We start from the raw sequence: 115,343 nt of genomic DNA on the forward strand, positions 1-115,343 counted from the left end.
GTGAACATATTCTCTCCTCACCTGTTTAAGTCAGGTGTATTTTCGGCGCAAATTATGACACAAGTAAGACCCATTAGTTAATAGTTTGTTACCCATTTTTGAGAGGGGGATCGATTGCAACACCAATAAAATCGATATCTTTGAGATCTAGGAAAATGAAGATGTGTGTTTGTTTACGATTTTGTAACATTTTGTAAAATGGTTTTTAGCGCATTGTTCAAACGTTTCATTTCTTCGTCACATCCGTGACCATCTGGATGGTAGATCTTTGATAGCTGTTTGTATCGGATCTTGATGCTTTTCTGGTCGGGGATTGAGCTAGGTGTGTAGCCAAATAGCGCGCAGGCCACCTGCAAATTACTCAGACCTTTGCTGTTTTTCTGCTTCTTCAATTCGTGGAACATAGTGTTCAGCTGGCGTTTTTGCTGCTTAATCGTAAGGTCCTTCGAGCTAAGCTGCGCTTCAAGTGATTGTTGTTGCTGTCGCGAATCACCCGACTTTAGAGCTTGTCTTTTTCTTGAGATAACGAGCGTCGCAATAATGCTGATGATTGAAATCAACACGGCCAACGCAGCACCAATCATATAGTCAGAGCTAGTTAGGTTAGAACTGGAGAGGTTAGAACTGGAGAGGTTAGAACTGGAGAGGTTAGAGCGTGATGCTTGGTTAGATTGAACGTGCTTAGATACCCCCTGACTGGTGTCTATTTCAGAGTCGATGCTGTCATCGAGCTGTTCTATTGAAGAGATCTGTTTTGCACGTTGCTGGTTGAATTGTGCTTCCAAAATGCGGTTGTAGCCCTCTTCTGCTTGTGGATTATCTTTTAAGGCTGCTTCATACCATAGCTGCGCTTTATCTAATGGTTGAAGGAGGTCTTGTGCTAGCGAGGATTCGTAGAGTTTTGCTACCTCGATAGGTGCGCGCTGGTTACCTTGCAACGCCGCTTTAATAAACCATTCCAAAGCAAGCTTGTTACTTTGTTCAACACCTGTACCTGCCAAGTACCATTCACCCAGTCTAAATTGCGCGTTTGGGTTGCCGTTTTCTGCTGACTGCGTGTACCAATACAATGCATCACTGGTGCTAACAGGAACGTCGACACCCGATTCATAAGCTTGAGCCAATTGGTATTGAGAAACTGGATCTTGAGGTTGTGATTCTAGTGAAAATTCATCACTGCTTGCTGCGTGCACGAAATGTGTGGTGGACAACGGTATCGTGGAAAAGATGAGGGCTAGAAATAGAGCTCTAAGAAATGATGAGGGGGGAAAATTGGACACGATAAACAATGGGACCTCATAGTTAAGTCTAATACGATATGTGGTTGTCAATTAAGTCGTATCTTCTTCGGCGAGTGATACGACTAAAGTAATCACTATCAATACCCTAAGCCAATGTGCATCGGCTCTATGATTTAGTTATCTTTTTAGCTGCCTGGGTACCGCCAACTGGTCGATTAACAGACAATTTACGACCTTTCTTCAAACCAACTTCATAATCGGCGGTGAGGTTTTTCATCGCTTCTCTCAGTTGCTGTTTGAACGTTTCACGGTCGATATTTTTGAATTCTTTATCAATGTAATTATTGATCTTGTTGTTTGATTCGTCGTCTGGGGTAATAGTTGGTAGCTTTTCAAGCGCACCTTCAACCCAGCCTGAAACAAACGAGTTCACGCGGCGTGTCACTTCTAAGGACCCTGTGCCAGAGCCAGCAAAGCTATTTCTGAATTGGCCGGTGTGTTCATTCAGTTCACGATAAATGATATCGAAAGCGAACGCTGCGAAGATCGCGCGGTCGGCTTCACCAATGAACTCAACACGCTTGAGGCCTTTATGATTCAGCAATACGGCTTCTACGCCAAATTTGGTGTTGATACCGCGAATAACACGCAGCAGTGTAGAACTGATATTTGCAGGTAACAGGTGACTGGACTGAGTTTTCCCCATCTTGATAAATTCAATATCGTCTTTTTCGAGACCATATTTCAGCATCAAGTTATGCGCCATTTTTATCGCATTGGCAGCTTCATTGACGTTCGCAGAATTTCCAAGCTCAAGACACTTGGCAATTTTCTTTAGGGCTTTTTTCTTATCCATCGACAATTTAATCAGTACCGCAAATTTTTAAAAGTCCAACATTTTACATGTTTTCGCGGGTAACAGAAAGGCAAAACTGGTTTGATGAACAAGGAAGGCGGTGAACATTGAACTGCATGAGCCCAGTTGGCGGTAAAAACAAAAACGCCATCAAGCGTATTGATGGCGTTAGTGACACGTTTTTTCAATATGTCTAGAGCATTCGTAAACTAGATACCCAGTTCATCGAGTAGATCTGCCGCAGAATCATTGCCAGAGCTTTGAGCTGGCTTGTTCGCTTCTTGCATTTTTTTCTGAGTCGCCTCAAGAATGCTATCTGGACATTCGTCTTCTGCGATTTCAAATTCTTCTAATTGAATGAACTCAGTCTTATCCATCGCAAGCTCAAGGTAGAAGATGTTGTTATTAGCGGTAGAGAAGGTCACACGACGAGCTTGTGGACGGTCGAGATTGGTATCAACAGAAAGGTTAACTTGCTTGTTCAGAGCCAGCATTTTCGGTTGGTTTTGTGTGATGTTGGTTTGCAGCTCTTTGCGGATTTTATTGGTGAAATCGCCAACTAATTGGTTCATCAACTCACCCAATACATCACCCACTTCGTCTGAAGTATGAAGCACAGCAAGCTCGTTTTCAGGCATGCCCATATTGCGCATGTAATTGGTGTAGATCTCTAGCGCTGCTTTGGACGTAAAATTAATAACAACGAGACCAGAAAAGCCGCCGTCAAACAGAACGAAGCAACCAAAATCTGGCTTTAGGCTTGTCTTGTTGATCTTTTGAACCATGGCTGAATAGGACACCTGAGAAGCCGTCGCTGAAGTCAGTACGCTTGAGACTGATTGGCATAGTTTAAGAAGGATATCTTCAGTTGTGACTGTTTTGTTTTTTTTCATTGTGATGTGCTCGTGGAGATGCCTTAAACAAAATGTTATTCAGTATATTGTTACTGAATTAAGACGAAAGTGACTATTTCTCCATTCTTGCACTGAGATTCTGATTTGATCACCTTTTTATATGATCTGAATAGTAGTAAAGTGACGAAATTCAAAGAAAATTATTAAAAATCTCAGATAACCCAATGCTGATAGGATCAGCGAAGTAGGGGCAGGAAGCAAATGTTACCAAGACTTCAACTCAATGCTGATGTCGATCCAGTTGTCGTACGCTTTTTAGATGAACTAAAAACAGCGGGCTTTACTGGCGACATTGAATCTCAATATTCTAGCCGTTTGGCTGTGGCGACTGATAATAGTGTCTATCAGCAATTGCCGCAGGCGGTCATCCTTCCTAAAACAACGCAAGACGTTGTGCTTATCGGTAAAGTGGTTTCTAAATCCGCTTACGAACGCGTGACTTTTTCCCCTCGTGGCGGCGGTACCGGAACCAACGGACAATCTTTAACAAAAGGTGTCGTGGTTGACCTGTCGCGATACATGAATAAGGTTCTTGAGATTAACGAGAAAGAGGGCTGGGTAAGAGTTCAGTCTGGTGTCGTTAAAGATCAATTGAACGACGCTGTTCGCCCTTATGGTTACTTTTTCTCTCCAGACCTTTCTACCAGTAACCGAGCAACCTTGGGTGGCATGATCAATACCGATGCTTCGGGCCAAGGGTCATTGAAGTACGGCAAAACGTCTGACCATGTATTGTCGCTGCAAGCGGTGTTCGCAGATGGTTCATGTCTAGAATCTGATTTATCACACGGCTTACCTGTAGAGGGTGAATTCGCTCACCATGCACTTGCGGTGACAGAGGCGGTTTGTCGAGACAAACGCGCTCAAATCTTAGATAAATTCCCTCCGCTGAATCGCTTCTTAACAGGCTATGACCTAAAGAATGCAATCAACGAACAAGATGACAGCTTTGACCTAACTCGCGTTCTATGTGGCGCTGAAGGTTCTTTAGCATTCATCACGGAAGCAAAGTTAAACCTAACCAAGATTCCAAAAGCGCGCACACTGGTTAACGTGAAATACAACACGTTTGATTCTGCGCTGCGTAATGCGCCGTTCATGGTGGAAGCGAAAGCACTGTCTGTTGAAACGGTAGATTCAAGAGTATTGAACCTAGCGAAGCAAGACATCGTTTGGCACACCGTGAGCGATTTGCTGACTGATGTTCCGAACAAAGAGATGCTTGGCATCAACATGGTTGAGTTTGCAGGCCAAGATGAAGCGGAAGTTGAACAGCAAGTTCAAGCGCTGACTGCACGCCTTGAAACCATGCTTGAAAGCGAAGAAGCCGGCGTGATTGGTTTTCAAGTTTGTAGCGATTTGGCGAGCATTGGCCGAATCTACAACATGCGTAAGAAAGCAGTGGGTCTGTTAGGTGCGGCGAAAGGCCGAGCTAAGCCAGTCGCTTTTGCTGAAGATACTTGTGTACCACCAGAAAACCTCGCGGATTTCATCTCTGAATTTAGAGTGTTACTCGATTCAAAAGAGTTGAATTACGGCATGTTTGGTCACGTTGACGCGGGCGTACTGCACGTTCGTCCAGCATTGGATCTGTGTGACCCGATGCAAGAAGCATTGATGCATGAAGTCTCTGATGAAGTGGTTAAGCTGGTGGCGAAATACGGCGGTTTAATGTGGGGCGAGCACGGTAAAGGTTTCCGTTCTGAGTATGGCCCAGACTTCTTTGGTGAAGAGCTGTTTACCGAATTAAGACGTATTAAAGCAGCATTCGACCCGCACAACAAGATGAACCCAGGCAAGATCTGTACGCCTTTAGAAAGTGACGCTGAATTGGTGAAAGTCACCGATACCAAGCGTGGTTTCTACGACCGTCAGATCGACGTACAAGTTCGTGACAGCTTCAAGCAAGCAATGGAATGTAACGGTAACGGCTTGTGTTTCAACTACGATACTAGCTCGCCAATGTGTCCTTCAATGAAAGTTACGGCTGACCGACGTCACTCACCCAAAGGCCGCGCAGGCTTGGTAAGAGAGTGGTTGCGTCAACTGACTGAACAAGGCGTTGATATTCTCGACCTTGAGCAAGAAGCGTTGAAAGACAACACACCCGTTAAGACTATGATTGAGCGTGTTCGCAATACGATGAACAAACGCCATGAGTACGATTTCTCGCATGAAGTTCATGAGGCGATGAACGGTTGTTTGGCGTGTAAAGCGTGTGCGAGTCAATGTCCGATCAAAGTCGATGTACCAAGTTTCCGTTCTCGATTCTTGAACATCTACTACTCGCGTTACCAGCGCCCTGCAAAAGATTATCTAGTTGCCAACATTGAAACCATGCTGCCGCTGATGGCGAAAGCGCCAAAAGTAGTCAACGCTGCATTGGGTCAAAAGTGGATCCAAACGGCAACAGCTAAAACGGTCGGTTATGTTGATGCACCATTGATGTCGGTGCCTACGCTCAAAAATCGTCTAGCGAGTAAAGAGCTGCAACTCTTCGATTTACAGTATTTAGAAGGCTTGTCTTCTGAACAGAAGAAACAGCATGTGCTGATCGTTCAAGACCCGTTTACCAGCTTCTATGATGCCGAGGTGATTGAAGACTTCGTCACTCTGGCTCAAAAACTTGGCAAAACTCCGGTACTGCTGCCGTTCAAACCGAATGGTAAAGCGTTGCACATCAAGGGCTTCTTAAATCGTTTTGCACGTGAGGCGAAATCGACTTCGGATTTCTTGTCGATGGTGGCGGATATCGGAATTCCTTTGGTCGGTGTTGATCCTGCTCTTGTGCTTTGTTACCGCGATGAATACGTCGAGATCTTAGGTGACAAGCGCGGCGACTTTGATGTACTTACTGTGCATGAATGGTTAATGCCATCGCTAGGTGAGTTCGAAGCACGCTCAGCAAGTGAAGATATGTGGTACTTGTTTGCTCACTGTACTGAGAAAACCAAAATGCCGAACGCTGAAAAAGAGTGGGGTACTATCTTCAAACACTTTGGGGCGGCGTTAACCAGCGTTCCTGTCGGCTGTTGTGGTATGGCGGGAACTTTCGGCCACGAAGTCGATAAGCTACAAATGTCGAAAGACATATATGGTTTAAGCTGGAAGCCTCAAATGCAGGACTTACCAAAAGATCGTTGCTTGGTGACGGGCTATTCTTGCCGCAGCCAAGTGAAGCGTTTTGAAGGTGAGAAGCTTGCTCACCCATTACAGGCGCTAGCAAAAATTCTCTAATACATTTAGCCCAGCAATTGCTGGGCTTTTTTCTAAACTAACAAAGGAATGTTAATAAGGAAAAGTATGAAATTTCTAGAATTAAAAGTACCACCCGTTGCACTGTTCATTATTGTATTCGTAGCATCATACTTCTGCGCTCAGCAGTTGAGCCAAGGGACACTGGCATTACCTTATGGAATGGTTGTTTTAGGTATCGGAGTCGCATTGAGTGGTGTGGTTGGATTAGCCGGTATATGGGAATTTCGAAAACAGAAAACCACCGTTAACCCGATCAAAGTCGAAACCGCTTCAGCCGTCGTGGACAGTGGAATTTTTGGTTACACGCGAAACCCAATGTACTTAGGGTTGTTCATCCTGCTATTTTGCTTTGGCTACTTCTTCCAGAATATCTTCAGTGTACTACTTAGCTTTGGCTTCGTAATCTACATGAATTACTTCCAAATCAAACCCGAAGAGCGAGCACTAGAACAATTATTCGGCGCAGAATATGTTGATTACAAACAAAAGGTTAGACGCTGGATTTAGTGATGATTTGAGTGCTGGCTTAGTAATCGAAATAAAAAAGCCCAGCTTGAGATTATCAAGCTGGGCTTTATTGATCTTGTTCTAGAGCTAATTAAGCAGCGGCTGTGAACTGAGCTAGAAACATCTCTTTGCGTTCGTTGAAGCGGTTTACTAGGTCGTCTACAGAAGCTTGGTCGTATGGCTTAAGGCCACTTGCTACCATACGCTTCACGCCTTTACCTACTACTTCGCCGTCTTCTTTGAAATCGAAGTTCAGGGTCACGATGCCACGTTTGCCTTCAACATCAAAAGTCGCGCCAGAGAATTCAACTTCTGGGTGAGACAGGTCTAGGCGAGTAAATTCAACTTCCATGCTCTCGTAAATCACTAGAGGACGTTGGCAGTTGATCATCATTTGTTGTTCTTCCATAAGAGGAACCATGATGTGTGGGAAGTTCATGCCAGAGAACTTAACGTAGTTTGTTACTACGTGCTCGATGAATGCTTGATCATGGCTCTTCTCACTTTCACAAGACATGTGTAGGTACTCTTTACCATTTGCATCGATAAGTGAGCTCTCTTTTTCACACTTGTTGTCAACGCTTAACGCAATACCGTTACCAACCATACCTGAAAAATCAAAACGCATTTTTTGGCTGATGCCTTCTTTTTGCAGAAGTACTGCAAATAAAAGATCGCCAGGTACACAGAAGCGCTTGTTGTCTTCATCGTGAATCGGGTTGAAATCGCCAGCTACTTTTTTAGCAAAGTGGCTTGCTTGTTCACGAGTGAATTGAAATTGATTGTCTTCAGTAGAAAAGTAAGGTGTCAGAAACATAGTATCGCTATTAGTCATCAAATCTGGGGTGGATTATAGCTAACTAACTTCGTTCTAATGGTCTATCCAGTTAACTTTGCTTATATATCAGTCAATTAGATAAATACGTTAGATGGTATATGACGATTTGAAGGGAAATGTGGCCTTTGGCTCAATGCAACAAGGGCTAATCGATAGCCCTTGTTTATATGACACTCTAATGGGTGTTGTTTAGAATGTTTTTGCTTTAAAAGCTACACAAAGTGCCTTCTGGCATTAGGTGATTATGAACGGATAATTTGAGCAATAAGTTCGCTTGTTCAATATCCGGTGCAAAATATCTGTCTTTGTCGTAGAAGCTGACTTTTTCACGCAAAATCTGTTTCGCTTCTTCCACACGAGGAGAGGATAGATTCGGAGCACGGAAATCGAGCCCTTGTGCTGCTGCTAAATATTCTACTGCTAATATCCCACGGGTGTTTTCAGCCATGTATCTAAGTCTACGAGCGGCAAAGGTAGCCATTGATACGTGATCTTCTTGGTTTGCCGATGTTGGAAGGCTGTCTACTGAAGCTGGGTGTGCCAGTGTTTTATTCTCGCTTGCCAGAGCAGCAGACGTTACTTGAGCAATCATAAAGCCTGAGTTAACGCCGCCGTTATCGACTAAGAAAGGTGGAAGTTTGCTTAGTGCGCTATCAATCAGCAGTGCCATTCTTCGTTCAGAAAGGCTACCAATTTCTGCAATCGCAAGTGCTAGGTTATCCGCTGCCATTGCCACAGGTTCTGCGTGGAAGTTACCACCTGAAATAATGTCGCCGTCTTCAGCAAATACCAGTGGGTTATCCGATACCGAGTTCGCTTCAACGTTTAACGTTTCTGCTGAATTACGAATTTGCTGTAAACAGGCACCCATCACTTGAGGCTGACAGCGCAACGAGTAAGGGTCTTGAACCTTTTCACAGCAAGTGTGTGATTCACCAATCTCACTCTTTTGATCAAGCATATGGCGATAAGCAAGCGCGGCATCCATTTGACCACGATGACCACGAACGCGATGAATTCGAGGGTCAAACGGACGACGACTACCCAGTGCAGCTTCAACAGACATTGCACCACATACGGTTGCAGACGCAAACAAGTCTTCCGCTGCGAACAGACCTTCTAATGCAAAGGCAGTCGATGCTTGTGTGCCGTTTAACAGCGCTAAGCCTTCTTTCGGCGCAAGTGTGATTGGTTCAAGACCTGCGATCTGCATTGCTTCTAAGCCAGTGATGATCTTGCCGTTGTGGCGTGCTTGGCCTTCACCTAGCAGAACGGTACTCATGTGGGCGAGGGGAGCAAGATCTCCAGATGCGCCTACTGATCCTTTTTGTGGAACACACGGGTAAACCTGCGCGTTCACAAGATCGATAAGAGCGTTAATCACTTTGAGGCGGATACCAGAGTAACCGCGAGACAAGCTGTTAATCTTCAATACCATCATCAAGCGTACGGTTTCATCAGACATGAACTTGCCAATGCCCGCAGCGTGAGAAAGTACGATACTTTTCTGTAGAACTTCGAGATCTTCAGGCGCAATCTTGGTGTTTGCTAATAAGCCAAAACCCGTGTTGATGCCATACACAGTGCGGTCTTCAGCAATCACTTGTTCGACAACTTGCATGCTCGCTTCGATATCCGGGATTGCTGCAGGATCGAGTGATAAGTTCACAGGGCTACGGCTGATTTTTCGAAGTTCAGATAGGCCAAGAAGTCCTGGCTTAAGTAATAAGTTCAACATGTTCTCTCCAGACATTAAAGGCGACGAAGTTCTTCGTTTAGCATAGGTAAATCAAGCTTCTGCTCTTTGGCACATTGCTTGGCAATATCGTAACCTGCATCAGCATGACGCATAACGCCGGTTGCTGGGTCATTGTGAAGTACGCGAGCAATACGCTGTGATGCATCTTCACTGCCGTCACAACAAATCACCATGCCTGAGTGTTGCGAGAAGCCCATACCAACGCCACCACCGTGGTGCAAAGAAACCCAAGTTGCGCCGCCCGCTGTGTTCAGAAGGGCATTCAATAGAGGCCAATCTGATACGGCATCTGATCCATCCATCATGCCTTCTGTTTCGCGGTTCGGGCTTGCTACTGAACCTGAATCTAGGTGGTCACGACCGATAACAACTGGTGCTTTCAGTTCGCCATTTTTCACCATTTCATTGAATGCTTGGCCTAAGCGTTCACGATCTTTCAAGCCAACCCAACAAATACGCGCTGGCAGGCCTTGGAACTGAATGCGTTCACGCGCCATATCTAGCCAGTTATGTAGATGTGGGTTGTCTGGAATCAGTTCTTTTACTTTTTGGTCTGTTTTGTAGATGTCTTCTGGGTCACCAGATAGTGCCGCCCAACGGAAAGGACCAATACCTTCGCAGAATAAAGGTCGAATATAAGCCGGAACGAAACCTGGGAAATCAAACGCGTTTTCTACGCCTTCTTCCAGTGCCATTTGGCGAATGTTATTACCGTAATCCACGGTCGCTGCGCCGCGGTATTGCAGGTCTAACATCGCTTGTACTTGAATCGCCATAGATTGCTTAGCGGCTTTCACCACTTTTGCTTCATCAATGGAGCGCTCTTGTGCGGCTTTCTCCATCGTCCAACCTTGCGGCAAGTAGCCGTTAAGAGGATCGTGGGCAGAGGTTTGGTCAGTCACCACATCAGGTGTGATATTGCGTTCAACTAACTCTGGGAAGACGTCTGCGGCGTTACCTAATAAGCCAACAGAGATTGGCGTGTCTGACTCTTTAATCATTGCCATCGCTTCATCTAAGCTGGTGGCTTTTTTGTCTACATAGCCAGTACGCAAGCGGTAGTCGATTCGTGATTCATCACACTCCACTGCGATCATTGAGAAGCCAGCCATCGTTGCAGCAAGAGGTTGAGCGCCGCCCATTCCACCAAGACCGCCCGTTAGAACCCACTTGCCGTTTGCTTCACCTTGGAAGTGCTTCTTCGCGATAGCGACAAAGGTTTCGTAAGTACCTTGAACGATGCCTTGTGAACCAATGTAGATCCAGCTGCCCGCGGTCATTTGGCCGTACATCATCAAGCCTTCTTTATCGAGCTCGTTGAAGTGTTCCCAGTTCGCCCAGTGTGGAACAAGGTTCGAGTTAGCGATCAGTACGCGAGGTGCGTTTTTATGAGTCGGGAACACGCCCACAGGTTTACCGGATTGAACAAGTAACGTTTGGTCGTCCTCTAAACGCTCTAATACTTCAACAATTTTGTCATAACATTTCCAATCACGTGCCGCGCGACCAATACCGCCATACACAACCAGTGCATGTGGGTGTTCTGCCACATCAGGGTCTAGGTTGTTCATCAGCATACGCAGTGGTGCTTCTGTTAACCAAGATTTAGCGCGCAAAGTGGTGCCGTGAGGTGCGCGAATTTCGCGAGTCGTGTCGAGACGAGGGTCACTGTTGTGGTGTTCCGTCATTTTGGAATTCCTTCTGTTTCACGTTATATCGTTGTAGTTGTAGTTGTAGTTATCGGTATCGGTATAGCTGGATTAGTCGCTGGCCATTGCACTGGCAATATCCCAACATAAACGAGCCGCTAATCGAGCCGTTTGGCCATCGACGTCGTAGTCTGGGTTGTATTCCGCTATGTCCGCGATAATGAGTTTTTCACTGTGTTGGAAAATCTGTTCTAGAAAAGGAGCAAGCGCTTCATAGCTCACGCCTCTTGCCGCTGGTGCACTTACGCCCGGCGCAGTAGCTGCGGGGAAAACATCGAGATCAATGGTGAGATAGAGATAATCACACTCAACGATGAATTTTTGTAACTTGATCAGTTGAGCGACTTGATTCACTTGGGTCATGTTGCGGTCGTGTTCATACCACACGCCCAGTTGGTCAGCTTTGTTAAACAGCGCTTTGGTATTGTTGGCGGCACTCACACCAAGACAAGCGTAATGAAACGGCCATTGATGTGCGTGGCAGTAATCACTGATCTGGTTAAAAGGCGTGCCGGAGCTCGGTTTAACATCGGTGATGTCGCTTTCAAATTCACGAAGATCAAAGTGAGCATCAAAATTAACGATGCCGATCTTAGGATTGTGTTCTGATTGAATTTTATTTAGGTGCTCAGCGAGACCTTGGAACGTTGCCCAAGCCACCTCGTGACCACCGCCAAGGGTAATCACTTTGTTGGTTGCTAAGGCATTGGCAATCACAGAAGCACACTGTTTTTGGCTGACTTCTAATTGACCATCATTGCACTCGATATCACCAAGATCGGCGATGTGTGCGTCACTGTGCCAAGCCATATTCGCCAACGCTTGGCGTATCAAGTTAGGTGCTTGTTTCGCGCCCACGCGTCCTTTATTTCTTGCAACACCGGCATCGCTGGCAAAGCCTACCAAGGCGATATCACCGTCAGTCAGCTTGTCACTTAACTCACTACTTTGCACTTGCTTGGTAATGTGATGAACGCGAGTACCGAGTGCGCCATCTTCAAGATCATTACGTCCGGTCCACACAAAGTTATGCACGGTTGTTGCGTTCTCTTGGATACCGTTGGATTTAGATTGAGTCATGACACACCTCGCCATTAACAATGCGTTTATGCAGGTGAGGAACACCGACTTGATAGCTTAGATCTGCAGGGTGGTCGATGTTCCAGATAGCCAAATCTGCGGCATAACCGATTTCGACTTTGCCTTTGGTTTGTGACTTACCAATGGCAGCCGCCGCGTTACAAGTTACACCGCGTAGCGCTTCTTCAGGCGTCGTACCAAACAGGGTGCAGCTCATGTTCATCATCAGCGTTAAGTCTGCAAAGGGAGATGTGCCGGGGTTTAGGTCGGTCGCGATCGCCATTGGAATGTTGTGTTCACGAAGTAGGGCAACGGGCGGTTGTTGAGTCTCTTTAAGGAAATAGAATGCACCGGGTAGCAAGGTGGCAACTGTGCCTGATTCAGCCAGCGCTTTGACTCCGGTTTCATCAAGGTATTCAACATGGTCGACAGAGAGTGCGCCGTATTTAGCTGCGAGCGCGCTGCCACCCATATTAGAAAGCTGTTCTGTGTGGCCTTTAATCGCGAGCCCGTGTTCTTTGGCTGCGGCAAATACACGTTCGGTTTGTTCTAGGTTGAAGCCGATAGATTCGCAGAACACGTCAACTGCATCGGCAAGCCCTTGCTCTGCAGCTTTAGGAATGATCTCTTGGCAAACCAGATCTATGTAACGATCTGGTTGTTCTTTGTATTCTGGCGGTACTGCGTGTGCTGCAAGGAGAGTGGTAGTGATCTTAATTCGGCGATGATTTTCTAACGCTTTAGCTGCACGTAACATCTTGAGTTCGTCTTCAAGTGTTAAACCATAGCCCGATTTTACTTCGATGCTGGTTACGCCACTTCTTAGCAGGCCATCGAGTCTAGGTAGTGCCATTTCAACCAGTTCAGACTCTTGCGCTGCGCGTGTTGCAGTGACTGTCGCAAGAATCCCGCCGCCTTGTTTGGCGATGTCGGTGTAAGAGATACCATTCAAACGCTGTTCAAATTCGTTGGCGCGATTGCCTGCAAATACGAGGTGAGTGTGGCAATCAATCAGACCTGGGGTAACGAGCTTGTTTTTGCAATCATAGGTGATGTAATCCGCAGAGTTATCAGTGCTCGGTTGTTCTACCTCATAAGCATGAGCCTCATGGTTTGAACAAGAGATAGACACGATCTTACCGTCTTCGATAACGATATCTTGAGGGGAAGAGGGCTGATAACCGTCGGCTCCCGAACTCATGGAGACCACTCGTGCGTTTTTGAGGATCAAATTCATAATCACCTAGATCTTTGCTAAATATTAAATGTATATACAAATAAATAGGCTAAACGCTGACCCGAATCAAGTTGATGTTGCAAAAATGTGATCGGCGATCAGGATGATGTTCTTTAATCTAGAAGTATCTTGGAGCTTAATTTGTACTTAGAGCCAGGATGGTAGAGCAATGCAAAGCTGATGAGGCGTTCTTTGCTCCATGTTCTTCTATTCAAAAGTAGGCAAGGTTCTGATTCAGATAGCTTTAGTGACGTTCTGATTTGAGAGTCAGGAATAATGGCTTCAACCGTGTGCTCGATTGCACTCAACGGGCAGCTTTTTGAAAGGTATTCATTGGGTGTAGAGGTTGAAAAGTCTTGCTCTAGGTATTTTGGTGCGGCTTGCGAGTTCACCCAGCGCGCTTCCAATTGAATCGGTGTGTTGTCAGCAAAGTGGATGATTTCACTATAGAATACTTCGGCATTGATCATCACACCTAACCGTGTCGCGGTGCTTTCATCTGCCTTGATGCTCTTGTGCTTGATAACCTGGCTAGCATACGTTTGACCTCGGTCTTTGATCTCTTGTGCGATGTTGTTGATATCAAGCAGCGGAGATTGCGCTTTTTCGTCTGGTTCACAAACAAAAGTACCTAGCCTTGGCTTCCTGATGAGTTTGCCTTCAGACACAAGATCTCGAATGGCTTTATTGACCGTCATTCGACTCACATTGAACTGCTCTGTGAGTTCGAGTTCTGTGGTTATCTGGTAACCCACTGGCCAGTGACCACTGTTGATATTATCGTCTATGAACTGTTTTATCTGAAGGTAGAGCGGCGCTTTCGACATAATGAAACCTTATTTGACTATACAAATAGAGTAACGGAATTTTTCACGATTTCAACATTTCCTCGGGCAATGTGACCTTATTCAACATAGATGGGGCAAATTGCTTGATTCTGTGAGGCAAGTGTCGCAAATTGTCACGTAATAACTATTCGTAAATCAGATGATTAGAAAGGGAAATAATATGTTTAAGAAATTAAAGGCCTCGTTGGGCATCGGTGCAGCAAAGGTTGATACTGTCTTAGATAATATTGAAGTTTTCCAAGGTGGAGAGTTGTCTGGCAATGTTCACATTGTTGGTGGCGACGTTGAGCAACAAATCGACTTGATTAACTTGGTTCTCAACACAGAAGTAAAAGTAGAAACGGAAGACAGTACCAGCTACGAAACCTTTTCACTGGGTCGTATTCAAGCGGTAGAGCCTTTCGTTATCCAACCGGGCGAAACCAAACTGGTTCCATTCCGACTTAAGTTAAATGATGAAACGCCAGTCACCGCGTTGAACGCACAAATGAACCAATGCCATGTGTGGGTTGAAACCAACCTAGATATCGGCTTTGCGATTGATCCTAAAGACCGTGACTTTATCTCCGTTCATCCACTGCCAACAGTCGCTAAAATTATCCAAGGTGTGGAAGCATCGGGCATGGCAATGGTGAAAGCAGACGTAGAGAAGGGCTTCTTAAAAGGCAACAGCTTTGCTTCTCGCTCTGGCTGTTACCAAGAGATTGAATTTCGCAGCGGCGGCTTTATGAATAACAAAGAGATCGAGCTGTCATTCATCGTAGATGGCTCTATGGTTCACTGCCTAGCAGAAATCGACCGCTCAATGAGCTTCCGCGGCGACCAATACATCTCATTCAGCTTACCTGCTAATGCGGCCGACTCAGACATTCGCAACGCTGTATCAAGAATCATGAGTGCGTAGTTCCCTTTCTGTTAGTAGTCGCTTTTTCTATTAATAGAGACAAGACAGTACGATTTCTATAGCCGAACTTATCCGTTCGGCTTTTTTGTATTGTAGATAAAGCCAACGAATTACTGATTGAACTATGGGTTAGGCGTTAGAAGGATCTAAATAGAAGAGACATTTCAGTCATATAGTTTTGTGGTGCTGCGGGACTAACATTGTCATTTCATATTATTTCGTTACAATGTTCGGCTACTCACAGATGTGGCATCTGTATTTGCTTCTATGTGGGTATATTTATTATGCATATATCCCCAATCAGCGTACTCGTTGATTGAAAGACATATATTAAACATTTTCATGTGTTGCTTGGTGTGCAACACCACTGTAAAGGACAAATAATGCCAATTATTACTCTTCCTGACGGTAGTCAGCGTCAATTTGACAACCCTGTATCAACTCTAGATGTTGCCCTATCAATCGGTCCTGGTCTTGCGAAAGCTACCATTGCTGGTCGTGTAGACGGCGAGCGTGTTGATGCTTGTGATCTTATCGAAAACGATGCAAGCCTAGAAATCATCACAGCTAAAGATGAAGTTGATGGCCTTGAAATCGTTCGTCACTCTTGTGCTCACCTTTTAGGCCACGCGGTTAAGCAGCTTTTTCCAGAAGCGAAAATGGCGATCGGTCCTACTATCGATAACGGTTTCTACTACGATATCGATCTTGAGCACTCTCTAACGCAAGACGATCTAGAAAAGATCGAAAAGCGCATGAAAGAGCTAGCGAAGACCAAATACCAGGTTGTTAAGAAGAAAGTTAGCTGGCAGGAAGCGCGCGACGCATTCGAAGCTCGCGGCGAGACTTACAAGATTGAAATCTTGGACGAGAACGTTTCTAAAGATGATCGTCCAGGCCTGTACCATCACGAAGAATACATCGATATGTGTCGTGGTCCACACGTGCCTAACATGAGCTTCTGCCAGCACTTCACTCTACTTAACGTAGCGGGTGCATACTGGCGTGGTAACAGTGACAACAAGATGCTTCAACGTATCTACGGCACTGCATTCCACGACAAGAAGGCACTTAAAGCTCACCTTGTGCGCCTAGAAGAAGCGGCTAAACGTGACCACCGTAAAATCGGTAAAGCGCTTGACCTATTCCACATGCAGCAAGAAGCACCAGGCATGGTGTTCTGGCACCACAACGGTTGGACTATCTTCCGTGAGCTAGAAGTATTTATTCGTCAAAAACTGACTGAGTACGATTACCAAGAAGTTAAAGGCCCATTAATGATGGACCGTGTTCTTTGGGAACGCTCTGGTCACTGGGATAAGTACGCTGAAGCGATGTTCACTACTTCTTCAGAGAACCGTGAATACGCTATCAAGCCAATGAACTGTCCTGGTCACGTTCAAATCTTCAACCAAGGTTTGAAATCTTACCGTGATCTACCGCTACGTATGGCTGAGTTCGGCTCATGTCACCGTAACGAGCCGTCTGGCGCACTTCACGGCATTATGCGTGTTCGTGGCTTCACTCAAGATGATGCTCACGTATTCTGTACTGAAGACCAAGTTCAACAAGAAGTTAAAGCTTGTATTGAAATGGTTTACGATACTTACACAACTTTCGGCTTCGAAAGCATCGTTGTTAAGCTATCTACTCGTCCAGAACAGCGTGTAGGTTCAGACGAAATGTGGGACCGTGCAGAGGCTGACCTTAAGCAAGCGCTAGAGGCAATGGACATTGCATACGAGATTCAAGAAGGCGAGGGTGCGTTCTACGGACCTAAGATTGAATTTACTTTGCATGATTGTTTGGACCGCGCTTGGCAATGTGGTACAGTGCAGCTCGATTTTGCATTACCAGAACGTTTAGGTGCTACTTACGTAGGTGAAGATAACGAGCGTCACACGCCAGTTATGATCCACCGCGCGATTTTAGGTTCACTAGAACGCTTCATTGGTATTCTTATTGAAGAATACGCTGGCTTCTTCCCAACGTGGTTGGCGCCAGAACAAGCAGTTGTAATGGGCATTACAGACAAACAGTCTGAATATGTACAAGAAATTACGAAAAAACTGCAAAAAAGTGGATTTAGAGTCAAAGCAGACTTGAGAAATGAGAAGATTGGCTTTAAAATCCGCGAACATACTTTGAAACGTGTACCGTTCATGCTTGTGTGTGGTGACCAAGAAATGGAAGCCGGCGAAATTGCAGTACGTACACGTAAAGGTAAGGACCTTGGCAAATTTAAAGTGGATGACTTTATTTCATACATCCAAGCCGAGGTTTCAAGCCGTAAGCTCAATCTGGAGGAATAGCTATTAAAGGCGGAAGACGTGGCCAACAACCGGCCAAACAAAACCAGCACCGTTTAAACGGTGACATTCGTGGCGTTCGTGAAGTGCGTCTAACTGGCGCAGACGGCGAAGCTGTTGGTGTAGTATCAATCGCTGAAGCGATGGAAGCTGCAAATGAAGCTGGTATGGATCTTGTAGAGATCAGCCCTAACGCCGAGCCGCCAGTTTGTCGTGTGATGGACTACGGTAAGTTCCTCTTCGAGAAGAGCAAAGCTGCGAAAGAGCAGAAGAAGAAGCAAAAGCAGGTTCAGATCAAGGAAATTAAATTCCGACCTGGAACTGATATTGGAGACTATCAGGTAAAACTACGCAACCTGACTGGTTTCCTAGAAGACGGCAACAAAGTGAAGGTAACAATTCGCTTCCGTGGCCGCGAAATGGCTCACCAAGAAATCGGTGTTGACGTTCTTAATCGTTTGAAAGCGGATACTGAAGAATTTGCAGTAGTCGAATCTTTCCCAACGAGAATTGAAGGTCGCCAGATGATCATGGTGTTGGCCCCTAAAAAGAAGTAATTAACGGCTTTGCAAGTAATTGAACCCTGCAGCCTCAGGTTGCGGGGTTTTATTCGCCCTAATTACTATGTTATTAACAACTCAACAATGCGGAGTTATTCATCATGCCTAAGATGAAAACCAACAAAGGTGCTGCTAAGCGTTTCCAGAAAACTGCTGGTGGTATTAAGTTTAAGCACGCTGGTAAACGTCACATCCTGACTAAGCGTACTACTAAGAACAAGCGTCAGCTACGTCCGAACTCGATCCTTCCTAAATGTGAAGTTGCTCAAGTTCTACGTATGATGCCATACGCTTAATTCTTTTTAGTTTATAAATTCGTTTAGTTTAGGAGAAGCATAATGCCTCGCGTAAAACGTGGTGTACAAGCTCGTGCACGTCATAAGAAAGTTCTAAAACAAGCTAAAGGTTACTACGGAGCACGTTCACGTGTTTACCGCGTAGCTTTCCAAGCAGTTACCAAAGCTGGTCAATACGCTTACCGTGACCGTCGCAACAAGAAACGTCAATTCCGTCAACTTTGGATTGCACGTATCAACGCGGCATCTCGTCAAAATGGTCTATCTTACAGCCGTTTCATCAATGGCCTAAAGAAAGCATCTATCGAGATCGACCGTAAGATTCTTGCTGACATCGCAGTATTCGACAAAGCAGCATTTGCTGTTCTAGTTGAAAAAGCGAAAGCATCTCTATAATTTAGAGTTAGCTTAAAGGTTTAAGAAAAGGAGAACTTCGGTTCTCCTTTTTTATTGCCTGTAATTTGGCTTTGCCATACTCTCTCGCATCTCGCATCTCGCATCTCGCATCTCGCATCTCGCATCTCGCATCTCGCATCCCGCACCTAATTTTTATTCGCTTGAACACGCATTCTGGTATATAAACATTTACCTAACCTTTAAATGTAAAGCGACCGAAATAAATGACCGCACCGACCACTATGACGTTCTTCGAACGTTTTGAAACTGACATCCTATCTGGCAAGAAGACGATTACTATTCGTGATGAATCTGAGCGAGACTACCAGCCAGGCAGTGTTGTGGAAGTATCGACGCTAGAGCAAGACCGTGTGTTCTGTAATCTTAAGATCATCAGCGTTGAGCCAATTTTGTTTGATGACTTAGGTGAGTTCCATGCTCAGCAAGAGAACATGACGCTGCAAGTACTGAAAGACGTGATTCAAGATATCTACCCGGGTATCTCTCAACTGTATGTGGTTTCTTACGAGCTTGTGTAGCCCGCTTTAAATAGAATTTGTTGATCAATACTGCGTCTAACGCAGAGCAATGATAAAGGGAAGCCACAATGAGTGAATTACAGAGCGAAACAGTTCAGCAAATTTTGCTTCAACTTTATTGTCGTGAGCAAAATGAGCAGCCGTTAATCTCTAGAACTGATCTCGACATTGCTCTTTATGATAGCGAAGGCTTTCTAGCGTGGCGTGACACAAGGCGTAACTTTACGGTCAGTGATATCGAGAATCGAGTTTGGGTGAAGAGCTGCCCCGGCGGTTACATCACTGAAGTGCACTTCAATGCTGACGGTTCTTTGACTGAATATCGTTTGTTCGACCGATTTGAAACAACAGGGCAGTGGCAACTAAAAGACGGTTTGTTACACGTCGAGATTCTGAAGGGTGAGAACTGCTACCAGTTTGCTGTTGTGGCTCGTGCTGACCTTAATATTCACTCTGCGGTTGAGTATAAGAGCGGAGAGCTGCATTCGTACTTGAAGCTTGTTCAAGTTGAAAGCTAAACGCTGGTTCGTTTAATTAGCATATAAAAAAGCCAACAGTGATGTTGGCTTTGTTGTCTTCAATCTGACTGAATACTTCTATTAAGCTTCGAAGTTCGCCAATCGAGTATAAAGCTCGCTGTCTTGATCTTGCTTTGCACAAATCGTCAGTAGGTCTTCAATAAAGTACTTCAATGCACGTGCTTCAATTCGGCGAATACCTTGTTGATGTTCTTCAGTTAGGTAGCCGTAGATAGTCGCAGCGCCAAAGTCACCAAAGATCATCTGACCTTGTTCGTTCACTAAAGTGTTGTGAGCGTATAGATCACCATGAGAGACTTTATTGGCATGAAGGTGTTCAAACACATCAATCATCTGCTCTGTAATGCTATTGATTTGAGCAATTGAAAGTTCGAAACCTTCTGGGAAAGTATCACGCGTGCAAGTCTCGAGTGTTGGTGGTAGCCCTAGGTTGTAGTAGCTGTTTGGAATGAGTTCCATCACCAAAGCTAGGTAATCTTGTTCCTCTACTTGGGCGATAGATTTTACCAAGTTGTTATGGTGTCCAGCCTGCAAGCACGCTTCCAGTTCATCATGTGGGTAGCCGTCACTGGTGACTTCGCCTTTAAACACTTTAACCGCCACTTCCTGTGGAAAATCGAAGTCGCTGTTTAGCCAGCTTGCATGCGAGATCACGCCAGATGCGCCTTGGCCAAGTACTTGATTCAGTGAATAGCTTTGAGAGCTAACCGCAGGCACGCTATCTAAGCTGCTAGGGTGTTTGCAAAACGGGTTACCCGCAAACGCTAACCAAGCCAGTTTTGGTAGCTTGATAAGGAACTCTGGGAATTCAGTCAACTGGTTTGCAGACAGGCGAACTAGCTCAAGGTTGGATAGGTTTTCCATGCTTTCTGGTAACACGCGAATCTTGTTACCCGCCAATGCCAGTTTCTGTAGTCGCGGTCTTTCACCTAGTGAGCTAGGCAGGGCCTCAATCTCATTGTCGGTCAGGATTAACCAACGTAGTTGAGTCGGCAGAGATTGTTCGCTAACGGTTTTGATTTGGTTGGTTTTGAAGCCAACCATTTCGAGCTTAGGAAGTGACCCTAGAACATCAGGCAGGTGCGTAAACAGGTTATTCGACGCGAAGATAATACGCAGGTTAGTTAGCTTTGATAACTCGGCTGGTAGGTCTGACAGCTGATTACCTGAAAGGTCTAGGATCTCAAGAGAATCTGCAAGCTCTATGATTTCTAGAGGGAACTCTGTGAGATCTTCTGATAGTTTTAGACGCTTAATACCTTTAAGTTGCCCTGATTTTAATTGTTCTAGAGTATGCAAACCTTAGCCTTATGAGTAGATGTTCGAGGCGCGTAGTTTACTTGTCTCAACCGAGAAAGGCGAGTATCCGCAACAATACTCGCCTATCTACGCTCAGTGGCTGTTGATATCAAGGTTAAAGCTGAATACGATTTTGGCTAACGCCGACCTCCTCAACAAAATCCAAGTCATGACTGACTAAGATAAAAGCTCCTTGGTATTCACGTAAAGCTGACGCCAATATCTGCTTTGAGTCGATATCTAAATGATTGTCTGGCTCATCAAGCAGCAGTAATGGGGAGTCTTGCTTATGACTGACAATCAACATCGCTAGCTTCATTTTCTCTCCACCACTTAGGTGAGCGACTTTGCGGTACACGGTATCACGCCTAAAGCCGATGCCTGCTAACAATGTCCGAGCATCACTCTCTGTGAGCCCGTCACTATGTGTCATGAGGCTATCGAACATTGTGTCGTTGGTGTCTAATAGTCCAAAGTGTTGATCCAAGTATACTGTGGACCCTAAGCGTTTAATGGAACCTGTATAGTTCGAGTGTTGCCCATGAATGGCCTTTAACAGCGTCGACTTTCCGCAGCTGTTTGCACCAGTGAGATAACACCGTTCACCTTGCGACATAGAAAAGTTGATACGAGCGTCAGAACCAAAACTCAGATGGCAATCTTCAACGGTTAATAGCGAGTTCTTTTTACTGTTATTACTCTGTTGTAGATACAAGGCCTGTGGTTTTAGTTGTTCCTTTTGTTCTTTAAGAGATTGAAGCTTATCTTGATTTTGCTCCTTTAAGTTATTTTGGCTAGTGGCTGATGCTGCTTGTGTTCGTCCGGCTTTGTCTTTCATCGCATCCATTAAGATCTTTGGCTGACTGCCGGATTCTCGCAGTCGGTTTCCTTGCGCCTCTCGCTGTTGTGCTTTTTCTTTGTTGGCTTGAGCTTGGCGTTCAAGTCGTCTCTTTTCTGATTGATGATGAGCAATCTGTTTATCTAGTGCATCGGCCTGATTCGACATTTGTTTGAAGTAGTCATCGTAGTTTCCTTTATAGAAACGTAACCCCAAACTGTTGAGATGGTAGATACCTTCCATTTGTCTCAATAAGCTTCGATCATGGCTGACGACAAGTACCTTACCTTCAAACACCTGGCATTGTTCTAGTAGCCAATTGCGTCCGTCGTTATCCAAATGGTTCGAAGGCTCATCGAGGATCAGTATGTCGTTATTTGATACGAATAGCTGATGAAGCTGTAACAGGGCGAGTTGCCCACCACTCAAAGAGCAACAAAGTGTGTTCAAATCACGAGTGATCTTTAATGTACCTAGCAACTGCTGGGTACGCGCCTCTAAATCCCAATCATCGCCAACGATATTGAAGTGCTGCAGTTCACAGCTACCTTGTTCTATTGCGCTTAACGCTTCTAACTTTTCGGTGAGTCCTAAGAAGTCAGCGATGGTGATGTTGGTATCCAGTAGCGTTGATGGTAACTGAGAGTAAAAGCCGATTGAACCTTGGCGCGAAACACTGCCCGTTGTGGGCTGTTTTTGTCCAACGAGCAATGAAAGTAACAATGACTTTCCAGCCCCATTTCTTCCGACTAGGCCTGTGAGGCGAGTGCTCAAATTAAAGGTGATGTTTTTGAATAACCACTCACCAGTATCGAGTTGGAATGAGAGATTATTGGCTAATATAGTCGGCATAGAAATACCTCCCTTTACGTGTAAACGAGTAAAAGGGGTGAGGCGCTTTTTCTATATAGAACCCTACACAGAATTCTATGTATAGATCGCCAAAGACGTTACTTAGGTAGCGTACCAATCAAAGATAGGAAATAGAGTGCTGATCTGATTTCTGTCTTTAAGGTGCTGATCTTAAAGATGTAGGTTGTCAAAAAACGGATCTTTAAGAGCTTGATTTGTCGCGAAAATAGATGACGAAGTAACGCCCACTAACCCCGAGTGTCCAAATGATTTTTATAAAAATAAATCGGATGTCAGGATGTTAGTACTTCATTATGGCGTTATTCTCTTTTGAAATGATGGTGGGATGGTACTGAAAGAACGTACTCTGAGTCAATATACTGAGGTGATTAAATTGTGTTCAAATGATTAAAGCGCCTGTGTGGCGCTTTAGTGATCATTATTGGAAATAAGTTGAGTCTAGAACTTATATCTTTGGGTTTAGAGCTTAGAGCTTAGAGCTTAGAGCTTAGAGCCTTGGGCTTAAAGCTAAAGCTACTTGGTTTGCCCACCAACGGCGCGCCAACACATATCAAAGCTATCGTTGATGTACTTGGCTGACTGCTCTGGTGGCAACTCATTCTGTTCAATTAACCAGTTTGCACAAATCAAAAAGTGGCTGTGGATGAAGTGCCTAACAAGATTGATGTCTAATACCATCAGTTCACCAGTTTCTTGTCCTTTCAAAATGATCTCGTCTAACGATGCGAACATCTTTGAGACGATGACTTCTCGAGTTTGAGTCGTTGGGTCGAAATGAACATTGGTGAAAAACTTCATCGCAACTGGATTTTCTAGCGCCCATTCAAGCCCTGTGATCCACATGAACTTAAAGGCTTGGTAGCGATCTTGTTCAGCGATTTCTGTGTGCTGGTCAAGGGTAGAAAATAGCTCTATTTTCAGTTCACGAAACAGTTCATCAATCAGTAGAGATTTGTTCTCGAAGTGGTGAAACAGTGTCGCCTTTGCTACGCCTGCTGTTTTCGCTATTTGTCCTGTAGATGTGCCCTCGAGCCCTTGCTGAGAAAAGAGCAGGAGCGCAGCATCTAGGATTTTTTGCCTTTTCGTAATCATCTATTTAGTACTTTGAACAGAATCTTTTTAATTGGGTTGTTGTAAGGAGGGTGCATTAACTTAGTGAAGTTAATTTTTCCTCTACTTAGAACGGTTTTGGCATGGCTAAAGGTCTTGAAGCCTTCAATACCGTGATAGTGTCCCATGCCTGAAGGGCCAATGCCACCGAACGGCGCATCTTCTGCTGCCACATGCACTAGCGAGTCGTTGATACAAACACCGCCAGAATGCGTATTCGATAAGAACTGGTCTTGGGTCTGTTTATCATGACTCATCAGATACAGAGCAAGTGGACGTTCTCTTGCTGTGATGTAGCTGATCGCTTCTTCAATAGAGTCATAAGGCACGATAGGCAGAATAGGGCCAAACAACTCTTCTTGCATCGCAACCATATCGTCGTTCACTTCGGTTAGAAGGTGTGGCGTCATTCTGTGGTTTACATCATCTTGTGCTTGTTCGGTGACAGTGTGAATAACCGCACCTTTAGACTGAGCATCTGCAATCACACCTTTCAAACGATTGTATTGGCGCATATCGATCACTGAGGTTAAGTCTTTGCTTTCAATACCGGCTTTATAAAGTTTTTTGAAGTACTGCTTATAAGCCGTGATGAACGCGTCGACTTTTTCTCGTGGCAATAAGATGTAATCGGGTGCCACGCAAATCTGGCCAGCGTTTAAGCTTTTTGCAAACAGGATGCGTTCAACGGCGTCAGCCACATCAAAGTCAGGGGCAATAATCGTTGGAGACTTGCCACCCAATTCCAAAGTTACTGGCGTTAAGTTGTTGGCTGCTGCTCTCATTACGTGCTTACCCACAGAGGTCGACCCTGTGAATAGAATATGATCAAACGGGAGTTGGCTAAATTTCGCGGAAACGTCAGCTTCACCCTCTATAATCGCAACCTGATCTTCGTTAAAACCCTCAGCCAGCATGGCTTTTAAAACTCGGTTGGTCGCTGGAGTGAACTCAGACATCTTGAGCATTGCAGTATTACCTGCCGCCAACGCAGTGATGAGGGGCCCTAAAGAGAGCATCACCGGGAAGTTCCAAGGAACAATGATACCGACAACACCCACTGGCTGATAATGAACGGTGATCTTCGCGGGTGTCAGCATTAAGCCTGCTTTGCGGCGTGATGGCTTCAACCATTTCTTAAGGTTCTTCAGGCTGTAATTGATCTGGTGAAGAGAAGGGGTGATATCAGCAATCAAGCTGTCGTGTTTTGCTCGATGGCCATAATCTTCAGATACTGCCTCAATCAACAGCTCTTGATAGCGCATTAACAACGCTTTTAGTACTGAGAGGTTTTTTCTTCTCTGCTCAAGCGTTGGATTAACATTACTGCGGTAGTGATCTTTTTGTCGGTCGAACATTTGATCCATGTCGTTGATGCTCGACGTGTTTGGTTCAAGGTCTAGATTATGGCTCATAGTATCCCCTAAATTCGAAAGCTGACCGATTGGTCGGTCAGTTGAATTTACAAGAAGATCGAATCGAATACAAGATATGCACGAGAAAAGTTCAATAATTGAGCGGTTACAACATTGAAGTGAGCGAGTTTTAGTTGGAAGAACGAAGTGTTTATAGGTATCGAATCACGGGATACAAGTTGTGTTTGTGATAGCGAGAGTTCAGATTGGGAAGTGCGCATATTTGTCACAACCCTGACTTAACTTGACCAGATTAGCCAAGAATTTTATGTGTCTTTGGTATTTTATTCACCTGATTTTTTGTTAGAAAGTGCTTTAAATCTAATGCGCTTCAGCCTGTTTTTTGGCCTAAAACCTTGTAATACCTTACCTGTCACTTTAAGTCGGATCGACGATAAAAAAACGTAATCGTAACCACAAATATCAATGGTTGGACTCACTCTTAATAATATCGGTTAATGCAGCCAACAAATCGTTTTTGAACGTTTTTTGTTGGGTTATACCTCGCTATTCCAATGAGGTATCTTCTGTCGATGGCCCTATAGTGTGAGGTCTCTAGAATTGGAAAATTCGGTTAATTTGGAACGCATCCGTGCTGAGTATAATGTAAAGCACTGGAGCCAAGGTTTTTATGGAATTGATGATAACGGTGAGGTGTATGTATCACCGAGCGAAACCGATCATCAAGTTCCTCTTAGTCAGATCGTAAAACAGTTAGAGCAGAGAAATATTGGTTTGCCTGCTCTTGTGCGTTTTCCTCAAATAGTGCACCAACGTGTGCACAATATCTGTAACGCATTTAACCAAGCGATCGACGAATATCAGTATGACAACCGTTACCTGCTTGTTTACCCGATTAAAGTTAACCAACAGAAAGAAGTGGTTGACGAGATCTTAGCGAGCCAAGCTCAATTAGAGCAGAAGCAATTGGGCCTAGAAGCAGGTAGCAAGCCTGAACTATTAGCGGTATTGGCACTGGCTCAAAAAGCGAGCTCAGTGATCGTGTGTAACGGTTACAAAGACAGAGAATACATCCGTCTAGCGCTGATTGGCGAAAAGCTAGGTCATAAAGTATTCATCGTTTTAGAGAAGCTATCTGAGCTTGATCTTGTTCTTTCTGAAGCGAAAGCGCTTGGCGTGAAACCTCGTTTAGGTTTGCGTATTCGTCTTGCTTCTCAAGGCGCAGGTAAATGGCAAGCGAGTGGTGGCGAGAAGTCGAAGTTCGGCTTGTCTGCATCACAAGTGCTGACTGTTATTGAACGCTTGAAAGCAGAAGACCAACTGGATGTTCTAGAGCTAGTGCATTTCCATCTTGGTTCACAAATGGCCAATATTCGTGATGTACGAAATGGTGTGAGCGAAGCGGCTCGTTTCTACTGTGAACTGCGCGATATCGGTGCTCAATTGAAGTACTTAGATGTTGGTGGTGGTTTGGCTGTGGATTACGACGGTACACGTAGCCAGTCTTCAAACTCAATGAACTACGGCTTGCTTGAGTACGCTCGCAACATCGTAATGACAGTAGGGGATATTTGTAAGCTCTACAATCAGCCGCAACCTGTGATCATTTCTGAATCTGGTCGTTCGTTGACTGCGCATCACGCTGTGCTTGTTACTAACGTGATCGGTACAGAAAGCTATTCTCCGGAAGATATGGCGGCTCCAGAAGCTGACGCACCAATGTTGCTTAATAACATGTGGAAGAACTTCTTAGAGCTAGATGCGGGTAATGATGACCGAGCGTTGATCGAGATCTACAACGACACGCAAAGCGATATCGCAGAAGCGCACAACCAATTTGCAACAGGCATGCTGAATCTTCAGCACCGTGCTTGGGCAGAGCAGATGTCTTTGCGTATTAACTACGAACTTAGCTCTCGTATGAGTACTAAGAACCGTTACCACCGTCCTATTTTGGATGAGTTGAGCGAGCGTTTAGCCGACAAGTTCTTCGTGAACTTCTCGCTGTTCCAATCTTTACCAGATGCTTGGGGTATTGATCAGGTATTCCCTGTATTACCTCTAAGTGGTTTGGATAATGCGGATGAGCGACGCGCTGTAGTACTGGATATCACCTGTGATTCTGACGGTACGATTGATCAGTACGTTGATGGCCAAGGTATTGAAACAACGCTGCCAGTTCCTGCGTGGAACCCAGATGAACCATACCTGATGGGCTTTTTCTTAGTCGGCGCATATCAAGAGATCTTGGGCGATATGCACAACCTATTTGGTGATACCCACAGTGTCGTGGTGAATGTTGATGAAAGTGGTCAAGCGAATATCGACTACATCAATGAAGGCGATACGGTTGAAGACATGATGCGTTATGTTCATATCGATACGGATCTGATTCGTCAGAACTACAAAGATTTGGTCACGGCGAAAGTACCAGCACAAGAGCAGCAAAGCGTACTTGAAGAGTTAGAGCAAGGCTTGATGGGTTACACCTATCTTGAGGATTTTTAATGAACGATCTATTTACCAAACCAGATTACTCGCTGTACTCCAACGCGATGACTTTTATGCGTCGTCCATTGGTACAGAACCCAATTGATCACGATGCTGATGTGGTTGTGTTGGGCGCGCCGTTAGATATGGCGACGTCGGGTCGACCGGGCGCTCGTATGGGGCCTGATGCGATTCGTCGTGCGTCGGTAAACTTGGCGTGGGAAGGCAAAAAATTTCCTTGGGACTTCAATGTATTTGAACATACCTCGGTGATTGATGCTGGCGATCTTGTGTTTGATTGCGGTGATGCTGAAGATTTAACTCAGCGTTTAGAAGCGGCTGCAAATGCGATTCTAAACAGTGGTAAAACATTGTTAGGTTTAGGTGGCGATCACTTCATTACATTGCCTTTGCTAAGAGCATACGGCAAGAAGTACGGTGAAATGGCTCTGATTCATTTTGACGCGCACACTGATACTTACAATCAGGGCAGTCGTTACGATCACGGTACTATGTTCTACTATGCGCCAAATGAAGGGTTAATCTCGCCTGAGCATTCTGTGCAAATAGGTATTCGTACAGAGTATAAGCAGGAAGGTCATGGCTTTAATGTTATCAATGCGATGCAAGCGAATGACATGAGCGTGGATGAGATCATTGCTCAAGTGAAAGGCATTGTTGGTGATAAGCCAGTTTACCTAACGTTTGATATCGATTGTCTGGATCCTGCTTTTGCTCCGGGTACAGGTACTCCGGTATGCGGCGGTTTGAATTCAGATAAAGTTCTGAAAATTATCCGTGGTTTGCAGGGCATCAACATGGTTGGTATGGACGTTGTAGAAGTTTCTCCAGCGTATGACCAAAGCGAGATTACAGCATTGGCTGGTGCGACGATTGCTCTCGAGCTACTTTACGTTTGGACGGCGAACCGCCTCGCTAAATAGTTGTGTGTCATTGCTAACAACATAACGCTATATACTGATTTTAAAGCCCACTAAGGTTCAACTTAGTGGGCTTTTTTTGGATACCTCGAAATATCCATTTGCAACTTCTACTCATTGTCCCTGCATACCCATTCAATACTCTAACGGTTGTATATGTAATTGACGCCATATACGGTGTTTGAACAGTTTCTCATCAGCTTTGTGCTACACCTTGTCTCAAATATGGGATTTAGTTCTTCTTTGGGGTTTAGGTATATATCGACCCTATCAATCGCCCATAAATCCTAATGATTTATCAACTTTATTACTGTATATATTTATAAAAATTTGAGGTGTAATTAAGGTGTGCGTTTTATTGCATATTAATCAACACCCTATAAACTTTTGCTTAGTCCATGAACAAACTAAAGTGAATGCCTAGATTTGTGAAAAGAAGTCACTTCGCACAGACATGACATTTCGGATAAGGAAGACTAGGCTTAAAGTTAAGTAAACTATAAAAAAAACAGGCGAAACGGAACTGACTCATCACATACATCAGTCTACGTAATTGATTGTTAATGCAGAGAATAAGTTCTGAATATAATTTAAGCCTGAAACCGTTATTACTATCATTTTCACGATGTTGGGCAATACAGCATTTTGTGACCTCGGGGGATATATGGGTATTGAAGTTTCGCGCCAAGCTGCAGTTGTAGAGGCAGTGAGTGGAGAAGTCATTGCGGTTAAGTCTGATGGAAGCGCACGAAAAATTTCAGTTGGCGATATTATTCGTGAAAACGAGATTGTTATCACTGCAAACCAAGCAGAGCTGTTATTAGGTAATCCAAACGGTGTCACTGAGGTGGCAAGTAATTGTGTTGGCTGTGTTGATCAAGACTTAGTGTGGGCTGATGCTCCTATCGCTGGAGAAGTTAATTTTGACTTACAGCAAGCCGATGCAGGAGATTTTGATGATGATGAATTTGCTGCTATCCAAGAAGCCATTTTAGGTGGTGCCGATCCGACCCAAATCTTAGAAGCAACGGCTGCGGGGGGCGGATTAGGTTCTGCAAACGCTGGCTTTGTGACGATTGACTACAACTACACCGAAACTCATCCGTCGACATTTTTTGAGACCGCAGGTCTAGCAGAACAAACGGTTGATGAAGACCGAGAAGAGTTCAGAACAATAACCCGTTCATCGGGCGGTCAATCAATCAGTGAAGTGCTCACCGAAGGCTCCATTTCTGGCAATACCTACCCCCAATCTATTACAACTACCGAAACGATTATTGCTGGTAGTTTAGCGCTCTCCCCTGATTCTTTTGTTCCAGAAGCACTGTCTCTCGCTTCGCTACTCACAGAGCTAAACAGTGATATTACTTCAAGTGGTCAACCCGTTACGTTTACTTATGATGCGGCGACGAACTCTATCATTGGTGTTCAAGGCACCGATGAAGTATTACGCATCGACATCGATGTTGTTAGTGTTGGAAACAACGCTGAGCTTTCATTGACCACAACGATTTCTCAACCAATTGATCACGTAACGTCTGTTAGTGGCGGTCAGGTTTCCTATACAGGCGATCAAATTAACATCACTTTTGATATTCAAGGTGAAGACACCGCCGGAAACCCATTAGCAACACCAATTAATGCGCAAGTTGCCGTGGTTGATGGGGGCGATCCGTCTGCTGAAAGTGTGAATATCAGTAACGTAGAAACTAGCAGTGCAGCAATTGAAGGAACGTTCTCCAATATTGGTAGTGATAATCTTCAATCAGCTGTATTTGATGCTGGTGCACTGGACCAGTTTGATGGGTTGCTCAGTGATAATCAAAACACGCTTGCGAGACTTTCTGATGATGGAACAACGATTACTCTGTCCATCCAAGGTCGAGGTGAGGTTGTTCTCTCTATCTCCCTTGATACCGACGGCACCTATAAATTCGAGCAGTCTAATCCGATAGAACAAGTGGGCACCGATTCACTGACGTTTGCTTTGCCGATCACGATTACCGATTTTGACCAAGATGTTGTAACCAATACGATCAACATTGTCATTACTGATGGCGATAGCCCGGTTATCATTAATGTTGACAGTATTGACGTTGATGAAGCGGGCATTGTTGGCGGCTCACAAGAGGGCACGGCGGCAGTGTCTGGCAGCGGCAGTATTACCGCGGATATTTTTGAAAGTGACATCATCGACCATTATGAACTGGAGCCGACGGAATTTAATACGGGTGGCACCTTGGTTTCAAATGGTGAGGCTGTGCTACTTGAGCTGATTGGTGAGATCGGTGGTGTAAGAACTTATGAAGGTTACGTTGAGGTCAATGGAACGAGAATTACGGTCTTTGATGTTAAAATTGATAGCCCTTCATTGGGCAACTATGAGTTTAATCTTTATGAAGAACTTTCTCATCAAGGCGCTGAAGACGCGCTGCTAACTTTTGCATTGCCAATTTATGCTGTTGATGCAGATGGCGACCGTTCTGCACTATCTGGCGGTTCGAGTACACCAGAAGCCGCAGAGATTCTCGTTAATGTCACAGATGATGTTGTTGAGCTAGTTGATAAAGTTGAGTCAGTCACGGAACCAACTTTAGCCGGCGATACCGTTGTTTCGTATAACCTATTCAACTTCGAAGGCGCTGATGGCTCGACAATTCAATCGTTTAACTATGATGGTGTTGATTACTCACTAGATCAGAGCTTGCTGCCAGATGCTGTTCAAACATTCAGTTTTACTGAGGGTGTTGTAACCATCTCACTAAATGGCGATTTTAGTTTTGAAGTCGCTCGTGATATCGACCACTCAAGCAGTGAAACTCTCGTCAAACAGTTCTCGTTTTTAGCTGAAGATGGTGATGGAGACACTGACACTTCATCGCTTGAGCTAAGTATCACTGACGGTCAAGATCCAATCATTGATTTGATCCCGCCAGTTACTCTCTCAGAAGCCAACCTTGCTGATGGTTCCTCTCCAAGTGGAAGTGCGGTCAGCGCTACCGAGACGATTACCTTTACTGCTGGTAGTGATGATGTAGCTAAATTTCGTATTGAACCAACTGAATTCAATGTCGATGGGACACTGAAATCGAATGGGTTTGCGGTTGAGATAAAAGAAGACTCTGCTATTCAGGGCACTTACATCGGTTTTATTACCAACGCTTCTGGCTCTGAAATCCCAGTATTCACCATTAGTTTCTCTGCTACTACGTTAGGTGAATACACCTTTACCTTACTTGAAGCGCTAGACCATGTGGATGGCCTAGATAAAAACGATTTAAGCTTTGAGCTTCCTGTTTATGCGGTAGACAGCGATGGCGATGACTCATTGGTGTCTCAGCTTAATGTGACTATTGGTGATGACGTTCAAATCATGCAAGACGGTACGTTAGATATCATCGAGCCAAATCTTGCTGACGGCACTGTAACAACCAACACCATTGACGTGATGCCCGATCAAAGTGCAGATGGCGCGACCATCACTCAGTTCAATTATGACGGTGTCGTAAATACACTGGATCAAAGTATTTCAGGCGAGCAGCAGTTTAACTTCGCAGAAGGTCGCTTGTTCATCACCCTTGAAGGTGAAATGCGTTTCGAGCCAAACCGTAACCTAGACCACTCTGCGAGCGAAGACATCGTGAAGTCGATTGTGGTGACTTCAAGTGACTTCGATAACGATTCTCTGACTTCTACCGTAACGCTGACGATTACTGATGGTGATAACCCTACGATTGACGTTATTCCAAGCGTAACCCTTTCTGAAACAAATCTGACTGATGGCTCCGCTCCTAGTGGCAGCGCGGTGAGCTCCACTCAAACCATCACATTTACCAACCAAAGTGATGATGTGGTTCGTTTCCGAATTGAACCAACGGAATTCAATACTAACGATGATCTTAAATCGAACGGTTTAGCCGTTGAGTTACGTGAAGAGCCGACAGGGTCGGGTGACTACATTGGTTTTACTACTAGTGCGACGAATGTCGAAACCACGGTATTTACGCTGAGTTTTTCTAGCACCATATTAGGTGAATACACGTTCACACTCATTGAAGCGTTGGACCATCAAGATGCCCGTGGTAACAACGAGCTCAGCTTTTATCTGCCTGTTTATGCGGTAGACAGTGACGGCGATGATTCACTGATGTCTCCGTTAAATGTCACTATCGGTGATGATGTTCAAATCATGCAAGATATTGCGTTAGATATCGTCGAGCCCAATCTTGCAGATGGTACGGTAACAACTAACACCATTGATGTGATGCCAAATCAGAGTGCTGATGGCGCGACGATCACTCAGTTTACTTATGACGGTCAACTACGAACCCTTGATCAGAATGACAATGGTGAACAGCAATTCAGTTTTACTGAAGGCGAACTATTCATCACGCTTCAAGGCGAAGTGCGCTTTGAGCCCAACCGCAATCTCGACCACACGCTGAACGAAGACATTGTGAAATCAATCGTGGTGACATCTAGTGACTCCGATAACGATGTGCTTACCTCAACCGTCACGCTGACCATTACCGATGGTGATATTCCGACCATTGATAATGTGCCAACTGTGAACTTGTCGGAAACCAATCTGAGTGATGGCTCTGCACCAAGCGGTAGCGCGGTTAGCTCAACTCAAACTATTACTTACACCACTCAAAGTGATGATGTGACCAGCTTCCGTATTGAACCGACTGAGTTCAATTTTGGCGGCACTCTCACATCAAACGGATTAGCTGTCGAGCTGAAAGCTGACCCAACCACACCGGGCGGCTACATCGGTTATGTTACTGATGGTTCGAATGTTGAAACCAATGTGTTCACGATTAGTTTCTCGGATACCAATTTAGGTCAATACACCTTCACCTTACTTGAAGCACTAGACCATGTAGATGGCCTCGCAAATAATAATTTGAGTTTCGACTTACCGGTTTACGCGGTCGATAGCGATGGCGATGACTCGTTGGTGTCTCAACTTAACGTGACCATTGGTGATGATGTTCAAATCATGCAAGGTGGTACGTTAGATATCACTGAACCAAATCTTGCAGACGGCACAGTGACAACCAATACCATCGATGTGATGCCAGAACAAAGTGCCGATGGTGCGACGATCACTCAGTTTACGTATGACGGTCAAGTTCGAACACTGGATCAAACGGACACAGGTGAGCAGCAATTTAGCTTCACAGAGGGTGAGTTGTTCATCACTCTTGAAGGTGAAGTACGCTTCGAACCAAATCGCAATCTAGACCACACGGTTAGCGAAGATATCGTCAAGTCGATAGTGGTGACCTCAAGCGATTTAGATAACGATGTGGTGACGTCAACGGTCACTCTGACCATTACTGACGGTGATATCCCAACCATTGATGCGGTGCCAAGTGTCACTTTCTCTGAAACGAATCTTGCAGATGGTTCTTCACCAAGCGGCAGTGCAGTAAGCCAAACAGAGACGATTACCTTCACCAATCAAAGTGATGATGTTGCGAGTTTCCGTATTGAGCCAACCGAGTTCAATGTGGGCGGTGCACTTAAATCGAATGGATTTGCGGTCGAGATAAAAGAAGATTCGGCTAATCCGGGTACTTACATTGGCTTTATTACCAACGGTTCGGGCGCTGAAATCCCAGTGTTTACGATTGCTTTCTCTACGAGCTCATTGGGTGAATACACCTTTACTCTGCTTGAAGCGTTAGACCATGTAGATGGTTTAGATAAGAACGATCTGAGCTTCGATCTGCCTGTTTATGCGGTCGATACGGACGGCGATGATTCATTGGTGTCTCAGCTAAACGTGACCATCGGTGATGATGTCCAAATCATGCAAGACGGTACGTTAGATATCATCGAGCCAAATCTGGCTGATGGCACAATCACAACCAACACCATTGATGTGATGCCAAATCAGAGTGCTGATGGCGCGACGATCACTCAGTTCACCTATGACGGTCAACTAAGAACACTTGATCAGAATGACACTGGTGAGCAGCAGTTTAGCTTCACGGAAGGTAAGCTTTATATCACCCTTGAAGGTGAAGTGCGCTTTGAACCAAATCGTAATTTAGACCACTCGGTAAGCGAAGACATCGTGAAGTCGATTGTGGTGACTTCAAGTGATTTTGATAATGACGCTCTGACTTCAACCGTAACGCTGACGATTACGGATGGTGATAACCCTACGATTGACGTTATTCCGAGCGTTACTCTTTCTGAAACTAACCTGAGCGATGGCTCTGTTCCAAGTGGCAGCGCGGTAAGCTCGACTCAAATTATTACTTTTACCAATCAAAGTGATGATGTGGTTCGTTTCCGTATTGAGCCAACGGAGTTCAATACTAACGACGATCTTAAATCGAACGGTTTAGCCGTTGAGTTACGTGAAGATCCGACAGGGTCGGGTGACTACATTGGTTTTACGACCAGTGCCACAAACGTAGAAACTACAGTATTCACATTAAGCTTTAATTCTGGGTCATTAGGTGAATACACGTTCACGCTCATCGAAGCGTTGGACCACCAAGATGCCCGCGGCAACAACGACCTCAGTTTTGAACTGCCTGTTTATGCGGTAGACAGTGATGGCGATGATTCACTGATGTCTCCGTTAAGCGTCACTATCGGCGATGATGTTCAAATCATGCAAGATGATACGTTAGATATCGTCGAGCCAAATCTTGCCGATGGCATTGTGACAACCACCACCATTGATGTGATGCCAAGTCAAAGTGCTGATGGCGCAACGGTGACGCAATTCACTTATGATGGCCAACTTCGAACGCTTGACCAAAATGATAACGGCGAGCAGCAGTTTAGCTTCACAGAAGGTGAACTATTCATCACGCTTCAAGGTGAAGTGCGCTTTGAGCCTAATCGTAATCTAGACCACACGCTGAACGAAGACATCGTGAAATCGATCGTGGTGACGTCTAGTGACTCCGATAACGATGTGTTGACCTCAACCGTCACGTTGACCATTACCGATGGTGATATCCCAACCATTGATAATGTTCCAACTGTGAACTTGTCGGAAACAAATCTGAGTGATGGCTCTGCACCAAGTGGCAGCGCGGTGAGTTCAACTCAAACTATTACTTACACCACTCAAAGTGATGATGTGACAAGCTTCCGTATTGAACCAACGGAGTTCAATGTTGGTGGTGCTCTGAAATCGAACGGATTGGCAGTTGAGCTAAAAGCTGACCCAACTACACCGGGTGGCTACATCGGTTTTGTGACTGATGGTTCGAACGTTGAAACTAACGTGTTCACGATTAGCTTCTCGGATACCAATTTAGGTCAATACACCTTCACCTTGCTTGAAGCGTTGGATCATGCGGATAGCCTTGCAAATAACGATCTGAGCTTTGATCTGCCAGTCTACGCCGTCGACAGTGATGGCGATGATTCATTGGTTTCTCAACTTAACGTAACCATTGGTGACGATGTTCAAATCATGCAAGGTGGTACGTTAGATATCACTGAGCCAAATCTTGCAGATGGCACAATCACAACCAACACCATCGATGTGATGCCAGAGCAAAGCGCTGACTGCGCGACGATCACCCAGTTTACGTATGACGGTCAAGTTCGCACTCTGGATCAAACTGACAATGGTGAGCAGCAATTTAGCTTCACTGAAGGCGAGTTGTTCATCACTCTTGAAGGTGAAGTACGCTTCGAACCAAACCGAAATCTAGCCCACACAGCTAGCGAAGATATCGTGAAGTCGATAGTGGTGACCTCAAGCGATTCAGATAATGACGTACTGACTTCCACAGTGACGCTGACCATTACTGATGGCGATAACCCAACGATTGATGAGGTACCAAGTGTTACTTTGTCTGAAACTAATTTAGCCGATGGCTCTGCGCCAAGCGGCAGTGTAGTCAGTCAAACCGAGATAATTACCTTCACCAATCAAAGTGATGATGTGGCGAGTTTCCGTATTGAACCTACTGAATTTAATGTGGGTGGAGCACTGAAATCGAATGGCTTTGCCGTTGAGATAAAAGAAGATTCGGCTAATCCGGGAACTTACATCGGTTTTATTACCGATGGCTCGAATACTGAAGTTCCTGTATTCACGATTGCTTTCTCTACGAGTACGTTGGGTGAATACACCTTTACTCTGCTTGAAGCGTTAGACCATGCGGATGGTTTAGATAAGAACGATCTGAGTTTTGATCTGCCGGTTTATGCGGTTGATACGGACGGCGACGATTCACTGGTGTCTCAGCTGAATGTGACCATCGGTGATGATGTTCAAATCATGCAAGATGGTACGTTAGATATTATCGAGCCAAATCTTGCAGACGGCACAATCACAACCAACACCATTGATGTGATGCCAAACCAAAGTGCTGATGGTGCGACGATCACTCAGTTTACTTATGACGGTCAGCTAAGAACGCTTGATCAAAATGACACTGGTGAACAGCAGTTCAGCTTCACAGAAGGCGAGTTGTTTATCACCCTTGAAGGTGAAGTGCGCTTTGAACCTAATCGCGATCTAGACCATTCCGTTAGCGAAGATATCGTGAAGTCGATAGTAGTGACTTCAAGCGACTTCGATAACGATCCGGTGACTTCAGCCATTACGCTGACCATTACTGATGGTGATAATCCGACTATCGATTCGGTACCGAGCGTTGTACTTGAAGAAGCTGATTTAACTGATGGCTCATCGCCAAGTGGCAGCGCGGTTAGTCAAACGGAAACCATCACTTTCACTAATCAAAGTGACGATGTTGAGAAATTCCGTTTAGAACCAAGTGAATTTAATACTAACAACGCGCTCAAGTCCGATGGCTTGATCATTGAGATTCGAGAGGAACCAACAGGATCCGGCAATTATATTGGTTTCACGACCGATATTTCGAATGTCGAAACCACTGTGTTTACACTCGATTTCAGCAGTACCACTTTGGGTGAGTACACCTTCACGCTTCTGGAAGCGATTGACCACACGCCTGTTCAAGGCAATAACGATCTAACATTCAACTTGCCAGTCTACGCGGTTGATAGCGACGGTGATGATTCGCTAATGTCGCCACTGGCTGTAACTATCACTGATGATATTCAAGTGATGGTTAATGACTCTCTCACAATTGAAGAGCCAACGGTTGCAGATTTGGCAGCAGGTACTCCGACGACAGCTTCCGTTAATGTACTTGATGAAGAAGGTGCTGATGGCACGACCATTACTCAGTTCACTTATGATGGTGGGGCGGTATTAACGCTTGATCAAAACGATACAGGTGAGCAGAAGTTCGTGGTTGCTGATGGGGCATTATATATCACTCTGCAAGGCGATATTCGTTTCGAACCAAGTCGTAACCTTGACCATACTGGTGGCGATATCGTGAAGTCGATAGTCGTAACTTCAAGTGATTCCGATAGCGATCTTGTGTCTTCAACGGTAACGCTAACCATTACTGATGGCGATATCCCAACGATTGACACGGTGCCAAGCGTTACTCTGTCAGAAACGAATCTGAGCGACGGATCTGCTCCGAATGCAAGTGCGGTAAGTTCAACTCAAACCATTACCTTTACTAACCAAAGTGATGACGTGACGAGTTTCCGTATTGAACCGACTGATTTTAATGTTGGTGGTGCTCTGAAATCGAACGGATTGGCGGTCGAACTGAAAGCTGACCCAACTACACCGGGTGGCTACATCGGTTTTGTGACTGATGGTTCGAACGTTGAAACTAACGTGTTTACGATTAGCTTCTCGGATACCAATTTAGGTCAATACACCTTCACCCTGCTTGAAGCGTTGGATCATGTAGATGGCTTAGTGAAGAATGATCTGACTTTTGATCTTCCTGTTTATGCGGTTGATAGCGATGGTGATGATTCACTGGTGTCTCAACTGAATGTGACCATTGGTGATGATGTACAGGTCATGCAAAACCAAGTGCTTAATATTATTGAGCCAACGGTTGCTGATTTGGCTGCAGGTACTCCGACGACAGCCACTGTTGATGTGATGCCTAGCCAAAGTGCCGATGGCGCGACAATCACTCAGTTTACTTACGATGGCGGGGCGGCAATAACACTCGACCAAAACGACACCGGTGAACAGAAGTTTGTATTTACTGAAGGTTCACTGTTCATCACCTTGCAAGGTGAAGTGCGTTTCGAGCCAAATCGCAATCTAAACCACACAGCGAGCGAAGACATCGTGAAGTCGATTGTGGTGACTTCAAGCGATTTAGATAACGATGTACTGACGTCAACGGTCACTCTGACTATTACTGATGGTGATATCCCAACCATTGATGCAGTGCCAAGCGTTACTCTGTCTGAAACTAATCTTAGTGACGGCTCAGCGCCAAGCGGCAGTGCTGTAAGTCAAACAGAGACGATTACCTTCACCAATCAAAGTGATGATGTGGCGAGTTTCCGTATTGAGCCAACAGAGTTCAATGTGGGCGGTGCACTGAAATCGAATGGATTTGCGGTTGAGATAAAAGAAGATTCGGCTAATCCGGGTACTTATATCGGTTTTATTACCGATGGTTCGAATACTGAAGTTCCTGTATTCACGATTGCTTTCTCTACAAGTACGTTGGGCGAATACACCTTCACCTTACTTGAAGCGCTAGACCATGCAGATGGCCTAGATAAGAACGATCTGAGTTTTGATCTTCCTGTTTATGCGGTAGACAGTGATGGCGATGATTCACTGGTGTCTCAACTCAATGTGACCATTGGTGATGATGTTCAAATCATGCAAGACGGTACGTTAGATATCACTGAGCCAAATCTTGCAGACGGAACAATCACAACCAACACCATTGATGTAATGACGGCGCAAAGTGCCGATGGCGCAGTGATTACCCAGTTCACTTATGACGGTGGTACCGCTCAAACTCTAGATCCAACAATCACAGGTGAGCAGAAATTTACGTTCACTGAGGGTGATGTGTTCGTCACCATCGAAGGTCACGTGCGCTTTGAGCCAAACCGTGATTTAGACCACGAAGATGGCGATATCGTTAAATCTCTCGTCTTTACGTCAAGCGATGGCGATATCGATGTTGAAACGGCCACTGTCACACTGACGATTATTGATGGTGATATCCCAACGATTGAATCGGTGCCAAGCATCGCGCTTGCTGAAACAGATTTAGCAGATGGCTCTTCTCCAATCGTTGGTGCTGTGAGCCAAACAGAAACCATCACTTTCACTAATCAAAGTGATGACGTTGAGAAATTCCGTTTAGAGCCAAATGAGTTTAATACTAACAATGCGCTCAAGTCCGATGGCTTGATCATTGAGATTCGAGAAGAGCCAACAGGTTCAGGTAATTACATTGGTTTCACGACTGATATTTCGAATGTCGAAACCACGGTATTTACACTCGATTTCAGCAGTACCACTTTGGGTGAGTATACCTTCACGCTTCTGGAAGCGATTGACCACACACCGATTCAAGGCAATAACGATCTAACATTCAACTTGCCTGTTTACGCTGTCGATAGCGACGGTGATGATTCGTTAATGTCACCACTATCGGTGATGATTACTGATGATGTTCAAGTTATGGCAAGTGGCGAACTGACAATTGAAGAGCCTACTGTGGCTGACTTAGCTGTAGGTACGCCAACGACATCCGTTTTCGATGTATTAACATCCGCAAGTGCTGATGGCGCGAGCGTGACTCAATTTACCTATGACGGCACCGCTTACTCTCTAGATCCGAATGATGCGACCGAGCAAGAGTTTACTTTCACGGAAGGCTCACTGTTTATTACGACTCAAGGGGAAGTGCGCTTTGAGCCGAACCGCGATTTAGACCACTCGGCTGGAGATATCGTTAAGAGCATCGTGGTGACGTCAAGCGATGGCGATGATGACGTTCTTACCTCGACAGTGACGCTTACGATTACGGACGGCGATGTCCCAACCATAGATGTCATTCCACCAATTTCACTATCTGAAACGAATCTAGCCGATGGCTCTGATCCGTCGAATTCTGCGGTCAGTGACACCAAAGTCATTCAGTTTACTCATGAGAGTGACGATGTTGAGTCGTTCCGTATCGAGCCAACAGAGTTCAATACTCTAGGTACGTTAACGTCAAACAACTTGGCGGTTCAGCTAAAAGAAGATCCTAACAGTGCTGGCGATTACATCGGTTTTGTTAAAGACGCGTCGGATGTTGAAGCTAACGTCTTTACTATTAGCTTCTCGGATACCAATTTAGGTCAATACACCTTTACGTTACTTGAAGCGCTTGACCACGAAGATGGTCTGGTGAATAACAGTTTGAGCTTTGACCTGCCTGTTTATGCGGTAGACAGTGACGGTGATGACTCAGTGATGTCGTCACTGACTGTGACCATCGAAGATGATGTTCAAGGCATGAGCAATGGCATCCTGAATATCGAAGAGCCAACCGTCGCTGATCTGGGCGTAGGGGTGGTGACCACAACTACCATTGATGTGATGCCAGAGCAGAGTGCTGATGGTGCGACCATTACTGAGTTCACTTATGATGGTGGGACTCCACTAACACTTGACCAAACGGATATCGGCGAGCAAGAGTTTATCTTCACTGAAGGCTCTCTGTTTATCACACTTGAAGGTGAAGTACGCTTCGAACCAAACCGCAATCTAGACCACACGGTTAGCGAAGACATCGTCAAATCGATTGTGGTGACCTCAAGTGATTTAGATAACGATGTGGTGACGTCAACGGTCACACTGACGATTACCGATGGTGATATCCCAACCATCGATGCCGTGCCAAGCGTTACTCTATCTGAAACTAACCTTAGCGATGGCTCTAGCCCGAGCGGCAGCGCAGTAAGTCAAACCGAGACGATTACTTTCACTAACCAAAGTGATGATGTGACGAGTTTCCGCATTGAACCAACTGAGTTTAATGTCGGTGGTGTACTGAAATCGAATGGGTTTGCGGTCGAGATAAAAGAAGATTCTGCTAATCCGAGCACTTACATAGGCTTTATTACCAACGGTTCGAGCGCTGAAGTCCCCGTGTTTACCATTAGCTTCTCTTCAGCCACGTTAGGTGAATACACTTTCACTCTACTTGAAGCGCTAGACCATGTTGCTGGCCTAGCGAACAATGATCTGAGCTTTGATCTGCCTGTTTATGCGGTAGACAGTGATGGTGATGATTCACTGGTATCGCAGCTTAATGTAACGATTGATGATGATGTTCAAATCATGCAAGGTGGTGCGCTCAATATTACCGAGCCGACCGTCGCTGATTTAGCGGCTGGTACACCGACCACGGCTACTTTTGATGTAATGCCAAACCAAAGTGCTGACGGCGCGACCATCACTCAGTTCACTTATGATGGCGTCGTAAACACCCTCGATCAAAATATTGCAGGCGAACAGCAGTTTATCTTCGCAGAAGGCAAACTGTACATTACCCTCGAAGGTGAAGTTCGCTTTGAGCCTAATCGAGATCTTGACCATACGGCCGGCGATATTGTTAAGTCGATAGTGGTGACCTCAAGCGATTTCGACAAAGACTCAGTCACGTCAACCGTTACGTTAACGATCACCGATGGTGATATTCCAACCATTGATGTTATTCCAACGGTTAGCTTATCTGAAACGAACCTGACGGATGGTTCGGCCCCAAGTGGCAGTGCGGTAAGTCAAACCGAAACCATCACCTTCACTAATCAAAGTGATGATGTGGTCCGCTTCCGCCTTGAACCAACAGAGTTCAATACCAATGATGCACTCACATCGAATGGTTTAGCTGTTGAATTACGTGAAGATCCGCAAGGGTCGGGCAACTACATCGGATTTACAACCAGCTCGTCGAATGCGGTAACCACAGTATTTACGTTGAGTTTTTCTGGGACAACCTTAGGTGAATACACCTTTACCTTAATCGAAGCCTTGGATCATCAAGATGCACGTGGCAACAACGACCTGAGTTTTGATCTGCCTGTGTATGCGGTGGATAGTGACGGCGACGATTCGTTAGTCTCTCAGCTTGGCGTGACTATTGGTGATGATGTGCAGTTGATGCAAGGCGGCACAATAACCAGTCGTGAGCCTGCTGGAGTCGTCGAAACATCGAATACTCTGGACGTGATGCCAAATCAGAGCGCAGATGGAGCAAAAATCACTTCATTTGTGTTTGATGGAAACAGTGCAGAAAGCCTTGATCTCAATGTGAATGGCGAGCAAGAGTTTGTGTTCACTGAAGGTTCTGTATTTATTACCACAGGAGGTGAGATACGATTCGAGCCTGTGCGAAATCAAGATCACACGAGTGGTGATATTACTAAGACGATTGTTGTTACATCTACTGACCTTGATGGTGATATCGTCTCATCTACCGTGACATTGAAGATTACCGATGGTGATCTTCCAACGATCGATTTGGTCCCTGGAATTACGCTCTCAGAAGTGGATCTCGCTGATGGTTCTTCGCCAACCGGCAATCCAGTGGCGATGACTCAAGTTATTACCTACTCAGAGGGTAGTGACGATGTTAGTTATTTCAGAATTGACCCTGCTCAGTTCAATACTTCGGGGGCTTTGAAGTCGAATGGATTAGAGGTTGAGATTAAAGAGCAGCCAGCGAATTCTGGTAATTACATTGGCTTCGTCAAGGACGGTTCTAACGTCGAAACCAACGTCTTCACGATCAGTTTCTCGACAACCAATCTAGGGCAATATACGTTCACACTGCTTGAAGCGTTAGACCATACAGATGGATTACAAAACAATACTCTAAGTTTCGATGTCCCTGTTTTAGCGGTTGATACCGATGGTGATGATTCTGCAATGTCGCCAATGACCGTGGTGATCACCGATGATGTACAAGGCGTTCAAGATGGGGCGTTAAGTATCACTGAGCCTTCACTTGCTGATATAGCAGCAGGTACGCCAACCACGCCAACAATCGACGTTATGCCGACACAGAGTGCTGATGGCGCGAAAGTGACTCAGTTTATCTACGATGGTGGCACGGCTGTTACGTTAGACCCAACTGTGTCTACAGAACAAGTTTTTACCGTAACCGATGGCTTACTGTACATCACGATTGAAGGTGAGGTGCGCTTTGAACCAAGTAGAAATCTAGACCATTCATCTGGCGATATCGTGAGAACGATAGTCGTGACGACCAGTGATTTTGATAACGATACCGATACCGCGGATGTCACGTTGACGATCAAAGACGGAATTGATCCGGTTATCGATGTAGTGCCAGATATTAACCTATCGGAAGTTGGTCTTGCTGATGGCTCTATGCCGAGTGGTTCAGCGGTTAGCTCGACACAAACGATCACTTATACCGTGGGTAGTGATGATTTAAGCCACTTTAGAATTGCAACCAACGAGTTCAATCCTGGCGACCTACTCAAATCAAATGGTCTTGTTGTTCAGTTAAAAGAAGATCCTGCTTCACCTGGCGACTACATCGGGTTTACTGATGACGGGGCCGGTAACGTAACTAATGTATTCACCATTGATTTTGATAGCGTTAATAAAGGGCAGTTCACCTTCACTTTGATTGAGGCGTTAGATCACCTTGATGGTGATCTTAATAACAGCCTCAACTTCAACCTGCCTGTTTACGCCGTTGATACCGATGGTGATGATTCGGTTAAACGCGATGTCATGGTAACGATACAAGATGACATTCAACAGATGCAAGATGGCACGTTAAGCATCACAGAGCCAAATACTGGCACACCAACCACTGCTACTGTTGATGTAATGCCTACACCAAGTGCTGATGGGGCGACCATTACTCAGTTTACTTTTGGTGGCGGTTCAGCGATCACCTTGGATCAAACTAACAATGGCGAGCAAGAGTTTACCTTCACTGAAGGCTCATTGTTTGTCACGCTAAGCGGTGATGTAAGGTTCGAACCAAACCGAAATCTAGATCATTCTGCGGGCGACATTGTTAAGTCGATTGTGTTTACGTCTTCTGACTTTGATAAAGATACCTTTTCATCAACAGTCACGCTTACGATTGTTGATGGCGATGGACCAACAATCAACGTTGTGCCAAGTGTCAGCTTGTCGGAAAGCTTACTTGCGGATGGTTCGACACCTAGCGGAACGCCTGTCAGTGTGACTCAGACTATCACCTCGCTAGCGAGCAGTGATGACATTGGAAAAATAGTCGTTGAAGCTGGGCTGTTCAATACCAACGGCGTGTTGAAGTCTGATGGCCTTGAATTGAGTTTACGTGAGGAGCCTGCGGGTTCTGGCGACTACATTGCGTTTACGACGGATGGCTCGGGTGGTGAGAAAATCATATTCACCCTAGATTTTGATGATACTAATCCTAGCCAGTATACCTTTACGCTGCTTGAGCGTTTGGATCACGTTGATGGCTTAGGAAGCAACGATCTGAGTTTTGATCTTTCTGTTTACGCGCAAGACACCGATGGCGATATTTCAGCGTCTAAACCGCTTTCAGTAACCATCACCGATGATGTCCAGTTAATGAAGTCTGGTGCGCTTAGCATCACTGAACCAAGCACGGGCACACCTACCACAACGACATTTGATGTGATGCCTGCGCAAAGTGCTGATGGCGCCACCATAACCAAATTTACTTATGGTAGTCAGCCTGAAGAGTCTCTGGTGCAAACCAACACTGGTGAGCAAGAGTTTGTATTTACGGAAGGTTCGTTGTTTATCACGCTTGAAGGTGATGTGCGCTTTGAGTCTAATCGAAACCTGAATCATTCTGGTGGTGATATCGTTAAGACGATTACCGTGACATCAGAAGATAAAGACGGTGATATTGTTACTTCGACCGTGACATTGACGATTTCAGATGGTGCTCCACCGGTAATTGATACTGTACCAACGGTTGCATTGGAAGAAGCGAATCTCGTGGATGGTTCATCTCCGAGCTTACCTGTGAGCCAAACTGAAACCATTGCTTTCACAGCGGGAAGTGATGATGTGAGCTATTTCCGTATTGATACCACTCAGTTCAACACGTCTGGTGATTTGAAATCGGATGGCCTAGTGGTTCAGCTTAAAGAAGATCCAGCCAACAGCGGAACCTATATTGGTTTCGTTGAGAGTGGGGGTGTTCAAACGGATATCTTTACCATCACTTTTAATAGTGTAGTGCTAGGCGAATACACCTTCACTTTGTTGGAAGAGCTCGATCATCTGCCTGTGCAAGGCAACAACGATCAAGTATTCACTCTGCCAGTGATCGCGGTCGACCAAGACAATACCGACTCTGTGATGAAACCTTTGACCGTTACTATCACCGATGATGTGCCTGTCATTACCGATACGACAGCGACCAGCACATTTGTGGTTGATGAAGATGATCTCGGCTCTGCGATTTCTCAAGCAACAGGTGCATTTGTTACCACAGAAGGTGCAGACCAAGTAGAGGTTTACGAACTGCGTAATATCTCTGCGCTTGAAGCGACATTGACCTCTGGAACTGAAGCGATTTCTATTACAGAAGTCACAGGTGCCGCCAACACAACGACCTATCAAGGTACGACGACAAGTGGAACTCCTATCTTCACGCTCGCGCTAGCGAATGACGGCTCTTATACGTTTACGTTGCTAGGTCCTCTAAACCATCCAACAAGCCCGAATTCCAATACCTTAACGATTCCATTTGATGTCGTTGCGGTTGATGGTGACGGCGATGATTCTAACCAATATGTATTGCCAATCGAGGTGCTAGACGATGCGCCAGTAATGAGTGCGCCGACGGGTGAAACGGTTGTCGATGAAGACGATCTTACTGGTATTGGTTCCGATCAATCTGAAGACACCATTATTAATGGCCTGTTCACTGTCGATGAAGGCGCGGATGGTGTTGTGAAGTATGAACTGGTTGATGAAGATTTGGTTCTGACTGGCTTAACCTCCAACGGAGAAAGTTTAGAGTGGCTTGCTGTTTCACAAAGCGGCACAACATTTACTTACGTTGCTCAAACTGCAACGAGTAATGAAGCTGTGTTTGAGATTATTTTCGATACCTCGGATAACAGCTATCAGTTTGAATTGTTTAAACCACTTAAGCACCCTGATGGCGCGAATGAAAACGCAATTGACCTTAACTTTTCTGTTGTTGCAGAAGATTTTGATCAAGACCAATCAAACGCGATCGATTTGAAAATCACGGTGACTGATGATGTTCCATTGGTGACAACTCAATCGATCACACGAATTGAAGGCCAGGGCTATGGTAATTCCAAAGTTGACATGTTTGCTAATGCGACGGATGTCGGCGCGGATGGCGCGGTACTGAGTCGAATTGAGGGCATTACCAGTAATGGTGCAGATATTGTTTTCCGTACAGGAAACAGCGGGCCGTACAGCAGCAGTTTCGATTTAAATAGCGGTAGTCAACAAGTACGAGTGTACGAACAAACCGACGATGGTAGTGGTGGCGTGGACACCCGTGAGCTAGGGCGTTTGCGTATCAACTCAAATGGCGAGGTTGAATTTAGAGCTAACGGCTATCTCGATCATGACGGCCTAGACACCATCGATTTTTCGATTAATGTGATTGCGACGGATGGCGATTTAGATACCTCTGAAACACCGTTAGATATAACGATTACTGATAGGGACTCTACAAGAATCGCTCTGAAAGTGACGACCTTCGAGGATGCGGGTAGAGACTCAACCATACCTTATGCAACAGGCGATGAGCCGGCTCTTGAGAATATTCAAGATAACCAAAATGGTTTGCCTAATGCGCCAGCTCAAGTTGCGCTGCAAGTTAGTCTGTATGACCAAGATAACGCTGAATCTATTGGCCAGTTGACGATTAAAAGCCCGAACGGAGGTGATAGTCATCAAGGTACTTTTTATTACTTTGATGGTGCTGACTACATTGAATTAGTGCCTGAGTCAAATGGGAGCATTATATTTGGTCCTCCTCAACTCGAACAAAGCTTTGCTCCAAATCCGAATGAGCCAAGACAAACTATTGCGACGATAGACAACTTGTTCTTTGTTCCGGACCAACACGCTAGTTCGGATGAAACTGGTGGGCGCGTTCGTTATGAGCTAGAAATTGAGAAAAATGGCAATACGGATCACACCGTTAACTCAAACTTCAGAATCGAGATTGAAGCGGTAGCGGATATTGCAACGTGGGATGACGCCAACAGTACTTATCAGTATCAAGTGAATGAAGATGAAGACAATGTTACGTTGCAGCTGAATGCTGAATCGCAAGATAACAGTAATACTGAGACGATTACCTATGAACTTGAAGCGATTCAGGGTGATGGGAAGTTTGAGTTACTTGATCAAAATGGCAATGTGTTAACGCCTGTTAATGGTGTTTATATCATCGCATCTGCTGATATCAATAGCACAGTCGTTAACCCAATCGACAACTTCTCTGGACAAATTGAGTTCAAAGCGACGGCAATTACGGAAGAGACGCTTAACCCATACGATGACTCAGCGAACGGCGGGTTAGACAAAACGACCGCTCGCTCTGTTGAGCAAAATATTATCATTGATGTGACTGCCGACGCGGATCCTGGTTCATTCAGTGTTAACAGGATTCGTATTAACGAAGACAATATTGATGACCCAGACTACCTAGGTCCTCTGGACAACAAAGATGCCTTCACGCTAGACGAAGTCATCACAATGAACGGCTCAGTGGACACTGATGGTTCAGAAGAGCTATTTGTTCGTATCAGTAATATTACCGAAGGGGCGGTGCTTTATTTCCTTGGAACTACGACCCCAGTTCCTACAATCACCATTAACGGTATTGATTATCAGGAAGTGGCGTATTCCGATCTCGCCAACGTAGAGATTGTTCCGACTAAACACAGCAATGTCGATTTTACTTTTGATGTAACCGGTGTGGTTAAAGACACTGCGAACCTCTCTACTGGTGCACAAGTTGATGAAGAAATCCTAGGAACTAAAACGGTTAACGTTGAGGTTAAAGGGGTTGCAGATATTCCTTATGGCGGTACAAACGGTTCGGCTTGGACAGCAATCACCGATGGCACAACACCTGGTGTTCAAACCACGATCCAAGAGAGCCAGAATGGAGACAGCTACGCCGAGCTTGATTTCACCGTGTTGTCGGGAGAGAGAAGACCTGATCCTGCAGCAGTAGATCAAACCCCATTACCTGACGATGGTTCAGAATCCATAACCGTTATCCTCTCGGGTATTCCTGATGGCGTTATTCTGGAAGACGGTGACGGTACCATTATTGACCTTAACTTTGTCGGTTACGAAACCGGTCCGGGTGGTAGCCCCGATCTTTCTAAACCTATCTACGAAGCGAACATCACTGACGCAGTTAAAACCTCAGGAATCCGCATCAGACCTGTCGATTCTTCAACAGAGAACATTCACATTCAGGGTAAAGTGATCGTGACTGAGAATGACGGTCATACGCTTACGTTTGACCAAGAAGTGCGAGTGTTGGTCGAACCTAGAATCGATACCTCAGCGACGTACAGCACAGTCACTAATGGCGATGAAGATACGGCGATCAGTATTGATTGGCACCCAGAGGGTACTGATTATATTGATGATGATGAGCATTTCACTTCTATTGTGATCAGTGCCATTCCGACAGATGTTGAAAGTGTTGTGGTTAATGGCGATGTAACTTGGGTTTACGATGCTTCAGCAGGCACTTTAACCATTACGCCGAAGAGTGGACAGACGGCAGAAGAGTTTACTCAAATTGCACTGAACAATAATTTTATTCAGATCACACCTGAACAAGACTCGAGCACCGACTTTACGCTTAATACGGTTGTCATGATCGAAGAGCGAGATCATGAGTATGTTGATGCGACTGATCCTGGTCAGGGCATCGCTACCGCGACAATCACGGGCTCGATTGATGTTATCGTACGTCCAGTCGTTGAGCCGAAAGACGCTAGCAACAAGCTTATCGTCGATGATGTGCTGGGTACTGGAGCACTAGCAACCGTAGTTGCTGATGCAAACACTGGCGTGCTTAAGTTCACAACCAACAGCGATAATACATCGGTTACGGATGAGTTCGTCATTCGATATCAAGAAACAGATGCTTCGTCCGCTATCGAAGAAGTTGACCAGTTAGTTATTGAATTAACAAACGTGGACGGTTCGGAGCTATCAGATGCTGTACTCAATCAACTGCTCGTTATTGGCGCTGCTTATGAAGGCAATGGGCGCTGGGTTGTAACGAATGAAGACATATTTAGCATCAGTGCATCAAACGGCCTTGTTCTTCCTTCAGGAAACAGCGGGGCAGGAGGGTTCAATGACATCAAGATGGATATCTTTAGCACGGTAATAGACCGAGGTGATGGTGCTGAGGTTGAGTCATCTACGGCCGCTCGTAGGGACGGAGAAGTCACTCTGTCATTCCCTCAAGTGGTGGCTGGGAGTACTAAGGTTGCAGCCGATATTGATATAACACCAGACAGTGTTGTTGATGCGATTGAGGACACCCAGTTAGATCTAGGTACGGCATTGAATGGTTTAATTACTTTCTCGGGCGAAGATGACTCAACTGATCAAGTGACCATCATTATTGATGACAGTGTGACCATTAATCCAGGAGCGGTGAACGAAGTCACCTTCCCAATTAGTTTATCGGGAAGCAGCGACCTAGACTTTGTTAATGGCAAATATGTATTCCAGACTACCGTCGATCAAGGGGTCTCGACCGACCTCTCTGGACTACTGCTTAACTTACCAGCCGACTACTCCGGCGACTTTAGGTTGCCGTTGACGATAGTAACTAAAGACGTATTGTCGGGGGATGAGAAAACTCTAGTGACAGAAGTAGTCATTAAAGTTGCTCCTGATGTTGAAGGTAACCCAGATATTGACGTTACTGTCGTTGGTTCGCTTGACGATTCGTTTAACCCTGTCGATACCGACGGTCAAGCAGGGCAAGATCCAGTCGGCTACGAAGATACCTATATCCAACTTGATTTCAGCTCGACCATTGATGACCAAGTAAGCGGAGTTGAAGGTGGTGACGAAAAATTCACCTCTATCACACTGACGTTAAATGACACGAGTGTTGGGGCTTTCTATACCAGCGCAGGGGTATCGCTTGGCACATCGGTGACCTTTAATGAAGCTGAGATTAATGCAGGCGCGTTGGATAATGTCCTATTCCGACCGGCGTTAAATTACCCAACAGATAATGACGTAAATCAGGTGCAAGTGAATGTCAGCGGGACGATTACCGATACTGCTACATACAATGATGCAGCTTCGCCAACTGGCAGCGCGACTGATACCGATACTTTCTCTACCAATGTCAGTTTTGAAGTCGTTCCTGTGGTGGATGACGTGTCTGTCACTGGCCCGGGTAGCGATCCTGATGTTATCGAGATTACGGGTACTGAGGACCAGCTGATTTCTTTGTCGGGCACAGGGCCTGTATCGATTGCACTGACTGACCTTGATGGCTCAGAACAGTTTGTGTCGATTAAGTTTACAGATGTACCTGATGGCTTCCAGATGCGTGCAGATGCTGGTTCGGCATACACGGTGAAGAATAATGGTGGTGGTGAGTGGAGTGTTCAACTACCTCAAGCATCAGGGTTATCGTTCGACTTGAGTGAGATTTCGATTTTACCGCCTAAGGACTTCAGTGGTACGGCTGAATTTGGTGTTGCCGTATTTACTCAAGAATCTTTGTTGGGTGTGCCTACTGCAGCATCAAATCTGCCAAGCTTTAAGCTGCATGTGGTACCTGTGGGTGATGATGTTGATACTAATCCAACAGATTCTGTGACAGGTAACGAAGGTCAAAACATTGATATCGAAATCAATGCGACGATTTTGGATAAAGAGCTATCTGCAACGGGCAACGGCACTTATACCGAGAATGCACCAGAGACACTTCGAGTAGAAGTTGCGGGCGTTCCTCAAGATGCCTCTATCTATTATCCAGACGGCACAACCTTGGCTAGTTATGATCCAGTTACGCAGCTTTGGACACTTGATGTTCCTGCACAGTCGCTCGATAAGATCGTATTCAATTCAGGTGAACACAATAGCGATACGGGTAATGTATTAGGCATTAATGGCCCGCTGCAGATTACCGTTCGCTCTGTGGATACTGACGCTGATAACACCGAATATTTGGGGACGCCAACCAGCTTCGATGTTGATCTGGTGATTGATCCTATTAACGATCAACCGATCTTTGTGAACGTAACGAATATTGAAACATCGGAAGACATTAGTGTTGCTATCGACAACTTTAGTATCTACGACGTTGATGCTAACTTTGATAATCCAGACGCTCCGTATGTTCTTACGTTGCAAGTCGATCAAACACTTCCGGGAGCGCAAGGTGTGTTTGAGTTTACGAGCTCACCTGACGTGACGTTTGTATTGCAACCTGGTGGCTCATTGGTGATTACCGGTAAAGAAGCCGACATCAATACCGCATTGACTAATGGAGCCGTGACTTTCAAACCAGACCCAGACCAGAACTATCTCAACCAGAGTGGTTTAGTCACGATTAATGCAACACTCGATGACGGCGGTAATAATGGCTTGATTGATGCGGGTGATCCGAATACAGCACAGACCAACCAAACTACTTTCACCATTAAAGTAACGGAAGTGAATGACGCTCCTGTGGCAACTGATGTTGATTTAGGTTCGATTGCTGAAGATGGTCAAATAGTGATTGTGGAAGGAGACTTGATTTCAGTAAGTTCTGACATTGAAAACCATAACCTGACGGTTACGGGTGTAACCCTGACTCAAGGACAAGGCCAATTAACGCGCTTTGAAAACGCAGGTGGCGCCGATAACGCGGCGATTACCGGACCATTCTGGCTGTTCGTTGCAGATAATGATTTCAACGGTGATGTGAAATTCAACTATTCCATTATCGATGATGGCACAACCAATGGTGTGGATGATTTCTTGACCGATAGCGCTGAAATTAGCCTCATCGTAACGGAAGTGAATGATGCACCTGTCGCGACAGACGTTGATTTAGGTTCGATTGCAGAAGATGGTCAAATCGTCATTGTTGAAGGGGATTTAATTGCAGCAAGCTCTGACCCAGAAAACCACAACTTAACAGTAACTGGTGTAACTCTGACTCAGGGACAAGGCCAACTAACCCGCTTTGAAAATGCAGGTGGCGCCGATGACGCGGCGATTACCGGACCATTCTGGCTATTTGTAGCGGACAACGACTTTAACGGTGACGTTAAATTCAATTACTCAATTACTGATGACGGTACAACTAATGGCGCGGATGACTTCCTAACCGACAGTGCTGAAATTAGTCTTGAAGTAACGGAAGTGAATGACGCTCCTGTAGCAACGGACATCGACTTAGGCAACATCCTTGAAGAAGGTCAGTTGATCATCAAAGAGGGCGATTTAATTGCTGCGACGAGCGATCCGGAAAACGACACGATTACCGTGACTAATCTGGCGCTCGATGAAGGCCAAGGTCAACTACAACGCTTCGAGAACGTAGGTGGTGCTGATGATGCTACGATCACTGGCCCATACTGGGTATTTACGGCAGCTGATGAATACAACGGCAACGTTAAGTTTACCTATACCGTAGAGGATGATGGTACAACCAACGGCGCTAATGACTTCCTAACGGATACAGCGGAGATCACCGCGATTGTCGATGGAGTGAACGATACACCGGTCGTTAATGGTGACAGTGTCACTACGGTTATTGACGAGGATGCTGGTCAACTGTTGAGTGGTATCAATGTCAGTGACCCTGATTATGTAGATACATTTTCTGATGATCTGATGACCGTCACGCTGACGGTGGATTACGGTACATTGAATGTATCACTTCCAGCAGTGACGACGGTTGTTGTTAACGGCAACAACACGGGTTCAGTCATCTTAGTGGGGACATTGAGTGACCTGAATGCGTTGATTGATACGCCAACCAGTCCAAATGGTGTTTTCCTTGATGCGAGCCTGTCTCCAACCAATAGCATTGGATTAGAAGTTGTTGCCAAAGACAGCGGCAACCCTTCAGGTATTGCGATAGAGACAGCACCTGTGGTTTACAACATCGCGGTGACGCCAGTGGCGAATGCACCAACCCTGTCTATCGATAGTGCGACTAACTACGTGAGAAACATTACTGCGAGTCAGTCTGTGAGTGCGAGTGGCATTCCTTTAGTTGGGATTATCGCAGCCTTAACGGACATTACAGAAGAGCTAACGCTGCATATCAGTGATGTACCTGCTGGCGCTCAAATCACCAGTGCTGCGGGTTCTGTGACGGATCTTGGCGGTGGTGTTTGGGTAGCAACGGCAGATGCAATTGAAAGCTTGCAAGCGGTTGGGCTTTCTCAAACTCCAGGTAACTACACACTGAAAGTCGAGGCGGTTTCTGAAGAGACTGACAACAACGATACAGCAACCTCTGCATCGATTGACCTTAACTTGAACATTGTGTCTAACGCAGTTGATATTAACTTGGCTTCGGAAACCGATGATGTTCAGTTACTGGCTGGTGCTAATGCGACTGACTTAACGGGTGGTTCAGGGAATGATCGACTTGAAGGTGGCGCAGGTGACGATACGCTTGTTGGCGGTGACGGTAACGACACCCTGATTGGCGGCGGAGGCTCAGACATTCTGACTGGTGGTGATGGTATGGACTCGTTCGTATGGCTTAACATCGAAGATGGTGTTGAAGATACGATTACCGACTTTGATTTATCGGAAGGGGACAGCATTGACTTGAGAGAAGTGTTGCCGGAGCTTAAAAATACATCTCCAGACATGACCGCGTTGCTAAAACAGATAGACGCGAAAGTGGACGGGGATGATATTGAGCTTACGATCAACCCGGATGGCTTAGGTACTACGGAACAGGTGATTGTGGTTGAAGACCTTGCGCCACAGCTAACCTTAAGTAGCACCATGCCTTCGGATATTTTGGATGCGTTAGTGCAACAAAATGTCATCACTCACGGTTAACGCTAAATTGGAGGCTAGCTATTAGAATCTAACGATTAAACTAAAAGCGAACCATTAAACCATAACGAAAGAGGCCAGCATTGCTGGCCTCTTTTTTGTTACGGTATAAATTGAAAAGAGTTACTTAAGGGAGTTGTGGATCAGGAACTCTTCTTCAACACCTTTCAATTTCATCTCATCCATAATGAAGTTCACCGTGTTCAACAAACGTTGTTCACCTTTAGGAATCAGATAGCCGAACTGACTGTTGGTGAATGGAGTTTCGCAGCGTGCCGCTTCAAGACGTTCGTCAGTTACCTGATAGAACAGACCTTCAGGCGTTTCTGTTACCATCACATCAACTTTGCCTTCTGCTACTGCTTTCGGTACGTCGAGATTGTTCTCGTAGCGTGTGAAGCTTGCATTCTGCAAGTTCGCGTCGGCAAAGATCTCGTTAGTACCGCCAATGTTCACGCCCACACGAACAGAAGAGAGGTTCACTTTCTCAATGCTGTCGTACTGTTCTGCGGTGCCTTTTGCAACCAAGAAACACTTACCAAAGGTCATGTAGCCTTGAGTTTGTTCCGCGTTTAACTGACGCTGCATTTTACGTGTAATGCCGCCCATTGCGATGTCGTACTTATCGTCGTCTAGATCGGCCAGTAGATCTTTCCATGTGGTACGAACAATCTTCAATTCAACGCCTAATTGTTCCGCGATGTGCTGTGCAACGTCGATATCGTAGCCAGAGTAGCTTTTACCATCGAAGTAAGAGAAAGGCTTGTAGTCACCTGTGGTGCCCACACGCAGAGTACCTGATTTTTGAATGTCTTCTAGCTGGTCAGCGTGTGCGACACCAGAAAGTGCCAGAGCAATGGAAGCAAGTAATAGTGATGTTTTTTTCATTGTAATTGTCTGTTGTGTTTGTGTTGTCATTCAAAGTAACAGAAACAATCAGAGAAAGAGATCAAACCATTGGAAAGGTTGGAAAAGAAGATGAAACGAGGGCAGGAGATAGGTATTTCTATGGTTTGTGAGCATTGATCGAGGTGCGTTTCATATTCCGTTTTGATAAACCGAAGACAAACAAAAAGCCCATGTTATCGAATAACATGGGCTTCATTTTGGTTTAACTTGTTAGCTGCTTATTTAGCTATTTAGCAACTGACTCGTTGTTCATCTTAGCCGGAGCTTTAGATGCGTTAACCAATAGGATACCAACGGTTAGTACCATTGAACCACATAGTAGGAACAACAAGCGTCCTGTTGGTTCGTTTGGAATCAGAGCCATTGCTAGGATACCGAAACCTGCTGTGCTGATAAGCTTACCAAGCATTGAACGCTGTTTAGTATCTAGGTTTTGTTGCTCTTCACCTTCCGCTACAAGCGGCGTGTTCCAGTTAGTGAATAGTTGGTCAACTTCTTTCTCACGCTCTGGCGATAGGCCTTTGTAGAAGCGAGAAGTCATGATGAAGTAACCACCAGTAAACACTACGTGAGCAGCTAGGCTAAGACCCACTTTCAAGTCGCTCCATTCACGGCCAGTAAGCGCTGTTTCTAGACCAAATAGGTGCTCGATGTCTTCTGCTTGAAGCGAGATACCGAAGATGTAAGAAACGAAGCCACCAACGATTAGCGTAGACCAACCAGACCAGTCAGGCGTCTTACGAATCCACATACCAAGTAGTACAGGGATAAGCATTGGGAAGCCAATTAACGCACCTACGTTCATTACGATATCGAACAAGCTTAAGTGACGCAGAGAGTTAATGAACAAGCCAATCGCGATGATGATAATACCCATCATGATAGTGGTTAGCTTGCTGACAATAACCAGCTCTTTCTGAGTCGCGTTTTGACGAAGAATCGGGCTGTAGAAGTTCATTACAAAGATGCCAGCGTTACGGTTCAGACCTGAATCCATAGAAGACATTGTCGCAGCGAACATTGCTGACATAAGAAGACCAACCATACCTGCTGGCATTACGTTCTGTACGAATGCTAGGTAAGCAGCATCACCGGCTTTGTCGCCCATTGATGTGTATTGCTCAGCGAACTCAGGCATGAATGCACTAACGTACCAAGGTGGTAGGAACCAAATTAGTGGACCAATAACCATAAGGATACATGCTAGGCCTGCCGCTTTACGTGCGTTTTCACTGTCTTTTGCACATAGGTAACGGTATGCGTTGATGCTGTTGTTCATTACACCGAACTGCTTCACGAAGATGAATACAACCCAAAGGATGAAGATGCTCATGTAGTTTAGGTTGTTACCTAACATGAAGTCGCCGTCGAAGTTAGCAACAATGTTAGTTAAGCCGCCACCGTGGAAGTAAGCTGCTACCGCACAAGTGATTGTCACGGCCATGATTACAAGCATTTGCATGAAGTCAGAAGCAACAACCGCCCAAGAGCCGCCGGTTACTGCCATCAATACTAGAACCATACCCGTTACCACAATGGTAGCTTCCATTGGGATGTTGAATACCGCTGCTACAAAGATAGCTAGACCGTTTAGCCAGATACCTGCAGAGATAAGGCTGTCCGGCATACCTGCCCATGTGAAGAACTGTTCAGACGTTTTACCAAAGCGCTGACGAATAGCTTCGATCGCCGTTACCACACGAAGTTGGCGGAACTTTGGAGCGAAGTACATATAGTTCATGAAGTAGCCAAAAGCATTGGCTAAGAATAGGATTACAATAACGAAACCGTCATTGAATGCGCGTCCTGCGGCACCTGTAAACGTCCATGCTGAAAATTGTGTCATGAAGGCAGTTGCACCAACCATCCACCACAACATTTTGCCGCCCCCTCTGAAGTAATCACTTGTAGAGGTGGTGAACTTACGGAACATCCAACCAATCGCGATTAAAAAGAAGAAGTAGGCGAGAACAACAAAAGTATCAATAGTCATCTTTTCAGCCTTTTAAATATCATAATTAACTGGGCTTAGATTAACGCGTCTCAAGGTTTATTTGTACTACAATATGTCTTTAGTATGATCTAGGTCGCATTGATTTTTCGGCCTCTAACACGTGGTTATATAAGTATTTGTTTTAATTGAATTTAAATGTGAGTGTATTTTGTTTGAGATCTAAAATAAATTGAGGGTTAAATGTTTATATGTATTACAATATAAACAAAAGCGCTTACTTTGCCGTATCTATAAGATTTTAATTATAACCGTAACAAATGTGCTACAAATTGGTGTGTTGTGCGACGACATTCACGTTAATTTGGAACTCTATACTGAAAAATTCTGTATTGGGATTTCAAGTGTAGCTCATTGTTTTCACTTCGCTATTTTGTATTTGTCTGCGGCTCTGTAGCCTTTCTATGCTATTTATTCATTTTTTCGTGCCATAGAGGTGCATATTTGGAATTTTTGTCACTGAGTGGGCGTTAAACTGGACGGACGGGACACATTTTGCGGTGCACTTTGTCTATTGTGACCTTCATTAGATGCCACGAGAGATGTTTGATGACGTATCGAAAAGGAACATTGCTGGGTAAGGGGCTGGATAAGAAGCTGGATAGGCGATAGGGGGCACCAGTAACGCTTCGTTAGATGCGTGCTGAAGTCGATTGAAAGCTTACATTACTTGTTATTGCCTGTCTTAGTCGCGGAGCTGGACGAGCCCATAGAGAGAAAGGCGATAAGGTGTGGGGGAAACATAATGTTGATTGAGCGTGTTTTACGGTTAGTCAGCGCAATAAACGCCAGATAACAAAAAGCCCCACCGAGGTGAGGCTTCATCACTCAATCTAAAATAGATTAAGCGTTAACGTGATCAACTGCGTCACGAACCAGCTTGCCTAGTTCGTCCCACTTACCTTCGTCGATAAGGTTAGTTGGAACCATCCAAGTACCGCCACACGCAAGTACAGAAGGGATCGATAGGTATTCATCAACATTCTTCAAGCTTACGCCACCAGTAGGCATAAATTTAACAGGGTAAACCGCTGTTAGTGCTTTAAGCATACCAGTACCGCCAGAAGGCTCAGCAGGGAAGAACTTCAACGTGCGAAGGCCCATTTCCATTGCTTGTTCAACTAGGCTTGGGTTGTTAACACCCGGTACGATTGCAACGCCTTTATCGATACAGTATTGAACAGTGCGCGGGTTGAAACCTGGGCTTACGATGAAATCAACGCCAGCTTCGATAGATGCGTCAACTTGCTCGTTAGTCAGTACAGTACCTGAACCAATTAGCATGTCTGGGAATTCTTTACGCATGATGCGAATCGCTTCGATTGCACATTCTGTACGTAGCGTGATTTCTGCACATGGCATGCCGTTTTCAACAAGTGCTTTACCTAGAGGGATAGCGTCTTCAGCACGGTTGATAGCGATTACAGGAATTACTTTTAGGTTTGCTAGTTGTTCATTTAATGTCGTCATGAATTCTTTCTCACGTTAAATGTGGGCTTGCTTTCAACTAAGCAAACCCTTGATTAATAGTTAAAGTGCGTAATTATAGAGACAGATCAGGCGTCGCTTCTAGAGGAATGATAGCACCTGGATGCTGAATCACAGTCCCTGCCACAATATGACCTGCTAACGCTGCATCACGTGCATTGCCACCGCTTAAGCGCTTAGCTAGGAAGCCCGCGCTGAACGAGTCGCCAGCCGCTGTAGTATCAACAATGTTGTCTACTGGGTTTGGAGCAACGTACTGAGCGCTTTGGCTTTCAACTACTAAGCAGTCTTTAGCACCACGTTTAATGATGATCTCTTTCACACCAGATTCAGACGTACGTGCAATACACTGTTCAATGCTTTCGTCGCCGTACAACTCTTGCTCGTCATCGAACGTCAGTAGAGCCGTGTCTGTGTACTTAAGCATCTTCAAGTACCAAGAAATCGCTTCTTGTTGGCTTTCCCAAAGTTTTGGACGGAAGTTATTATCGAAGAATACTTGGCCGCCTTGAGCTTTAAATTTGTCTAAGAAGTTGAATAGCTGTGTGCGTCCATTCTCTGTCAAGATAGCAAGCGTAATACCACTTAGGTAAACCGCATCAAAAGAGAATAACTTGTCAAGTAGAGCAGGTGTGTCTTCCTGGTCAAACATGAATTTTGCTGCAGCATCATTACGCCAGTAGTGGAAACTGCGTTCACCAGTTTCATCGGTCTCGATGTAGTAAAGCCCTGGTTGTTTGTGATCAAGCTGAGCAATTAAGCTAGTGTCGATACCTTCCGCTTGCCACTTTTCTAACATGTCGGTACTGAATGGGTCAGTGCCTAGTGCTGTTACGTAGCTCGTGTTGATATCTTGCTCTTTTGTTAAGCGAGACAAGTAAAGTGCAGTATTTAGTGTGTCGCCACCGAAACTTTGCTTAAGCCCGTCTTGTTTCTTTTGTAGCTCAACCATGCACTCGCCAATGACCGCGATGTTTAATGATTTCATATGCTTACCTTAGCAACTGAGGTTGCGCTGTTTATTATTTTAGGAAATCTTCACGCGCAGGGTTGAAGATATCAAGAAGGATGCTGTCTTGCTCTAGTGCAACTGCACCGTGCATCATGTGTTTACGAGCGAAGTAAGCATCGCCTTCTTTAAGGACTTTCTTTTCGCCTTCAATCTCAGCTTCGAAGCTACCACGAACTACGTAACCGATTTGGTCATGGATTTCGTGAGTATGAGGGTGGCCAATCGCGCCCTTATCAAAACATAGGTGTACTGCCATTAGATCGTCAGTGTAAGCAACGATTTTACGCTTAATGCCGCCACCAAGTTCTTCCCATGGGTTTTCATCTAGGATAAAGAAAGAGTTCATTGTGTATCTCCTAATCTGTTTAAATCTTTTAAGTGTTACTTAACTTGCATCCATCATAAGGGAATGAGCCTAATTGTAATACAATATATCTAAATTTGTGTGATATCGATCAAGCGATACTTTATATAGCGTAAATAAATCAACAACTTAATAAATGGCTAATATTTACCATTAGCCAGCTACATCAATGACTTATGGCTAATTATGTGACTATACTCATCATTTAGCGACGAATAGGTATAATTAAAGCTCATATTGTATTACTTTATATGGAGTTTGAAAATTTAATCAAAGTTTAAGCAGATAAACTCTTTATTGAGGGTGACAAAGAATATGACGACTAAACCAGTATTGTTGACTGAAGCAGAAATCGAGCAGCTTCATCTTGAAGTGGGCCGTTCTAGCTTAATGGGCAAAACCATTGCAGCGAACGCGAAAGATCTAGAAGCATTCATGCGTTTACCTATTGATGTCCCAGGTCATGGTGAAGCTGGGGGTTACGAACATAACCGCCATAAGCAAAATTACACGTACATGAATCTAGCTGGTCGCATGTTCTTGATCACTAAAGAGCAAAAATACGCTGACTTTGTTACTGAATTACTAGAAGAGTACGCAGACAAATACCTAACGTTTGATTACCACGTACAGAAAAACACTAACCCTACAGGTCGTTTGTTCCACCAAATCCTGAACGAACACTGCTGGTTAATGTTCTCAAGCTTAGCTTACTCTTGTGTTGCTTCAACCCTGACACAAGAACAACGCGACAATATTGAGTCTCGTATTTTCGAACCAATGCTAGAAATGTTCACGGTTAAATACGCACACGACTTCGACCGAATTCACAATCACGGTATTTGGGCAGTAGCGGCTGTCGGTATTTGTGGTCTTGCTCTTGGCAAGCGTGAGTACCTTGAAATGTCGGTGTACGGCATTGACCGTAACGACACTGGCGGCTTCCTAGCGCAAGTTTCTCAGCTGTTTGCACCGTCTGGCTACTACATGGAAGGTCCTTACTACCACCGTTATGCGATTCGTCCAACGTGTGTGTTCGCTGAAGTGATTCACCGTCATATGCCTGAAGTGGATATCTACAACTACAAAGGCGGCGTGATTGGTAACACAGTACAAGCGATGCTTGCGACGGCTTACCCGAACGGCGAATTCCCAGCTCTGAACGATGCATCTCGCACAATGGGTATTACAGACATGGGTGTTCAGGTTGCAGTGAGCGTTTACAGCAAACATTACTCATCTGAAAACGGCGTTGACCAAAACATTCTTGGTATGGCGAAGATTCAAGACGCAGTTTGGATGCACCCATGTGGTCTTGAGCTATCTAAAGCTTATGAAGCGGCGTCTGCTGAGCAAGAAATCGGCATGCCTTTCTGGCCAAGTGTTGAATTGAACGAAGGCCCTCAAGGTCACAACGGCGCGCAAGGCTTTATCCGTATGCAGGATAAGAAAGGCGACGTTTCTCAGTTAGTGATGAACTACGGTCAACACGGCATGGGTCACGGCAACTTCGATACGCTGGGTATTTCTTTCTTCAACCGCGGTCAAGAAGTGCTACGTGAATACGGTTTCTGTCGTTGGGTTAACGTGGAGCCAAAATTTGGCGGCCGCTACCTAGACGAAAACAAATCTTACGCTCGTCAAACAATTGCACATAACGCAGTAACGATTGATGAAAAATGTCAGAACAACTTTGACGTTGAACGTGCAGATGCAGTACACGGCTTGCCACACTTCTTCAAAGTAGAAGATGAGCAAATCAATGGCATGAGCGCATTTGCTAACGATCATTACGAAGGTTTTGACATGCAACGCAGCGTGTTCATGCTAAACCTTGAAGAATTAGAATCTCCGCTACTATTAGATCTTTACCGTTTAGATTCTGAGAAAGGCGGTGAAGGTGAGCATCAGTACGACTACTCACACCAATATCAAGGTCAGATTGTTCGCACTAGCTTTGAATACCAAGCAAACAAAGAGCTGAACACGCTAGGTGAAGACTTCGGTTACCAACACCTATGGAACGTGGCAAGCGGTGAAGTGAAGGGCACAGCACTGGTAAGCTGGCTACAGAACAACACCTACTACACGTGGCTAGGTGCAACGTCTAACGACAATGCTGAAGTTATCTTTACTCGCACTGGCGCTAACGACCCAAGCTTCAACCTACGCTCAGAGCCTGCTTTCATTCTACGTAGCAAGGGCGAAACAACACTGTTCGCTTCTGTTCTTGAAACGCACGGTTACTTCAACGAAGAGTTCGAGCAATCAGTCAATGCTCGCGGCGTTGTGAAAGACATCAAGGTTGTCGCGCATACAAATGTAGGTTCAGTCGTCGAAATCAGCACAGAAAAATCAAATGTGACCGTGATGATCAGCAACCAACTTGGTGCGACTGACAACACTGAACACAAGGTAGAACTGAACGGAAAAGTATACAGCTGGACAGGCTTCTACTCAGTAGAGACAACTTTACAAGAAACAAATTCAGAAGAACTTAGCACTGCAAAGCAGGGGAAATAATAATGAGCTATCAACCACTTTTACTTAACTTTGATGAAGCAGCAGAGCTTCGTAAAGAACTTGGCAAGGATAGCCTTTTAGGTAACGCACTGACTCGTGACATTAAACAAACTGACGCGTACATGGCAGAAGTTGGCATCGAAGTACCAGGTCACGGTGAAGGTGGCGGTTACGAGCACAATCGTCACAAGCAAAACTACATCCATATGGATCTAGCGGGTCGTTTGTTCCTGATCACAGAGGAAACAAAGTACCGTGATTACATCGTTGATATGCTAACTGCGTACGCGACGGTATACCCAACATTGGAAAGCAACGTAAGCCGTGACACTAACCCTCCGGGTAAGCTGTTCCACCAAACGTTGAACGAGAACATGTGGATGCTTTACGCTTCTTGTGCGTACAGCTGTATTTACCACACTATCTCTGAAGAGCAGAAGCGTCTTATCGAAGACGATCTTCTGAAGCAAATGATCGAAATGTTCGTTGTTACTTACGCACACGACTTCGATATCGTACACAACCACGGCTTATGGGCAGTGGCGGCGGTAGGTATCTGTGGTTACGCGATCAACGATCAAGAGTCTGTAGATAAAGCACTTTACGGCCTGAAATTGGACAAAGTAAGCGGCGGTTTCCTAGCGCAACTTGACCAACTGTTCTCGCCAGACGGCTACTACATGGAAGGTCCTTACTATCACCGTTTCTCTCTGCGTCCAATCTACCTGTTCGCAGAAGCGATTGAACGTCGTCAGCCAGAAATCGGTATTTACGAATTTAACGATTCAGTGATCAAGACAACGTCTTACTCAGTATTCAAAACTGCATTCCCAGACGGCACATTGCCTGCTCTGAACGATTCATCGAAGACGATTTCTATCAACGATGAAGGGGTTATCATGGCGACGTCTGTGTGTTACCACCGTTACGAGCAGACTGAAACTCTGCTTGGTATGGCTGATCACCAAAAAAATGTTTGGGTTCATGCTTCTGGTAAAACACTGTCTGATGCGGTTGATGCAGCAGACGACATCAAACCATTCAACTGGGGTAGCCTGTTTGTAACAGACGGGCCTGAAGGCGAAAAAGGCGGCGTAAGCATCCTTCGTCACCGTGATGTGCAAGACGACGACACAATGGCGTTGATCTGGTTTGGTCAGCACGGTTCAGACCACCAGTACCATTCTGCGCTAGACCATGGTCACTACGATGGCTTGCACCTAAGCGTATTCAACCGTGGCCACGAAGTGCTGCACGATTACGGCTTCGGTCGTTGGGTAAACGTTGAGCCTAAGTTTGGCGGTCGTTACATCCCGGAGAACAAGTCTTACTGTAAGCAGACGGTTGCTCACAACACAGTAACGGTTGATCAGAAAACGCAGAACAACTTCAACACAGCATTGGCTGAGTCTAAGTTTGGTCAGAAGCACTTCTTCGTAACAGACGACCAGTCGCTACAAGGTATGAGCGGCACAATTTCTGAGTACTACACTGGCGTAGACATGCAACGCAGCGTGATTCTTGCTGAACTACCTGAGTTCGAAAAACCGCTAGTAATTGATGTGTACCGCATCGAAGCTGACGCTGAGCACCAGTACGACTTACCAGTTCACCACTCGGGTCAAATCATTCGCACTGACTTCGATTACAACATGGAAACAACGCTTAAGCCATTAGGTGAAGACAACGGTTACCAACATTTATGGAACGTTGCTTCAGGCAAAGTGAACGAAGAGGGCTCTCTAGTAAGCTGGCTACATGACAGCAGTTACTACAGCCTAGTAACCAGCGCGAATGCGGGCAGCGAAGTGATTTTTGCTCGCACTGGTGCTAACGATCCAGACTTCAACCTTAAGAGTGAGCCTGCGCTTATCTTACGTCAGTCTGGTCAAAACCACGTGTTTGCTTCTGTACTAGAAACGCATGGTTACTTTAACGAGTCTATCGAAGCCTCTGTAGGCGCTCGTGGTCTGGTTAAATCAGTATCTGTTGTGGGCCATAACAGTGTCGGGACTGTTGTTCGCATTCAGACTACTTCTGGTAACACTTACCACTACGGTATTTCAAACCAAGCTGAAGACACGCAGCAAGCAACTCACGCTGTTGAGTTCGCGGGTGAGACATACTCGTGGGAAGGGTCATTTGCTCAACTGTAAATGATCAACACACATACCGTTTAACGATGGTGTGTGCTGATGTGGTGCTTTGCGGGAACGAAGCGCCATATCATGTTCGATTGTAAGGGTGTTCGCATCTAAGTAACTGAACGAAATTAATGTCGATGACAAAGAATATCGGAAATAAGTCAAACCGAGTAACTCGTTGTGAGTTGCTCGGTTTTTTTATGCGTGTAGGACAGAGGCTGATGTAATTTGGGAAGGGGATCTCATTTAATAATCTCTGGCGGTTAATGAATTGCGCTTCTAAAGGTGTACCTTTTTCCCATGGTTTTTCGAGGCTGTGCTGGTGGTTTTCATACCGATACAAAGAGGGTTAGTTTTGAGTACGGATTTATGAGTGATTTAAGATAACGTTTCTCACAGGATGTTTTTTAAATCTCTGATTATAAAAATTTGCAGGTTGTGATTCGTTTGGATTTTACTCAATTGGCTGTAGGTTGAAATACTGTTATAGTAATCCTTAAATAATACATAAACATAACATATAAAATAAGTGAACTTATGATTAGCACTTTTAATTCAATTTCGGGCTCGAAGCGTAGCCTGCACGTGCAAGTAGCGCGTGAAATCGCTCGTGGAATCTTGTCTGGCGATCTGCCGCAAGGTTCTATTATTCCTGGTGAAATGGCGTTATGTGAACAGTTTGGTATTAGCCGAACGGCACTACGTGAAGCAGTTAAACTATTAACTTCTAAAGGTTTGTTAGAGTCCCGCCCGAAAATCGGTACTCGTGTAGTCGACCGCGCATATTGGAACTTTCTTGATCCTCAGCTGATTGAATGGATGGATGGTCTAACCGACATAGATCAATTCTGTTCTCAGTTTTTAGGCCTTCGCCGTGCGATAGAACCTGAAGCGTGCGCACTGGCGGCTAAATTTGCAACGGCTGAACAACGCATTGAACTTTCAGAAATCTTCCAAAAAATGGTAGAAGTGGATGAGGCTGAAGTATTTGATCAAGAGCGTTGGACAGATATTGATACTCGTTTTCATAGCTTGATCTTTAATGCGACAGGTAATGACTTCTACCTGCCATTCGGCAATATCTTGACTACGATGTTCGTGAACTTCATCGTGCACTCTTCTGAAGAAGGAAGCACGTGTATCAATGAACACCGTAGAATCTATGAAGCAATCATGGCTGGTGATAGTGATAAGGCACGAGTTGTGTCTGCTGCACACTTGCAAGATGCCAACCACCGTCTGGCGACGGCGTAATAGAAATAATCTAGAGCGTAGGTAGATGAGTCACCTCATATAGAGATGAACAGCATTACGCTCGGATAAACGACTTAAAAGGGTATGCCAAGTGCATACCTTTTTTGTTGTCTACCGTTTACGAAAATTGGCTGCTTTCATGTATGAAAAAAGCCAGAGACTGTTGTCTCTGGCTTTGAGTTGTTTCAATATTCTAGCTTAAACAAGCGGCTAATCATGATGTTCGTAAGTTTGCTTTTGTTTCTGCTTTTTCTTCATTTTTAACGTTGAATAAACCGAGAATACAGCTAACACGATAAACGCGAGAGCAATAGGACGCTCATAAAGGAAAGACCAACTGCCATCGTACATCAGCAGTGATTTTCTAAGGTTTGTTTCTGCCATTGGCCCTAAGATGATCGCAAGCAGAATCGGTGAAGAAGGGATATCCAGTTTAGTTAAGATAAAGCCAAGTAGACCGAAACCGATTGCAATACCCACATCAAACATCGAGTTGTTAATTGCGTAAGCGCCGACAATTGAAAGGAAGACAATGATTGGAATCATGATGATCTTCGGTACTTCAATGATTCGACAGAAGAAGCGAATACCCAGTAAACCAATCACTAACATCACAAGGTTAGCGACCAACATTGAGCTGAACACGCCATAAACCACTTCGGGGTTTTGGGCGAATAGCAGTGGGCCTGGTGTGAGTCCTTGTACTATAAGTGCACCAAGAAGAACCGCTGCCACGGCATCTCCAGGAACACCTAGTGTTAATAACGGAACTAGCGAGCCACCCGTTACGCCGTTGTTTCCAGATTCAGCGGCTGCAAGGCCACGAACCGAGCCTTTACCAAACTCTTCTGGGTTCTTAGACGAACGTTTTGCTTCGTTGTAACAAACAAATGCAGATATATCAGCACCAGCACCCGGTACCGAGCCGATAGTTGTTCCCATCAAACCACTTTTTATGGCCGTTGGTAGCATTTCTTTGAGATCACTTTTACTTAATAGTTTGTGGTCAAATTTCGGTGCAACGACTTTCTTTTCAGAGAACAGCTTCTCTAGTTGGTTTAATGCCTCAGATAGAGCGAATAAACCAATTAAGACAGGGATGACATTGATTCCGCTGTAAAGATCCATGATGTCAAAAGTAAATCTTGGCACACTGCTGATTGGGTCGAGTCCAACAGTTGAAACCAATAATCCAATGGTTCCCGCAAGTAACCCTTTAAAAATGTTGTTCGAAGAAACACTCGCAATAATCGTTAAACCAAACAGAGCGAGTGCAAAATATTCTGGCGCATTAAAACGCAGTGCAAAGGTCGCTAATTTAGGCGCAATCGCGATGAGGACGATAGTACTTAACAGCCCGCCAATAAATGATGCAACAGCAGAAATACTTAATGCTCTTGCTGCTTGTCCTCTAACAGCCATAGTGTGACCGTCGAGTACACTTGCTGCAGAAGCCGGTGTTCCTGGGGTTTTAAGTAAAATTGCGGCAATTGAGCCACCGTAAATCCCACCAATGTATACACCAATTAACATCACAAGGGCTGAAGTCGGTTCCATGCCAAAGGTAAATGGAAGGAGAATTGCCACGCCCATTGTCGCTGTAAGTCCGGGTAGTGCGCCTAAAATAACGCCGCCCAGTACGCCAAAAACAAGGACAGGAAGCACTGCAAAGCTAACTGCAGTTGCGAGACCATCGATTAGATATTCAAACATATGACCACCTAAGACCACGTTGCTTCAGGAAGCGCGATGTAGAACACCTCGCCAAATAGATAGTAAACCGCGAACACAAAGACAACGGCGACAACGTAATAGATTGGCTTCTTCACTTTGAAGTAAACGAGGTAGAACATAAATGCAATCAAACTAGCATAAAGGTAGCCAACTACACTGATGAGTAATGCGTAGCCAATAAGAAAAGCAACGCCGAAAATCGACATCTTGCTTATCATCGCTTCTTGTTGTTCAGAGGCACCTTTTAATTTGTGTTGAACGATGAGAACAATACAGATAGCAATTTGGGCAATCACAATCATCATCGGGAAGAATTTTGCATCGACACTTGCATCTTGGTACATCGGACGATCAAATTGAGTGATCAGCGCGAACGCGATTGCGCTAAGGATAATGATGATAGAAGGGAAAACGACGTTTCGGTTTAAGTAAGAGTGAGAGTTAGACATGGAGTTTACCCCTAAAAAGTAAAGCAAGGGAAAGGTACAAACTAGTAACAGAGGCACAACTGATAAAAGCTGTGCCTCTGAACAAAGGTTATTGAATTAATTGAGTCAATGATTTTGTATCTTCTGCAACAAACTCAGTGAAGGCTTTGTCATCAAGATTGTGAATCGTCATTGCACCTTTCGCCATGAAAGTTTTGAACTCTTCACTTGCCATTGCTTCATCAAATGCAGCCCCCAACTTCTCGATTACTGCATCAGGTGTATCTTTTGGAGCACCAATACCGCGCCATGTACCTGTTACTACATCAATGCCTTGCTCTTTCAAAGTAGGAACATCTGGAATGTACTGAATACGTTCTTCAGACATGACACCTAATGCTTTTAGTTGGCCTGAACGAAGTTGAGCGATAGCTTCACCAGGAGTAACCATAGTGACGTCTGTGTGATGGCCTAGTACAGCAGGAATTGCTTCTGATGCACCGTTGTAAGGGATAGCGTTTAATTTAATGCCTTGATCTTTTTCAAGAGACATTAGGTAGAAGTTTGGCGCAGCGGTTGAAGCGAATTTTACGCTGCCTGGTTTTTCTTTGGCTTCCTTAATCAGGTCGTTAATCGTGTTGTATGGGCTATCTGCTGCAACCAATACGACCGCAGGATCTAAGTTAACTAAACGAATGAGTTTAAAGTCGTCAGCGGTATGACGCATCAAACCCATTTGAGGAAGTGAAGCGATTTCACGTGTTACTACTGTTAATGTGTAACCATCCGCACGCTGCTGAGCACCAAAGCTCATCCCAACTGCGCCTGCGCCACCAGTACGGTTCATGATTGAAATATTTTGCCCAAGAATGTCTTTCGCGCTATTTGCAAGAGTACGACCAACGGCATCGGTGCCGCCGCCCGCGCCAAATGGCACAACTAAGCGAATGTTTTTGCTTGGATAGTCAGCTGCAATTGACGTTGCAGAAACAAGTATACCGGCTGCTAGCATAATGGATTTTAATAGTTTACTCATAATAAGTACCTTCTGTTTCTAATTATTAGCGATATGTTTTTGTAGGGTTTTCTGCTTTTTCTGTTTGGTATTCGTGCATTGCTAACTGTTCAATAGCTACCGCTATCCAGCCACTGATCAGCATGTCATACCATTGTTGTACACCACTGCAGGCAACAACCACGTTTCCGTAAACAAACGAACCATAAAACAGTAAGTCTTCGTCACGTAGTGAAGATGGGTGTTGGGAGTGCAGTGTTAGATTGCTTGTCGATTCTCGCCACGCTTGTTGTGCTTTCTTACGGGCAAGGTGATCAAACTTGATTGTCCAGTTGTCAGGAGCTCCTAACGACTCTTCATATAGAATGGCGTCTTCAAAAGAGGCTTCCCAAGGCTTGAGGTGTGGATTCATAACGACAATATGCAGTTCTTTTCTATTCGTTCTTTCAAACAGCTTGTCGATAGAGGGTTTAACGATATCGATAGCGTCTTGAGTGATATCTTTCATTGATCGCATTCCACATGTCCTTACGTTTGGTAGATGAATATAGAATATTGTATGACAATAATTCTTCAATTAACGATGACTTGGAAGCGGGGAGCGATCACAAGTGAAAGTCTTCTAACTAGACTTCGATCTTGTTTTAACCATATTGTTTCGGAAATAGTGTGATTCTGGTCTTTTTTTGAGCTGGGTGTAAATGGACACAGATCCAGTTTTATTTTGGCTGATTTCCTAGATATAAACTCCCCACCATATGCTCGCCGTTCTGTTAATTCATATGGGAGAAAATTTTGGCTTGATAATCGAGCGTCCTATAACACAACGAGTTATATGCGAACATGTCAGCGGCTCACCTGCAAGACGCTAACCACCGTTAAGCTAAACGGGTGTTTCAACTATTATGTGAACCACTTAAACGTCCCGATGAACCATTTATAGGTTCATCAAAACCAGTCAAAAAGGTATACCAAGTGAATGCTTTTTTTGTTTTTAAGAAGTGTGTTGCACCATGTGTAGCACGGTTTTGGTTCACTCCCGATTAACTCTTTCTTAAGGCAATTTTTCTTGTATACGTTTAGCGGTAGTTCTTTTTACCATCGTAATTAAGAGAATATTGCGGCGAGATTTGTGTTTTAGACACTCGATCTCTCCTCAAATAATTATGCACCATCCATGATTTTTCATTTTTTATCTTTTGAATCCATCATCATCTCAACAAGATATGTGGCTTCTATATTGAGTAACTTACGTAGAATTCTAATAGAATTAGCTACTCTCAATTGATATAAAACACTGGTTTATTGTGTGATAAATGAGGGTGATTCAGCTCTGATTTGGCTTTTATTATTTTTGAGAATTTTATATCTATATGTGTTTGGTTGTATTTGTTAATAAGTGTGCAAAGTCTCGCTTTTTTATAAGTCTTTGATTTTAATGGGTATGATGTTCTTTGGTCTTGGTTTTTTGAGTTTTCATCTCAAACACCAGTAATTTCCTTAATGGATTGGCCATATTCCATCCTATGTCATATATATAATTAACTTAATCAATCAAAATAAGATCGCCATCACTTATTTAGATTATTGTACTACAAATAAAGTTTGAGATTTCCTATAGTCCTCGTAACAAAATACAACGGACAAAGGATACACGATGGAACTCAACACGATTATTGTCGGCATTTATTTCCTATTCTTGATTGCGATAGGTTGGATGTTTAGAACATTTACAAGTACCACCAGTGACTACTTCCGCGGGGGCGGTAACATGTTGTGGTGGATGGTTGGTGCAACCGCCTTTATGACCCAGTTTAGTGCATGGACATTCACCGGTGCGGCAGGTAAAGCGTATAACGATGGTTTTGCAGTAGCGGTCATCTTCGTAGCCAACGCATTTGGTTACTTCATGAACTTCGCATATTTTGCTCCAAAGTTCCGTCAACTACGTGTAGTAACGGTAATCGAAGCAATTCGTATGCGTTTCGGTGCGACTAACGAACAAGTGTTCACTTGGTCTTCAATGCCAAACAGTGTTGTTTCTGCCGGTGTATGGTTAAACGCACTAGCAATCATCGCTTCTGGTATCTTCGGTTTCGACATGACAGCAACTATCTGGATTACCGGTTTGGTTGTATTGGCAATGTCTGTAACGGGTGGTTCATGGGCGGTAATTGCATCTGACTTTATGCAGATGGTTATCATCATGGCAGTAACCGTGACATGTGCTGTTGTTGCTGTTGTTCAAGGTGGCGGTGTTGGTGAAATCGTGAATAACTTCCCTGTAGCGGAAGGCGGTTCTTTCCTTTCTGGTAACAACATTAACTACTTAAGCATCTTCAGCATTTGGGCATTCTTCATCTTCGTGAAGCAGTTCTCTATTACTAACAACATGCTTAACTCTTACCGTTACCTAGCGGCTAAAGACTCAAAGAACGCGAAGAAAGCGGCGCTACTAGCGTGTGTGCTAATGCTTTGTGGTGTATTTATCTGGTTCATGCCTTCTTGGTACATTGCAGGTCAAGGTGTCGACCTAGCAGCAGCTTACCCAGATGCAGGTAAGAAAGCGGGTGACTTTGCCTACCTATACTTCGTACAAGAGTACATGCCAGCAGGTATGGTTGGCCTTCTAGTTGCGGCGATGTTTGCAGCGACAATGTCTTCAATGGATTCTGGTCTAAACCGTAACTCGGGTATCTTTGTTAAGAACTTCTATGAACCAATCGTTCGTAAAGGTACGGCTAGCGAAAAAGAACTAGTAACGGTTTCTAAGATTACTTCTGCCGTGTTTGGTATTGCTATCATCCTTATTGCACAGTTCATCAACTCGCTTAAAGGTTTGAGCCTGTTCGATACCATGATGTATGTAGGCGCACTGATCGGCTTCCCAATGACAATTCCTGCATTCCTTGGCTTCTTTATTAAGAAGACTCCGGACTGGGCTGGTTGGGGTACGCTAGTGGTTGGTGGTTTTGTTTCTTACTACGTGGGTTTCGTTGTTAACGCTGAAATGGTGTCTTCAATCTTCGGTCTAGAAGAGCTAACAAGCCGTGAATGGTCTGATGTTAAGGTTGCTATCGGTCTGATTGCTCACATTACGCTGACAGGTGGTTTCTTCATCCTATCAACTCTGTTCTACAAGCCATTAACTGAGAAGCGTCAAGCAGACGTTGATAAGTTCTTCGGTAACCTGTCTACTCCATTAGTTGCGGAGTCAGCAGAACAGAAAGTACTGGATAACAAACAGCGTGAAATGCTTGGTAAACTGATTGCGGTAGCGGGTGTCGGTATCATGCTAATGGCTCTACTCACTAACCCAATGTGGGGACGTCTAGTCTTCATACTTTGTGGTGTGATTGTTGGTGGTGTTGGTGTGCTATTGGTTAAAGCGGTCGATGACGGCGGCAAGCAAGCGAAAGCAGTAACTGAAAGCTAATACATAGAAAACGATTATAATAGAATGCGACGACTCGAAAGGGCGTCGCATTTTTTTGCTCTGCGAAACGGAAAAACGGTCAGGTGGAAGATATCTGACCTAAATCACGAAAACTGTACAAAATGGTTCAATCGAACCGAAATAGATTTAATTGTCCTACAATAAGACGTATATTATTGCTAATTCCTTTCAATCAACTTGAAAAATAAGTGAGTTAGAATGAGCGACCAAAAATCTCTTGATGCAATCAGGAAGATGAAGCTGGAGAATGATACTTCAGCAGGTAATCTTGTAGACCTACTCCCTATCGAAGTACAGAAACGTGACTTCGACCTATCATTCCTAGACAACTTGAGCGAAGCACGTCCACGTCTTCTTGTTCAAGCAGATCAGTTAGAAGAATTCAAAGCGAAAGTGAAAGCTGATGAAGCTCACTGCATGTTTGATGATTTCTACAATAACTCGACAGTTAAGTTCCTTGAGACTGCTCCTTTCGAAGAGCCTCAAGCGTACCCAGCTGACACGGTAGGCAAAGCTTCTCTATGGCGTCCTTACTGGCGTCAAATGTACGTTGATTGCCAAATGGCACTAAACGCGACACGTAACCTAGCAATTGCTGGTGTTGTGAAAGAAGACGAAGCGCTAATTGCTAAAGCAAAAGCTTGGACTCTAAAACTGTCTACGTACGATCCAGAAGGCGTGACTTCTCGTGGCTATAACGATGAAGCGGCTTTCCGTGTTATCGCGGCTATGGCTTGGGGTTACGACTGGCTACACGGCTACTTCACAGATGAAGAACGTCAGCAAGTTCAAGATGCTTTGATTGAGCGTCTAGACGAAATCATGCACCACCTGAAAGTGACGGTTGATCTATTGAACAACCCACTGAACAGCCACGGTGTTCGTTCTATCTCTTCTGCTATCATCCCAACGTGTATCGCGCTTTACCACGATCACCCGAAAGCAGGCGAGTACATTGCATACGCACTAGAATACTACGCAGTACACTACCCACCATGGGGCGGTGTAGACGGCGGTTGGGCTGAAGGTCCTGACTACTGGAACACGCAAACTGCATTCCTAGGCGAAGCATTCGACCTATTGAAAGCATACTGTGGCGTAGACATGTTCAACAAAACATTCTACGAAAACACAGGTGATTTCCCGCTTTACTGCATGCCTGTTCACTCTAAGCGCGCGAGCTTCTGTGACCAGTCTTCAATCGGTGATTTCCCAGGTCTAAAACTGGCTTACAACATCAAGCATTACGCAGGTGTTAACCAGAAGCCTGAGTATGTTTGGTACTACAACCAACTGAAAGGCCGTGATACTGAAGCACACACCAAATTCTACAACTTCGGTTGGTGGGACTTCGGTTACGATGATCTTCGCTTTAACTTCCTTTGGGATGCACCTGAAGAGAAAGCACCATCGAATGACCCACTGTTGAAAGTATTCCCAATCACGGGTTGGGCTGCATTCCACAACAAGATGACTGAGCGTGATAACCATATTCACATGGTATTCAAATGTTCTCCGTTTGGCTCAATCAGCCACTCTCACGGTGACCAAAACGCATTCACGTTGCATGCATTCGGTGAAACGCTAGCGTCAATCACTGGCTACTACGGTGGTTTCGGTGTTGATATGCACACGAAATGGCGTCGTCAAACGTTCTCTAAGAACCTTCCACTATTTGGCGGTAAAGGTCAGTATGGCGAGAACAAGAATACAGGCTACGAAAACCATCAAGATCGCTTCTGTATCGAAGCGGGCGGCAACATCTCTGATTTCGACACGGAATCTGATGTGAAGATGGTTGAAGGTGATGCGACAGCGTCTTACAAGTACTTCGTTCCTGAAATTGAATCTTACAAGCGTAAGGTCTGGTTTGTTCAAGGTAAAGTATTCGTAATGCAAGACAAGGCAACGCTTTCTGAAGAGAAAGACATGACTTGGCTAATGCATACAACTTTCGCAAACGACGTGGCAGACAAGTCTTTCACTATCCGTGGCGAAGTTGCGCACCTAGACGTAAACTTCATCAACGAGTCTGCTGATAACATCACGTCAGTTAAGAATGTTGAAGGTTTTGGCGAAGTTGACCCATACGAGTTCAAAGATCTTGAAATCCACCGTCACGTTGAAGTGGAATTCAAGCCATCGAAAGAGCACAACATCCTGACCCTTCTTGTTCCTAATAAGAACGAAGGCGAGCAAGTTGAAGTGTCTCACAAGCTTGAAGGTAACACGCTAATGCTAAATGTTGACGGTGAAACGGTTTCAATCGAACTGTAATTCGCTGAAGCAACAGAAGCTAGATATTAAAAACTCCGAGTGAAAGCTCGGAGTTTTTTTGTTTTGTTAGCTAGCAAGTTGGATACTCAGTTAAATTGTATTAGTTGGCAAAGTTGGGAACCCCATCAGGTTGAAACGAAACTAATTGGCTGAGAAATCAATCGCTTCTCGATGCCAAGTCAGTAGATCGAGGGCTAAACCTGGAAGTTGATATACACAAAGACTGTGTATGTACTTAGCCACTATGCTTAATGAAAGGTGCAGGAGTAGTATACGAGACCTATATTTATCGTTCTGTTAAAAGAATAGGGCGCCAACCCCTTTTTCGTAAAAACTGATATGACTTACTTCTGCGTGAACAGTCTAATCACTGGCTGAGTAGGGGAGTCGTGAACTATACATAGGTAAAGGCGTAGCTTGTGCTTACTAATCGTATGACATTTAACGTATGTTATTTCATCAATAGACGGTTTTTAAACTGGCAAATAGTTCCTGTAAGTACAAAGCGTGCCCCATATTTTCTCGTAAAGTGAACCCCCGTCACAACTTGCGTCTAAGCATTGAAGGATTACCCTAAAACTATTGCGTAACGAGAAAGACGTAGTTATTATAATGAGCATATAATCATACAATACTATATTTGGAGTTTGAACATGACTAAACCTGTAATCGGTTTCATTGGCCTAGGTCTTATGGGCGGCAACATGGTTGAAAACCTGCAAAAGCGCGGCTACCACGTAAACGTAATGGATCTAAGCGCTGAAGCTGTTGCTCGCGTTACAGATCGCGGCAACGCAACTGCATTCACTTCTGCTAAAGAACTAGCGGCTGCAAGTGATATCGTTCAGTTTTGTCTTACAACTTCTGCTGTTGTTGAAAAAATCGTTTACGGCGAAGACGGCGTTCTAGCTGGCATCAAAGAAGGCGCAGTATTAGTAGACTTCGGTACTTCTATCCCTGCTTCTACTAAGAAAATCGGCGCAGCTCTAGCTGAAAAAGGCGCGGGCATGATCGACGCACCTCTAGGCCGTACTCCGGCACACGCTAAAGATGGTCTTCTGAACATCATGGCTGCTGGCGACATGGAAACTTTCAACAAAGTTAAACCTGTTCTTGAAGAGCAAGGCGAAAACGTATTCCACCTAGGTGCTCTAGGTTCTGGTCACGTTACTAAGCTTGTAAACAACTTCATGGGTATGACGACTGTTGCGACTATGTCTCAAGCTTTCGCTGTTGCTCAACGCGCTGGTGTTGATGGCCAACAACTGTTTGACATCATGTCTGCAGGTCCATCTAACTCACCATTCATGCAATTCTGTAAGTTCTACGCAGTAGACGGCGAAGAGAAGCTAGGTTTCTCTGTTGCTAACGCTAACAAAGATCTTGGTTACTTCCTTGCTCTTTGTGAAGAGCTAGGTACTGAGTCTCTAATTGCTCAAGGTACTGCAACTAGCCTACAAGCTGCTGTTGACGCAGGAATGGGTAACAACGACGTACCAGTAATCTTCGACTACTTCGCTAAACTAGAGAAGTAATCGACGTACGACCTCGCTAGGGTATTGCCTGTCTTTTTAGGCGGCGATACCTCAGCGAGGTTCGTTTTTATCTGCCATACCCAACCCTTTGTTCCCTCGTTAAACTCTTCTACTTCTACTTCCTCAGCTACACCTACTCAAAACTCTGTTCAACTTTGTTACTGCCTCAATTCCTATTTTTGTTTCTATATCTATATCTATATCTATATCTATTTGTAAATTCAAAGCCTTCTAGCACCAACTCACTCACTTTTCCTCGCAAGCTTAAACCAGTGCACTTAACTGATTGTTGGCGATGGCTTAACACCGCTCGTATATCGGGTCTGAAAAGAAAGTAAAAAAAACCCACACAGCTGGTGACTGTATGGGCATGTTCGGACGAGCCGTCTGGAAAAACAAATGATCAATAGAAAGTGAAAAAACGAATAACGAGATCCCCCGACAGTTTCTACGTTAAACGAGTTCAATGACCTTAAAGCGGCTGCTTCAATTATCACTTTGAACTGAACAAAAGCATCCAGAAAGAACTTAAGTTATGATTCAAATACACCATAACTTAAGGCTTATTGTATTACAAATAAATTTTAAGATTGAATGCCTTGAGTGAATGGTTGGTTAGTGAAAATGTGACCTAAGGCTCACTTTCCTAGTCAGGTGACCGAAAGTGATATGAATAATTTGAGTGGAGGCATTATCGGCGAAGTTGTGAGGTAATCATCTGAAAGTTGATCATTTTTAATTGGTTAATTATTCCTTTCTAATCATGTTAAAAGTTCAAACTCATAAATGATACCTATGTCACAGGGTGATTTTAACCAGTTTTGATATGTCAAGATTGCTCACAGAAAGTGCAGTAAATTAAACATACAATATTAATTAAATTGATGGTTGTGACGATGGAACGGCATGAACAAGTTTTGCTTCCCGTATCTTCGAATATCTAAAAAATGACCATTTCATTCGGATAAAAATAATAGACATAGGTTGATATGGATTATGAGTTTTATGAATTCAAAATTGTCTCTAGGGTTTAAAGGAAAATTGATTTTAATGGTGGCGATCGTCAGTTCCAGTGCCTTGGCATTTACGAACTGGTTCACGCTTAACTTGGCGACTGATCAAGTAAACCAAACGATTTATAACGAGATTGATCACTCGTTAACGATAGAAATTAATCAGATTGAAAGCACCGTCCAGCGCACCATCGATACGGTCAATTCCGTTGCACAAGAGTTCATGAAATCCCCATACCAAGTACCAAACGAAGCGCTGATGCATTTTGCCGCTAAGCTCGGTGGTATTGACAAGATTGTAGTGGGTTTTGATGATGGTCGTTCTTACACTTCTCGTCCTTCAGAGTCTTTCCCAAACGGTGTTGGAATCAAAGAGAAATACAACCCAACGACTCGTCCTTGGTATCAACAAGCGAAATTGAAATCAGGTTTATCTTTTAGTGATCTGTTTTTCACCAAGAGTACTCAAGTACCTATGATTGGTGTGACTTACACCTATCAAGATCGCGTCATCATGGCAGACATTCGATTTGATGATTTGGAAACTCAGCTCAAACAGCTAGATAGCATCTACGAAGCCAAAGGTATCATCGTGGATGAGAGAGGGATGGTAATTGCATCCACAATAGAAAACGTGCTTCCACAGAGCAATATATCTTCTGCTGACGCCTTAATGAAACTCAATGAAGCTATTGAACTACCTGACCAATTCATTGAGGGTGTGATTGATGGCAACCAGAGAATTTTGATGGCCAAGAAAGTGGATATTGGCAGCCAGAAAGAATGGTACATGATATCTAGTATCGATCCTGAACTCGCGCTCAATCAGTTGAATGGCGTGATGTCGAGTGCGCGTATCCTTATCGTGGCATGTGTGCTTGGCTCGGTGATATTGATGATTTTACTGCTGAATCGCTTCTACCGCCCAATCGTGTCACTGAGAAAAATCGTCCACGATCTATCTCAAGGTAACGGAGACCTGACTCAAAGGCTTGTTGAGAAGGGGAATGATGACTTAGGGCATATCGCCAAAGACATCAACTTGTTCATCATTGGTCTGCAAGAGATGGTTAAGGACGTCAAATTTAAGAACTCGGATCTCGATACTAAGGTACTGAGTATTCGTGAAGGTTGTAAAGAAACCAGCGATGTACTGAAAGTTCACACTGATGAAACGGTTCAAGTGGTCTCTGCAATTAACGGCTTATCTGAAGCATCAAACGAAGTCGAGAAGAGTTCTCAGTCGGCGGCAGAAGCAGCAAGAGAGGCCGCTGTGTTCAGTGATGAGACGAAACAAATTAACACCGTGACGGAAACCTATATCAGTGATCTTGAGAAGCAAGTCTGCACCACCTCTGATGATATTCGCTCAATGGCGAATGAAACGCAGAGCATCCAGTCTATCGTGTCTGTGATTGGAGGAATTGCGGAACAAACTAATTTGCTGGCATTGAATGCGTCAATTGAAGCGGCGAGAGCGGGTGAGCATGGCCGAGGTTTCGCGGTGGTTGCTGATGAAGTCCGTGCGTTAGCCAACCGAACTCAAATCAGTACTTCTGAAATTGATGAAGCGCTGTCTGGCTTGCAGTCTAAATCAGATGGTTTGGTTAAATCGATTGAGTTGACCAAAAGTAACTGTGAAATGACGCGTGCCCAAGTGGTTCAAGCGGTAAATATGTTGGCCAAGCTAACGGAACAGATGGAAACGGTAAGTCGTTTTAATAACGATATTTCGGGTTCGTCTGTTGAGCAGAACGCCCTTATTCAGAGCATTGCTAAGAACATGCATAAGATTGAAAGCTTTGTTGAGGAGCTTAATAAGCTAAGCCAAGATCAGTTGATTGAATCAGCAGAAATCAAAACACTTAACGGCAGCGTTAGTGACTTGATGAGCAGCTTTAAGGTTTAACTTTTCTAATATTTATATTTAAAAATCAACATACTAAGTTTAGTTGTTGATCTGAGAGCCACTCAATAGCTTGCGAGTTTAGAGTGGCCTTTCTGCGTTTTTCTTGAGTCTAACTCTACGCAATACTCATTCATCCCACTTCATTTGCCGCATCTCACATTCTGATAAATATATAATTGACATAAAATAGTACAAATATACATTGTCACTCTATTCTTATGGATAAGTGAGATAAATGTGAATAAGCCAATCTTCATCGTAGTACTCGCTTCGCTTACGTATGGCTGCGGTGGAAGCAGCTCCAGTGACAGCAGTGATCCTTCCGATACCAATAACCCAGGAATGCCCGCTGGTGTTGTTGCTCCCTATGATATTACCAAGTATCAAAACATCCTCTCCAGCTCAGATCTTCAGGTCTCTGATCCTAATGGAGAGGAGGGCAATAAAACCTCTGAAGTCAAAGATGGTAACTTCGATGGTTATGTCAGTGATTATTTTTATGCTGATGAAGAGACGGAAAATCTTATCTTCAAAATGACGAACTACAAGATGCGCTCTGAAGTTCGTGAGGGAGAAAACTTCGATATCAACGAAGCGGGCGTAAGGCGCAGTCTGTATGCGGAAATAAGTTTGCCTGATATTGAGCATGCCATGGCGAGTTCTCCCGCTGATCATGATGAAGTGACGTTGCTGCAGATACACAATAAGGGGACTGATGAGAGTGGTACGGGTTATATCCCTCATCCGCTATTGCGTGTGGTTTGGGAGCAAGAACGAGATGGCCTCACAGGTCACTACTGGGCAGTCATGAAAAACAATGCCATTGATTGTAGCAGCGCTGCTGACTCTTCGGATTGTTATGCCACGTCATACAATCGCTACGATTTAGGTGAGGCGGAATTGGACAGTTTTACCAAATTTGATCTTTCTGTTTATGAGAACACACTGTCGCTCAAAGTGAATGATGAAGTAAAAGTGAATCAAGACATCGCTTACTGGCAGCATTTATTGAGCTACTTCAAAGCGGGTATCTATAACCAATTTGAGAATGGTGAAGCGATTGCTTACTATCAGGCGTTGAGATACACCACGACTCAAATCGATGGATCAAACGATTGGGACATTAATGATTGGAAGCTGACTATTCCACCGAGTAAGAATGATTGGTATGGAAGCGGTGGTGACAGTGCTGCTGAGTTAGAACCAGAACGTTGTGAATCGAGTAAAGATCTTCTTTCAAATGACAGCGATGTGTACGACAGTGATATTGATCTTTCTTACTTCAATACTGATGAAGGAAGAATGCACTTTAGAGCGGATATGGGATACGGCACCTCTACCCAAAACTCTAGCTATATTCGCTCTGAGCTCAGGGAGTTGTATCAAAGCAGTGTTCAACCGGATTGTAGCACCAGCGATGAAGATACAAGTTGGTATTTGGACGACACTAGAACGAACGCTACCAGTCACGAGTTAACCGCAAGCTTGCGAATTGAAGATTACCCGAACATCAACAATCAAGATCCAAAAGTGGTACTTGGACAAATCCATGGTTGGAAGATCAATCAAGCATTGGTGAAACTGTTATGGGAAGGCGAGAGTAAGCCAGTAAGAGTGATACTGAACTCTGATTTTGAGCGCAACAACCAAGACTGTAATCATTGTGACCCGTTCAGTGTCGAGTTAGGGACTTATTCGGCAAGTGAAGAGTGGCGATATACGATTCGTGCCAATCAAGACGGTATCTACTTGGCGACTCATGATTTAGATGGAACCAACACCGTTTCTCATTTAATCCCTTGGGGACAAGATTACACAGATAAAGATGGGGACACGGTTTCGTTAACATCAGATTGGACATCGACAGACATCGCTTTCTATTTCAAAGCGGGCATCTATCCGCAGTTTAAGCCTGATAGCGACTATGTGGGTGAAGTGTTTGATGTGAGCTTTAGTTCTCTAAGAGCAGAGCATAACTGAGTTCTCTGATGTTTGATGAGCCATGTCGGTAATGAGGAAGACCATATTGATACCTACAATGTGGTCATTTTTGTTTTTGGACACTTACAGTGATGTGTTTGGAAGGACAAATATTTTGCCCGAACCCTGAAAATACACACGATTACAGCTCGCTTGTTCTGGCCTTGCTATCTCATTTCGTATTCTCAATTCTTATATATTGTCTTTTATCAATAGGAAGTGTGATCCAGTTAAAGTATGGAAAAAGCGAAAAGTGTTCCCAGTCTCATTTATTCAACGAAGTGTTTTATTTGTATTATAAGATTACGTAATATTTTTGTGTTATCGCAAATACTGAGAGAGAAAACGCCTTATAGCTCGTGTTTGCCAATTTATCTTTCACTTACGAACGCTGTCTTTGTATTATAATAATGGATTAGATATGAAACAAATTACTCTAAAAACCTTACTCGCTTCTTCTATTTTACTTGCAGTTGGTTGTGCGAGCACGAGCACACCGACTGTTGATTTCCCAAATAACAAAGAAACTGGTGAAGCGCTTCTGACGCCAGTTGCTGTTGCCGCTAGTAGCCATGATGGTAACGGACCTGATCGTCTCATTGACCAAGACCTAACAACACGTTGGTCATCTGCGGGTGACGGTGAGTGGGCAACACTAGACTATGGTTCAGTACAAGAATTTGATGCGGTTCAAGCATCTTTCAGCAAAGGTAACGAGCGCCAGTCTAAATTTGATATTCAAGTAAGTGTCGATGGCGAAAACTGGACAACCGTACTTGAAAACCAACTGAGCTCAGGTAAAGCGATCGGCCTAGAGCGTTTCCAATTCGAGCCAGCAGTGCAAGCGCGCTACGTAAGATACGTTGGTCACGGTAACACCAAAAATGGTTGGAACAGTGTGACAGGGTTAGCTGCGGTTAACTGTAACATTAACGCTTGTCCCGCTAGCCATATCATTACTTCAGACGTAGTAGCTGCAGAAGCGGCAATGATCGCTGAAATGAAAGCAGTGGAAAAAGCACGTAAAGATGCGCGCAAAGATCTTCGTTCAGGTAACTTTGGTGTAGCAGCGGTTTACCCTTGTGAGACCTCAGTTGAATGTGACACACGCAGTGCACTGCCAGTTCCGACAGGCCTGCCAGCGACACCAGTTGCAGGTAACGCGCCAAGCGAAAACTTTGACATGACGCATTGGTACCTATCTCAACCATTCGACCATGACAAAAACGGTAAGCCTGATGATGTTTCTGAGTGGAACCTTGCAAACGGTTACCAACACCCAGAGATCTTCTACACAGCTGACGATGGTGGTCTAGTCTTCAAGTCTTACGTGAAAGGTGTTCGTACCTCTAAAAATACTAAGTATGCGCGTACAGAGCTTCGCGAAATGATGCGCCGTGGTGACCAGTCTATTAGCACTAAAGGTGTTAACAAGAACAACTGGGTATTCTCAAGCGCACCTGAGTCTGACTTAGAAGCTGCTGCTGGTATTGATGGCGTTTTAGAAGCAACGTTGAAAATCGATCACGCAACAACAACAGGTAATGCGAACGAAGTAGGCCGCTTTATCATTGGTCAGATTCACGATCAAAACGATGAACCAATTCGTTTGTACTACCGTAAACTGCCAAACCAAGCAACGGGTGCGGTTTACTTCGCACACGAAAGCCAAGATGCAACTAAAGAGGACTTCTACCCTCTAGTGGGCGACATGACGGCTGAAGTGGGTGACGATGGTATCGCACTTGGCGAAGTGTTCAGCTACCGTATTGACGTTAAAGGCAACACGATGACTGTAACGTTAATGCGTGAAGGCAAAGACGACGTTGTACAAGTGGTTGATATGAGCAACAGCGGTTACGACGTAGGCGGCAAGTACATGTACTTCAAAGCAGGTGTTTACAACCAAAACATCAGCGGCGACCTAGACGATTACTCACAAGCGACTTTCTACCAGCTAGACGTATCGCACGATCAATACCAAAAGTAATCTGATCGAATAACACTTAATATTTAAGTTATCGCAATAGCCTCCAGCCTCAGGGTTTGGAGGCTTTTTTGTGCTTGCTGTTTAGGTAGAGGAAATATTAGGCCGTTAAATAGATCAAGTAGAGGGCTAGTGGTTGGCCTTGGTGCTCAGTTCTAAATTTGCCTCCCTATCCTTTGCTCAATCTTCAATACAGCTTCCCATTCGCCTCACGTGCCTATCTTAGTAAATAGCGGTTACATGCAATGATACTGGGAACGATAAGCTTAGGTCGCTCGTACGAGCTTGTATTTACACATGAAGTATTCTCAACCACTCATGGCTAGGTGTTTAAGGTTGGTTTTTAGAACGTGATTAATCCTAACCCTATGTAAACAGGTTAGTTTTCTTGGTTTCGATGTAGGGAGGAGTTTGCAGTTGCAACAGGATTATACAGAGCCATTTCTAGCCTTGGTTAAAAGTGACATGTACCAAAGCAACATAAATACTTGATGACATTGAGAAGTCAACGCGGCGATTGATGAGCTTTCGAGGTTTGAATTTGTCATGAATTGGCAAGTCTCTTAAAGGAGAGTGTCAGTGGGCTATTTGCGAGTTAGTTTTGCCAAATGAATGATTTAGTGAAGTTGAATGGAAATAAAAATGCCGTCACTAAGACGGCATTTTTGACAGAGTTTTAAGTTAACTAAACTGACTACTCAGCATTCAGAGGATCTTCAGCAACAACTGCAGAGAATGTACTTGAGTTGTATGGCGATGCACTTAAATCTGCGCCAATACTGTAGTTCTCGTAGTCATCAGAAAAAATTTCAGTCGTGCCTGCTGTATCGGAATAAACCTTGTAGTCGTCGACGTATAAAGTCGTATCCGCTGTTCCACTGTTTGATGAGAACTTAATGGTTGTCGCAGTGACTTCCACACCTGGATTAGTGTTTTGTGATGTATAAGGACCATACTCTGTACCATTGACTTTCACGGTGTAAGTACCAGCAGCGCTCAAGCTTGATGTGTCCCAAGACATCTCTAGGTCAATCCATGTACCTGGAGTGAATGTCGTGACTTGAGTGCTTTCACCACGGAGTGTGACCTTCCCTTCATCAATTTTGAATTCTCCGATTAATGAACTGGTAGAGTTAGCTGAATCAAATAAAGAAACATATGCAGACTCAGTTTCAGCAGCATCATAGTACATCGAAACTTTATGTGTACCCGTCGTCATGCCTGAATCAAACTTGTAACGTAATTCGCCAGTATCGCTAGTATCCGTATCAGTAATAGCCGCCACCTGGTTGTCCGTTGGATCTGGGTCAGGCTCAGTATTGCCGCCATCAACAACAACTGTCGCTTCCGCAGTATTGTTGTTGTACGGATTACCTGATAGCGCTTGGCCATTCGGGTAATTGTTAAAGTTATCTTCAAACACTAGCTCATCAGAAGCTGTGTCATTCGAATAAACTTTAAAGTTGTCAGCGTTTAACTCGTAGTGTGTTGTGTTAGAAGTATCACCAAGCTTCAATGACACGATAGTAACGGCAGCTTTGTCGAAAGCCTCAAAACCGTTGCCGCTATTGTCGTATACAGTGTCATTGACTTTGAATGTGTAGTAACCGCTCGCCCAACTGATTTCAACCGCGAGATCTTCACCTAAAGTGTAAGTGCCTACAGGCTCATCAGGAATTTGAGGTTTACCGCTACTATCGGTAACCGTGGAACGGTAGAAAATTTCTCCAGCATTAAAAATAACTTCGCCGTGTAAATTAGTGTTAGAAGTACCAGAAGCGTAGAGACTAATATAAGCGTTGTTACCTGAACCATTCGCTTCTTGCTCGGTGTCTTCATCTACTTGGTAGATTAAGTCAACGGTTACCTTTCCTGATGCGATACTGTCTACTGTTGCCCCTGTGCTGCTGTCAGACAATTTCAAACGTAGTTCACCCACATCATTCTTTACACCGCCATTGTTGGTGTCCAAGATTTGAACGTAGCCATTGATACCATTTGCTTTATTGGCTTCACTGATAGCTTCTTGTACGGCGTCAGTCGCAGTTTGGTCTGAACCAGAGTAGTCTATGCCAGTGGTGTTATCTGAAATATTCAGAGCACCAGCGTCATCGAAAGAAAAAACACCATCTAGAATTTCGATCGTTGATGTGCCTGTTTCATAATATGTGAAAGAGACCGTACCGGCTTCTTCATCATAATTATTAGTAGAAGCACTTGCATCTTTAATCGTGTAAGTACCTAAGTCATCATCATCGTCATAGTATTTATGATTGCCATCTTCTTGGAAAACATAAACATTTGGTAGATCAGCATTTGATGACGCGGATATTGAAGCGGAGTTACCATCACTGATTTGCCAGTAACCCGTAGTTAATGCTGAAGGTTGGTTACCTGGATCAGTAGAACCATCGGTCGGGATAGGTAAACCATCACTGTTACAACCGAATAATAAACCTGTCGAAAGAGCAACAGCTGTAGCGACTTTAGAAATCTGCATAAAATATTCTCTTTATGATATTAAATCCATATGTAAATCACATAAGAAGTAGATAATGAATAGTCGTTAAATATTTATTAGGATGAAACTAACGTTAATTAGAACATCCTATTATTTAAATAAAGTGCTTAAAATATGCCCCAAAAATTTACAAGAGGAGAGGGTGTTTTATAAATTGACTATTTCTAATTAGAATGAGTAAGCAACACCAACACGGTATTTTGCTTCGCGATCTTTAGAAGATGAGCTGATATCAGAAGACCAAATCTCAGCAAAAGGTTTCCAAGAACCGAACTTGTAGTTTACTTTTAAGCCAGCATCCCATTCCCAGTCATCACTATTATAAAGAAGTACGTTATCCAAAGATTTTACATAGTTTGCTTCGTAAGAAAGGCCAAGCTTAGGTAGAGATTCAATTTTGTAAGAACCCGTCAGTGTAACTTTAGACTTTTGAGCTGATTCTAAACGCTCGCCAGTTTCAGAATCTTTGTCACCAAATTGTGTGTGGTTGCGGAAATCAGCATATTCATGACGGTAACGAATTGCGGTCGTTAAACCCATGTCTGCTTTATAGCCAACGCGGAACTGAGGTTTGTAAGTGACTTTTTTCATCTTCCAGTCACCGCCGTTGTAGTTCGGCTCATCCCAGTCCCAAGCGATCGGCATACCAACTTGTAGATACCAGTTGTTATCGACTTTGTAAGTTGCTGTATTTTCTACTTCCATACCGTAAATATACCAATTGCCGTCATAGAAGCTTCTACTGTTTGCTGATTTAACTTCGCCAGAATCTGCGTCGTAGTAAGAATCGTCAGTATGGAATTTAACTTCAAGGCCCGTTGAGTGCTTCCACTTATCTGACAGTTTAAAGCTTTCACCTAACTTCACTCGGTGTTGATGGCGAGCGTCTACGTGAGCCGTGTCGCCATTTGTTTTTGTATAATCCGTCGCAGCACGATACTCGTAACGATAATCAAGAGATGCACCAGTAGCTGTGCCCGCTAAAAGAGTACATGCAACAGCTGCAGAAATTTTTGTAACAGAATTCATACCTTTGTCTCACTATTATTTTTTTATTCTGGATACATCCAATGTACCCGTGGCTCACAAACCAATACCTTACATGGTATTAAATTAATGTATGACAAATATGGTATTTATTATTGAGTCAGATTTCTGTGAGATCTATCAAAAAGTTCTGACTAATGGCCCAAATATATAGCTAAATGTTATGAATATCTCAATTTAGGGCTTGTGTATTAAATCAATCATGACGTACTTCTCATATTCACAAACCTTAGAAACTCACTTTTTTGCATGTGTTAAAATAATACAAATATTAAGTGTTTCTATATGTTAATAATGATGATTTTAACCATCGTGGCTTAAACATAGGGAGCATGTTGAGAGGCATAAATATAAACCATAGCCAGATGTTTAATAAAAGTTACAAAATGGCTAAATGTAAATTCTATTTATCGGTTGGCTTATTTAAGTCGAAGAGAAAATATTTAGTACTAATTCGTGTTCAAAAGTGGTTTCTGTACTGAGTGTGTACTCGGTATCTGTTAACAATAAAGGATGAGTCATGTTTAAGAAAAACATATTAGCAGTGGCGCTATTAGCGACTGTACCAATGGTTACTTTCGCAAATAACGGTGTTTCTTCCCCCGTACCTGCCGATAAATTCGATATGCATAATTGGAAAATAACCATACCTTCAGATATTAATGAAGATGGTCGTGTTGATGAAATAGAAGGGGTAGCCATGATGAGCTACTCACATAGTGATTTCTTCCATCTTGATAAAGACGGCAACCTTGTATTTGAAGTGCAGAACCAAGCGATTACGACGAAAAACTCGAAGAATGCGCGTTCTGAATTACGACAAATGCCAAGAGGCGCAGATTTCTCTATCGATACGGCTGATAAAGGAAACCAGTGGGCACTGTCGAGTCACCCAGCGGCTAGTGAATACAGTGCTGTTGGCGGAACATTAGAAGCGACATTAAAAGTTAATCACGTCTCAGTTAACGCTAAGTTCCCAGAAAAGTACCCAGCTCACTCGGTGGTTGTTGGTCAGATTCATGCTAAAAAACACAACGAGCTAATCAAAGCTGGAACCGGTTATGGGCATGGTAATGAACCACTAAAGATCTTCTATAAGAAGTTTCCTGACCAAGAAATGGGTTCAGTATTTTGGAACTATGAGCGTAACCTAGAGAAAAAAGATCCTAACCGTGCCGATATAGCTTACCCTGTTTGGGGTAACACTTGGGAAAACCCAGCGGAACCGGGTGAAGCAGGCATTGCTCTTGGTGAAGAGTTTAGCTACAAAGTGGAAGTGAAAGGCACCATGATGTACCTAACGTTTGAAACAGAACGTCACGATACGGTTAAGTATGAAATCGATCTGAGCAAGGGTATTGATGAGCTTGATTCACCAACGGGTTATGCTGAAGATGATTTCTATTACAAAGCGGGCGCATACGGCCAATGTAGCGTGAGCGATTCTCACCCTGTATGGGGGCCAGGTTGTGGCGGTACTGGCGATTTCGCTGTCGATAAAAAGAATGGCGACTATAACAGTGTGACTTTCTCGGCACTAAAGTTGAACGGCAAATAGTACATAAGGCTAGTTAGAAACAGGCCTTAAGGAATGTTTTCGAAGACCACTGAACCGAATGTTGAGTGGTCTTTTTGTTTTCTATGAGATTTAAGATGAGCCGGGTATCAGCGAGAGTACAATGAAGCTTACCAATGAACGGTACAGCTGAAACAATACAACCTTGTCAAAAGACAAGGTTGTAATCAGAAAGCGTAGAAAGATTTTAGGACGGCGACTCGATACCGGACTTAGTCATACATCAACTCTTTAGCTTTGTCGGCATCAAACTCCTTTAGAGACTTTCGAGCTAAGTGACGGAATGGGAAAGCTTTAACGACTTCTTCGAATGGTTGGATAGCAAAGGCCCAAAAGATAGAGCCATCTAAACCAAAGATGATCAATGCACACAATGGAATTGAAATTACCCATTGACCAGTAAAGTTGATTTTGAAGACTGCGGTCGTTTTTCCTAGTGCTCTTAATACATTCCCATGAACCGTGTTGTAGCCACGGACAATCGGCAAGAAGATGTAGAGTGGGGCGATAACGGCCAATGCTTGATAGGTAGACTCATCCAAGTTCGGGTAAATGTCACCAATGACCAGACTTAATCCTGCGAACAAGATTGCACACACAAAAGAAATGACGACCGCAATATCAATACTGGTATCGACGTTTTTGACTAGGTCATCCATCTTTTTAGAGCCAATCGCTTGGCTGATAGTAATTGCGGAAGAGTGAGCCCAAGCGGTAATAAATTGAGAGACAGCCCTAATCCAAGGCATCACCAAAGTAATCGCTACGTAAGCGTTGATGTTAAGTTGCGAATACAACAATTGATATATCGTTGCGCCAATCAAAAGCATGGTCACGTTCGCTGCTACAGGGAATATTTCGATAAAGTGACGGCGAACGTTGGTAAAGAATTCAGAGCGCTGAGCGTCTAATTTGAGTGAAATCGCTGAGCTTAAATGCACGCACAAAACCAAATACAGCAAGCGGATCGTTATTGCAATAATGCTGCCTAATGCAGCGCCTTGTACTCCAATCCCTTCAAAATTAGAAAAACCATGAATCAGCACATATGAGAGTACAGCATTGATAGGCAGTTCAATTAAGTAACCTTTGAATGGGACTTTAGTTCTGCCTAGCGCATTAAATAAAGCAATGATCACCTGCGTTAACGCGGTAAAAATAACGATGTATTTCGAGATGTCTAGATAGCGGCTGATTTCTAAGTGAAGGGAAGCGTCATCTGTTAAAGCTTGAATCAAGGGTTGTTCGAAAAAAGTAAGTAGAAGCCAAAATAGTGTTGCTACGCCAAGGTTGATAAATAACCCTGCCCAAAATGCTTTAGATAATGATGCGGCGATGCCAGAGCCCACTGCGCGGCTTAATACTAACTGAGTACCGTTTGCCAGCGCCATTTGAATTCCCAGTACAAAGGCAACGATAGTCGTCGCAATCCCCATTGCAGCTAAAGGGATTTCACCAAGAGGAGAGACAAGCAGTGTGTCGATCATCAACATCGACTGCATCAAGATACCGTTTAAGGCGAGGGGCCAGGCGAGAGAGAAATTTTTCCTTACGTACGATTGTGAAGACACAAACAACACCTTATGTGTATAACCGTAAGCTTTCTCTGAGGTGGCGGAGTAGAGCGTTTAAAGAAGAAAACACTACGGTAGTTGATGGTTAAAAAATGGGTGCTAAAACAAGACTGACTTGTGTCTTTGAAAAACAAGTCAGTTTGGTTAATCTCGGTTATGCGATGGCTAATTCAACCCTAGAGAGCTTTTGGTTCTCATCGTCTAGCAGGACTTGAGAAGCAATTCGAGCTTGCTTGGCATCGCCAGACATTATTGCGTCGTAAATCGCTTTGTGTTCTTCTAAACAGAAGCGACCGCCTTCAGCGGAGTGGTCGATAAACTGCTTGAAGATAGTCGACAGAATGTTCGCGAATGGAATGTAAAATTGATTACCTGTCGATAAGAAAATCGTTTGGTGAAACAGGTGATCGTTGGTCGTCCACTCTTCATAATCGAAGCTATTTGCTGCGATGGTCATTTTCTGGAAAAGAATCGAAAGCTCTTTGCGTTGCTCTACAGTTGCATTGGTTGCAGCGAGCGCACACGCTTCCGGGTCAATCGCTTTTCTTAAGCCTAAAAATTGAGACAAGAAGGGTTTAGTATCTTCTAAATCTTGGATCCAGTACAGCAATTGCGGGTCCAAGAAGTGCCACTGTGTTCTCGGTTTGATACGAGTGCCCACTTTTGGCTTCGACTCGATTAAACCTTTTGCCGAAAGTAGCTTAGTTGATTCTCGAAGGGCAGTTCTGCTCACTCCAAAGATTTCGCACAGCTCCATTTCGCTGGGTAACTTTTGATTTTCTTCTAACTCGCCTGATAAGATCTTGCGAGCAATTTGTCTCGCCACTTGAACATGAATTCGGCGGCTTGAATCTTCCACCAATGTAAATATTGACATTTAAACCACCTGAAATTGAAACTTTGAAAACACTAAAAGCCAGACGAATCTGGTGTTTAGTGTCAGTGTATACGTCGAATTTAGTGTGAGGTTTTCCCTCATCTACTCGGGTCTGTTAACCTTATATAGTGTGGCGAACTTAAATCGCTGAGTGAGCTTATATAAACCAGCTAACTAGGGCGTTATTTGTCCGCCGTTAACATCTAGGATTTGACCTGTGATGTAACCGCTGCAAGCATGTGAGGCAAAGAAAGCAAAAGTAGGTGCTACTTCTTCAATACTGCCAAAGCGACCCATAGGGATATTGCTAGCAATGGTCGACTTTAGCTCATCGCTTTTGCCGTCATGAAATGCGGTATCGATAGTGCCTGGTGAAACTATGTTGAAACGGATATTGTCTTTAGCAAATTCTTTTACCCAGTTCCGATGGATATCGTGTAACCAAGCTTTCGATGCGGCATATACACCAGCACCCACACCACCACCTTCACGAGCGGCAATCGAACCCGTGCTAATAACACTCGATGTTTGGCCAGACTCTGCGGCAGACGCACGTAAGTGAGGAATAGAGAACTTGGTTGTCATCAGCGCAGAGCGAACATTAAGGTTCATTACGCGCTCATAAAACTCATCATCGATATTTTCTAGATTGGCGCGACCACCAAGGCCACCGGCGTTGTTAATCAACACGTCCATGCCACCAAAATGATCAGTGAACTCTTTGACTAACCTTTCGCACTCTAATGTGTCCATTAGGTTTGCAGGAAAAAAGGCAACATCGCCACCCAGTGCGGTAAGTTCAGATAGAACGTCATCGACTTTTGGGCTGAAAGCACGACTATTGATGCCGATTTTTGCGCCGTATTTTGCAAAGACACGTGCGGTAGCTAAACCCATACCAGCAGTAGAGCCAGTAATTAGAATGCGTTTGCCTTTTAAATCGTTAAACATCAGAGCCGCCTATATTGTAGATTATTCACGCCAATAAATCATACAATAACACTTGCTATATTCAAGGGTGTTTATCTAAAAACGGGTTATTACCGACATAAATAGTGAGAGTAAGGGTGGTTTTGTGAGTTCACGCATACATTGAAATAGTAAATGAGAACTATTTGTATGAATTAATAGGTTGAATTGGTTTTATAAACCTAAAGATGAGCAGGTTTGTGAAATATTGCTCCAACCTTTACTGGTAGTGACCTCACGTTATTCTGATGCTGTGTTGGTGAAGATATAAATCAGTGCTATAGTCCGAGTTAAATAATACATATCTAATCGGTAAGTAGACACATGGCTGGCTCTTTCAATTCTATTTCAGGCTCTAAGCGAAGCCTTCATGTGCAAGTTGCACGTGAAATCGCCCGTGGTATTTTGTCGGGCAATTTGCCTCAAGGTTCTATTATCCCTGGTGAGATGGCTCTGTGTGAGCAATTTGGTATCAGTAGAACAGCATTAAGAGAAGCGGTTAAGCTTCTGACTTCAAAAGGCCTATTAGAATCTCGTCCTAAGATCGGTACTCGCGTTGTTGACCGTGCATTCTGGAACTTCTTAGATCCACAATTGATCGAATGGATGGACGGTTTGGCCGATACAGACCAATTCTGTCATCAGTTTTTGGGTTTACGCCGCGCGATTGAACCAGAAGCGTGTGCTTTAGCTGCTCAGTTCGCGAGTGCAGAACAACGCATTGAGCTGTCTGGTATTTTCCAACAAATGGTAGAAATTTCTAGCGAAGAAACGCTTGATCAAGAGCGTTGGCTAGATATCGACATGAAGTTCCATAGCCTGATCTTCAATGCAACAGGTAACGACTTCTATCTTCCATTTGGTAACATCTTAACGACCATGTTTGTTAACTTTATTTCTCACTCTTCTGAAGAGGGAAGTACTTGTATTAACGAACACCGCCAGATTTATGAAGCAATCATGGCAGGTAATAGTGACAAAGCACGCCACGCGTCAGCAAGTCACCTGTTAGAAACAAACCACAGATTACCAGCCGCTAGTTAATTGTTTTCACTGTTATTTTAGCTTTGATCGTTTTGCATTCGAGAGGGCATTCTCGTAAAACTAGGGTAGTCAAAGTTAAAATTACGGTTATTCAAAAGCTAATTTCAGCAGTGACCTCTAAAAAGCACGTTCCATACGTGCTTTTTTTGCATCCAAATTTGATGAAAACCTGACTGGTGTCCAATATTTAATCTATTATTTGCTGTTTCGTTAAAAGCACTAGTAACCAGTATTTTAAGTTATATAATAATACTAATTAAATTATTGTGAGTGTGATTATGCCCCAGTCTCTACTGCCAAATATTCTTCAATTCATAGGTCAAATCGACCCATTCGATAAAATCCCTAAACAAGCACTTCGCGAACTTGCCTCTAACGTGCAAATTACTTATCTCGGCAAGGGAGATGTGGTCGATTTGTGTGAGTCTGGGAAGGAAAAATCGCTCTATATCATTCGAACGGGCTCTATGGAGCAACGAAAATCGGATGGTGTGCTTCGTGCCCGTCTAGGCAGTGAAGATTTGTTTGGCTTTACGTTCTTAGATTCTGAAGTCAACGACGAAAAAGGCTATAGAGCTGTCTCAATCGAAAACACCTTACTTTATGTGATTCCACACTCGGCACTTCAAACGCTTTTCAAAGCCTTTCCAAGTTGCGCAGAACACTTTGCTTCACAGGCGCAGGTTCGCTTGAAGTCGGCACTGGATGTGGTCTGGTCGAATAAAGAGAAAGGCCTGTTCATTCGTAAAGTTGAGGAAGTGGCAAGCGGGCAGGTGGCAATTGTTAAGTCTGAGCAAACCATCCAGTCGGTTGCGGTTGAAATGCTTCATCAACGCTCACCGTGTGCCGTGATCTATGAAGGTGAAACCATTGTTGGTTTGATCACCGACCGAGACATGACTAAGCGAGTGATTGCCCACGGCGTGAGTACTGATAGCCTGATCTCAGAGGTAATGACGCACTCTCCACTTACTGTAAAACCGGATGATCTGGTGCTGCATGCGGCCTCTATCATGATGCAATTTAATATCCGTAACTTGCCCGTTGTGAAAGAGAATAAGGTCGTTGGTCTTCTTACTACGTCTCATTTGGTTCAAAACCACCGTGTTCAAGCGATATTCTTGATCGAGAAAATCAAATACGCGGGCAGCGTGAAAACCATGTCTTCGTTCACCTCAGAGCGACAAGCTATTTTTGAAGCGCTGGTGGAAGGTAAAGTGGCGCCTGAAACCGTCGGCAAGGTAATGACCATGATTATGGACGCCTACACCCGTCGATTGATTCAAATAGCGATTGATAAGTTAGGCCCACCACCGTGTGATTTCTCTTGGATCGTAGCCGGATCGCACGCACGTAATGAAGTGCATATGTTGTCGGACCAAGACAGCGCGATTGTTCTTGCTGACGATGCAACCGACAGTGACCGTATTTACTTCAAACACTTATCGATGATGGTGACCAACGGCTTAGCAAGCTGTCACTACCCATTATGTCCAGGTAAATTCATGGCTGCGACGCCAAAATGGTGTCAGCCACTCAGTGTATGGAAGCACTACTACAAGAAGTGGGTGGCTAACCCAGAGTACGAACGCTTGCTTAATATCAGTGTGTTCCTAGAAATTCGTACTATCTACGGCAACAGTGAGTTCGAAGGTATTCTGCGCGATGAGCTGCATAGCAATATTCGCGGTAACCGTGAGTTTTTAAGCACGCTAGTGAAAGACGCGGTCAATACCAACCCGCCACTTGGCATCTTCAATAGCTTAGTGCTAGAGAAGTCAGGTGAGAATAAGAAAACGTTGAACGTGAAGAAGTACGCGATCAACTTGATTATCGACTTAGCGCGTATTTATGGCCTTGCTGTGGAGTGCGATTTGTCGGCGACTGACGAACGTTTCGCTGCTGCCAATGAAAAAGGCATGCTGAGCGACGATGCATTCAAGAACATTCTGGGTGCTTACCAGTTCATTCTCTCTTTCCGTTTTGGCCATCAACTTGAAGCGCTGAAGAACGGGGATGTGCCTGACAACAACATCAACCCAGATAGCTTTGGTAGCTTTGAGCGTAAACACTTGAAAGATGCCTTTAGGATCATTGCTGACCTTCAAGAAGCGGCGAAAATTCGTTTCGGAGCACGTTAATGAAGCTATGTTCAACTAATAAATGTTTAAAACGAATGCTAAACTATTTTCACCCGCTTGAACGAATTAAACGCAAGCGTAAGCAATATTTGGGTACGGTTAAGCTGCCAGAAGCGTTACATGATCTGGTAGAACAGCCTTGTCCTGAAATGACGGATTTGGCCAAAGACAGCGACTATATCGTGTTGGATCTCGAAACCACAGGCTTAGACAGCGAACAAGATCTTATCTTGTCTATGGGATGGGTCGATGTGGTGAAAGGACGAATCGATTTGGCTTCTGCCAAGCATATCTACCTGAACAATGATTCTCAGATTAACGCTGAAACTGCGGTGATTAACCACATCACACCACAGATGCTGGAAGAGGGCGCATCTATTCATGATGCGATGCTCGCTTTCTTCGAAGCAGCGAAAGGCAAGATTATCGTCGCGCACGCGTGTGTAGTCGAAGAGAAGTTCATTAGCCAATACATTCTTCGCTGCTACGGTTTAAGAGCGATTCCTCTGCTTTGGCTTGATACCTTGTGTATTGAGAAAAGCATGGAGAAAGCGATCAGCAATCATGAAGAAGTCGATTTAACCTTGGCAGGGACTCGCGAAAGGTACGGGCTTCCTGAGTACAACAGCCACAATGCATTAGCCGATGCCGTTTCGACAGCGGAATTGTTTTTGGCTCAGCAGAAGCGAGTTGTGCCTAACGATAATGTGACCGTTGCCTTTCTCTATCGGATTAGTCACTAGGAAAAAGAGCTGCAAGTGCGCGGCTCTTATTTTACTGATTTTAAAGGAAAAAAAGCCAGCGATTAAGCTGGCTTTTGTTTAGGTCTTAGAAAATTAGGACAGTAATTATCTTAGATTATTCATGTAGCTATCGATTAGAAGCTGTAAGTAATACCTACACGGCTACGTAGTTGACGGCTTGAGTCACACACCGTATCACTTGTACATTGAACGTTGCCAAATTCTACGTATGGGCGCCAGCTCCAATCTGCTTCTTTGTAGCCGATCTTCATGTTGTAGTCCCACTCGTACTCGCCGTTGTTACCCATTTTCCATTCGTCATTAAAGAAATCTTCTTTGTAGTTTGCTTCAAAGCCAAACTGCCAAGCGTTCCAGTTGTAATCGATATTACCCGTAATTTTACCGGCATTTAATGAGTCGTGTTGCTTACCATCAAGGCCTGTTGAAGTTTTACCTGATGCATAATTGCGGAACTCATGGCGGTAACGAAGTTTCGTTGTTACACCTGAATCAAATTTGTATTGAACACGTACTTGCGGTTTGTAAGTTACCGCTTCATCACCGAAAGTAATCGGCATTGAAGTTGTTACACGCCAGTTGTTATCGAATTTGAAGTGGTAGCCGTATTCAAATTCGTTATCACCACGTTGAAGTTCGCTTAGGTTACCCTTGTGCTTCATTTCTACGCCGTAGTAATGATTACCTGTGCTACCACCAATTTTCACTCGACCAGCCCATTCTTCCGAATCGTGCTTGTACTCTTCACGAAAATCTAGTGATGCCGCAGACACGCTGCCTGCAAAAAGAGTTGCTAATACTGCAAGCGTTACTTTATTCGTTTTTATCATTTTATTGTTTCCACTGTATCTAAATAAAAAATGGTTAATAAAGGACCAACGTTGAGCCCTTTGTTGTATTGGGATTAAAGTTTTGGGTAAAGTCGTTCTACGTCGCGCTGAGCCCATATTTCCGCTAAGTTCTTTTTCATTGTGAACTTGCTAAAGTCTGTCTAAGTTGCCAGTTTCACCATTCAGGGTTTTCCCTAGCAACGCCGGCTTTTAGGTAAAGCGGAGTTATACGCTCAATGCGATGACGTTTGTTTTCGTGTGTAGGGTTACTCTTTCTTTTGAATTAAAATACTACAAATATGCTAGCGATTAGAATGGTGAGGTTCTGTGAATTAGATCGTGTTGTCATGATAAAACCACTATTTACAAAGGGTTACAAAGTTAGGGTTTGAATTAAGCCTTTGTTTTTTAATGGTTATTTTTCAGGTTATGTTGATTTTCTGAGTTTTGTCTATCAATAAATGTGCGCTACAGCAAAAAATTGAATCTTTAGTTGTCATTTTTATTTGTAATACATTATTATTTACTAACTTTATGTGGCAACTCATATCGTCAGTACGTTAAACAGGTGCACATGCATCTGTATGGTTTTAGGTAGTGATTCTGTCGGTTAGTTTTAAGTGACTACCGACGTGAATGGATGAACTTATGGTTCATAGCTGCATTGGGATGATGGTTTTAGGGCTAAGGCTTTGTTTAAAAGCGAAGATAGTTTAAAAGCGAAGATAGTCTAAAAGTTAACATACCTAAAAGTACGATGTATTTGCCGTGAGGGGATAAAAAGCCTCAATCAAAAAAGGTTTGAAGTGTAGTAGGCAAGGCAGTTACACAGCCTGCTATAGAGATCGGAGTTAGAACGATTGGATATAGTCGCTCTAAACTGATGAAAAAGAAGAAATCGTTGAAGTGCTTGTAAGAGCATTTTGATTATTGCTCCCAACTATTCTAATTATAACTTCTGCTTTCATCTAGAAAGGTAGGAGATGGTAGTCGAAGATCTACCCTTGCGCTCATGTTGATACAGGCAACATGAGCGTTTTTTTATTTGAAATTTGAGTAGAGAGTCGTGTGCGGCTCAATAAGCGTGTAAACCGCGGCTTAAGAATAGGCTTTTAGGTTGATGACAACACGCTCAAGTGAGTCTGTTACAGCATCAAAGCCACGAACATTCACGCTTAATCACATGAATGTTCGTTTCCCTTCTCTTCTCTTCTCTTGTCTCTTAGTTGCAGACGTGTAGCTGCAAACTTTAACAGCAGGCGTTTAGTTATATCAAAGAGCTCCGTGAGAGCTGTTCTTGAGGCTTAGCTTTCTGTAGGCATCCACACCTGTTTAGAGGTGACTTTGTGATCTTTAAAGGTCAGTTCTTCCACTTTGTCACCGTTAGTATTCCAGCGAGTAAGTTTTCCGTTCGCGACTTCACCTTCATCAAACTTCGCTTGGCTGGCCTTATTACCGTTCGGGTAGTAGTCCGTTACCAATCCATCTTTTTGTCCGTCGCTGTATTCAGCTGTCAAGCTTTGTTCCCCATTGGGATACCAGCGAGAGGCGGTGCCTGATAGTTCATTGTCTCTATAATTGAGTTCTGCTTTTTTCTGTCCGTTTGGATACCAGGTTTCAGCTTTGCCTTGCAGTTCACCTTTTACGTAATTCACTTTAGAAGCGACTTGGCCATTCGGATACCAGTTAGTTTCTAGCCCAAGTTCTAAGCCATCGGCAAACTGAGCTTGGGTCGCGACTTGGCCGTTATCGAACTTCTCTTCAAATTGACCAGTGAAAGGTTTTGAATGGTTTACTTGGTAAGCCACGCCTTTACGCATCTGTAAGTAGTCAACAGCATCTTCACGCGGTGTTGCTGCATAGCTCATAGAAGATACCGTACTAAGAGCAATTAAGATTGGAACGTATTTCTTCATAATGACACCTTTTTATTGGACGGGGAAAGTGTAACGGGTGTGTTAAAAGCATTTCACTTCCGTGTATCCCTGTCAGTATCTAATAGTGGTTTTCAAGTTTTCATTATTGGCTGCCTAATATAGGGAACTTTTAAAAGCAAATTATCGATCTTATTTGTACTACAAATATATTGGTTTAATTCATTTTTATAAATTATATCTAACGATATTTTTGCTGCTCTTCTTTAAGCTTTGATCGTCAAGAATAATAGTTTTTAACGATTAATCTTCGATTTTTAGAGACTTTGTTCATATTTTTCGGGGTTTTGGTCGAAATTTAGTGCGGATAACTGCACTGACTTGAGGAATTGCGCTCCTAGGTGGTGCAACTTTGAACTCGATCACTTGTATGATTAATTGGGTGTCAGACTGTAAGATCATTGTCACGCATTTGGATTATTGTAGTACAAATATACTTGCCATTTATTTATAGTGACCTCAACAAAAAAACATAAATAAAAGGTCTAACGATGGAACTCAATACCCTGATAGTTGGCATCTACTTCCTATTCTTAATTGCGATAGGGTGGATGTTTCGAACGTTTACAAGTACGACAAGTGATTACTTCCGTGGGGGAGGTAATATGCTGTGGTGGATGGTAGGTGCAACCGCATTTATGACCCAGTTCAGTGCTTGGACATTTACTGGTGCAGCAGGTAAAGCCTTTACCGATGGCTTTGCCGTAGCGATTATCTTCATCGCGAACGCATTCGGTTACCTAATGAACTACCTTTACTTCGCTCCGAAGTTCCGTCAACTGCGTGTTGTGACGGTAATTGAAGCGATTCGTATGCGTTTTGGTAAGGTGAATGAGCAAGTATTTACTTGGTCTGGTATGCCAAACAGCGTTATCTCTGCAGGTATTTGGTTGAATGGTCTAGCAATCATCGCATCGGGTATCTTCGGCTTTGATATGACAACGACGATTGTCCTAACGGGTCTGGTTGTACTAGTAATGTCAGTAACAGGCGGCTCTTGGGCGGTAATCGCATCTGACTTTATGCAGATGGTTATCATCATGGCGGTAACGGTGACGTGTGCTGTGGTTGCGATTTACCACGGTGGCGGCGTTACGCAGATCGTTAACGACTTCCCAACAGATTCATTCATTACGGGTGATAACCTGAACTACATGAGCATCTTCAGCATCTGGGCTGTGTTCATCTTCTTAAAGCAGTTCAGCATCACCAACAACATGCTTAACTCTTACCGCTACCTTGCTGCGAAAGATTCAAATAACGCACGTAAAGCAGCTCTACTTGCTTGTGTACTAATGACGCTTGGTCCAATCATCTGGTTCATGCCTTCTTGGTTCATGGCAGGTCAAGGTGTTGATTTAGCAGCAGCTTACCCAGAAGCTGGCAGCAAAGCCGCTGACTTCGCTTACCTTTACTTCGTTCAAGAATACATGCCTGCAGGTATGGTTGGCCTTCTGATTGCCGCTATGTTCGCAGCAACAATGTCTTCAATGGACTCAGGTCTAAACCGTAACTCAGGTATCTTCGTTAAGAACTTCTACGAGCCGATTCTTCGTCCTAAAGCGACAGAGAAAGAGCTAATGGTTGTTTCTAAACTAACGTCTACCTTCTTCGGTATCGCGATCATCTTGGTTGCTCTGTTCATCAACTCTCTTAAAGGTCTGAGCCTTTTCGACACCATGATGTACGTGGGCGCATTGATCGGCTTCCCAATGACAATTCCAGCATTCTGTGGCTTCTTCATCCGTAAAACACCGGATTGGGCAGGTTGGGGCACGCTAGTTGTAGGTGGTGTGGTTTCTTACTTCGTTGGTTTCGTTATCACTGCGGACATGATTCAAAACTGGTTCGGTCTAAATGAACTAACTGGCCGTGAGTGGGCTGACCTGAAAGTGGCTATCGGCCTTATCGGTCACATCATATTTACTGCTGGCTTCTTTGTTCTTTCAACACTGTTCTACAAGCCTCTTGCTGAGCACCGTGAGAAAGACGTAGACAAGTTCTTCAACAACCTAGCGACGCCACTAGTTGCTGAAAGTAATGAACAGAAGAAACTGGATAACAAGCAACGTCGTATGTTGGGTTCACTTATCGCGGTAGCGGGTGTGGGCGTAATGACTATGTTCGTACTGCCAAACCCAATGTGGGGACGCATGGTATTCGTTCTGTGTGGCTTGATTGTGTTCTCTGTTGGTCTGTTACTTGTTAAAGCAGTCGATGACAAAGTCGAGCAACAAGACGAAGTGACTCCAGCCGAAGGCTAATTTAATACGCATCCTAAATAACATCACGGCCACCTGAACGGGTGGTCGTCATTTTTATAATCCAAACTTTAATGTGAGATGTACGATGAACAAAAAACTATTATCGGTAAGCATTATTAGCGCGTTCGCACTCGCTTTTGCAACAGGCTGTACAACACAAGAAAAAACAGCACCCGTAGTCAGTGTCGCTGAACAAGCTACGCCTGCTGTTAGCGAAATTGACCGTAGTTACCTATTGAGCAGTGACCGCTTAACAGAGGTAGATGGCGACACTTTAGCCGTTGCTTCGGAAGAGCAAGTGGCTGCGCTTAAAGCACAATTTGAAAACCTAAAAGATGGCGACGAACTGGTGATCCCTGCCGGTAAATACGCGAACTTAGGTCAAGTGACGATCACGGCGAATGACATCACTATCAAGGCCGAGCAAGCAGGTTCTGCGTGGATCACTGGTTTGATTCAGTTTGAACTGAAAGGTGATGACATCACGCTTGATGGCTTGGTATTTACTGAGGGCGGTCCTAACGAACGCTTTGGCGCAGTTCGTATGATGGGTAATGGCAATACGCTTCAAAACTCAACATTCTACTACTTCAACCACGATTACACGTACGAGCCAGACGAGCGTCGTTCTGAGTATCCAAAGTATCTTTGGGTTTCTCTATGGGGTAAAGACGGCAAAGTCATCAACAACCGTTTCGAAGGTAAGCAAAAACGCGGCACTTTGATTGGTGTGCAAAAAGATGACACAGCAGACAACCACCTGATCGCAAACAACATCTTCATGGACCAAAAGCCTAACCAGTTCAACGAATTCGACATTAAAGAAGCGATTCGTTACAACGGCAACAGCTGGGAAGCGATCCGTATTGGTGATTCTAAATCTTCACAGTGGGATTCAAGTTCTAAGTTCGTGAACAACCTAATGATCGATATGGATGGTGAGCGTGAGCTTATCTCGATTAAGTCGGGCGACAACACGATCTCAGGCAACACGATCTTCCAAAGTGCAGCTCTTATTTCACTGCGCCACGGTAAAGGCAACACAGTTGAGAACAACATGATTCTTGGCAATGGAAAGCGCCTAACGGGCGGCATTCGTATCTACGATGAAGATCATGTGATTCGCAATAACTACATTGCCAACACTCGTGGTCGTGATGGTGTGATTGAAGGCAACGCTGATCTACGTGGCGGCATTGTTATTAACACGGGCATCATCGACGTAGCGAATGGTGAGCAGCTAGATCAATCGGTGAAAGGCAAAGAGCTTAATAAGCAGTGGACACCGAAAAACATCACGATCGAGAACAACTCGCTAGTTGATACTGAGTGGGGTATTGTTTACGGCAACCAAAGCCACCGTGTAAGTTTGTTTGACAACGCAGAAGTGGAAGGCATTTATGCGGGCGTTGATGTGGCGTTCAAACACAACGTGGTTGATAACTCGCAGTCACCTGAGTTTGTAAGTGTACGTGCAACGCAAGACTTCCCATTAGTTGGCGCAACCTACACAGACGAAACTTACGTAGGTCAAGTAACGGATTCTGAACTGATCGAAGGCTACTCGGTTGAGCTACCAAAAGTCGTTGTAGAAAATGGCATTAACGCTTACCAAGGTGAAGGCGCAGACGTGTCTAAACTTGCGGTTGTGACAGCTGAAACAGCGGGTCCAGACTACGTGCTTGAGAATACGACTAAGTAATTTATTAGTTAATGGCTAATGGCTAATGGCTAAAGGTTAATGGCTTGAGCTACCAAATCAATTCACGATAGCTGTCCTGACCATAACACTTAAAAAGCCTCAACAGATAATGTCTGTTGAGGCTTTATCGATCTTAGGTCGTGATCATCTCAATCTTACGTCGAGACTACTGTGATTTATACTTATGCAGTAGATCCCAAGGGATATGACATAAGTGGTGATCTTCAGGGAAGTGACTTAAGTGATGCTGGTGGATGTCGTCGCTGGCAACATAATTGGTCAACGGCAACACCTCAACAGCGATACGGTCGGCATCATCTCTTGAAGAAATATAGTGCTTAGCTTCGGTTAAGTGTTCTGCATTAGTGCTGTATACACCTGTGCGGTATTTCTCTCCGACATCGACACCTTGTTTATTCAAGCTGTAAGGGTCGATAATCTCAAACAAGTGTTCCATCAAAATCGTGACTGACGTGATGTTTGGATCAAATTCAATTTGTACGCACTCCGCGTAGCCATTGTAATCGCTTTGTGTGCCGTCGCTTTGTGTCGTTTTGTTCTCTGTTGGCTGGGCGCTTCCATTAGCACGGCCTGCTTCTGTGCTGATAACACCAGGAACGTACTTAATAAATTCTTGTACACCCCACAAGCAGCCGCCAGCTAAATAAATTTGTTCCATACTTCTCTTTGAGCTCTCTGTGTTTGTTGATGTTCGTTAGGTACCCGAATCAATACGATGATACCCGTACGTATAAAAAAGCGTCTATAAAAATGAGCGCGCAAATAAAAACAAGCGTTTAGGCATTGTAAACCGGTGCGACTGAACAAACATAAGTTTAATATGATTTGTGATTATATAAGTCAGTATTGCTTTGTCATCAACTCGAATCTCAACATCAAGTGAGCGTTACTCTAAACATGTTTGATCAAATAAAAGACTTCATTAATCCGAGCAAGAACCCAGACTTGACTCAGGCTCATGAATATCAGCGCAAGCATCTTCCTACATTGTGGCTGTTGGGCAAAACGGGGGCGGGCAAGTCATCGTTTATTCAAGCGGTCACGGGCGACTCTTCTGTAGAAGTGGGCAATGGTTTTGCGCCTTGTACCATGACGGCGATGTCGTATGAGTTTCCGCAAGACAAACCCGTGATGAGGTTTCTTGATACCAGAGGACTCAGCGAAGCGAATTACGATGCGAAAGAGGATTTGGAAGAGATTGGTCAGGCAGGTAATGCGTTAGTCGTTGTAATGAAAGCCGACGAACCTGAACAATCCGCTGTGCTTACGGCTCTAAAACAGATTAAGAAACAGAAGAAGATTAAACACTTGTTGCTGCTTCATACGGCGGTGTTGTCTTCCAGTGAACCAGATCGAGCAAGGCAAATTCAGTTCAACACCAACCAAGTAGAGAAGGCTTGGGGTAAAGAGTTTGAATCGGTAGCGGTCGATTTCGAAACGGATGACAACGCTATGTCTAACAGCGAAGCGGTTTACAACTATGACATCCTGTTAGAAAAGCTGAGCAGTATTCTTCCGGTGATAGGAATGATGGTGCAAGACAAAGAACATTCCACGCAAGAAGAAGCCAACTTTGATCAAGTAGAAAACGAAGTGCTTTGGTATGCAGGAAGTGCCGCAGCGAGTGACCTGATTCCGGGTGTTGGTTTGGTGTCGGTACCTGCGATTCAAGCCAAAATGCTTCACAGTTTGGCCAATCAATATGGGGTCGAATGGAATAAGAGAGTCTTTAGTGAGTTGATAGGCACTCTGGGAAGCAGCTTTGCTTTGCAATACGGAATGAAGCTGGGCACTCGACAGTTGATAAAGCTGATTCCAGTTTATGGTCAAACGGTAGGTGCGGTGGCTGCAGCGGCAATGAGTTTCGGCACCTCTTATGGTTTAGGTCGCGCGGCTTGTTTTTACTTCTATCATAAGAACAAAGGTGAAGAAGTGTCTGAACAAGAGATGCAGAAGATCTACAAAGAATCTCTAAAAAAAGGAAAGGCGGCGTCGGGTTATGAAGAAAATTAGAAACCTATTTCGATTACTGGCGGTGCTATCGAGCGGACGCTGGGGCATTGCCCTGATTTCGGCGATCTTCCCAAGCATTATCATGATGGGTTTTGGTGTCTTCTTGGCGATCAAATACGGTTATCTACTCGAAATGTCGATTGCCATTGCCGTGAGTACCTTGGTGTTCACCATTCCTTTATTCATTTCTAGCCGTTCTTCAAGCCGCTCTTCAAATAAAGAGTCTTTCTCGAATAAAGAGAGTGGCGGCCTTAGCGAGGATACTGCTGAAGCTGAATCACAGCATAAAAAAGCTGATATCAACGATGCATTGGTTAAGGCTTCGGCTGATTGGTCTCAAAAAGAACTGTCGATCTGGAATGATTCAAAACACCATGTACGCCAACAATTAATGGTCGACATAGAGTGGGGTAACCTAGACCAAACCGGTTTAGAGGTACTTGAATTTGTTGCGAAAAAGTTTGATAAGAAATCGCTCGATTTCTCGATTCCTGAAGGGCTAAAGCTGTTCGAAGAGGTAAGCCGACGCTACAAACTGGTAGTGCGAGAGCATATACCGGGCATTGAGTATCTCAAGGTTTCTTACATTAAGGCGGGCTACGAAGCCTACGATAAATACGGTGAGCTAGGGCAGAAGATCGTTAAGGCCGCTATTTTGGGGAATCACCTCAAAAACCTCTATTTGAACCCGTTAAAAGTTGTTTCTGATTTAGGGAGAGAGCAAGCGACATCTTCAATGACAAGAGGTGTGGTTGATGACATGCAATACGCCGCCAAACAAGCCTTGTTAGATGAAGTTGCGGCGGTGGCGATTGACCTCTACAGCGGACGTTTCAGCATTGAAGATGAGGCACTTAAAGTGTCTGATGTTTCTGAACTCGACGAACAACGCTTTGCTCCAGAGCTAGAGCCTGTGCGAATCGTGCTGGTGGGACAAACCAGTTCGGGTAAATCTTCACTTATCAATGCACTCAAGCAAGAGTTGGTTGCAGAAGTGGATGTGCTGCCATCAACCGACACTTCAACGGTGTATAACGCGTTTGTCGACGACAATGATGTTCGCGTTGTTGATCTTCAGGGGCTTGATGGCAATCCTAAAACCGAAGCCTTAATGCTGAAAGAGATGACCCAAGCGGATGTGGTGCTATGGGTGCTTAAAGCCAATCAGTCTGCACGTGATTTGGATAAGCAATTGAAAGATAGATTTGATGCTTTCTATGACGATCCTAAGAACATCTCACGCAAGAAACCGATTGTGGTGTCGGTTGTGAATCAGGTAGACAGATTAAAGCCTGTAGACGATTGGCAGCCACCGTATGACTTAGAGAATCCAACATCGACCAAAGCGAAGATCATTGCTCAAGCGCTCGAATACAATCATATATTGCTGCAAACCGATATCGTGTTACCGCTGGCGATTGCGCCAGAAAAGGTACAGTTTGGTTTAGATACTTTAAGGCAGACGTTGATAGAGCGTATCGCTGACGCAAATAACGTTCAGAGAAACCGCCAACGTTTAGAAGCCATGAAAAGAGGCTCGTCGGTTAAAGGCCAACTGAATAAAGCAGTCAAAGTGGGTAAGAAGGTGGCACCCAGCGCATTGAAAGCGGCGACACCAAAACTGGCTGAAATGGCCATCAAGCAAGCCGTGAAGAAGAAGTAAGTCATTCACTGCGAATACAGTTCTGGTGAGGTTTGAGCCTCATCAGAGCTTATCTTTTTTAGATCGGCGAGTTTTAGAGTTTGGCTTTTTAAGCTCAGTAGCTCTCTAGAAGACAGCTTTTTAGAAAACAGCCATCTTCGCCCCTTATTAGAGATGTATTGAGTTTAAAAGAGATCCGATATTATTAAGTAACTCGCTGAACTAGTTTAATAGTATATAAACGGCTGTGATTCACAGTTTATATAACATGCTATCGTATTTAATTATCATTCTAAATGTTGATCACATTTATACTTTTCTAAGCTGTATTTATAAAACAATTGCACTATATTTAAATTTCGGATCATCTTGATTTCAACGTAGGGATATATTGTGAACATGTATCTGAAATGGCAATCAACAACATGGCTAACCTTGTTAGCTTGGTATACCTTAGATCACCAGCTCTCGTTCCGCCTTTCTTCAGAGTAGTACCCTCTAGGCGTCACGCGCCAGCAAAGCAGCGTGCTTTGATAACCTTTGAACGCATGAATGTCGCACTTATTATTCCGTGTAGGGTATTCGTTTTTTGTCGTTCTCGCTAATTATCTTAGCCTCTGTTTAGGTTTGATTAATAAGTCATTATTTAATTTGTTTATTTTCACTGTTAATTTTCTGTGTATCTTTATGCGGAACTATTAATTTAATAGTGAGGACTCGTGACATCTAAAGAAAATACATTTCGACCTGATCGGAATGTATTGAAAGGTATTATTATGGAAAACTTCAAACATCTACCAGAACCGTTTCGTATTCGTGTTGTAGAGCCAGTAAAAAGAACAACTCGCGCCTATCGTGAACAAGCCATTGTCGACGCGGGCATGAACCCATTTTTGCTCGACAGTGATGATGTGTTTATCGACTTACTGACAGACAGCGGAACAGGATCTATCACTCAGCGTATGCAAGCCGCGATGTTAATGGGTGATGAAGCTTACAGTGGTAGCCGCAGTTACTACGCATTGTCGAATGCGGTTAAGGATATCTTCGGTTACGAGTTGACGATTCCAACACACCAAGGACGCGGTGCAGAGCAGATCTACATTCCGGTTCTTATTAAGAAGCGTGAAATGGAGAAAGGGCTCGATCGCAGCAAAATGGTCGCCTTGTCGAACTACTTCTTCGATACAACACAAGGCCACACCCAAGTGAATTGCTGTGTGGCGAAGAACGTTTATACCAAAGAAGCGTTCGATACCTCAGTGAACGCGGATTTCAAAGGCAACTTCGATGTGGTGAAGCTGGAAGAAGCGATCTTAGAAGCGGGCGCAGCCAATGTTCCCTACATTGTGAGCACCATTACTTGTAACTCTGCTGGTGGACAGCCAGTGTCTATCGCCAATCTAAAAGCCGTGTATGAAATCGCTCAGAAGTACGATATTCCTGTGATCATGGACTCGGCACGCTACGCTGAAAATGCCTACTTCATTCAACAACGAGAAGTGGGTTATCAAGATTGGACAATCGAACAGATCACGCGTGAATCCTACAAATACGCGGATGGCTTAGCCATGTCTGCCAAGAAAGATGCCATGGTACAAATGGGCGGCTTGTTGTGCTTTAAAGACGACTCTTTCATGGATGTGTACACAGAGTGTCGAACCTTATGTGTGGTGCAAGAAGGCTTCCCAACCTATGGTGGCTTAGAAGGCGGCGCAATGGAGCGTCTTGCGGTTGGTCTGTATGACGGTATGCGCCAAGACTGGTTGGAGTACCGTATTGGCCAGGTTCAATACCTTGTTGATGGCTTAGAAGCGATGGGCATCGTGTGCCAGCAAGCAGGCGGTCATGCTGCGTTTGTCGATGCGGGTAAATTGCTGCCTCATATCCCGGCTGGTCAGTTTCCCGCACATGCTTTGGCGTGCGAACTCTATAAAGTCGCGGGTATCAGAGCGGTTGAGATTGGGTCTTTGCTGCAAGGACGCGACCCAGCAACAGGTGAACAACACCCATGTCCTGCTGAGTTGTTGCGCCTTACCATTCCTCGCGCGACCTACACACAAACACACATGGACTTCATTATCGAAGCATTCGAAAAAGTGAAAGAGAATGCAGGACAAGTGAAAGGGCTCGATTTTACCTACGAGCCGCCGGTGTTAAGACACTTCACTGCGCGCTTGAAAGAGGTAGAGACCAGCGAGAAACAAACAGAAAAAAAGAACGAACAAACGCTCGAAGAAGCATTTTAAAATAAAAACATAAGCGAATAGTCACTAGAACCCTAATCAAAGGCTCCCTCGGGAGCCTTTTCTTTTTTTGGATGGTAGGGGAGTTATGTCGTTAAGCAGCTAAGCGGTTAAGCCTTTAAGCAGTTAACCCGGTAATCATTTAGGCCTTTAGATGTTGAACTACGCTTGTTTGTTTTTCAGGGTAGACTTCAACATTTGGAATAACCACTGATTCAAAGGTGCGTCTTTTTGCGAGCGGCGGCAGCTCATCACATAGCTCACATCTATGGTTCATGTTCGATTGTTAAAGTTACTCCAACAAAAACACAGATACCAAACGAACAAAGAATTAGAAATACAACGAGGTGATGTATGAAAAAGTTAATCGCACTAGGCTTAATGGCTCTTTCAATGAACACGGCTTTTGCTGCCGACGGTACGTATACAGGGACTATCGACATGACAAGAAGCGAAGGTAATCAAGTAAAGGCTGAGCGTGTTGAATCTGACTTAACACTGGAAGGAAGAAATGAAGCGTCTAACGGCGGAATCCAATTCCAAAAGAACGTAGATCAAGACCAAACGATCCAGCTTACAGGTCGTCGTGATTAACGTTAAAGATGTGCTTACCATTGTCATGAGAAATGCTGCGCCCTTGGGTGCAGCATTTTTCGTTATTGGGTTGTGGAGTATTTTATAAACTCTAGCGTTCTAGCCTTGGCATGTTGTGTAACGTGTGGCATTTTGTTGTTCTCTAATTTAGATCGCTATTGGGTGTTGGTTAAGCATTACAAACCAGTAAGCGAACGATTCGAAAGGACAAGGAATGACTCAAAAAGAAACGGGAATGATTCGTCATATTCTACTGATTAAGTTTAAAGAAAGCGCTGAGGCTTCAGAGGTTCAAAAACTAAAGATGCTGTTTGAAGTGATGCCAAACAAGGTTGAAGGGGTCACTTCAGTAGAATGGGGATTAAATGACAGCCCTGAAAACAAGAATCAAGGTTATACCCACTCGGTGTTAATGACATTCGCCGATGAAGAAGGCCGCCAGAATTACCTTCCGCACCCTGAGCATAATGCGCTGAAAGATGTGTTTCGTCCGCTTTTAGAAGACATCATTGTGTTTGATTACTCCCTGTAATTAGGTTCTGAGTAGGTCTGTTGTGTTTGACTTACCTTCGATAATGAAGAGTTAGGGCCTAGCGTTTAAGCCCTAACTAAATAAGAAACGACTTACTCTGTTGGTGAAATCGTGACTGGTGCAAACGATGCGACAGCATTTCCGCCTGCGCCCGGACGGTCTACATAAGGCGTGTTCTGCATTAAGGTGTAGTACACATCCACGAAGTCATCATCATTCACTAATACGCCATCAGGAATCACGTCGATAATCTTGCCTGTGATCTGAGGGATGATCGCATAACCTTGAACTTCTGGATCAGGAATCATCTTCAGTATCTCTTCTGCGGCTTGAACTAAGAGTTTTGCTAGTGCTTTGTAGTCTGTGCCATCATCATGTTCCATTAAGATCATGTCTGCAGCGCCCCAACGGTAGCGAGGCCAGAAGATGACGGTCTGGTTCGGGTAGTACGTTTGTTTGTCGTAGTCCAGATAAGGCATCTCAACGAGGTCGATCTGGGGCTCTAAACGACTTGAATCGACACCCGTCACGATAGCGTAGATTTCCGCTTTACCAGAGATCCAAGGTTCTTGGTCGACGGCTAAACGGATTTTGGTTAATTGTGTTGTATTCAACGGCTCAGGTTCCGACAAGGCCATCGAGCGACGAGCCCTGTTCATCAAAGACGATTTTTGAGGTTTACTCTCGTCGGCATTGGTATCGCTAACGGCATTGATTTGCGTTGTAGTACCCAGCTTTTGCATCTCTGCCTGCATTGCCATTAAGCCTGCTTTGAGCTCTTCAGCACCGTTACTATCAACCACAAACACTGGGACGTCTGGCATTTGGTACACATCTAGTTCATGAACCTGTCCGTACACGTCATACGCTTCAATATATTGCCAATTCGAATCATCGCCTGATGGTTCAAATGCAAACAGCGGGTTTTCACCATTCTTCCAAGCTTCGATCATCGCTTCATCAGCCATGCGAACCTCTAACACAGAGTCGCTGAAGTCGTTGATCCCTTTCATCTTGCGATAACCAAGATCCGCTTTCTGCATCCTGCTTGAAAATGCAGAGTAGGGCTGAGTAGAGCTCAATTTATCTACAGGCGCGGATAAGTTCTTTTCTGAGATCTGAGCCTTCAATGAAAGCTCAAGATCGGAGTAACGCTCGCTGATTTGCAACGCCAGAGATTGCTTTTGCGCTGCGCTACTTTCTGCAATACCTAATGAATCCGTTGTCTCAATATTTTGCGCATAAGACTGGAAGCCAACCACTGTCGTTGCAAGCACCATACTGATAGGAAAAGATGGTCTCATAAATAATCCTTATTTTAGTTTTTATCATTAATAGAGCATTTGCCCTATAAGGATTAACCTATCAGTAACGTGAATGTGTTCAAAAGTTAGTCAGTTATTTTTGTTTCGTTGTGCAGCACAGGATCTCAATTCAAACTGTTTTTATAAAACAATGCCTAAGTAACCTTGATATTTATAAATTAATAAACTTATCAGTAAATAACTTACAATATTATTAGCTACTACGGTGTGTCATAAAAAAACCTACTCAAAGTGAGTAGGTTTTTATTTCGCGGTTAACCGCTAGTTCTCGATTTTACAACTTGTTTGAGAGGCTTGCTCTAACTCAATCTAAACGCAATGTTAGACCTGAGTAGTTCGAGTATCCGCGCAGTAACACATGATAGGTGACACCCGGTTGCACGCTCACACTGCACTGCTCGTTGTTTCCAGCACGATAAGGGCGACAATCGTAACTCGATGTCGTTGGCTTACTGCCGGACTTCACGTAAAGGTCCGCATCGCCTGAACCGCCAGACATTGAAACCGTCACGTTTGATGCCGAATCCACGGTGAACGTGTAGAAGCTCTCTGATGATTGGTTTCCGCTTAGGTTCGAAATCGGTGTGCCTTTCGTTAATACATTGCCAGTTGGAGGCGTGACACCACAACTTGCATTAACGCCTACGGTATTGAAAGCATCTTCAACATCGGCAACCACATAGCCCATGTCTGCTGCGGCTTTCGCTACGCCACAAGCTCCTGCGTCAAAGGTACTGTTTGCCGTCCAATACAACTGGTTGGCAACCGTGAATATTTCAAAGCCCTTACGTACATTCCAACCCGATTTGTTCGCTAAAAGATAAAAGGCGCGGTTATAAACACCGCTAGATAAGTGAACGTTCAAACCATCGTAGTATTGAGAGGCATGATCAATCGAGCGGCCATCTTTTGAAGGTTGATCAAAGTAACGCAAGCCACCTTCAGACTTGAATATATCGCTACCGACCACCCAATCCACATTGCCACGCAAGTAGTATTCAGCCGCTTCGCCCGCAATATCGGAGAAGGCTTCATTCATACCGCCCGACATATTTCTGTAAACAAGCCCCGAGTTCTGCTCTGTGAAGCCGTGGCTGACTTCGTGAGCACTCACGTTAATATCGACCAATGGATAGAAGGTGCTGCCACCATCGCCAAAGGTCATTGATGAACCATTCCAAAACGCATTCTCGTAATTCGAGCTGTAGTGAACACGCATGGTCAGCTGGAAAGTTAAAGGCGAGGTGTTCATCCACTCTTTGTACATATCAAATACGACATTACCAAAGTAGTGTGCATCGTTAAGAGGCGAGTAAGCCCCGTTAATGTACTTATGGTCGGTGTAGTTGGTTCCGTCGGCGCAGTTATAGCTGTAGGCTGCGCTGCCTGATGTTCCGTTTCTCAAATCGACTGTCTTAACTGATTCATTTTCTAACGTACAAGTTGTGCCTGTTTTGTCGATGGGAAAGCTGGGGAAGTCACTGCCATATTCATATCGAGTGGTTTTGAGGTTGCCACCTGGGCCAGTACCTAATGCTTTAGCGTGGTTTAGTCCATTCCATTTTTGGAGCACATCGCCAGTTGTGGCATCAATAAAGTAGAAAGGGCGCTCTGGCATTGAGGACGCGATAAAGAAATCGACCAGATACACCACTTGGGCGACTTGGTTCTCGTCCAGTCTCACCATCAGTTTCGCATTTTTATTTTCAATCGACTTTTTGCCGACGGTAAACGTGCGATGAGCAGACAGTGCGGCTTCAATCGCTTGTTCCTGATTCAGCTTTGGCGCGATGCTGGATAAGTCTCCACTGATGCCTTGTGCCATCGAGCCAAACACTTGAGTGGGTTGGTTTTTGGAAAGGGTAGCGACAACCGAAGTATCAAAGACGGGTAAACCTAAGTGAGTTTGTTGATAGCGGACTTTCGTTTTTCCATTGGGCAGTACCACCCGTTTTACCTCAGAAAAACCTAATTCTAGTGGGACAACACTCTTCGACTGCGCGACGAGGCTTTGTTGTAGTAATGCATCATTATCGACTCTGACCATTTCTGCAGCGTGTGCATTAAAGCCAAAAGAGGTACCTAGAATAGCTGCTATTTTCCAGCTTAGTTGACGTTGTTGGTTCATTATTCGTTCCTGATTTTAATATAAACTCCTTCTTCCCAACGGCTTTATAGGAAGTCTATATGCAACACGCTAATGCCATGTGTTGCGAATCAAGATTGGAAGAGCATTTCGGCTTATGACAAGTTTTTATTAGAGATTAAATTTTAGAGTATGTAATTCAAAGTTTACAAAAATCCCTATTGATCAAATTGTTTTTATAAAATTTGATTTTATTATTTATCGTAAACGTATGAAGGGGCGAGAGTTATTAAAACCCGCTTTGTTTTAATTTATAGAATGAATTTCTCTAAGTTAATTTCGATATTTTTCAGTTTTTATCTTAATTACAAATGAGTAAATAACTGGATTTTTTGAAGTGGAAATATTGTCTTTATTATCAATAGCAAACTTGTTTTAACAATACTACTAAGCACAGTTCTCAACTTTTCTACATTTAGTCCTGTTAGGTAGAAAATTTCTAAATTTTCTTGTTCAATCACAAATTAGTAAGCACAAGTCATTGTTGTGAAAAGAGTCAGTCGATTAAGATAGGCTACATAAGAAACTAGACAGAAAAATTCTGTATTTAAGTACAGAATTTCTCTGTCTAATAGCTGTTAGCAGTATTTAGTAGATTCGTCAGGTTGGAAAAATAATGAAGAAAAGATTACAAGTGTTTGTTTCATCAACATATGTTGATTTAATTCAAGAAAGGCAAGCGGCAGTTAGTGCCATTCTGAAATCAGGACATATACCCGCAGGTATGGAACTGTTTACCGCTGGCGATAAGAGCCAATGGGATATTATTAAGCGATGGATTGATGAATCAGATGTATATATGCTCATTTTGGGTGGAAGGTACGGTAGTGTTGAAGCTGAATCAGGGGTCAGTTATACGGAGCTAGAATACAATTATGCTCTAGAAATAGGAAAACCATTATTTGCTGTCGTAATTAACGAGGATGCATTAGAGCTTAAAGTCAAAGAGTACGGTACATCTGTACTTGAAACAGAGCGCCCAGCTGAACTTAAGTTATTTAAACAAAAAGTTCTAGATAATATGTCAGCGTTTTTTGAAGACCTGAAGGATATTAGATTATGTGTAATGGAGAGCCTTCCTGAGATAGCTGCCACGCGAGAACTTTCTGGTTGGGTTAGTGGTAATGAAGTACCAGATACCAAAGGGTTAGTTGATGAAATAGCTAAACTTAATGCTGAAATCGTCGAGCTTACTAAAGAAAATTCTAGCTTGAATAAAAAATTAACTAATAACCCTAAGGTATCATCTGCTGAAGAGTTCAATGAACTTACGGAGTTATTACAGAATACAGAAATAAAAATTCCACCCAATTTAGCGGATGGCAAAGATGATGCAACTAATGACCTATATAATCTGTTTACGTCGCTTCAGGAGGTAATGGTTACAGGTATAACCAACCAAACTGGTCAAGATGAATCTAGGCGGTTTTTATATCAAAATGTTTGTCCTAAACTTCAAATCCATGGACTTGTTCAAAATGAAAAAGTTGCTAGTGTAAGATGGCGACGTTTTTCAATGACAAGAAAAGGGCAAGATTTCTTAGCATATATTGAAAAGAAAAAATTGATTTCCAAATAATCATACTGCTAACAAGGCGCTTAAGTCTGATTCATAAACGCGTGCCATTTTCGCTTCGCTCTAATTTTGGCACACTTTCACTCACAGCTTAGCGTTATGCGTATTATCACAATGGAGATATATGACTATAAGAAGACGGTTGAAACCTTGGCGTGAAGAGGTTTCAGTGAAAACCCTAAAAGATGGTAGTACACGTATACGTTATGGAGTGCCTATACGGAAAAGAATCAATGCCAGAATAATTAATTCCTATCGCGACTTGCTTAATGTGCTTACGACGAACTTACCAAGGTTCAT

66 protein-coding genes and 3 pseudogenes (2 of these 69 cut by a window edge) are annotated in these 115,343 nt (G+C 44.2%); 34 read left to right on the forward strand and 35 right to left on the reverse strand.

Annotated features, from left to right (window positions below; genetic code table 11):
* From AB6D93_RS08225 to AB6D93_RS08245, 5 genes and pseudogenes are all read right to left on the reverse strand, one after another.
* Nucleotides 1-8, reverse strand: partial view of a hypothetical protein gene (locus AB6D93_RS08225; RefSeq protein WP_017059767.1) — the beginning only. Its footprint begins 181 nt before the window's first position; the window shows 8 of its 189 coding nt (coding positions 1-8); the start codon lies at nucleotides 6-8; the stop codon falls past the left edge of the window.
* Nucleotides 9-173: 165 nt separating this feature from the next.
* A pseudogene (locus AB6D93_RS08230) lies at nucleotides 174-611 on the reverse strand (hypothetical protein); the annotation flags it as partial.
* A 110-nt stretch (nucleotides 612-721) separates the two neighbouring features.
* A pseudogene (locus AB6D93_RS08235) lies at nucleotides 722-1,289 on the reverse strand (tetratricopeptide repeat protein); the annotation flags it as partial.
* Nucleotides 1,290-1,407: 118 nt separating this feature from the next.
* Entirely contained in the window at nucleotides 1,408-2,097 is a 690-nt protein-coding gene (locus AB6D93_RS08240) for a DUF2786 domain-containing protein (protein ID WP_017059769.1), read from the reverse strand.
* Between the two features lie 209 nt (nucleotides 2,098-2,306).
* Nucleotides 2,307-2,990, reverse strand: a complete 684-nt coding sequence (locus tag AB6D93_RS08245; RefSeq protein WP_017059770.1) for a DUF3334 family protein — start codon at nucleotides 2,988-2,990, stop codon at nucleotides 2,307-2,309.
* Between the two features lie 222 nt (nucleotides 2,991-3,212).
* On the opposite strand from AB6D93_RS08245, the gene AB6D93_RS08250 reads away from it, so the two are divergent.
* On the forward strand, nucleotides 3,213-6,248 hold the full coding sequence (locus AB6D93_RS08250; protein WP_102332100.1) for an FAD-binding and (Fe-S)-binding domain-containing protein: 3,036 nt from the start codon (nucleotides 3,213-3,215) through the stop codon (nucleotides 6,246-6,248).
* A gap of 66 nt (nucleotides 6,249-6,314) precedes the next feature.
* Nucleotides 6,315-6,776, forward strand: a complete 462-nt coding sequence (locus AB6D93_RS08255; RefSeq protein WP_102332101.1) for an isoprenylcysteine carboxylmethyltransferase family protein — start codon at nucleotides 6,315-6,317, stop codon at nucleotides 6,774-6,776.
* Nucleotides 6,777-6,867: 91 nt separating this feature from the next.
* Here AB6D93_RS08255 and AB6D93_RS08260 read toward each other — a convergent pair whose 3' ends face one another.
* From AB6D93_RS08260 to hutC, 6 genes are all read right to left on the reverse strand, one after another.
* Nucleotides 6,868-7,593, reverse strand: a complete 726-nt coding sequence (locus tag AB6D93_RS08260; RefSeq protein ID WP_102332102.1) for a DUF3581 domain-containing protein — start codon at nucleotides 7,591-7,593, stop codon at nucleotides 6,868-6,870.
* A 226-nt stretch (nucleotides 7,594-7,819) separates the two neighbouring features.
* Complete coding sequence (gene hutH / locus AB6D93_RS08265) at nucleotides 7,820-9,352, reverse strand: histidine ammonia-lyase (RefSeq protein ID WP_102332103.1); 1,533 nt, start codon at nucleotides 9,350-9,352, stop codon at nucleotides 7,820-7,822.
* A gap of 14 nt (nucleotides 9,353-9,366) precedes the next feature.
* Nucleotides 9,367-11,061, reverse strand: coding sequence for a urocanate hydratase (gene hutU / locus AB6D93_RS08270; RefSeq protein WP_017063597.1), 1,695 nt, complete (start codon nucleotides 11,059-11,061; stop codon nucleotides 9,367-9,369).
* Between the two features lie 72 nt (nucleotides 11,062-11,133).
* Complete coding sequence (gene hutG / locus AB6D93_RS08275) at nucleotides 11,134-12,162, reverse strand: formimidoylglutamase (RefSeq protein ID WP_102332104.1); 1,029 nt, start codon at nucleotides 12,160-12,162, stop codon at nucleotides 11,134-11,136.
* A complete protein-coding gene (gene hutI, locus AB6D93_RS08280; protein ID WP_102332105.1) occupies nucleotides 12,149-13,399 on the reverse strand; it encodes an imidazolonepropionase in 1,251 nt (416 codons plus the stop codon). The genes hutG and hutI overlap by 14 nt, the downstream gene beginning before the upstream one ends.
* A 113-nt stretch (nucleotides 13,400-13,512) precedes the next feature.
* On the reverse strand, nucleotides 13,513-14,226 hold the full coding sequence (hutC, locus tag AB6D93_RS08285) for a histidine utilization repressor (protein ID WP_017063600.1): 714 nt from the start codon (nucleotides 14,224-14,226) through the stop codon (nucleotides 13,513-13,515).
* Nucleotides 14,227-14,407: 181 nt separating this feature from the next.
* Here hutC and AB6D93_RS08290 point away from each other — a divergent pair, with 181 nt between their 5' ends.
* The 7 genes from AB6D93_RS08290 (at nucleotide 14,408) to AB6D93_RS08320 (ending at nucleotide 19,769) form a co-directional block, all read left to right on the forward strand.
* Nucleotides 14,408-15,151 carry a sporulation protein gene (locus AB6D93_RS08290; RefSeq protein ID WP_017063601.1) on the forward strand — a complete coding sequence of 248 codons (744 nt, stop codon included), beginning with the start codon at nucleotides 14,408-14,410 and terminating at the stop codon, nucleotides 15,149-15,151.
* Nucleotides 15,152-15,534: 383 nt separating this feature from the next.
* Nucleotides 15,535-17,463: a threonine--tRNA ligase gene (thrS, locus tag AB6D93_RS08295; protein WP_017059786.1), complete on the forward strand. Its 1,929-nt coding sequence runs from the start codon at nucleotides 15,535-15,537 to the stop codon at nucleotides 17,461-17,463.
* Nucleotides 17,464-17,465: 2 nt separating this feature from the next.
* Nucleotides 17,466-18,017, forward strand: coding sequence for a translation initiation factor IF-3 (gene infC / locus AB6D93_RS08300; RefSeq protein ID WP_076654893.1), 552 nt, complete (start codon nucleotides 17,466-17,468; stop codon nucleotides 18,015-18,017).
* 104 nt (nucleotides 18,018-18,121) lie between these two features.
* Nucleotides 18,122-18,316 (forward strand): 50S ribosomal protein L35, encoded by a 195-nt coding sequence (rpmI, locus tag AB6D93_RS08305; protein ID WP_004738430.1) that lies wholly within the window; start codon nucleotides 18,122-18,124, stop codon nucleotides 18,314-18,316.
* Nucleotides 18,317-18,358: 42 nt separating this feature from the next.
* Nucleotides 18,359-18,712: a 50S ribosomal protein L20 gene (rplT, locus tag AB6D93_RS08310; protein WP_004733517.1), complete on the forward strand. Its 354-nt coding sequence runs from the start codon at nucleotides 18,359-18,361 to the stop codon at nucleotides 18,710-18,712.
* 224 nt (nucleotides 18,713-18,936) lie between these two features.
* A complete protein-coding gene (yqfB, locus tag AB6D93_RS08315; protein ID WP_017063603.1) occupies nucleotides 18,937-19,251 on the forward strand; it encodes a N(4)-acetylcytidine aminohydrolase in 315 nt (104 codons plus the stop codon).
* Between the two features lie 68 nt (nucleotides 19,252-19,319).
* On the forward strand, nucleotides 19,320-19,769 hold the full coding sequence (locus AB6D93_RS08320) for a hypothetical protein (RefSeq protein ID WP_102332106.1): 450 nt from the start codon (nucleotides 19,320-19,322) through the stop codon (nucleotides 19,767-19,769).
* A gap of 81 nt (nucleotides 19,770-19,850) precedes the next feature.
* Here the strand turns inward: AB6D93_RS08320 and AB6D93_RS08325 are convergent, their stop codons facing one another.
* The 4 genes from AB6D93_RS08325 to AB6D93_RS08340 all read right to left on the reverse strand — a co-directional run bounded on the left by AB6D93_RS08325 (nucleotide 19,851) and on the right by AB6D93_RS08340 (nucleotide 25,325).
* Nucleotides 19,851-21,089: a leucine-rich repeat-containing protein kinase family protein gene (locus AB6D93_RS08325; RefSeq protein ID WP_102332107.1), complete on the reverse strand. Its 1,239-nt coding sequence runs from the start codon at nucleotides 21,087-21,089 to the stop codon at nucleotides 19,851-19,853.
* Between the two features lie 115 nt (nucleotides 21,090-21,204).
* Nucleotides 21,205-22,779, reverse strand: coding sequence for an ABC-F family ATP-binding cassette domain-containing protein (locus AB6D93_RS08330; RefSeq protein WP_102332108.1), 1,575 nt, complete (start codon nucleotides 22,777-22,779; stop codon nucleotides 21,205-21,207).
* 534 nt (nucleotides 22,780-23,313) lie between these two features.
* Nucleotides 23,314-23,892: a TetR/AcrR family transcriptional regulator gene (locus AB6D93_RS08335; RefSeq protein WP_102332109.1), complete on the reverse strand. Its 579-nt coding sequence runs from the start codon at nucleotides 23,890-23,892 to the stop codon at nucleotides 23,314-23,316.
* Nucleotides 23,889-25,325 carry a coniferyl aldehyde dehydrogenase gene (locus AB6D93_RS08340; protein ID WP_102332110.1) on the reverse strand — a complete coding sequence of 479 codons (1,437 nt, stop codon included), beginning with the start codon at nucleotides 25,323-25,325 and terminating at the stop codon, nucleotides 23,889-23,891. The genes AB6D93_RS08335 and AB6D93_RS08340 overlap by 4 nt, the downstream gene beginning before the upstream one ends.
* A gap of 561 nt (nucleotides 25,326-25,886) precedes the next feature.
* On the opposite strand from AB6D93_RS08340, the gene speA reads away from it, so the two are divergent.
* The 3 genes from speA to AB6D93_RS08355 all read left to right on the forward strand — a co-directional run bounded on the left by speA (nucleotide 25,887) and on the right by AB6D93_RS08355 (nucleotide 54,671).
* Nucleotides 25,887-27,794, forward strand: a complete 1,908-nt coding sequence (gene speA / locus AB6D93_RS08345; RefSeq protein WP_065680285.1) for an arginine decarboxylase — start codon at nucleotides 25,887-25,889, stop codon at nucleotides 27,792-27,794.
* Nucleotides 27,794-28,720: an agmatinase gene (speB, locus tag AB6D93_RS08350; RefSeq protein ID WP_102332111.1), complete on the forward strand. Its 927-nt coding sequence runs from the start codon at nucleotides 27,794-27,796 to the stop codon at nucleotides 28,718-28,720. The genes speA and speB overlap by 1 nt, the downstream gene beginning before the upstream one ends.
* 661 nt (nucleotides 28,721-29,381) lie before the next feature.
* A complete protein-coding gene (locus AB6D93_RS08355; RefSeq protein ID WP_102332112.1) occupies nucleotides 29,382-54,671 on the forward strand; it encodes a retention module-containing protein in 25,290 nt (8,429 codons plus the stop codon).
* Between the two features lie 120 nt (nucleotides 54,672-54,791).
* On the opposite strand, the gene AB6D93_RS08360 is transcribed toward AB6D93_RS08355, so the two are convergent.
* The 5 genes from AB6D93_RS08360 to AB6D93_RS08380 form a co-directional block, all read right to left on the reverse strand.
* Nucleotides 54,792-55,556, reverse strand: coding sequence for a transporter substrate-binding domain-containing protein (locus tag AB6D93_RS08360; RefSeq protein ID WP_017067326.1), 765 nt, complete (start codon nucleotides 55,554-55,556; stop codon nucleotides 54,792-54,794).
* Nucleotides 55,557-55,803: 247 nt separating this feature from the next.
* A complete protein-coding gene (locus tag AB6D93_RS08365; RefSeq protein WP_102332113.1) occupies nucleotides 55,804-57,570 on the reverse strand; it encodes a sodium:solute symporter family transporter in 1,767 nt (588 codons plus the stop codon).
* An 861-nt stretch (nucleotides 57,571-58,431) separates the two neighbouring features.
* Nucleotides 58,432-59,058: a bifunctional 4-hydroxy-2-oxoglutarate aldolase/2-dehydro-3-deoxy-phosphogluconate aldolase gene (locus AB6D93_RS08370; RefSeq protein WP_017069898.1), complete on the reverse strand. Its 627-nt coding sequence runs from the start codon at nucleotides 59,056-59,058 to the stop codon at nucleotides 58,432-58,434.
* A gap of 73 nt (nucleotides 59,059-59,131) precedes the next feature.
* Nucleotides 59,132-60,064, reverse strand: a complete 933-nt coding sequence (locus tag AB6D93_RS08375; RefSeq protein WP_017061485.1) for a sugar kinase — start codon at nucleotides 60,062-60,064, stop codon at nucleotides 59,132-59,134.
* A 34-nt stretch (nucleotides 60,065-60,098) separates the two neighbouring features.
* On the reverse strand, nucleotides 60,099-60,434 hold the full coding sequence (locus tag AB6D93_RS08380) for a cupin domain-containing protein (protein WP_009846518.1): 336 nt from the start codon (nucleotides 60,432-60,434) through the stop codon (nucleotides 60,099-60,101).
* Nucleotides 60,435-60,767: 333 nt separating this feature from the next.
* Between AB6D93_RS08380 and AB6D93_RS08385 the strand changes: the two genes are divergently transcribed.
* The 3 genes from AB6D93_RS08385 to AB6D93_RS08395 all read left to right on the forward strand — a co-directional run bounded on the left by AB6D93_RS08385 (nucleotide 60,768) and on the right by AB6D93_RS08395 (nucleotide 66,373).
* On the forward strand, nucleotides 60,768-62,975 hold the full coding sequence (locus AB6D93_RS08385; protein WP_102332114.1) for a heparinase II/III family protein: 2,208 nt from the start codon (nucleotides 60,768-60,770) through the stop codon (nucleotides 62,973-62,975).
* A 2-nt stretch (nucleotides 62,976-62,977) separates the two neighbouring features.
* Nucleotides 62,978-65,131: a heparinase II/III family protein gene (locus AB6D93_RS08390; RefSeq protein WP_102332115.1), complete on the forward strand. Its 2,154-nt coding sequence runs from the start codon at nucleotides 62,978-62,980 to the stop codon at nucleotides 65,129-65,131.
* 525 nt (nucleotides 65,132-65,656) lie between these two features.
* Nucleotides 65,657-66,373 carry a FadR/GntR family transcriptional regulator gene (locus AB6D93_RS08395; RefSeq protein WP_102332116.1) on the forward strand — a complete coding sequence of 239 codons (717 nt, stop codon included), beginning with the start codon at nucleotides 65,657-65,659 and terminating at the stop codon, nucleotides 66,371-66,373.
* 210 nt (nucleotides 66,374-66,583) lie between these two features.
* Here the strand turns inward: AB6D93_RS08395 and AB6D93_RS08400 are convergent, their stop codons facing one another.
* The 4 genes from AB6D93_RS08400 to AB6D93_RS08415 form a co-directional block, all read right to left on the reverse strand.
* Nucleotides 66,584-68,086, reverse strand: a complete 1,503-nt coding sequence (locus AB6D93_RS08400) for a tripartite tricarboxylate transporter permease (protein WP_010438351.1) — start codon at nucleotides 68,084-68,086, stop codon at nucleotides 66,584-66,586.
* A gap of 8 nt (nucleotides 68,087-68,094) precedes the next feature.
* Nucleotides 68,095-68,556 (reverse strand): tripartite tricarboxylate transporter TctB family protein, encoded by a 462-nt coding sequence (locus AB6D93_RS08405; RefSeq protein WP_010438352.1) that lies wholly within the window; start codon nucleotides 68,554-68,556, stop codon nucleotides 68,095-68,097.
* 88 nt (nucleotides 68,557-68,644) lie between these two features.
* On the reverse strand, nucleotides 68,645-69,571 hold the full coding sequence (locus AB6D93_RS08410) for a tripartite tricarboxylate transporter substrate binding protein (protein ID WP_010438355.1): 927 nt from the start codon (nucleotides 69,569-69,571) through the stop codon (nucleotides 68,645-68,647).
* A 25-nt stretch (nucleotides 69,572-69,596) separates the two neighbouring features.
* On the reverse strand, nucleotides 69,597-70,067 hold the full coding sequence (locus AB6D93_RS08415) for a hypothetical protein (RefSeq protein ID WP_016785024.1): 471 nt from the start codon (nucleotides 70,065-70,067) through the stop codon (nucleotides 69,597-69,599).
* 1,140 nt (nucleotides 70,068-71,207) lie between these two features.
* Here AB6D93_RS08415 and AB6D93_RS08420 point away from each other — a divergent pair.
* The 6 genes from AB6D93_RS08420 (at nucleotide 71,208) to AB6D93_RS08445 (ending at nucleotide 83,711) form a co-directional block, all read left to right on the forward strand.
* Nucleotides 71,208-72,986 (forward strand): sodium:solute symporter family transporter, encoded by a 1,779-nt coding sequence (locus tag AB6D93_RS08420; protein WP_102332117.1) that lies wholly within the window; start codon nucleotides 71,208-71,210, stop codon nucleotides 72,984-72,986.
* Between the two features lie 219 nt (nucleotides 72,987-73,205).
* Nucleotides 73,206-75,284: a DUF4962 domain-containing protein gene (locus AB6D93_RS08425; protein WP_017061476.1), complete on the forward strand. Its 2,079-nt coding sequence runs from the start codon at nucleotides 73,206-73,208 to the stop codon at nucleotides 75,282-75,284.
* A gap of 653 nt (nucleotides 75,285-75,937) precedes the next feature.
* Nucleotides 75,938-76,819 (forward strand): NAD(P)-dependent oxidoreductase, encoded by an 882-nt coding sequence (locus AB6D93_RS08430; RefSeq protein ID WP_004733521.1) that lies wholly within the window; start codon nucleotides 75,938-75,940, stop codon nucleotides 76,817-76,819.
* Nucleotides 76,820-77,869: 1,050 nt separating this feature from the next.
* A complete protein-coding gene (locus AB6D93_RS08435) occupies nucleotides 77,870-79,741 on the forward strand; it encodes a methyl-accepting chemotaxis protein (protein WP_102332118.1) in 1,872 nt (623 codons plus the stop codon).
* Between the two features lie 237 nt (nucleotides 79,742-79,978).
* Nucleotides 79,979-81,721 (forward strand): polysaccharide lyase family 7 protein, encoded by a 1,743-nt coding sequence (locus tag AB6D93_RS08440; protein WP_102332119.1) that lies wholly within the window; start codon nucleotides 79,979-79,981, stop codon nucleotides 81,719-81,721.
* Nucleotides 81,722-82,142: 421 nt separating this feature from the next.
* A complete protein-coding gene (locus AB6D93_RS08445; protein WP_102332120.1) occupies nucleotides 82,143-83,711 on the forward strand; it encodes a polysaccharide lyase family 7 protein in 1,569 nt (522 codons plus the stop codon).
* A 691-nt stretch (nucleotides 83,712-84,402) separates the two neighbouring features.
* Here the strand turns inward: AB6D93_RS08445 and AB6D93_RS08450 are convergent.
* Nucleotides 84,403-86,208: a hypothetical protein gene (locus tag AB6D93_RS08450; protein ID WP_102332121.1), complete on the reverse strand. Its 1,806-nt coding sequence runs from the start codon at nucleotides 86,206-86,208 to the stop codon at nucleotides 84,403-84,405.
* Nucleotides 86,209-86,397: 189 nt separating this feature from the next.
* Nucleotides 86,398-87,258, reverse strand: a complete 861-nt coding sequence (locus AB6D93_RS08455; RefSeq protein ID WP_102332122.1) for an oligogalacturonate-specific porin KdgM family protein — start codon at nucleotides 87,256-87,258, stop codon at nucleotides 86,398-86,400.
* Between the two features lie 538 nt (nucleotides 87,259-87,796).
* Between AB6D93_RS08455 and AB6D93_RS08460 the strand changes: the two genes are divergently transcribed.
* Nucleotides 87,797-88,834 carry a polysaccharide lyase family 7 protein gene (locus tag AB6D93_RS08460; protein WP_102332123.1) on the forward strand — a complete coding sequence of 346 codons (1,038 nt, stop codon included), beginning with the start codon at nucleotides 87,797-87,799 and terminating at the stop codon, nucleotides 88,832-88,834.
* A 230-nt stretch (nucleotides 88,835-89,064) separates the two neighbouring features.
* Here AB6D93_RS08460 and AB6D93_RS08465 read toward each other — a convergent pair whose 3' ends face one another.
* The 3 genes from AB6D93_RS08465 to AB6D93_RS08475 form a co-directional block, all read right to left on the reverse strand.
* Nucleotides 89,065-90,432, reverse strand: a complete 1,368-nt coding sequence (locus AB6D93_RS08465; protein WP_080582237.1) for an MATE family efflux transporter — start codon at nucleotides 90,430-90,432, stop codon at nucleotides 89,065-89,067.
* A 148-nt stretch (nucleotides 90,433-90,580) separates the two neighbouring features.
* On the reverse strand, nucleotides 90,581-91,303 hold the full coding sequence (locus tag AB6D93_RS08470) for a FadR/GntR family transcriptional regulator (RefSeq protein ID WP_017063624.1): 723 nt from the start codon (nucleotides 91,301-91,303) through the stop codon (nucleotides 90,581-90,583).
* A 174-nt stretch (nucleotides 91,304-91,477) separates the two neighbouring features.
* Nucleotides 91,478-92,254, reverse strand: coding sequence for an SDR family NAD(P)-dependent oxidoreductase (locus AB6D93_RS08475; protein WP_102332124.1), 777 nt, complete (start codon nucleotides 92,252-92,254; stop codon nucleotides 91,478-91,480).
* Nucleotides 92,255-92,596: 342 nt separating this feature from the next.
* Here AB6D93_RS08475 and AB6D93_RS08480 point away from each other — a divergent pair, with 342 nt between their 5' ends.
* The 3 genes from AB6D93_RS08480 (at nucleotide 92,597) to AB6D93_RS08490 (ending at nucleotide 96,200) form a co-directional block, all read left to right on the forward strand.
* Nucleotides 92,597-93,316 (forward strand): FadR/GntR family transcriptional regulator, encoded by a 720-nt coding sequence (locus AB6D93_RS08480; RefSeq protein WP_017072471.1) that lies wholly within the window; start codon nucleotides 92,597-92,599, stop codon nucleotides 93,314-93,316.
* A 278-nt stretch (nucleotides 93,317-93,594) separates the two neighbouring features.
* A complete protein-coding gene (locus AB6D93_RS08485; protein WP_102332125.1) occupies nucleotides 93,595-95,457 on the forward strand; it encodes a DUF294 nucleotidyltransferase-like domain-containing protein in 1,863 nt (620 codons plus the stop codon).
* Nucleotides 95,457-96,200 (forward strand): 3'-5' exonuclease, encoded by a 744-nt coding sequence (locus AB6D93_RS08490; protein ID WP_102332126.1) that lies wholly within the window; start codon nucleotides 95,457-95,459, stop codon nucleotides 96,198-96,200. Before AB6D93_RS08485 ends, AB6D93_RS08490 begins: the two co-directional genes overlap by 1 nt.
* 134 nt (nucleotides 96,201-96,334) lie before the next feature.
* On the opposite strand, the gene AB6D93_RS08495 is transcribed toward AB6D93_RS08490, so the two are convergent.
* Nucleotides 96,335-97,048, reverse strand: a complete 714-nt coding sequence (locus tag AB6D93_RS08495; protein ID WP_010438391.1) for an oligogalacturonate-specific porin KdgM family protein — start codon at nucleotides 97,046-97,048, stop codon at nucleotides 96,335-96,337.
* Nucleotides 97,049-98,352: 1,304 nt separating this feature from the next.
* A complete protein-coding gene (locus AB6D93_RS08500) occupies nucleotides 98,353-98,964 on the reverse strand; it encodes a toxin-antitoxin system YwqK family antitoxin (protein WP_102332127.1) in 612 nt (203 codons plus the stop codon).
* Between the two features lie 509 nt (nucleotides 98,965-99,473).
* Between AB6D93_RS08500 and AB6D93_RS08505 the strand changes: the two genes are divergently transcribed.
* Together AB6D93_RS08505 and AB6D93_RS08510 are read left to right on the forward strand one after the other, a co-directional pair.
* On the forward strand, nucleotides 99,474-101,246 hold the full coding sequence (locus tag AB6D93_RS08505; RefSeq protein WP_017061461.1) for a sodium:solute symporter family transporter: 1,773 nt from the start codon (nucleotides 99,474-99,476) through the stop codon (nucleotides 101,244-101,246).
* A gap of 85 nt (nucleotides 101,247-101,331) precedes the next feature.
* Nucleotides 101,332-102,948: a polysaccharide lyase 6 family protein gene (locus AB6D93_RS08510; protein ID WP_102332128.1), complete on the forward strand. Its 1,617-nt coding sequence runs from the start codon at nucleotides 101,332-101,334 to the stop codon at nucleotides 102,946-102,948.
* Nucleotides 102,949-103,114: 166 nt separating this feature from the next.
* Here AB6D93_RS08510 and AB6D93_RS08515 read toward each other — a convergent pair whose 3' ends face one another.
* Nucleotides 103,115-103,627 (reverse strand): peptide-methionine (S)-S-oxide reductase, encoded by a 513-nt coding sequence (locus tag AB6D93_RS08515; RefSeq protein ID WP_017063632.1) that lies wholly within the window; start codon nucleotides 103,625-103,627, stop codon nucleotides 103,115-103,117.
* Nucleotides 103,628-103,866: 239 nt separating this feature from the next.
* Between AB6D93_RS08515 and AB6D93_RS08520 the strand changes: the two genes are divergently transcribed.
* From AB6D93_RS08520 to tnaA, 3 genes are all read left to right on the forward strand, one after another.
* Entirely contained in the window at nucleotides 103,867-104,982 is a 1,116-nt protein-coding gene (locus tag AB6D93_RS08520) for a YcjF family protein (protein WP_065584134.1), read from the forward strand.
* Nucleotides 104,969-106,645: a GTPase family protein gene (locus AB6D93_RS08525; RefSeq protein ID WP_102332129.1), complete on the forward strand. Its 1,677-nt coding sequence runs from the start codon at nucleotides 104,969-104,971 to the stop codon at nucleotides 106,643-106,645. The genes AB6D93_RS08520 and AB6D93_RS08525 overlap by 14 nt, the downstream gene beginning before the upstream one ends.
* Before the next feature lie 755 nt (nucleotides 106,646-107,400).
* Complete coding sequence (tnaA, locus tag AB6D93_RS08530) at nucleotides 107,401-108,873, forward strand: tryptophanase (protein ID WP_102332130.1); 1,473 nt, start codon at nucleotides 107,401-107,403, stop codon at nucleotides 108,871-108,873.
* A 159-nt stretch (nucleotides 108,874-109,032) separates the two neighbouring features.
* On the opposite strand, the pseudogene AB6D93_RS08535 reads toward tnaA, so the two are convergent.
* Nucleotides 109,033-109,143 (reverse strand): annotated as a pseudogene (locus AB6D93_RS08535) (LysR family transcriptional regulator); the annotation flags it as partial.
* A gap of 81 nt (nucleotides 109,144-109,224) precedes the next feature.
* Between AB6D93_RS08535 and AB6D93_RS08540 the strand changes: the two are divergent.
* Together AB6D93_RS08540 and AB6D93_RS08545 are read left to right on the forward strand one after the other, a co-directional pair.
* Nucleotides 109,225-109,464: a hypothetical protein gene (locus AB6D93_RS08540; RefSeq protein WP_017081013.1), complete on the forward strand. Its 240-nt coding sequence runs from the start codon at nucleotides 109,225-109,227 to the stop codon at nucleotides 109,462-109,464.
* Nucleotides 109,465-109,678: 214 nt separating this feature from the next.
* A complete protein-coding gene (locus AB6D93_RS08545; RefSeq protein WP_102332131.1) occupies nucleotides 109,679-109,996 on the forward strand; it encodes a Dabb family protein in 318 nt (105 codons plus the stop codon).
* A gap of 92 nt (nucleotides 109,997-110,088) precedes the next feature.
* Here the strand turns inward: AB6D93_RS08545 and AB6D93_RS08550 are convergent, their stop codons facing one another.
* Complete coding sequence (locus AB6D93_RS08550) at nucleotides 110,089-111,300, reverse strand: DUF3103 domain-containing protein (RefSeq protein ID WP_102332132.1); 1,212 nt, start codon at nucleotides 111,298-111,300, stop codon at nucleotides 110,089-110,091.
* A 325-nt stretch (nucleotides 111,301-111,625) separates the two neighbouring features.
* Nucleotides 111,626-113,449, reverse strand: a complete 1,824-nt coding sequence (locus AB6D93_RS08555) for a M4 family metallopeptidase (RefSeq protein WP_102332133.1) — start codon at nucleotides 113,447-113,449, stop codon at nucleotides 111,626-111,628.
* A gap of 634 nt (nucleotides 113,450-114,083) precedes the next feature.
* On the opposite strand from AB6D93_RS08555, the gene AB6D93_RS08560 reads away from it, so the two are divergent.
* Both AB6D93_RS08560 and AB6D93_RS08565 read left to right on the forward strand, forming a co-directional pair.
* On the forward strand, nucleotides 114,084-115,046 hold the full coding sequence (locus tag AB6D93_RS08560) for a DUF4062 domain-containing protein (RefSeq protein WP_102332134.1): 963 nt from the start codon (nucleotides 114,084-114,086) through the stop codon (nucleotides 115,044-115,046).
* Between the two features lie 121 nt (nucleotides 115,047-115,167).
* Nucleotides 115,168-115,343: the start of a hypothetical protein gene (locus tag AB6D93_RS08565; RefSeq protein WP_133154272.1), read on the forward strand. Its footprint extends 715 nt past the window's final position; 176 of the gene's 891 nt are visible here — the first part of the coding sequence; its start codon is at nucleotides 115,168-115,170; the stop codon falls past the right edge of the window.

It is taken from the genome of Vibrio sp. 10N.247.310.23 (assembly GCF_041467155.1).
GTDB lineage: Bacteria > Pseudomonadota > Gammaproteobacteria > Enterobacterales > Vibrionaceae > Vibrio > Vibrio crassostreae_C.

Coding starts and splice junctions, on each gene's coding strand:
- AB6D93_RS08240 (WP_017059769.1), bottom strand. CDS start 2,097: ATGGATAAGAAAAAAGCCCTAAAGAAAATTGCCAAGTGTCTTGAGCTT.
- AB6D93_RS08245 (WP_017059770.1), bottom strand. CDS start 2,990: ATGAAAAAAAACAAAACAGTCACAACTGAAGATATCCTTCTTAAACTA.
- AB6D93_RS08250 (WP_102332100.1), top strand. CDS start 3,213: ATGTTACCAAGACTTCAACTCAATGCTGATGTCGATCCAGTTGTCGTA.
- AB6D93_RS08255 (WP_102332101.1), top strand. CDS start 6,315: ATGAAATTTCTAGAATTAAAAGTACCACCCGTTGCACTGTTCATTATT.
- AB6D93_RS08260 (WP_102332102.1), bottom strand. CDS start 7,593: ATGTTTCTGACACCTTACTTTTCTACTGAAGACAATCAATTTCAATTC.
- hutH (WP_102332103.1), bottom strand. CDS start 9,352: ATGTTGAACTTATTACTTAAGCCAGGACTTCTTGGCCTATCTGAACTT.
- hutU (WP_017063597.1), bottom strand. CDS start 11,061: ATGACGGAACACCACAACAGTGACCCTCGTCTCGACACGACTCGCGAA.
- hutG (WP_102332104.1), bottom strand. CDS start 12,162: ATGACTCAATCTAAATCCAACGGTATCCAAGAGAACGCAACAACCGTG.
- hutI (WP_102332105.1), bottom strand. CDS start 13,399: ATGAATTTGATCCTCAAAAACGCACGAGTGGTCTCCATGAGTTCGGGA.
- hutC (WP_017063600.1), bottom strand. CDS start 14,226: ATGTCGAAAGCGCCGCTCTACCTTCAGATAAAACAGTTCATAGACGAT.
- AB6D93_RS08290 (WP_017063601.1), top strand. CDS start 14,408: ATGTTTAAGAAATTAAAGGCCTCGTTGGGCATCGGTGCAGCAAAGGTT.
- thrS (WP_017059786.1), top strand. CDS start 15,535: ATGCCAATTATTACTCTTCCTGACGGTAGTCAGCGTCAATTTGACAAC.
- rpmI (WP_004738430.1), top strand. CDS start 18,122: ATGCCTAAGATGAAAACCAACAAAGGTGCTGCTAAGCGTTTCCAGAAA.
- rplT (WP_004733517.1), top strand. CDS start 18,359: ATGCCTCGCGTAAAACGTGGTGTACAAGCTCGTGCACGTCATAAGAAA.
- yqfB (WP_017063603.1), top strand. CDS start 18,937: ATGACCGCACCGACCACTATGACGTTCTTCGAACGTTTTGAAACTGAC.
- AB6D93_RS08320 (WP_102332106.1), top strand. CDS start 19,320: ATGAGTGAATTACAGAGCGAAACAGTTCAGCAAATTTTGCTTCAACTT.
- AB6D93_RS08330 (WP_102332108.1), bottom strand. CDS start 22,779: ATGCCGACTATATTAGCCAATAATCTCTCATTCCAACTCGATACTGGT.
- AB6D93_RS08335 (WP_102332109.1), bottom strand. CDS start 23,892: ATGATTACGAAAAGGCAAAAAATCCTAGATGCTGCGCTCCTGCTCTTT.
- AB6D93_RS08340 (WP_102332110.1), bottom strand. CDS start 25,325: ATGAGCCATAATCTAGACCTTGAACCAAACACGTCGAGCATCAACGAC.
- speB (WP_102332111.1), top strand. CDS start 27,794: ATGAACGATCTATTTACCAAACCAGATTACTCGCTGTACTCCAACGCG.
- AB6D93_RS08355 (WP_102332112.1), top strand. CDS start 29,382: ATGGGTATTGAAGTTTCGCGCCAAGCTGCAGTTGTAGAGGCAGTGAGT.
- AB6D93_RS08360 (WP_017067326.1), bottom strand. CDS start 55,556: ATGAAAAAAACATCACTATTACTTGCTTCCATTGCTCTGGCACTTTCT.
- AB6D93_RS08365 (WP_102332113.1), bottom strand. CDS start 57,570: ATGACTATTGATACTTTTGTTGTTCTCGCCTACTTCTTCTTTTTAATC.
- AB6D93_RS08370 (WP_017069898.1), bottom strand. CDS start 59,058: ATGACGACATTAAATGAACAACTAGCAAACCTAAAAGTAATTCCTGTA.
- AB6D93_RS08375 (WP_017061485.1), bottom strand. CDS start 60,064: ATGAAATCATTAAACATCGCGGTCATTGGCGAGTGCATGGTTGAGCTA.
- AB6D93_RS08380 (WP_009846518.1), bottom strand. CDS start 60,434: ATGAACTCTTTCTTTATCCTAGATGAAAACCCATGGGAAGAACTTGGT.
- AB6D93_RS08385 (WP_102332114.1), top strand. CDS start 60,768: ATGACGACTAAACCAGTATTGTTGACTGAAGCAGAAATCGAGCAGCTT.
- AB6D93_RS08390 (WP_102332115.1), top strand. CDS start 62,978: ATGAGCTATCAACCACTTTTACTTAACTTTGATGAAGCAGCAGAGCTT.
- AB6D93_RS08395 (WP_102332116.1), top strand. CDS start 65,657: ATGATTAGCACTTTTAATTCAATTTCGGGCTCGAAGCGTAGCCTGCAC.
- AB6D93_RS08400 (WP_010438351.1), bottom strand. CDS start 68,086: ATGTTTGAATATCTAATCGATGGTCTCGCAACTGCAGTTAGCTTTGCA.
- AB6D93_RS08405 (WP_010438352.1), bottom strand. CDS start 68,556: ATGTCTAACTCTCACTCTTACTTAAACCGAAACGTCGTTTTCCCTTCT.
- AB6D93_RS08410 (WP_010438355.1), bottom strand. CDS start 69,571: ATGAGTAAACTATTAAAATCCATTATGCTAGCAGCCGGTATACTTGTT.
- AB6D93_RS08415 (WP_016785024.1), bottom strand. CDS start 70,067: ATGCGATCAATGAAAGATATCACTCAAGACGCTATCGATATCGTTAAA.
- AB6D93_RS08420 (WP_102332117.1), top strand. CDS start 71,208: ATGGAACTCAACACGATTATTGTCGGCATTTATTTCCTATTCTTGATT.
- AB6D93_RS08425 (WP_017061476.1), top strand. CDS start 73,206: ATGAGCGACCAAAAATCTCTTGATGCAATCAGGAAGATGAAGCTGGAG.
- AB6D93_RS08430 (WP_004733521.1), top strand. CDS start 75,938: ATGACTAAACCTGTAATCGGTTTCATTGGCCTAGGTCTTATGGGCGGC.
- AB6D93_RS08435 (WP_102332118.1), top strand. CDS start 77,870: ATGGTGGCGATCGTCAGTTCCAGTGCCTTGGCATTTACGAACTGGTTC.
- AB6D93_RS08445 (WP_102332120.1), top strand. CDS start 82,143: ATGAAACAAATTACTCTAAAAACCTTACTCGCTTCTTCTATTTTACTT.
- AB6D93_RS08450 (WP_102332121.1), bottom strand. CDS start 86,208: ATGCAGATTTCTAAAGTCGCTACAGCTGTTGCTCTTTCGACAGGTTTA.
- AB6D93_RS08455 (WP_102332122.1), bottom strand. CDS start 87,258: ATGAATTCTGTTACAAAAATTTCTGCAGCTGTTGCATGTACTCTTTTA.
- AB6D93_RS08460 (WP_102332123.1), top strand. CDS start 87,797: ATGTTTAAGAAAAACATATTAGCAGTGGCGCTATTAGCGACTGTACCA.
- AB6D93_RS08470 (WP_017063624.1), bottom strand. CDS start 91,303: ATGTCAATATTTACATTGGTGGAAGATTCAAGCCGCCGAATTCATGTT.
- AB6D93_RS08475 (WP_102332124.1), bottom strand. CDS start 92,254: ATGTTTAACGATTTAAAAGGCAAACGCATTCTAATTACTGGCTCTACT.
- AB6D93_RS08480 (WP_017072471.1), top strand. CDS start 92,597: ATGGCTGGCTCTTTCAATTCTATTTCAGGCTCTAAGCGAAGCCTTCAT.
- AB6D93_RS08485 (WP_102332125.1), top strand. CDS start 93,595: ATGCCCCAGTCTCTACTGCCAAATATTCTTCAATTCATAGGTCAAATC.
- AB6D93_RS08490 (WP_102332126.1), top strand. CDS start 95,457: ATGAAGCTATGTTCAACTAATAAATGTTTAAAACGAATGCTAAACTAT.
- AB6D93_RS08495 (WP_010438391.1), bottom strand. CDS start 97,048: ATGATAAAAACGAATAAAGTAACGCTTGCAGTATTAGCAACTCTTTTT.
- AB6D93_RS08500 (WP_102332127.1), bottom strand. CDS start 98,964: ATGAAGAAATACGTTCCAATCTTAATTGCTCTTAGTACGGTATCTTCT.
- AB6D93_RS08505 (WP_017061461.1), top strand. CDS start 99,474: ATGGAACTCAATACCCTGATAGTTGGCATCTACTTCCTATTCTTAATT.
- AB6D93_RS08510 (WP_102332128.1), top strand. CDS start 101,332: ATGAACAAAAAACTATTATCGGTAAGCATTATTAGCGCGTTCGCACTC.
- AB6D93_RS08515 (WP_017063632.1), bottom strand. CDS start 103,627: ATGGAACAAATTTATTTAGCTGGCGGCTGCTTGTGGGGTGTACAAGAA.
- AB6D93_RS08520 (WP_065584134.1), top strand. CDS start 103,867: ATGTTTGATCAAATAAAAGACTTCATTAATCCGAGCAAGAACCCAGAC.
- AB6D93_RS08525 (WP_102332129.1), top strand. CDS start 104,969: ATGAAGAAAATTAGAAACCTATTTCGATTACTGGCGGTGCTATCGAGC.
- tnaA (WP_102332130.1), top strand. CDS start 107,401: ATGGAAAACTTCAAACATCTACCAGAACCGTTTCGTATTCGTGTTGTA.
- AB6D93_RS08540 (WP_017081013.1), top strand. CDS start 109,225: ATGAAAAAGTTAATCGCACTAGGCTTAATGGCTCTTTCAATGAACACG.
- AB6D93_RS08545 (WP_102332131.1), top strand. CDS start 109,679: ATGACTCAAAAAGAAACGGGAATGATTCGTCATATTCTACTGATTAAG.
- AB6D93_RS08550 (WP_102332132.1), bottom strand. CDS start 111,300: ATGAGACCATCTTTTCCTATCAGTATGGTGCTTGCAACGACAGTGGTT.
- AB6D93_RS08555 (WP_102332133.1), bottom strand. CDS start 113,449: ATGAACCAACAACGTCAACTAAGCTGGAAAATAGCAGCTATTCTAGGT.
- AB6D93_RS08560 (WP_102332134.1), top strand. CDS start 114,084: ATGAAGAAAAGATTACAAGTGTTTGTTTCATCAACATATGTTGATTTA.